The 115,343-nt window shown below is 37.8% G+C and carries 124 protein-coding genes and 2 tRNA genes (2 of these 126 running past the window's edge); 39 read left to right on the top strand and 87 right to left on the bottom strand.

Translation table 11 applies throughout. The features are described 5' to 3' along the window. From M9892_08045 to M9892_08005, 9 genes are all read right to left on the bottom strand, one after another. Positions 1–1,135, bottom strand: the 5' portion of a protein-coding gene (locus M9892_08045) for a potassium/proton antiporter (GenBank protein MCO5254296.1). It extends 365 nt beyond the left edge of the window; only the first 1,135 of its 1,500 coding nucleotides appear in the window; it begins with the start codon at positions 1,133–1,135; its stop codon lies off the left edge, out of view. A gap of 112 nt (positions 1,136–1,247) precedes the next feature. Next, positions 1,248–2,552: an argininosuccinate lyase gene (gene argH / locus M9892_08040; GenBank protein ID MCO5254295.1), complete on the bottom strand. Its 1,305-nt coding sequence runs from the start codon at positions 2,550–2,552 to the stop codon at positions 1,248–1,250. Further along, on the bottom strand, positions 2,549–3,643 hold the full coding sequence (locus M9892_08035; protein ID MCO5254294.1) for a M20 family metallo-hydrolase: 1,095 nt from the start codon (positions 3,641–3,643) through the stop codon (positions 2,549–2,551). Before M9892_08035 ends, argH begins: the two co-directional genes overlap by 4 nt. Continuing rightward, complete coding sequence (argB, locus tag M9892_08030; protein MCO5254293.1) at positions 3,621–4,400, bottom strand: acetylglutamate kinase; 780 nt, start codon at positions 4,398–4,400, stop codon at positions 3,621–3,623. The genes M9892_08035 and argB overlap by 23 nt, the downstream gene beginning before the upstream one ends. Further along, on the bottom strand, positions 4,397–5,353 hold the full coding sequence (locus tag M9892_08025; protein MCO5254292.1) for an N-acetylornithine carbamoyltransferase: 957 nt from the start codon (positions 5,351–5,353) through the stop codon (positions 4,397–4,399). Before M9892_08025 ends, argB begins: the two co-directional genes overlap by 4 nt. Continuing rightward, on the bottom strand, positions 5,350–6,492 hold the full coding sequence (locus M9892_08020; protein MCO5254291.1) for an aminotransferase class III-fold pyridoxal phosphate-dependent enzyme: 1,143 nt from the start codon (positions 6,490–6,492) through the stop codon (positions 5,350–5,352). Before M9892_08020 ends, M9892_08025 begins: the two co-directional genes overlap by 4 nt. Before the next feature lie 3 nt (positions 6,493–6,495). Continuing rightward, a complete protein-coding gene (gene argC, locus M9892_08015; GenBank protein MCO5254290.1) occupies positions 6,496–7,476 on the bottom strand; it encodes an N-acetyl-gamma-glutamyl-phosphate reductase in 981 nt (326 codons plus the stop codon). Beyond that, positions 7,466–8,680, bottom strand: a complete 1,215-nt coding sequence (locus M9892_08010) for an argininosuccinate synthase (GenBank protein MCO5254289.1) — start codon at positions 8,678–8,680, stop codon at positions 7,466–7,468. Before M9892_08010 ends, argC begins: the two co-directional genes overlap by 11 nt. Next, the gene (locus M9892_08005) at positions 8,681–9,343 is read right to left on the bottom strand and encodes a GNAT family N-acetyltransferase (protein MCO5254288.1); all 663 of its coding nucleotides are present in this window, start codon (positions 9,341–9,343) and stop codon (positions 8,681–8,683) included. It lies immediately after the preceding gene. A gap of 159 nt (positions 9,344–9,502) precedes the next feature. On the opposite strand from M9892_08005, the gene M9892_08000 reads away from it, so the two are divergent. Genes M9892_08000 through M9892_07985 form a run of 4 tightly spaced genes read left to right on the top strand, consistent with a single transcriptional unit; the run spans position 9,503 to position 12,969 of the window. Continuing rightward, positions 9,503–9,721 (top strand): PspC domain-containing protein, encoded by a 219-nt coding sequence (locus M9892_08000; protein MCO5254287.1) that lies wholly within the window; start codon positions 9,503–9,505, stop codon positions 9,719–9,721. A gap of 3 nt (positions 9,722–9,724) precedes the next feature. Beyond that, on the top strand, positions 9,725–10,612 hold the full coding sequence (prmA, locus tag M9892_07995) for a 50S ribosomal protein L11 methyltransferase (GenBank protein ID MCO5254286.1): 888 nt from the start codon (positions 9,725–9,727) through the stop codon (positions 10,610–10,612). A 41-nt stretch (positions 10,613–10,653) separates the two neighbouring features. Further along, positions 10,654–12,297, top strand: coding sequence for a peptide MFS transporter (locus M9892_07990; GenBank protein ID MCO5254285.1), 1,644 nt, complete (start codon positions 10,654–10,656; stop codon positions 12,295–12,297). 51 nt (positions 12,298–12,348) lie between these two features. Beyond that, a complete protein-coding gene (locus tag M9892_07985; GenBank protein MCO5254284.1) occupies positions 12,349–12,969 on the top strand; it encodes a polysaccharide deacetylase family protein in 621 nt (206 codons plus the stop codon). Here M9892_07985 and M9892_07980 read toward each other — a convergent pair. From M9892_07980 to M9892_07905, 16 genes are all read right to left on the bottom strand, one after another. After that, the gene (locus M9892_07980; GenBank protein ID MCO5254283.1) at positions 12,966–13,541 is read right to left on the bottom strand and encodes an SCO family protein; all 576 of its coding nucleotides are present in this window, start codon (positions 13,539–13,541) and stop codon (positions 12,966–12,968) included. The two genes, M9892_07985 and M9892_07980, sit on opposite strands and share 4 nt — an antisense overlap. A gap of 8 nt (positions 13,542–13,549) precedes the next feature. Continuing rightward, entirely contained in the window at positions 13,550–14,359 is an 810-nt protein-coding gene (locus M9892_07975) for a formylglycine-generating enzyme family protein (protein MCO5254282.1), read from the bottom strand. A gap of 152 nt (positions 14,360–14,511) precedes the next feature. Then, positions 14,512–15,636 (bottom strand): T9SS type A sorting domain-containing protein, encoded by a 1,125-nt coding sequence (locus tag M9892_07970; protein ID MCO5254281.1) that lies wholly within the window; start codon positions 15,634–15,636, stop codon positions 14,512–14,514. Positions 15,637–15,722: 86 nt separating this feature from the next. Continuing rightward, positions 15,723–18,530 carry a hypothetical protein gene (locus M9892_07965; GenBank protein ID MCO5254280.1) on the bottom strand — a complete coding sequence of 936 codons (2,808 nt, stop codon included), beginning with the start codon at positions 18,528–18,530 and terminating at the stop codon, positions 15,723–15,725. 19 nt (positions 18,531–18,549) lie between these two features. Continuing rightward, positions 18,550–19,074, bottom strand: a complete 525-nt coding sequence (locus M9892_07960; protein ID MCO5254279.1) for a DUF6252 family protein — start codon at positions 19,072–19,074, stop codon at positions 18,550–18,552. A gap of 21 nt (positions 19,075–19,095) precedes the next feature. Further along, complete coding sequence (locus M9892_07955) at positions 19,096–19,332, bottom strand: hypothetical protein (GenBank protein MCO5254278.1); 237 nt, start codon at positions 19,330–19,332, stop codon at positions 19,096–19,098. Positions 19,333–19,354: 22 nt separating this feature from the next. Beyond that, a complete protein-coding gene (locus tag M9892_07950) occupies positions 19,355–19,888 on the bottom strand; it encodes a DUF6252 family protein (GenBank protein ID MCO5254277.1) in 534 nt (177 codons plus the stop codon). Between the two features lie 26 nt (positions 19,889–19,914). Continuing rightward, positions 19,915–20,619, bottom strand: a complete 705-nt coding sequence (locus M9892_07945) for a hypothetical protein (protein MCO5254276.1) — start codon at positions 20,617–20,619, stop codon at positions 19,915–19,917. 8 nt (positions 20,620–20,627) lie between these two features. Continuing rightward, positions 20,628–20,846 (bottom strand): hypothetical protein, encoded by a 219-nt coding sequence (locus M9892_07940; GenBank protein MCO5254275.1) that lies wholly within the window; start codon positions 20,844–20,846, stop codon positions 20,628–20,630. A gap of 499 nt (positions 20,847–21,345) precedes the next feature. Beyond that, positions 21,346–22,044: a hypothetical protein gene (locus M9892_07935; GenBank protein ID MCO5254274.1), complete on the bottom strand. Its 699-nt coding sequence runs from the start codon at positions 22,042–22,044 to the stop codon at positions 21,346–21,348. A gap of 8 nt (positions 22,045–22,052) precedes the next feature. After that, complete coding sequence (locus M9892_07930; protein MCO5254273.1) at positions 22,053–22,757, bottom strand: hypothetical protein; 705 nt, start codon at positions 22,755–22,757, stop codon at positions 22,053–22,055. Between the two features lie 8 nt (positions 22,758–22,765). Then, complete coding sequence (locus M9892_07925; protein ID MCO5254272.1) at positions 22,766–23,473, bottom strand: hypothetical protein; 708 nt, start codon at positions 23,471–23,473, stop codon at positions 22,766–22,768. A gap of 121 nt (positions 23,474–23,594) precedes the next feature. Further along, positions 23,595–23,825, bottom strand: coding sequence for a hypothetical protein (locus M9892_07920; protein ID MCO5254271.1), 231 nt, complete (start codon positions 23,823–23,825; stop codon positions 23,595–23,597). Positions 23,826–23,920: 95 nt separating this feature from the next. Continuing rightward, positions 23,921–24,460 (bottom strand): hypothetical protein, encoded by a 540-nt coding sequence (locus tag M9892_07915; GenBank protein MCO5254270.1) that lies wholly within the window; start codon positions 24,458–24,460, stop codon positions 23,921–23,923. 318 nt (positions 24,461–24,778) lie between these two features. After that, on the bottom strand, positions 24,779–25,810 hold the full coding sequence (nirK, locus tag M9892_07910; protein ID MCO5254269.1) for a copper-containing nitrite reductase: 1,032 nt from the start codon (positions 25,808–25,810) through the stop codon (positions 24,779–24,781). Positions 25,811–25,829: 19 nt separating this feature from the next. Then, positions 25,830–27,170, bottom strand: coding sequence for an alginate export family protein (locus M9892_07905; GenBank protein MCO5254268.1), 1,341 nt, complete (start codon positions 27,168–27,170; stop codon positions 25,830–25,832). A 178-nt stretch (positions 27,171–27,348) separates the two neighbouring features. Between M9892_07905 and M9892_07900 the strand changes: the two genes are divergently transcribed. The 8 genes from M9892_07900 (at position 27,349) to M9892_07865 (ending at position 35,843) form a co-directional block, all read left to right on the top strand. After that, positions 27,349–27,870, top strand: a complete 522-nt coding sequence (locus tag M9892_07900) for a RecX family transcriptional regulator (GenBank protein ID MCO5254267.1) — start codon at positions 27,349–27,351, stop codon at positions 27,868–27,870. A gap of 95 nt (positions 27,871–27,965) precedes the next feature. Further along, positions 27,966–29,189: an NAD(P)/FAD-dependent oxidoreductase gene (locus tag M9892_07895; GenBank protein ID MCO5254266.1), complete on the top strand. Its 1,224-nt coding sequence runs from the start codon at positions 27,966–27,968 to the stop codon at positions 29,187–29,189. A gap of 83 nt (positions 29,190–29,272) precedes the next feature. Continuing rightward, positions 29,273–30,571 carry a methionine adenosyltransferase gene (metK, locus tag M9892_07890; protein MCO5254265.1) on the top strand — a complete coding sequence of 433 codons (1,299 nt, stop codon included), beginning with the start codon at positions 29,273–29,275 and terminating at the stop codon, positions 30,569–30,571. A 1-nt stretch (position 30,572) separates the two neighbouring features. Beyond that, positions 30,573–32,408, top strand: a complete 1,836-nt coding sequence (glmS, locus tag M9892_07885) for a glutamine--fructose-6-phosphate transaminase (isomerizing) (protein MCO5254264.1) — start codon at positions 30,573–30,575, stop codon at positions 32,406–32,408. Between the two features lie 196 nt (positions 32,409–32,604). Beyond that, positions 32,605–33,465 (top strand): Omp28-related outer membrane protein, encoded by an 861-nt coding sequence (locus M9892_07880; protein ID MCO5254263.1) that lies wholly within the window; start codon positions 32,605–32,607, stop codon positions 33,463–33,465. Positions 33,466–33,474: 9 nt separating this feature from the next. Beyond that, the gene (gene xerD / locus M9892_07875; GenBank protein ID MCO5254262.1) at positions 33,475–34,377 is read left to right on the top strand and encodes a site-specific tyrosine recombinase XerD; all 903 of its coding nucleotides are present in this window, start codon (positions 33,475–33,477) and stop codon (positions 34,375–34,377) included. Positions 34,378–34,388: 11 nt separating this feature from the next. Further along, on the top strand, positions 34,389–35,207 hold the full coding sequence (locus M9892_07870) for a class I SAM-dependent methyltransferase (protein MCO5254261.1): 819 nt from the start codon (positions 34,389–34,391) through the stop codon (positions 35,205–35,207). A 21-nt stretch (positions 35,208–35,228) separates the two neighbouring features. After that, positions 35,229–35,843 carry a chorismate mutase gene (locus tag M9892_07865; GenBank protein MCO5254260.1) on the top strand — a complete coding sequence of 205 codons (615 nt, stop codon included), beginning with the start codon at positions 35,229–35,231 and terminating at the stop codon, positions 35,841–35,843. Positions 35,844–35,847: 4 nt separating this feature from the next. Here the strand turns inward: M9892_07865 and M9892_07860 are convergent, their stop codons facing one another. The 5 genes from M9892_07860 to M9892_07840 all read right to left on the bottom strand — a co-directional run bounded on the left by M9892_07860 (position 35,848) and on the right by M9892_07840 (position 40,337). After that, positions 35,848–36,954, bottom strand: a complete 1,107-nt coding sequence (locus M9892_07860) for a T9SS type A sorting domain-containing protein (GenBank protein MCO5254259.1) — start codon at positions 36,952–36,954, stop codon at positions 35,848–35,850. A gap of 172 nt (positions 36,955–37,126) precedes the next feature. Beyond that, positions 37,127–37,203 (bottom strand) — tRNA-Asp (locus M9892_07855). A gap of 84 nt (positions 37,204–37,287) precedes the next feature. Further along, complete coding sequence (aroF, locus tag M9892_07850; GenBank protein MCO5254258.1) at positions 37,288–38,148, bottom strand: 3-deoxy-7-phosphoheptulonate synthase; 861 nt, start codon at positions 38,146–38,148, stop codon at positions 37,288–37,290. Between the two features lie 9 nt (positions 38,149–38,157). After that, on the bottom strand, positions 38,158–39,459 hold the full coding sequence (locus M9892_07845; protein ID MCO5254257.1) for a DUF4270 domain-containing protein: 1,302 nt from the start codon (positions 39,457–39,459) through the stop codon (positions 38,158–38,160). Positions 39,460–39,518: 59 nt separating this feature from the next. After that, a complete protein-coding gene (locus M9892_07840) occupies positions 39,519–40,337 on the bottom strand; it encodes a glycogen/starch synthase (GenBank protein ID MCO5254256.1) in 819 nt (272 codons plus the stop codon). Between the two features lie 154 nt (positions 40,338–40,491). Between M9892_07840 and panC the strand changes: the two genes are divergently transcribed. After that, positions 40,492–41,289: a pantoate--beta-alanine ligase gene (gene panC / locus M9892_07835; GenBank protein MCO5254255.1), complete on the top strand. Its 798-nt coding sequence runs from the start codon at positions 40,492–40,494 to the stop codon at positions 41,287–41,289. 1 nt (position 41,290) lies between these two features. Then, a complete protein-coding gene (locus M9892_07830; GenBank protein ID MCO5254254.1) occupies positions 41,291–42,430 on the top strand; it encodes a hypothetical protein in 1,140 nt (379 codons plus the stop codon). A gap of 104 nt (positions 42,431–42,534) precedes the next feature. Here M9892_07830 and aspS read toward each other — a convergent pair whose 3' ends face one another. From aspS to M9892_07780, 10 genes are all read right to left on the bottom strand, one after another. Continuing rightward, positions 42,535–44,283 (bottom strand): aspartate--tRNA ligase, encoded by a 1,749-nt coding sequence (gene aspS, locus M9892_07825; GenBank protein ID MCO5254253.1) that lies wholly within the window; start codon positions 44,281–44,283, stop codon positions 42,535–42,537. Positions 44,284–44,551: 268 nt separating this feature from the next. Further along, positions 44,552–45,553, bottom strand: a complete 1,002-nt coding sequence (locus M9892_07820) for a T9SS type A sorting domain-containing protein (GenBank protein MCO5254252.1) — start codon at positions 45,551–45,553, stop codon at positions 44,552–44,554. A gap of 166 nt (positions 45,554–45,719) precedes the next feature. Beyond that, a complete protein-coding gene (locus tag M9892_07815; protein MCO5254251.1) occupies positions 45,720–46,613 on the bottom strand; it encodes an IS3 family transposase in 894 nt (297 codons plus the stop codon). A gap of 14 nt (positions 46,614–46,627) precedes the next feature. Beyond that, on the bottom strand, positions 46,628–47,050 hold the full coding sequence (locus M9892_07810) for a hypothetical protein (GenBank protein MCO5254250.1): 423 nt from the start codon (positions 47,048–47,050) through the stop codon (positions 46,628–46,630). 117 nt (positions 47,051–47,167) lie between these two features. Then, positions 47,168–47,695, bottom strand: a complete 528-nt coding sequence (locus M9892_07805; protein ID MCO5254249.1) for a hypothetical protein — start codon at positions 47,693–47,695, stop codon at positions 47,168–47,170. Further along, on the bottom strand, positions 47,692–48,345 hold the full coding sequence (locus tag M9892_07800) for a hypothetical protein (GenBank protein MCO5254248.1): 654 nt from the start codon (positions 48,343–48,345) through the stop codon (positions 47,692–47,694). The genes M9892_07805 and M9892_07800 overlap by 4 nt, the downstream gene beginning before the upstream one ends. A 117-nt stretch (positions 48,346–48,462) precedes the next feature. After that, positions 48,463–49,983, bottom strand: coding sequence for an IS1182 family transposase (locus tag M9892_07795; protein ID MCO5254247.1), 1,521 nt, complete (start codon positions 49,981–49,983; stop codon positions 48,463–48,465). 272 nt (positions 49,984–50,255) lie between these two features. Further along, entirely contained in the window at positions 50,256–50,960 is a 705-nt protein-coding gene (locus M9892_07790) for a hypothetical protein (protein MCO5254246.1), read from the bottom strand. Next, the gene (locus M9892_07785; protein ID MCO5254245.1) at positions 50,957–53,296 is read right to left on the bottom strand and encodes a M4 family metallopeptidase; all 2,340 of its coding nucleotides are present in this window, start codon (positions 53,294–53,296) and stop codon (positions 50,957–50,959) included. Before M9892_07785 ends, M9892_07790 begins: the two co-directional genes overlap by 4 nt. Further along, entirely contained in the window at positions 53,293–53,829 is a 537-nt protein-coding gene (locus M9892_07780) for a hypothetical protein (GenBank protein ID MCO5254244.1), read from the bottom strand. The genes M9892_07785 and M9892_07780 overlap by 4 nt, the downstream gene beginning before the upstream one ends. An 859-nt stretch (positions 53,830–54,688) precedes the next feature. Here M9892_07780 and M9892_07775 point away from each other — a divergent pair. The 12 genes from M9892_07775 (at position 54,689) to M9892_07720 (ending at position 69,837) form a co-directional block, all read left to right on the top strand. Beyond that, positions 54,689–55,324, top strand: coding sequence for an MBL fold metallo-hydrolase (locus M9892_07775; GenBank protein ID MCO5254243.1), 636 nt, complete (start codon positions 54,689–54,691; stop codon positions 55,322–55,324). Between the two features lie 158 nt (positions 55,325–55,482). Then, positions 55,483–56,214, top strand: coding sequence for a YdcF family protein (locus tag M9892_07770; protein ID MCO5254242.1), 732 nt, complete (start codon positions 55,483–55,485; stop codon positions 56,212–56,214). Between the two features lie 96 nt (positions 56,215–56,310). Further along, positions 56,311–56,841 carry an OmpH family outer membrane protein gene (locus tag M9892_07765; GenBank protein MCO5254241.1) on the top strand — a complete coding sequence of 177 codons (531 nt, stop codon included), beginning with the start codon at positions 56,311–56,313 and terminating at the stop codon, positions 56,839–56,841. A gap of 31 nt (positions 56,842–56,872) precedes the next feature. Continuing rightward, the gene (locus M9892_07760; protein ID MCO5254240.1) at positions 56,873–57,475 is read left to right on the top strand and encodes an OmpH family outer membrane protein; all 603 of its coding nucleotides are present in this window, start codon (positions 56,873–56,875) and stop codon (positions 57,473–57,475) included. 6 nt (positions 57,476–57,481) lie between these two features. Then, on the top strand, positions 57,482–58,297 hold the full coding sequence (gene murI, locus M9892_07755) for a glutamate racemase (protein MCO5254239.1): 816 nt from the start codon (positions 57,482–57,484) through the stop codon (positions 58,295–58,297). 78 nt (positions 58,298–58,375) lie between these two features. Next, entirely contained in the window at positions 58,376–59,329 is a 954-nt protein-coding gene (locus tag M9892_07750) for an NAD(P)-binding domain-containing protein (GenBank protein ID MCO5254238.1), read from the top strand. A 126-nt stretch (positions 59,330–59,455) separates the two neighbouring features. Next, positions 59,456–63,325 (top strand): TonB-dependent receptor, encoded by a 3,870-nt coding sequence (locus M9892_07745; GenBank protein ID MCO5254237.1) that lies wholly within the window; start codon positions 59,456–59,458, stop codon positions 63,323–63,325. 29 nt (positions 63,326–63,354) lie between these two features. Further along, a complete protein-coding gene (locus M9892_07740; GenBank protein ID MCO5254236.1) occupies positions 63,355–67,233 on the top strand; it encodes a hypothetical protein in 3,879 nt (1,292 codons plus the stop codon). A 27-nt stretch (positions 67,234–67,260) separates the two neighbouring features. Continuing rightward, on the top strand, positions 67,261–68,394 hold the full coding sequence (locus tag M9892_07735; GenBank protein ID MCO5254235.1) for a PorV/PorQ family protein: 1,134 nt from the start codon (positions 67,261–67,263) through the stop codon (positions 68,392–68,394). 82 nt (positions 68,395–68,476) lie between these two features. Then, positions 68,477–68,953, top strand: coding sequence for a transcription elongation factor GreA (gene greA / locus M9892_07730; protein ID MCO5254234.1), 477 nt, complete (start codon positions 68,477–68,479; stop codon positions 68,951–68,953). Between the two features lie 4 nt (positions 68,954–68,957). Further along, a complete protein-coding gene (locus M9892_07725) occupies positions 68,958–69,359 on the top strand; it encodes an HIT family protein (GenBank protein ID MCO5254233.1) in 402 nt (133 codons plus the stop codon). 10 nt (positions 69,360–69,369) lie between these two features. After that, positions 69,370–69,837, top strand: coding sequence for a hypothetical protein (locus M9892_07720; GenBank protein ID MCO5254232.1), 468 nt, complete (start codon positions 69,370–69,372; stop codon positions 69,835–69,837). Here the strand turns inward: M9892_07720 and M9892_07715 are convergent. The 3 genes from M9892_07715 to M9892_07705 are packed head-to-tail and all read right to left on the bottom strand — an operon-like array spanning position 69,813 to position 73,244. Continuing rightward, positions 69,813–70,580, bottom strand: a complete 768-nt coding sequence (locus tag M9892_07715; GenBank protein MCO5254231.1) for a glycosyltransferase family 2 protein — start codon at positions 70,578–70,580, stop codon at positions 69,813–69,815. The genes M9892_07720 and M9892_07715 overlap by 25 nt on opposite strands. Positions 70,581–70,583: 3 nt before the next feature. Beyond that, positions 70,584–71,174 (bottom strand): hypothetical protein, encoded by a 591-nt coding sequence (locus M9892_07710; protein MCO5254230.1) that lies wholly within the window; start codon positions 71,172–71,174, stop codon positions 70,584–70,586. A 21-nt stretch (positions 71,175–71,195) separates the two neighbouring features. Then, a complete protein-coding gene (locus M9892_07705; GenBank protein MCO5254229.1) occupies positions 71,196–73,244 on the bottom strand; it encodes a M13 family metallopeptidase in 2,049 nt (682 codons plus the stop codon). A gap of 100 nt (positions 73,245–73,344) precedes the next feature. Between M9892_07705 and M9892_07700 the strand changes: the two genes are divergently transcribed. After that, positions 73,345–73,416: transfer RNA gene (locus M9892_07700), tRNA-Met, on the top strand. A gap of 141 nt (positions 73,417–73,557) precedes the next feature. After that, positions 73,558–74,679, top strand: coding sequence for a site-specific integrase (locus M9892_07695; GenBank protein MCO5254228.1), 1,122 nt, complete (start codon positions 73,558–73,560; stop codon positions 74,677–74,679). A gap of 395 nt (positions 74,680–75,074) precedes the next feature. Here M9892_07695 and M9892_07690 read toward each other — a convergent pair whose 3' ends face one another. The 33 genes from M9892_07690 to M9892_07530 all read right to left on the bottom strand — a co-directional run bounded on the left by M9892_07690 (position 75,075) and on the right by M9892_07530 (position 97,480). Continuing rightward, positions 75,075–75,290 (bottom strand): hypothetical protein, encoded by a 216-nt coding sequence (locus M9892_07690; protein MCO5254227.1) that lies wholly within the window; start codon positions 75,288–75,290, stop codon positions 75,075–75,077. A 3-nt stretch (positions 75,291–75,293) separates the two neighbouring features. Beyond that, positions 75,294–75,590 (bottom strand): helix-turn-helix domain-containing protein, encoded by a 297-nt coding sequence (locus tag M9892_07685; GenBank protein ID MCO5254226.1) that lies wholly within the window; start codon positions 75,588–75,590, stop codon positions 75,294–75,296. 19 nt (positions 75,591–75,609) lie between these two features. Next, a complete protein-coding gene (locus tag M9892_07680) occupies positions 75,610–75,951 on the bottom strand; it encodes a type II toxin-antitoxin system RelE/ParE family toxin (protein MCO5254225.1) in 342 nt (113 codons plus the stop codon). Positions 75,952–76,006: 55 nt separating this feature from the next. Beyond that, the gene (locus tag M9892_07675; GenBank protein MCO5254224.1) at positions 76,007–77,182 is read right to left on the bottom strand and encodes a hypothetical protein; all 1,176 of its coding nucleotides are present in this window, start codon (positions 77,180–77,182) and stop codon (positions 76,007–76,009) included. 75 nt (positions 77,183–77,257) lie between these two features. Next, the gene (locus M9892_07670) at positions 77,258–77,545 is read right to left on the bottom strand and encodes a hypothetical protein (GenBank protein ID MCO5254223.1); all 288 of its coding nucleotides are present in this window, start codon (positions 77,543–77,545) and stop codon (positions 77,258–77,260) included. 102 nt (positions 77,546–77,647) lie between these two features. Then, a complete protein-coding gene (locus M9892_07665) occupies positions 77,648–77,863 on the bottom strand; it encodes a hypothetical protein (GenBank protein MCO5254222.1) in 216 nt (71 codons plus the stop codon). 30 nt (positions 77,864–77,893) lie between these two features. Next, positions 77,894–78,466 carry a M15 family metallopeptidase gene (locus M9892_07660; GenBank protein ID MCO5254221.1) on the bottom strand — a complete coding sequence of 191 codons (573 nt, stop codon included), beginning with the start codon at positions 78,464–78,466 and terminating at the stop codon, positions 77,894–77,896. 103 nt (positions 78,467–78,569) lie between these two features. Further along, positions 78,570–79,088, bottom strand: coding sequence for a hypothetical protein (locus M9892_07655; GenBank protein ID MCO5254220.1), 519 nt, complete (start codon positions 79,086–79,088; stop codon positions 78,570–78,572). A 3-nt stretch (positions 79,089–79,091) separates the two neighbouring features. Continuing rightward, on the bottom strand, positions 79,092–79,607 hold the full coding sequence (locus tag M9892_07650) for a hypothetical protein (protein ID MCO5254219.1): 516 nt from the start codon (positions 79,605–79,607) through the stop codon (positions 79,092–79,094). 102 nt (positions 79,608–79,709) lie between these two features. Beyond that, the gene (locus tag M9892_07645) at positions 79,710–80,222 is read right to left on the bottom strand and encodes a hypothetical protein (protein ID MCO5254218.1); all 513 of its coding nucleotides are present in this window, start codon (positions 80,220–80,222) and stop codon (positions 79,710–79,712) included. 142 nt (positions 80,223–80,364) lie between these two features. Beyond that, the gene (locus M9892_07640) at positions 80,365–80,679 is read right to left on the bottom strand and encodes a S49 family peptidase (protein ID MCO5254217.1); all 315 of its coding nucleotides are present in this window, start codon (positions 80,677–80,679) and stop codon (positions 80,365–80,367) included. Continuing rightward, the gene (locus M9892_07635) at positions 80,676–81,077 is read right to left on the bottom strand and encodes a hypothetical protein (GenBank protein MCO5254216.1); all 402 of its coding nucleotides are present in this window, start codon (positions 81,075–81,077) and stop codon (positions 80,676–80,678) included. Before M9892_07635 ends, M9892_07640 begins: the two co-directional genes overlap by 4 nt. A gap of 12 nt (positions 81,078–81,089) precedes the next feature. Continuing rightward, on the bottom strand, positions 81,090–82,280 hold the full coding sequence (locus tag M9892_07630) for a hypothetical protein (protein MCO5254215.1): 1,191 nt from the start codon (positions 82,278–82,280) through the stop codon (positions 81,090–81,092). Further along, the gene (locus M9892_07625; GenBank protein MCO5254214.1) at positions 82,280–82,561 is read right to left on the bottom strand and encodes a hypothetical protein; all 282 of its coding nucleotides are present in this window, start codon (positions 82,559–82,561) and stop codon (positions 82,280–82,282) included. The genes M9892_07630 and M9892_07625 overlap by 1 nt, the downstream gene beginning before the upstream one ends. Positions 82,562–83,406: 845 nt before the next feature. Then, the gene (locus M9892_07620; GenBank protein ID MCO5254213.1) at positions 83,407–84,114 is read right to left on the bottom strand and encodes a glucosaminidase domain-containing protein; all 708 of its coding nucleotides are present in this window, start codon (positions 84,112–84,114) and stop codon (positions 83,407–83,409) included. A 3-nt stretch (positions 84,115–84,117) separates the two neighbouring features. Further along, the gene (locus M9892_07615; protein ID MCO5254212.1) at positions 84,118–85,074 is read right to left on the bottom strand and encodes a hypothetical protein; all 957 of its coding nucleotides are present in this window, start codon (positions 85,072–85,074) and stop codon (positions 84,118–84,120) included. A gap of 8 nt (positions 85,075–85,082) precedes the next feature. After that, positions 85,083–85,256, bottom strand: coding sequence for a hypothetical protein (locus tag M9892_07610; GenBank protein ID MCO5254211.1), 174 nt, complete (start codon positions 85,254–85,256; stop codon positions 85,083–85,085). Positions 85,257–85,260: 4 nt separating this feature from the next. Beyond that, positions 85,261–86,115: a hypothetical protein gene (locus M9892_07605; GenBank protein MCO5254210.1), complete on the bottom strand. Its 855-nt coding sequence runs from the start codon at positions 86,113–86,115 to the stop codon at positions 85,261–85,263. Then, entirely contained in the window at positions 86,112–86,414 is a 303-nt protein-coding gene (locus M9892_07600) for a hypothetical protein (protein MCO5254209.1), read from the bottom strand. Before M9892_07600 ends, M9892_07605 begins: the two co-directional genes overlap by 4 nt. A 3-nt stretch (positions 86,415–86,417) precedes the next feature. Further along, positions 86,418–86,810, bottom strand: a complete 393-nt coding sequence (locus M9892_07595) for a hypothetical protein (GenBank protein MCO5254208.1) — start codon at positions 86,808–86,810, stop codon at positions 86,418–86,420. Between the two features lie 122 nt (positions 86,811–86,932). Beyond that, positions 86,933–87,640: a hypothetical protein gene (locus M9892_07590; GenBank protein MCO5254207.1), complete on the bottom strand. Its 708-nt coding sequence runs from the start codon at positions 87,638–87,640 to the stop codon at positions 86,933–86,935. Between the two features lie 65 nt (positions 87,641–87,705). Then, entirely contained in the window at positions 87,706–88,338 is a 633-nt protein-coding gene (locus M9892_07585; GenBank protein MCO5254206.1) for a hypothetical protein, read from the bottom strand. Further along, positions 88,328–91,957 (bottom strand): hypothetical protein, encoded by a 3,630-nt coding sequence (locus tag M9892_07580; protein ID MCO5254205.1) that lies wholly within the window; start codon positions 91,955–91,957, stop codon positions 88,328–88,330. Before M9892_07580 ends, M9892_07585 begins: the two co-directional genes overlap by 11 nt. A 16-nt stretch (positions 91,958–91,973) precedes the next feature. Next, positions 91,974–92,567, bottom strand: a complete 594-nt coding sequence (locus tag M9892_07575) for a hypothetical protein (GenBank protein ID MCO5254204.1) — start codon at positions 92,565–92,567, stop codon at positions 91,974–91,976. 1 nt (position 92,568) lies between these two features. Next, positions 92,569–92,769 carry a hypothetical protein gene (locus tag M9892_07570; protein MCO5254203.1) on the bottom strand — a complete coding sequence of 67 codons (201 nt, stop codon included), beginning with the start codon at positions 92,767–92,769 and terminating at the stop codon, positions 92,569–92,571. Positions 92,770–93,043: 274 nt separating this feature from the next. Next, positions 93,044–93,532, bottom strand: a complete 489-nt coding sequence (locus M9892_07565) for a hypothetical protein (GenBank protein MCO5254202.1) — start codon at positions 93,530–93,532, stop codon at positions 93,044–93,046. Positions 93,533–93,602: 70 nt separating this feature from the next. Continuing rightward, positions 93,603–93,809 (bottom strand): hypothetical protein, encoded by a 207-nt coding sequence (locus M9892_07560; protein MCO5254201.1) that lies wholly within the window; start codon positions 93,807–93,809, stop codon positions 93,603–93,605. An 88-nt stretch (positions 93,810–93,897) separates the two neighbouring features. Continuing rightward, positions 93,898–95,502, bottom strand: a complete 1,605-nt coding sequence (locus tag M9892_07555) for an IS1182 family transposase (GenBank protein MCO5254200.1) — start codon at positions 95,500–95,502, stop codon at positions 93,898–93,900. Positions 95,503–95,728: 226 nt separating this feature from the next. Further along, on the bottom strand, positions 95,729–96,139 hold the full coding sequence (locus M9892_07550; protein ID MCO5254199.1) for a hypothetical protein: 411 nt from the start codon (positions 96,137–96,139) through the stop codon (positions 95,729–95,731). Between the two features lie 55 nt (positions 96,140–96,194). After that, a complete protein-coding gene (locus tag M9892_07545; protein MCO5254198.1) occupies positions 96,195–96,560 on the bottom strand; it encodes a hypothetical protein in 366 nt (121 codons plus the stop codon). A gap of 93 nt (positions 96,561–96,653) precedes the next feature. Continuing rightward, complete coding sequence (locus M9892_07540; GenBank protein MCO5254197.1) at positions 96,654–96,902, bottom strand: hypothetical protein; 249 nt, start codon at positions 96,900–96,902, stop codon at positions 96,654–96,656. Then, entirely contained in the window at positions 96,883–97,146 is a 264-nt protein-coding gene (locus tag M9892_07535) for a hypothetical protein (GenBank protein MCO5254196.1), read from the bottom strand. Before M9892_07535 ends, M9892_07540 begins: the two co-directional genes overlap by 20 nt. A gap of 118 nt (positions 97,147–97,264) precedes the next feature. Beyond that, positions 97,265–97,480, bottom strand: a complete 216-nt coding sequence (locus tag M9892_07530) for a hypothetical protein (protein MCO5254195.1) — start codon at positions 97,478–97,480, stop codon at positions 97,265–97,267. Between the two features lie 481 nt (positions 97,481–97,961). Here M9892_07530 and M9892_07525 point away from each other — a divergent pair, with 481 nt between their 5' ends. Together M9892_07525 and M9892_07520 are read left to right on the top strand one after the other, a co-directional pair. Further along, positions 97,962–98,393, top strand: coding sequence for a DUF5618 family protein (locus tag M9892_07525; GenBank protein ID MCO5254194.1), 432 nt, complete (start codon positions 97,962–97,964; stop codon positions 98,391–98,393). 28 nt (positions 98,394–98,421) lie between these two features. Beyond that, positions 98,422–98,853 carry a DUF5618 family protein gene (locus M9892_07520; protein ID MCO5254193.1) on the top strand — a complete coding sequence of 144 codons (432 nt, stop codon included), beginning with the start codon at positions 98,422–98,424 and terminating at the stop codon, positions 98,851–98,853. A 19-nt stretch (positions 98,854–98,872) separates the two neighbouring features. Here the strand turns inward: M9892_07520 and M9892_07515 are convergent, their stop codons facing one another. The 11 genes from M9892_07515 to M9892_07465 are packed head-to-tail and all read right to left on the bottom strand — an operon-like array spanning position 98,873 to position 105,006. Further along, the gene (locus tag M9892_07515) at positions 98,873–101,950 is read right to left on the bottom strand and encodes a CHC2 zinc finger domain-containing protein (protein ID MCO5254192.1); all 3,078 of its coding nucleotides are present in this window, start codon (positions 101,948–101,950) and stop codon (positions 98,873–98,875) included. A gap of 24 nt (positions 101,951–101,974) precedes the next feature. Further along, entirely contained in the window at positions 101,975–102,208 is a 234-nt protein-coding gene (locus tag M9892_07510; protein MCO5254191.1) for a hypothetical protein, read from the bottom strand. A 2-nt stretch (positions 102,209–102,210) separates the two neighbouring features. Next, positions 102,211–102,657, bottom strand: coding sequence for a hypothetical protein (locus tag M9892_07505; protein MCO5254190.1), 447 nt, complete (start codon positions 102,655–102,657; stop codon positions 102,211–102,213). After that, positions 102,635–102,898, bottom strand: coding sequence for a hypothetical protein (locus M9892_07500; protein MCO5254189.1), 264 nt, complete (start codon positions 102,896–102,898; stop codon positions 102,635–102,637). Before M9892_07500 ends, M9892_07505 begins: the two co-directional genes overlap by 23 nt. Next, complete coding sequence (locus M9892_07495; GenBank protein MCO5254188.1) at positions 102,888–103,160, bottom strand: hypothetical protein; 273 nt, start codon at positions 103,158–103,160, stop codon at positions 102,888–102,890. Before M9892_07495 ends, M9892_07500 begins: the two co-directional genes overlap by 11 nt. Positions 103,161–103,182: 22 nt before the next feature. Continuing rightward, positions 103,183–103,866, bottom strand: coding sequence for a hypothetical protein (locus M9892_07490; protein ID MCO5254187.1), 684 nt, complete (start codon positions 103,864–103,866; stop codon positions 103,183–103,185). Between the two features lie 19 nt (positions 103,867–103,885). Continuing rightward, a complete protein-coding gene (locus M9892_07485; GenBank protein ID MCO5254186.1) occupies positions 103,886–104,089 on the bottom strand; it encodes a hypothetical protein in 204 nt (67 codons plus the stop codon). Positions 104,090–104,095: 6 nt separating this feature from the next. Next, complete coding sequence (locus M9892_07480; GenBank protein MCO5254185.1) at positions 104,096–104,290, bottom strand: hypothetical protein; 195 nt, start codon at positions 104,288–104,290, stop codon at positions 104,096–104,098. Positions 104,291–104,295: 5 nt separating this feature from the next. Next, positions 104,296–104,586: a hypothetical protein gene (locus tag M9892_07475; GenBank protein ID MCO5254184.1), complete on the bottom strand. Its 291-nt coding sequence runs from the start codon at positions 104,584–104,586 to the stop codon at positions 104,296–104,298. A 16-nt stretch (positions 104,587–104,602) separates the two neighbouring features. Then, entirely contained in the window at positions 104,603–104,749 is a 147-nt protein-coding gene (locus M9892_07470; GenBank protein MCO5254183.1) for a hypothetical protein, read from the bottom strand. Between the two features lie 38 nt (positions 104,750–104,787). Continuing rightward, positions 104,788–105,006, bottom strand: coding sequence for a hypothetical protein (locus tag M9892_07465; protein ID MCO5254182.1), 219 nt, complete (start codon positions 105,004–105,006; stop codon positions 104,788–104,790). A gap of 99 nt (positions 105,007–105,105) precedes the next feature. On the opposite strand from M9892_07465, the gene M9892_07460 reads away from it, so the two are divergent. The 9 genes from M9892_07460 to M9892_07420 all read left to right on the top strand — a co-directional run. Next, positions 105,106–105,747 carry a hypothetical protein gene (locus M9892_07460; GenBank protein MCO5254181.1) on the top strand — a complete coding sequence of 214 codons (642 nt, stop codon included), beginning with the start codon at positions 105,106–105,108 and terminating at the stop codon, positions 105,745–105,747. 4 nt (positions 105,748–105,751) lie between these two features. Beyond that, entirely contained in the window at positions 105,752–106,096 is a 345-nt protein-coding gene (locus M9892_07455; protein ID MCO5254180.1) for a hypothetical protein, read from the top strand. A 200-nt stretch (positions 106,097–106,296) separates the two neighbouring features. After that, a complete protein-coding gene (locus M9892_07450) occupies positions 106,297–108,063 on the top strand; it encodes an RHS repeat-associated core domain-containing protein (GenBank protein MCO5254179.1) in 1,767 nt (588 codons plus the stop codon). 524 nt (positions 108,064–108,587) lie between these two features. Then, positions 108,588–110,372 (top strand): hypothetical protein, encoded by a 1,785-nt coding sequence (locus M9892_07445; protein MCO5254178.1) that lies wholly within the window; start codon positions 108,588–108,590, stop codon positions 110,370–110,372. 11 nt (positions 110,373–110,383) lie between these two features. After that, a complete protein-coding gene (locus M9892_07440) occupies positions 110,384–111,385 on the top strand; it encodes a hypothetical protein (protein ID MCO5254177.1) in 1,002 nt (333 codons plus the stop codon). 273 nt (positions 111,386–111,658) lie between these two features. Continuing rightward, entirely contained in the window at positions 111,659–113,137 is a 1,479-nt protein-coding gene (locus M9892_07435) for a hypothetical protein (GenBank protein MCO5254176.1), read from the top strand. Further along, positions 113,109–113,567 (top strand): hypothetical protein, encoded by a 459-nt coding sequence (locus tag M9892_07430; GenBank protein ID MCO5254175.1) that lies wholly within the window; start codon positions 113,109–113,111, stop codon positions 113,565–113,567. The genes M9892_07435 and M9892_07430 overlap by 29 nt, the downstream gene beginning before the upstream one ends. Before the next feature lie 167 nt (positions 113,568–113,734). Next, positions 113,735–114,412, top strand: a complete 678-nt coding sequence (locus tag M9892_07425) for an IS1 family transposase (protein ID MCO5254174.1) — start codon at positions 113,735–113,737, stop codon at positions 114,410–114,412. 385 nt (positions 114,413–114,797) lie between these two features. Further along, positions 114,798–115,343: the 5' portion of a hypothetical protein gene (locus tag M9892_07420; protein MCO5254173.1), read on the top strand. Its footprint extends 447 nt past the window's final position; only the first 546 of its 993 coding nucleotides appear in the window; its start codon is at positions 114,798–114,800; its stop codon lies beyond the right edge, outside the window.

Here is a 115,343-nt window from a genome sequence, read left to right as displayed (position 1 = left end):
TCAACAAAGAACTTAATGAGATAAAGAATACAATATTAAAAATAAATCCTGCATTTTCTATCCCGGCAATGAGTGGATAGGTTGCAAATACAATGGGGACAGCACCTCGCAATCCGACCCATGAAATATACAGCCTTCGGTTAAATTTCATTTTAAACGGTATGAGACTGATTAAAACACTGATTGGACGAGCAACGAAAATCAGAAAGACAGATATCAATATTCCGATATGCATTACGTCCCAAACCTGATTAGGAAACACCAATAAGCCCAGTGTAAGGAACAGCACAATCTGCATGAGCCATGCTAATCCGTCAAACATGCTGAGTATATCTTGTTTGTGAGTAAGTTCTTTGTTTCCTAAAAAAACACCGGCTATGTAAACCGCCAGAAATCCGTTTCCGCCAATAAAGTCAGTAGCCGAAAATGTAATGAACATCATGGCTATCATCAAAATCGGATACATTCCCTCATAATCTAATTTAATTCTGTTGATGGTAATTTCGGTAATTTTACCAAAAGCAAAACCTGCAAGCCCTCCCAATATCATTTGTTTCAGAAAAACCAGAATCACAGACATTGCGCTCAGTTCAGGATGTTGTACCAAAGAGAGGAAAGTTATTGTCAACACATAAGCCATAGGGTCATTACTTCCGCTCTCAAGCTCAAGCGTAGGTTTGAGGTTGGTTTTGAGCAACAAGCTCTTTGACCTCAAAATTGAGAATACTGCTGCCGCATCCGTTGAGGAGATAATAGAACCCAATAACATACTTTCAATGAAAGAAAAGCCCGGAATAAGGTAGTAAACAAAAGTACCCACAGTCAATGCAGTAAGCAAAACTCCTAAGGTGGACAACATGATACCTTGTCCCAGCACCGGTCGTACAGACTTCCAATTTGTATCTAATCCGCCTGAAAACAAAATGAAATTGAGTGCCACAATGCCAATAAATTGGGCTGTTTTTGGGTCGTCAAATTTGATTCCGCCCAGTCCTTCTGAGCCTGCCAACATCCCCACCCCTAAAAACAATAACAAAGTTGGAACGCCAAATTTGTAGGAAGTTTTACCCACGATAATACTGATAAATAACAGTATCGAACCTACAAGTAATATGTTTTCAATGGTTAACGTCAAAGCAAAACCGACATTGTGTTTGCAAAATTATAAATTTAATTTTGGTTTTGCTTACTTGTTTTAAACGAGTTATTCAATAAATCATGAGTTAACTCTTGAAACCGAGAGGCTGCTATCCAAACTTCTTTAATGCTTCTAACATCATTTCTCGGATTTCGGTATTGCATAGATTACCTATACTACCTTCGTGAGTGTGATTCAAAGTTTTATTGGGACTGAACTTGTTCTCATTTACTTCCATACCTGTTTTGCGATAAGCATCTCTAAAGCTCATTCCATCTTTGACAAGTTTGTTTATCTCTTCAACTGTAAAGAGAGTATTGAACTGCTCATCATTTAGAATATCGGTGCGTACGTTCACATTCTGCAAAGCAAAAGTCAGCATTTGCAAACAATCTTTCATTGTATCAATAGCCGGGAAAACAATGTCTTTGCTTAGTTGCATGTCGCGGTGGTAACCCGAAGGCAGGTTGTTTATCAACAGAGTCATCTCATTAGGTGCGGCTTGCAGTCGGTTGCATTTTGCCCTTATCAGTTCAAAAACATCAGGATTTTTCTTGTGAGGCATTATACTCGAACCGGTAGTGAGCGAATCTGGAAAAGTCAAATAGGCGAACTGTTGATTGAGATATAAACACACATCATAAGCAAATTTAGAGAGGGTAGCAGCGAGATTTGCTATTGCAGATAGCAATACTTTCTCTGTTTTGCCGCGTGTCATTTGGGCATAAAGGGAATTGTAATTCATGCTCTTCATTTCTAACAACTCTGTGGTAAGAGTTCTGTTCAGTGGAAATGCCGAACCATAGCCTGCTCCTGAGCCTAAAGGATTTTTGTTGGCAATAATATAGGCACCCGACAGTACTTCCATATCATCTACCAATGATTCTGCATACGCACCAAACCACAAACCAAACGAGGAAGGCATGGCAAGCTGAAAGTGAGTGTAGCCGGGCATCAAATGAGCTTTGTTTTGTTCGCTTAACTCTTGCAAACGTTCAAAAAGACTAAAGGAAAGTCCGGCAATTTCTTTGATTTCACTTTTGAGATATAGTTTGATTGCTACCAGAACTTGGTCATTGCGAGAACGTCCTGTATGAATTTTTTTGCCTGCTTCGCCAATCTCCTCAATGAGTTCCTTTTCTATTTGTGAATGGATATCTTCAATATGTTCTTCAATTTCAAATTGTCCCGCATTTATTTTATTCAAAATGTGCTTCAGCCCTTTTTCTATATCCAAACACTCTTGTGCTGTGAGAATTCCGACATCCTGCAACATTTTGGCATGAGCCAGAGAAGCTGCAACATCAAACGGTGCTAACCTCATGTCAAGAATGCGGTCGTTTCCGACAGTAAAGGCTTCGGTTTTCAGAGAGATGTCGTTGTGTTCAAATGGATTCTTTTGCCAGATTTTCATTGTTTTTGTTGGTTAAATTGTTCGGATAATTTTAATATTAAGTTACAATATAGATTCAAGCCATCTTCAATTTCTTGTGTATAAATAAATTCATCTGCAGAATGTGAACGTGCAGAATCTCCCGGTCCTATTTTGATTGAATCCCATGGCATTAATGCTTGGTCAGATGTTGTGGGGGAGCCATAAAGTTCTATTCCTAATTCATTTGCCGATTTAATCAGAGGATGGACTGTGCTTATAAAAGAAGGCTTCATTCTGTCTGAACGCATACTCATTTCTGATTGTAAATTATCTTGCAACCATTCGAAAACTTGTGTATGGGTATAATGTTCATTCAAACGAATATCAATTGTGAAGCTGCATTGCTCCGGCACCTGATTATGTGCTGTACCGGCTTGAATCATGGTTACATTCATTGACACTTCGCCTAACCATTGAGAGTTTTTTTTGAATTTGTGGTTTTTGATTTTTTCAATGTCTTGTAGTGCAATATAAATAGCGTTAATGCCTTCATTACGGGCAGCATGTCCTGCTTTGCCTTTGGCAACACAATCAACTACCATTAAACCCCTTTCTGCCACTGCAATCTTGAGCAAGGTAGGTTCTCCCACAATGGCAATATCAATTTTACCGAGTTTTGGCATAACTAGCTCTATACCTCTTGTGCCCGAAATCTCTTCTTCGGCAGATGCTGCAAAAATGATATTGAAGGGAAGATTTTCTTTTAGATAAAAATACAAAAAAGCCCCTAATAAACAAATTAATGCTCCTCCGGCATCGTTGCTGCCCAAACCATATAGTTTTCCGTCTTTTTCAATGGCTTCAAAAGGGTTGAGCGTATATGCAGAATTGGGTTTTACGGTGTCATGATGTGAATTGAGCAAAAGCGTGGGTTTGTCTGCATGATAATGCAGGTTTTTTGCCCAAATATTGTTTCCTACACTATTTGAAGGGATACCATGTTTTTCCAACTGCTTGATTATCTCTTGTGCGCTTTGGTCTTCTTGTTTGCTGAAAGAAGGAATCGCAATAAGCCTTTTGAGCAGCCGGTAAATTTCGCTGTTAATATCAGATAGTAAAAGTTGTTCCAAAATGTGTTTTATTTATGTCTAAAGCATGTCCAATAACCACCTTCACTCCGTTTGTAGCAGCAAAAAAAGCATTTTCGGTCTTGGGAAGCATTCCTTTTGAGATAATGCCTTGCTGTTTGTAGGTTTCATATAATGGCAAAGTCAATTCGGCAATTGCCGAGTTGACATCCGCAGGGTCGCTCAACACTCCTTTTTTCTCAAAACAAAGAGCCAATTTTATGTCAAAATATTTGTTTAGTGCTACAGCTAAGGCACATGCAATAGTGTCAGCATTGACATTGAGCAAGTTTCCGGCAGAATCAGAGGCAATGGGAGCAATGACGGGAGTGATGTTTTGGTCTAAAACTAATTTCAGAAAATTTGTGTTTATTTTATTTGTCAATATATCACCTACAAATCCATAGTCAATTTCTTTAACCGCTCGTTTTACAGCAGGAATCAGGTGAACATCTACACCGGAAAGACCTAATGTTTGTAGCCCGTAAGCATTAAGTTGAGCGGTGATTGTTTTGTTGATTAATCCTGCGTAAACCATTGTAACCACTTTAATTTCTTCGTTTCCGGTAATACGCCTTCCGTCCACCATTTGAGTTTCAATTCCAAGTTTTTGGCTCGTTTGTGTGGCCACTTTACCACCCCCATGAATCAATATTTTATTCCCTTGCAATGTCGCAAACTCTTGCAGAAATAAAGATAGCGCAACTTGGTCATCAATAATGTTTCCGCCAATCTTGACTAATGTTAAGCTTGTTTTCATTGGATCGAGGATAAAATTTCTGTCAATATGGTTTGAGCCGATACTACTCTATTGCCGGCTTGTTGCATTATTAACGAACAAGAAGGGTCGTCAATAAGCTCATCCGTAAGTTCAACATTCCTGCGTACCGGAAGGCAATGCATGATTCTGGCATTATTGCTCAAACTCATTTTCTTTTTGTTCAACAACCAATCAGTTTTCACTTCGGGCATGGTGCCATAGTCAGAATAGGAAGACCAACTTTTGACATAAACAAAATCAGCGTCTTTCAATGCTTCTTCTTGGTTGTGGGTAATGGTTGCACCATTTGTAAACTTTTTGTTTAATTCGTAACCTTCGGGGTGGGTAATCACAAAATCAAATTCGGATGCCAATGCCCATTCCGCAAATGAATTGGAAACCGCTTGTGGCAAAGGTTTGATATGTGGCGCCCAACTTAGAACCACTTTTGGAGTTTTGTTTCCGTTGAAGTTTTCTTTGATGGTAATTATATCAGCAAAACTCTGTAAGGGGTGAAGTGTGGCAGATTCCAGACTGACAAGGGGAATAGTTAAGTTAATAAGAAAACTGTTAAAAATGTCTTCGTTGTAATCCTTGTTTCGGTCAATTAGCCCGGGGAAACTCCTTAGCCCTACAATATCACAATATTGAGAAATCACTCCGGCTGCTTCTTTGATATGTTCACTGCCGGTTCCGTTCATCACAGCACCGTTTTCGAATTCAAGTTGCCAATTATCTTTGTTTAGGTTAATCACCATCACATTCATGCCCAAGTTGTAGGCGGCACGTTGAGTGCTCATACGGGTTCGCAGGCTTGGATTCATGAAGAGTAATCCAATGGTTTTGTTTTTGCCTATGTGTGTATATTCGAGAGGATTGTGTTTGATATGCAGTGCTTTGCTAAGCAATGCTTCTATGTCTGTTACATCTTTTACCGAAATAAAGTTTTTCATGAAGCAGCAGCAGATTTTTGTAAAACACTATTGAGTGCATAGAGAAAACGGTCTGCTTGTGTTTTGTTAATACACAAGGGAGGTAATATTCTCAGTGTGTTCTTGTCGGATGAAGAACCTGTGAAAATATGATGTTTGTGCAGTAGTTCTAAGCGAGTGGGAGCACAGTTGTCAAATAGTTCAATACCAATCATCAATCCCAATCCGCGCACTTCTTTGATTCCTTTGATTTTAGCAAGAGATTCCATGAGATAGTTGCCGATTTTTTGGGCATTTTCAATTAGATTTTCTTCTTTTAATACATCCAATACGGCAATAGAAGCCGCACAAGCCAAGTAATTTCCGCCAAATGTTGTTCCTAACATTCCGTGTTTTGCTTCAAACTTGGGAGAAAGTAATATACCGGCAATCGGAAAACCATTGCCCATACCTTTTGCCATGGAAATAATGTCCGCTTGGATGTCCGAGTGTTGATGCGTAAAGAACTTTCCGCTCCTGCCAAAACCCGATTGAATCTCATCTAAAATTAAAACAGCACCGGTTTTGTCGCACAATTGGCGAGCAGTTTTCAAAAATTCCTCACTTGGGACTCTTACTCCTCCAACACCTTGCATACCTTCTATGATAACCGCACAAACCTCGTCTGTTACTACATTTGTCAATGCTTTCGTATCATTCAATTCTGTAAATACAACATCGTGTACTTTGTTAATTTCGGCATTGATTGAAAGGTTGTCTGTGCAAGCGACTGCCAGCGATGTTCTGCCATGAAAAGCCCCTTTCATCGCTACCACTCTCTTTCTGCCATTATGAAAAGACGCCATCTTCAAAGCGTTTTCATTGGCTTCTGCACCGGAATTACACAGAAACAAGCTATAATCATCATAACCGGATAATTCCCCTAATTTCTCTGCTAACTCTTGCTGAATGGGAATCTTGACAGAGTTAGAATAGAATCCGATTTTGTTGAGTTGTTCTATTATTTTCCAAACATAATGAGGATGACTGTGTCCTATGGAAATCACAGCATGACCGCCATATAAATCAAGGTATTGTGTATTGTTTTTGTCATACACATAAGCATCTTCGCCTCTCACAGGCTCAATGTCAAATAAGGGATAAACGTCAAATAAGTTCATATTTTAGAATGCAGAAGGTTTAAGTTTTAATCCGGTGGTTTCTTCTAAACCAAATATCAGGTTCATGTTTTGGACTGCTTGTCCTGATGCGCCTTTGAGCAGATTGTCAACAGCAGAAGAAACAAGGGTATAGCCCTCATGTTTCTCAATCGCAAGGAAGCACCTGTTTGTGTTCAACACCTGTTTGAGGTCAATAGGGCTGTCACTCACACGTACAAAGGGATGGTTTAGGTAATAAAATTTAAAAATATCAAGTATTTCTTCTCTTGTCAAAGAGCATTTGAAATAAGTTGTAGCAAAGATTCCACGCGAAAAATTTCCTCGTTGTGGAATAAAATTAATCGTGCCTTCAAAATGGCTTTGCAAAGACCGGATACTTTCTTTGATTTCGGTCAAATGCTGATGCGTAAAGGCTTTGTAAACAGATATGTTGTTATCTCTCCAAGCAAAATGAGTGGTTTCACTTTGTGCTTGACCGGCACCTGTGGCGCCCGTAGTGGCATTGACATGAATTTCATCGGGCAGCAAACCGGCATGTGCAAAAGGAAGTAATGCAAGTTGCACGGCTGTAGCAAAACATCCCGGATTGGCAATATTCTTTGATTTCATGATGATGTTGCGATTCAATTCGGGTAGTCCGTACACAAACTTTCTACCTTGAATTTCACTAGTGGTATTATGCCTGAAATCTTGACTGAGGTCAATCACTGCAAGGTGTTGCGGAACCTTATTTTCTTCCAAAAATTTATGTGCTTTATGGTGTCCGCTGCAAAGAAATAATACATCTACATCCCATACAGCATTGTCACTAAAATTGAGTTCTGTTTCACCCAACAAATCCTTATGTACATGCCAAACAGGGTTGCCTGCATTGCTGTTGCTTTGCACAAAGACCAATTCAACATTTGGGTGATTGAGCAATAAACGGATTAGCTCCCCGCCCGTATAGCCTGCCCCTCCTATAATGCCTGCTCTAATTTTCATTTTCTATAGTATTGTTAACCTGGAAGTAGAAACTCATCTGATTGCCAAAAATCTTGGTAAATCCTTTCACATCTTCTCCTGTCCATGCTTTGTTCATTTCTCCGTAGCTGCCAAATTTTTCCGACATTAAATCGTGTGTGGATTCAATGCCAATCAACTCAAATCTGTATGGGAGTAAGCGTACAAAAACTTTTCCTGAAACATTTTCTTGACTTGATTGCAAAAAGTTCTCAATATCCCTCATGGCAGCTTCAAAATATTGACCTTCGTGCAACCACATTCCGTAATAAGAACTCATTTGTTCTTTGAGAAATAGTTGCCATTTGCTAAGGGTATGTTTTTCCAATAAATGGTGTGCTTTGATAATGATAATAGGGGCAGCAGCTTCAAACCCAACTCTCCCTTTGATACCGATGATGGTGTCTCCCACATGAATATCACGCCCGATAGCATAAGACTCTGCAATGGTTTGCAAAGCAATAATGGCATTGACCGGATTGTCAAAAACCATGTCATCGAGACCTATTAGCTCACCTTTCTCAAATAGAAGGCTGATTTCACGTGGTTCTGTGCTTGATAATTGTGAAGGGAACGCGCTCTCAGGTAAATTATGTCTTGAAGTCAAAGTTTCTTTTCCGCCAACCGAAGTGCCCCAAATCCCTTTGTTGATGCTGTATGCAGCTTTTTCAAAGTTCATTGTAACGCCTTGTTTTTTGAGAAAATTTATTTCCTCCTCACGGGATAGTTTTAAGTCACGGATGGGTGTAATTACTTGTATATGAGGCACGATCAACTCAAATACCATATCAAATCGGACTTGGTCATTGCCGCTGCCTGTACTGCCGTGAGCGATATATGTAGCACCGATTTCTTGTGCGTAATTTGCCACTGCTATTGCTTGTACGGTTCGTTCTGCACTCACACTCAGAGGATACGTGTTGTTTCTCAGCACGTTTCCATACACCATGTATTTGATAATAGACTGATAATAATTCTCTCGTGCATCAACCGCTTTGAAAGATGCCACACCCAAACGAAGGGCATGTTCTTTTATTTCAGCAATTTCTTTATCGCTAAAACCTCCGGTATTGACCATCAGTGCATGGACTTCATAGCCTTTTACTTTGTTCAAATAAACTGCACAAAAGCTTGTGTCCAATCCACCGCTAAATGCCAATACCAACTTATTGGGGTTATGGGTCATTTATAGAATTGTTTCTTTTTGGTTGCGTTTTAAAAATGATTTTACAATCTTCTTCACATTCTTATAAATGGAAGTGTAACTTTTGGTTTTTTGTTCGGATGATTGAACAGTCTTCTCAACATTGTTTTCTTCAGGATTATACAACATTGCAGTACACAGACAGTTCTTCCTTTCTTTGCTTAACAGAATAGGATAGTTCACACAACTTTTGCAGCCTGCCCAAAATTCATCATCATCAGTTAATTCGGAATATGTAACAGGTTTATAACCCAATTCTGCATTGATTTTCATAACTGCCAATCCGGTAGTCAGCCCAAATAATTGAGCTTCGGGATATTTTTCTCTGGAAAGTGAAAATGCTTTCTTTTTGATTTCCTTGGCTAAACCGTCTTGTCTGTATTTAGGTGAGACGATGAGTCCTGAGTTGGCAACAAACTTGCCATGTCCCCATGTTTCTATATAGCAAAACCCCGCCCACTCACCGCTGAGTGTGAGCGCAATTATTGCTTTTCCTTCATCCATTTTTTTTTGTAAATACTCCGGTGTTCTTGTGGCAATTCCGGTACCTCTTTGTTTCGCAGATTCATTGTATTCTATACAAATTTGCTCGGCATATTTATGGTGCGAGCTGTCTGCAATTGCAATCAAATAGGTTTCTTTCATCTCTGTAGCTAAGGCATAAAGTGTTGTAGTAAAAAAATAAAAATTAAGGGCGCGAATATGAATAAATTTGAAATACAAAAAATACCCTTTTTGTGTCAAATAGGATTTCATGAGCAATAATTTACAAATGAGTAAAAACCAACGATTATCTTTGCACCCATGAAATGGCTTAAATTGTTTTTTGAACCTAAGATATTTGGCGTGTGTACTGCGATTGCGGAGAAGTTGAGTATGCCGATTCCTTTGGTCAGAATGTTTTTTATCTATTTAAGTTTTGTAACTTTCTTCTCTCCGGTGATTTTCTATTTGTCACTCGCTTTTTTCATGCGTTTCAAAGCACTGTTTACAAGCAAACGTATTTCTGTGCGAGACCTATAAACAATGGATGTTTTTTGCTATCCTTGCAGCGAGGATATGACAAATAACGACCACACCCAAATCACCCTCAATATCTTGGAGCCTGTGCAGGAAAATGTTGATATTGCTTCGGCATATTTGACTTCTATCGGCTATGTGGGATTTGTGGAAGAAAACAATCAACTCTTGGCTTATATTCCTGTTTCTGAATTTGATTTGGAGACACTGAATCAGTTAGTTGCTGAGTTGTCGCAAAACCACATCGTGGAATTAAATTATCAGATGGAGCGGATTGAAGACAAGAATTGGAATGAGGTTTGGGAACAAAATTATTTTCAACCTATCGCCATTAAAGACAAGTTATATGTACGAGGCAGCTTTCACCCTCAAGCGGCTCATTTTGAACATGAAATCATCATTGACCCAAAGATGTCTTTTGGCACCGGACACCATCAAACCACAAAAATGATTTTAGAAAGTCTTATGGAGGCAGATTTAACCGGGAAGTCTGTGATGGATATGGGCACTGGCACCGGTATTTTGGCAATCTATGCAGGGCAGAAAGGTGCGGGTGAGATTATTGCTGTGGATATTGATGACCGCTCGGTTGAAAATGCTGTAGAAAATTTTGAATTGAACAACTTTGGCAATAAAATTCAGGTATATAAAGGCGATGCTCGGATATTGAGCAAATTGGGGAAATCCTATGATATTTTCATTGCCAATATTAACCTTGGAGTCTTGTTAGATGATGCAGAGTTGTATGAACAACACCTCAATTCCGGTGGCGAGCTGTTTTTGAGTGGTTTTTTGCAGTCAGATATTGACGTATTGAAAAAGACAGTACCACTTCGTTGGATTGATACAAAAACAGATGGAGACTGGGCTATGCTTAGGTTTATTAAGGCATGAATCTGAATTTCTACATATAACAATTAAAACATAATATTAGAATGACAAATACAAACAAGAAACACCCTGCGGCACTGCCATATCTGTTCTTTACCGAAATGTGGGAACGATTTGGCTATTATTTGATGCTGGGCATATTTGTGCTGTATATGATTGATGTGGACAAGGGCGGAATGGCTTTTGGCGACCGAAATGCAGACGATATTTTCGGAACTTTCATTGCACTTACTTACCTAACGCCTTTTTTAGGAGGTTTTATAGCCGATAGGATTTTGGGCTATGTCAAATCCGTTTATATTGGTGGAACCATGATGGGTGCCGGCTATATTGCATTGGCAATTCCCGGTATGACTTCGTTCTATGTGGCATTGGCATTGATAATTTTGGGTAATGGGATGTTCAAACCCAATATTTCCACCTTATTGGGTAATTTATATTCGGAAGAAAAGTATAAACCATACAAAGATTCGGGTTATAGCATTTTCTATATGGGTATCAATATTGGTGCGTTTATATGCAACATCATTGCAGCCTTTATGCGCAACAAGTTTGACTGGGGTGCAGCGTTTATGACCGCAGGTATAGGTATGTTTTTGGGATTGGTTGTGTTTTCATTCGGGTTGAAACACTATAAACAGGCGAATATTATTAAACCCAAACAAGCAGGCGATATGAGCCTTAGCCGTGTTTTGCTAATGGTGTTTGTGCCGGCTATCCTTTCCGGTGCAATCGGTTGGTTCATCCCCGGCAATATCTTAGGCAGTGACAGTACAGATGCTTTCATTTTCGCTTGTATTCCGGTTATTATTTTTTATGTTTCTCTCTATTTTAAAGCTAATACATTTGAAAAAAGACCCATTGCTGCTTTGCTTGCCATTTTTGCTGTTAGTATCATGTTTTGGGCGGTGTTCAAACAGAATGGCACTGCATTGACTCGTTGGGCTAAATTTTATACAGACCGCAGTGTGTCGGAAAGTCTGGAAAAACCTTTGAACAAACTATATCTTGCCGAGGAAATCAAGTATGAAGAAAAGGAAGTAACGGTTTATGATGAGCAGTTTAGCGTGGTTAAGGATGAATCGGGCAATACAGTCAAAGAACTTGGGAGGGATATTTATTTTAGAAATGCATCGCCCCATACACTACCAGCGGAAGGACAAAGTGCATATATCATTAATACCGAGCTTTTTCAGTCTGTAAACCCTTTTTGGATTATTATTCTCACCCCGATTGTTGTGGGAATATTTTTGATGTTAGGACGCAGAAACAGAGAGCCTTCCACACCGAGCAAAATTGCTTTGGGATTGTTTATATCTGCCCTATCTTGTCTGGTTATGGTTGCTGCAGCATATATTGGGAGTAATGGAGCAGTCAAGGTTTCGCCTCTTTGGTTGGTAGCTTGTTATGGCGTGATTACTGTCGGAGAACTGTGTCTCAGTCCTATGGGCTTGTCTTTAGTGTCTAAGCTCAGCCCACCGCGTATTACAGCCTTAATGATGGGTGGTTTCTTTCTCTCAACCGCAATTGGAAATAAATTGTCTGGCGTTTTGGCAAGCATGTGGTATGATTATGAACACAAAGCCAATTTCTTTTGGACTAACTTTGTCTTGTTAATGATTGCAACTGTGTTAGCACTTTCTATATTGAAGTGGCTGAACAAGATTGTGAAAGAAAATGGAGCATAAACACAACTTATTAAATTGCACTTGATTTTGTCATATTCATAAACCTTCTGCATGCTTTATCCGCAAGTTATACCTCCGGCAATAGACAAGATTTTTAGTCATTATACGTGGCGCAAAAAAGTAGATGAGAAGACTGTTTATCTAACCTTTGACGATGGTCCGCATCCCGAAATCACTTCTTGGGTATTACAACAACTCAAAGAACATAACTATAAGGCTACTTTTTTTTGTGTTGGAGACAATGTTCAAAAATACCCTGATACATATCGTCAGATTTTGGCAGAAGGGCACAAAACGGGTAATCATACTTTTAATCATCTGAAAGGTTGGAAAACACCCATAAGAGAATATGTTGGCAATATAAATCAGTGCAGAGAACTTGTGGACAGCAGACTTTTTCGCCCGCCTTACGGCAGAATTACCACAGCCCAAACACAAGTATTAAAAGATGGTTATGAGATTATTATGTGGACTTTGCTAAGCGGTGATTTTTATCCTACGCTTAATTTGCCAAAAGCATTGGAAAAACTCAAAAAGAAAACTGAAGCAGGTCAAATCATTGTTTTTCATGATTCTGTAAAAGCAGAACAGAACTTGAGATTTCTGTTGCCGGCTTATTTAAAGTTTTTAGATGAAAACGGATTTAGGTCTGAAGCACTTAGTGATTCTTAGCCTTTTTGTGCGGTTTTGTTTACCGTAGAAACAACTTTCTCAACGTCAATTTCAGTTCCTTCTTCTTGGTTAATCAGGGTGCCCCTGGGATCAAAAACCGTGATGATATTAGAGTGAGAGAAATCAACAGGGTCAATTTTTTTGTATTTCATGGAAAGAACATTGGCAAACTCTTGGGTTGCAAGTTCGTTTGAACGAAGAAATATCCATTGTTTGGCTTCCATCTTATTGGTTTTGGCAAATTTCTTTAATTGCTCAGGTGTGTCATTTTCAGGGTCAATGGATACAAGGACAAGTGAAACATTATCAATGTATTTGCGGTCTATTTTTGCTTCAATTTTTTTCATTTTAGAAACTAAAATAGGACAGGCGGCTTTGCAGTGTGTATAGATCATCACAACAACAAGCGTTTTGCCTTGCAAATCTTTAAGGTGCAATTTTTCACCCTCTTGATTTTGCCATTCTGATGTCAGGTTAAAGATTGATTCCGAGGGGATTTCACTATTCTTGGGGTTGTTATTTGAACATGAAACCAAGAGTAAAGAAGCAAAAAGAATATTAAGGTATTTCATTGTATGTATTAATTTTTAGTTGCGGGTGCATCTTTGGCACATCTGAATCCAAGGTTTGCGACAGTATATCGTGCTTTGAGTGAGGTTCTCAAACCAAAGCGCATAAAAGCAGCATAGTTCATTACGTCTGTGGAGTTGGTGGCTGCCCCGGCACAAAACAAACCTTTGTCGTCATATTGCCCTGTGCGTGAATCTCCGGTAATCATAATCGAGTTAAAATCATCGGTCCATTCCCAAATTAAGTCAAACATGTTGTAAACACCCCAATAATTAGGCGGGCTTTGTTTTACTTGGTTCAAATGTTTATTTTTAACTAAATATAAGTCCACAATATAGTCCGAATAAGACGGTTTGCGTCTGGCATTAGGAGTGTCGGCATCTGCCATTGCAACGAATTCCCATTCATCCAGCGTGGGCAGCCTTTTGCCAACGCTCTCGGCAAACCATTTGGCAGCAAACCAAGACACATTGCAAACCGGGGCATTGGGGTCAGCACCTGCGGGCAACTCAAGATCAGATACCCATAGTTTCAGATAGTTGCTGTCTGCATATACCCTTTTTACGGCAGACTTACGCCATTGGGGATTAGCCGTTACAAACGCAAGAAATTCTTGATTGGTAACAGGGCGTTCGTCCATCATAAAAGGAGAAACGTGAACCAAAACACTATCTTCTCCATAAAAAGGGAGATAGTCGCCACCGGGAATATACACCATGTTTACGTTTACTTGGATTGGTTGCAGGGTGTCCGTATCCGTACTCTCATTCTGAACAACAGGTGAGTATGTTTCCTTTTGTTTGTCACATGAGATCAGCATGAAAGCAAGGGACAGGAGACTGAAATATTTGTACATGGGTTTAGGCAGTTCGATATAGGTGCAAAAATATGTTAAAAGGTTAATATGACAATGCTAGAAGTGGCGGGGGCAACACCCGCCACAACTGCACTCTCGATTGTTTTTATCTCTTTCTATTCCTTCACAACCACAAACTTGGCATGGCGGGTTTGTGTAGCGGTATTGAGGCGGATGAAATACAAGCCTTCGCTCAGTTCGCTGATGTCTATTCTCTTGTCGTTGAGTCTGCCTGCTGCGACAAGGCTGCCGGCAATATTGTAGATGAAATAAGTGCCTGCGTCTGCTGCTGTTTGTACAAACAGTTCTTTGGATGCGGGATTAGGGTAGATAGTAATAGTAGGGTCTGTCTTGGAGTTGGACAATGGCTTGTTTGACAACGCCATACTTTGTAACATTGGCGGAATATTGCTGTAATCTGCAAATAAGCAAGGATGGTTACTCTCTATGTCCTGTGGCAAGGTTAGGCTGTCGCGAATGGAGATTTCTGCATCGAGAATACAACTCAGCCTTTCGTATATGTTTTGTTGGAAGGGGAGGGCAATATAGCTTGTTGCTTGTGTCAGCGTTGTTTGTGCATTGTCCAATTCATAAACAAATCGTTGGATATTTGTTTTGTCAATGTAAAGATTGAACGGGACGGCAGACCAAAGAAAGTGGTTGTTTTGTGAAAGAATAATGAGGTCGTCTATATTGTCCAGCAACGTGTTTGCCACCGCATAGAAGAGTTGAAAAGAGTCATTCAACTCATAGGACGAAACCTCATGTGCACGCGAAACACACTCAAGCATGAGATGATACGCATTCATCAGTACCGATGTCAAGGCTTCTTCTTCTATCAGGATTACTTCTATTGTGTCCTGCACATAAAGAGTATCGTCATTAACAACATAAGGTAATAACACTATTTGCGTTTCTGTCATTTGATAAGGATAAAACAAAATATCTGACAAGTTGCTTACTATGGATGTGATGTCGGGGATAGAGTTGTAATCGTAAATTCTGTTTTTTATGTCATTCAGCACAAGGTCTGCACTTCCGCCATCAACGGGAATGTCGCCACCCCAGCCTCCGTTTATCACACCTGAATTATACGTCATGGGAGGCGGGGACTTAAAGATGTCAGAACTTGTGGTTGTGCCCATAGGCGAAGAAGAGGTGTTAATCTCGGGACAAGCTGTTACATCCGTATTGGAGAAATTGTTGTAGGACAACGGGGTGTTCTGTGCGAGGCTTCCCATAATGGGTTCGGGGGGCGGATACAAACCGACTGAGTTAATATAATAATCTTTGTTGTAACTGAACCCGTCCGCGGGATTGTGTCCAATTAGAAGACGTTTTGCGCATCCGGCACAAAGTATTGAGGGGTATTGGTGTTATATACATACGCAGGATTGCTGTATTTGTATTGCGATACGGCTAAGTTCCAATGTTCAAAATAGAAATCGTTTGCGTGGAAATAGTTCAGTCCGTTTTCTATGTGGTATGTGCCACCGTATTGAGTCCATGAATGGTCGTTATTGGACAGGTTATTTCTGACAAGGCTGAGTCTTGCATCGCTTGCAAAAATGCCTTTTTGGTTAAAGAAAATATTGTTGCACCTCAGGTCTGCCCTGCTGTTGTTTACCGACACTCCTGCTTGGAAATCAACAACGGTGTTTCTGCGAATGTCGAACACGCCTCCTGCATAACCTTGAACATTCAGCCCGACCCTGCCTCCGACAACCATCGGAAAGGTTATGTCTCTGCTGATGCCTACCCCTCTGACACCGCTGTTGCCTAACAATCCACTGCCCAAAAAGGCGGTTAGCCCTATGTTGTTAAGCCCGCCTTTGTTATGGTTTATTCTGCATCCACCCACGGCATGGATACCATAATCCGAGTGCGAAACGGTTACGTCTTGAAGCAGCATACTGCCGTTGTATCCGTTGTTGAAAACGGTGATGCCTGTTTTGGCAAAGTAAATGTCCACATTGCGGAAATGCTGGCTGCGGTTGACGGCTTTAATGCCTCCGTGCCTCATGCCGTTTATGGGGCTTACTTTCACATTCTCCATTTTGGTTATGTTGTTCAAAAAGCAAAGGGTGGAAGGCTGGTCTATGATGATTTCGGTGTTTTTGATTTCTACCTTGTTCAATCCGTATCCGAATTTAAGCCCGATATTGCCATAGATTTCTATATGAGGGGTGTTTTTGCTTGTACCGTTTAACACAAAATCACCGTTGCCGTCCACATAGTCGGGTTGGTCGGGTGTCCAGTCTTTGTTGAAAATGATTTTGCCCATGCCGTTTGCACCGCCTGCTACTGTAAAGGTTGCTCCGTTCATTATTGTCAGATTGCCCCGAATTTCCAGTATGGCGTTGTGTCCGTTCAGGATAATCTGGGCATTGGGGTGGAATTTGAGGTTTGCTCCGTATTCGATGATTAGCTTGCTGTTGCCATTGACAACCAATGTGCTATGAGAACCTAACTCAAGCGCACACCCATAAGAAATAATAAGTTCGCCTCTTCTGTTTGAAAAAGGGTCTCCGATGATTATCTGACCCGCAGAATCGTTGATTACTGTGGTTTTGTTGTTTGCTCCCGACCATGTTTTTAGTCTGAATGTTGAGCTGTCAGGTACAGTAATGGCGTTGCCGTTTTCAAAGTTTTTTACCCTTTCGTCTGCGCCCATGTTTTGGTTGATTTGCAGCTTGCCTCCTGCTGCCACCTTGACAACTTTGAACAGGAATGAATTGGCGTCTTGGGCGTAGTTGTACGAATCATTCGTGAAAAACAGGGTGTCGAGGTTTTCGCGAACAATCTGGTTAAAAAGCCAGTTGGCGGTGATGGTAGGCAGGGCTGTATGGCTCTGATTGGCGATATTGGGTGCATAGAACTCGCTGAACGGAGAATGTATGTCTGCGTTGATGTCAAAAATATTGACCAGTACATTTGTGTCTATGTCTAATGCGCTGCAAGTAGTGATAAATGTGGTTGGAACAGACAGAATTTCAATCTGAGTGCTATCCAAAGCAATCTCGGATATAAGAGGGTGGATAATGGGGTCTTGGGAGCCGGGGGCAAAGTCCCAGCCCTGCTCTGTGGGGTAGAATTTCATTACATTGCTTCCGTGCCTTGGTTCATACCGCCCATTGATAAAGTTAGAAATAAATTGAAAAAAGTTTCCACCGCCAGGCTCACAATACTGCTGACTGGAGACATAGACATCGCTGTTACTGCTGTCGCCTTGTGCTTTGGCTTGTTTCATCATATACTTTTCAACTCCACACGAGCCTATGCCGGAGCTCCACTTAGCAGAAAGAAAAACATCGCCTGCTTGCATTGGTTGATTATTTAAGTTTGGTTGTCGCTGTCCGTTTATCACTCCGTTGGATATGGCTATGTTGCGGGTTTGCTGCGGGTAGCCCCTGATCTCAAGTTCTTCAAACAAATCTTCAAAATCCTCATGCGGATGACTTTCGTTTGTGGCATCAAGGTCTAAGTCAAATGGGTCTGCTGTGTTTACGAGCATTTGCCTTGATGCAGGCTTGCTTGTGATAACCTGCCCTAAAATAGTTTGTAGAAAAGGGGTTTTCAATGCAAAAACCTGAGAGCCGAGAGGGACATTTGCCCCTTTTTGCGGTGTGTCAAAGCTGATAAAAAGCCCGCAGTCATGATTCCAACCGAATCCTTCCATAAATGTAAGGGCATAGCGAGCCGCAAGCCCTCCCATGCTGATGCCGCAAACTATTATCTTTTCATTGCCTACCTTGTTGGCATTTATCCTGTCAATCAATTCCATAAGTAAAAAGGCGTTATCCTGTATCCACCCCGCCCCTTCCTCAAAGTTCAGCACTATGATGTCGTAGCCTCTTTCTCTTAATGAATCGCCAAGAAGATTTGTTTTGTCATCGTTAAACTGTTCGTAAATATCATCAGGATTAAAAATCCCGAAAGGGTCCCAACCCTCCACCACTATAATGGGCTTGTCAATAAGTTCGAGGCTTGTGTCTGTGGTGCTGAAAATCTTGTAGTCGCCTTTGGCGAATAATCCGCTGTGTGTCCATTGCGCCTGAATGGAGTCTGCGCTTTGGGCGTTTGCCGCAGCAGTCATAAGCAACGCTGCTGCAATGATTAGTAATTGTTTTTTCATTTTTTTTTAATATTTAATTTTAGTATGGTATTCTGTTAAATCTTCCTTCGGTTATAGTAATGGTTGAATCATTGGCTTCACAATAACCCGTAAATCCAAACTCCCCACTCATGTACTTCTTTTCGGTGTTGATTTCTTTGAGGTAAAACCAGCCATTCAGGCTATCAACATTGGCATATCTACAGCCCGATGGAGCGTTAAGGGAAAAATTAGCTCTGTTAAACATTGATAACGGATAATATCCTGTGTCATAAAGAGATGAGGTTTCAAAAAATATGGAGGTGCTTGTCTCTTGAAATTTTCTACAATAATCGGTGCATTGCATTTGTAAATACCCATCAGCAGGAAAGTAGAAAGCATATAAATTTTCTTCCCCTACTGCTCCTATTCTCCTACACGCTTTCCATGGTTCGCCATTTATGGTAGCTTCCATGTAAGAGGCGGTGCCGGGTTTGTCTCCGTTTGGGGTGGTGGTGTCGTCTTTGCAGCAGCTTATGAGCATTGCAAAGCAAAACATACTTAGGGTTGTGATTGTGTTTTTCATATTGGTTTTATTTAATGGTTTTTACATTGTTTTGTCATCATGGTTATTAAATATCCCGAAAGGGTCCCAGCCTTCCACCACTATAATGGGCTTGTCAATCAGTTCAAGACTTGTGTCTGTGGTGCTATGTATTTTGTAGTCGCCTTTGGCGAATAATCCGCTGTGTGTCCATTGCGCCTGAATGGAGTCTCTGCTTTGTGCATTTGCCGTAGCCGCCATAAGTAATGCTGCTGCAATGATTAGTACTTGTTTGTTCATGTTATGTTATTTTTTAATTTGTTTAATAAGAAATTCTATTAAATTTACCATTAGTTATGTGTATTGTGGAATCATTAGCTTCACAATATCCTGTGAATTCAAACTCTCCACTCATATATTTCTTTTCGGTATTGATTTCTTTGATATAAAGCCACCCATTTGCTGTATCAACCGATGTGTAATTGCATTTATCAGAACTCTCTGAAATATTTGAAAACAAGGCTCTGTTAAATAAACTTAAATTATAGATACCTGTATCATACACAAGACTTGTTGCTTCAAAAAATAATTCTGTTGTAACATCCTCCGTAAAATTTTTACACCAATCGACTCCATTTAATTGCAAATATCCATCGTTTTGGTAATAAGTAGCAGTTAAATTTTCTTCCCCTATTGCTCCTATTCTCCTACACGCTTTCCAAGGCTCGCCATTTATGGTAGCCTCCATGTAAGAGTGGGTTTGGGGTTTGTTTCCGTTTGGGGTGCTGTCGTCTTTGCAGCAGCTTATGAGCATTGCAAAGCAAAACAGGCTTAGGGTTGTGATTGTGTTTTTCATATTATTTGTTTTTAAAATTATGTTATTTATTGAATTACCTTATAGTCTGTCAGTTCCCAAACTTGCAAAAGCTTGGGATTGGGGTTATCTTTATCCATTTCGTATATTTCTTTCTTGATAACTCCTATATGCTTGGCATGGTAGAATTTGGTTTCTGCATTATATGCTCCGTTGCCAGTATCATGTACCCGTAATACATTTTCGTATTGCTTGCCGGCTATTCCATAAGTGGAGTAAATAGTATCATGTTTTATAAACGTAAATCCATTCCATGCTCCTATCGTTCCCTGCACCACAGGGAAAAACATATACTTTGAATACCCTCCATCACCACCTGTGTGATTTAGATTGTCAATCATTACTGTACCACGTGTATTTGTGGTGTCATTGCTTACTCCTGTACCGAGGCCGTATCTGCCATCTAATTGAATTTCTGAACCGGATGTTGAATTGATGATTACATACATTCTATCATATAATCTAGAAGGGCATTTTTCTCTTGAACTTTGATACTCTCTCCTGTCTATTCTTGCATTAGTAACATAAATACTATCCATAATACCACTTATAGTATCTCTGTAAATCCAGTAACTTCCTTCCTTAAAGTAAACCCAATCCAGCATTTCCTGTTCTAATAATATCGGGGTCAGTTCTCTGCATTCTTTTTCTTTGAAGCAGGATTGTAGGACAATCAACGACAATGTACTGATAAGTAAAATTATTTTTCTCATAACTTTATTTATTGAATTACCTTATAGTCTGTCAGTTCCCAAACTTGCAAAAGCTTGGGATTGGGGTTGTCTTTATCCATTTCATATATTTCTTTTTTGATAACTCCTATATGCTTGGCATGGTAAAATTTGGTTTCTGCATTATATGCTCCGTTGCCAGTATCATGTACCCGTAATACATTTTCATATTGCTTGCCGGCTATTCCATATGGAGTAAATAGTATCATGTTTTATAAACGTAAATCCATTCCATGTTCTATCGTTCTCTGTACCATTGTGGAAAACATATATAGGGAATGCCCTCTGTCACCTCCCGCATGGTTGATGTTTCTTATAGGAACTGCTCCTCTTGTATTAGTAGTATCGTTTTGTGCGCCAGTTCCTATTCCATAGCCACCAGATATAAAATATTTTCCCTCCCAAACTTGATGCCATTGTTATTTCTGCAACATGACCAACTGTATGTGGACATTTCTTGTTTTTTATATAAGTAACTTCACTTCTTTCTTGAGTTTCTACAACAAATACGCTATCTGTAGTGTTAGTAATGGAGTCTAAATAAATCCAATAGCTACCAGGCTGAAAAATTATCCAATCCTCATTTCCTGTTCAATGGGTGGTCCTTCTGTTGGTCTTCATCTTTTTCTTTGCAAAGGTATTTGTAGTATAATCACCAACAATATACTGATAAGTAGGGTTATTTTTCTCATAACTTTATTTATTGAATTACCTTAGTTCGTCAGTTCCCAAAACTTGTGGTAGTTTGGGATTGGGGTTATCTTTATCCATTTCATATATTTCTTTTTTGATAACTCCTATATGCTTGGCATGGTAAAATTTGGTTTCTGCATTATATGCTCCGTTAGCATTGTCATGTACCCGCAAAACATTTTCATATTGCTTGCCAGCTACTTCATAAATTGGAAAAATTGTGTCATGCTTTATAAAGGTCCAACTACTTGCCCATCGCCCTATCGTTCCCTGCACCACAGGGAAAAACATATACTTTGAATACCCTCCATCACCACTTGTGTGATTTAGATTGTTAATCATTACTGTACCATGTGTGTTTGTGGTGTCATTGCTTACTCCTGTACTGAGACCATATCTGCCATCTAATTGAATTTTTGAACCGGATGTTGAATTGATGATTACATACATTTTATCATATAATCTAGAAGGGCATTTTTCTCTTGAACTTTGATACTCTCTCCTGTCTATTCTTGCATTAGTAACATAAATACTATCCATAATACCACTTATAGTATCTCTGTAAATCCAGTAACTTCCTTCCTTAAAGTAAATCCAATCCAGCATTTCCTGTTCTAATAATATCGGGGTCAGTTCTCTGCATTCTTTTTCTTTGAAGCAGGATTGTAGGACAATCAACGACAATGTACTGATAAGTAAAATTATTTTTCTCATAACTTTATTTATTGAATTACCTTATAGTCTGTCAGTTCCCAAACTTGCAAAAGCTTGGGATTGGGGTTGTCTTTATCCATTTCATATATTTCTTTTTTGATAACTCCTATATGCTTGGCATGGTAAAATTTGGTTTCTGCATTATATGCTCCGTTGCCAGTATCATGTACCCGTAATACATTTTCATATTGCTTGCCGGCTATTCCATAAGTGGAGTAAATAGTATCATGTTTTATAAACGTAAATCCATTCCATGCTCCTATCGTTCCCTGTACCACAGGGAAAAACATATATAGGGAATACCCTCCATCACCACCTGTGTGATTTAGATTCCGTATTAGTATATTTCCTCTAATATTTGTTGTATCATTGTGTACACCACTACTCATTCCATATTTACCATCTAATTGAAATTTATAACCTAAACTTGAATTAGTAATAACATATATAACATCATAAATTGCAGAAGGACAATTTTCTCTTGAACTTTGGTACTCTTCCCTGTCTATTCTTGCATCAGTAACATAAATACTATCCATAATACCACTTATAGTATCTCTGTAAATCCAGTAACTTCCTTCCTTAAAATAAACCCAATCCAGCATTTCCTGTTCTAATAATATCGGGGTCAGTTCTCTGCATTCTTTTTCTTTGAAGCAGGATTGTAGGACAATCAACGACAATGTACTGATAAGTAAAATTATTTTTCTCATAACTTTATTTATTGAATTACCTTATAGTCTGTCAGTTCCCAAACTTGCAAAAGCTTGGGATTGGGGTTGTCTTTATCCATTTCGTATATTTCTTTCTTGATAACTCCTATATGCTTGGCATGGTAGAATTTGGTTTCCGCGCTATATGCTCCGTTAGCATTGTCATGTACCCGCAAAACATTTTCATATTGCTTGCCGGCTACTTCATAAATTGGAAAAATTGTGTCATGCTTTATAAAGGTCCAACTACTTGCCCATCTCCCTATCGTTCCCTGTACCACAGGGAAAAACATATATAGGGAATACCCTCCATCACCACCTGTGTGATTTAGATTCCGTATTAGTATATTTCCTCTAATATTTGTTGTATCATTGTGTACACCACTACTCATTCCATATTTCCCATCTAATTGAAATTTATAACCTAAACTTGAATTAGTAATAACATATATAACATCATAAATTGCAGAAGGACAATTTTCTCTTGAACTTTGGTACTCTTCCCTGTCTATTCTTGCATCAGTAACATAAATACTATCCATAATACCACTTATAGTATCTCTGTAAATCCAGTAACTTCCTTCCTTAAAGTAAACCCAATCCAGCATTTCCTGTTCTAATAATATCGGGGTCAGTTCTCTGCATTCTTTTTCTTTGAAGCAGGATTGTAGGACAATAAGTAATAATGTGCTGATAAGTAGGATTGTCTTTTTCATAACTGTATTGTTTTAGCGTGTGAATATAGTTTGTCAATAATAGGGTAAAGTTTCTAATATATCAAATTTAGTATTTGCTAAGGAAATTGTATTTAGCAACTATCACCGTCCCATTTTACCTTTACCGATGATAAATGAAATTGTTTGTAAAATGAAAAGCAAGTCTGCCGTTGTTTTGCTGCATATAAATCACAGCACCTGTATTTGATTGCAGGTCTATTTCTATTCCCTGCAACAGGTTGGTTTCTTCGTTCCACAGGTAGGTTTCGTTCAGCCCTGTACCTGCGTTTATTGAGAAATCTTTAGATGTGGGGTTGTCGTGGTTTGCCACCGAAATAGTGGGTGTTTGCACATTTACTGCGGTTTGCGCCTGAACTGTGTTTGCTGTCTAGTAAGCAAAAGCAAATAGTAAAATTAATTTTTTCATATTGTTAATACTTTAAAGGGTTAATATTCAAAATATATATCGCAGGTGTCATGTGGTGTACAGTAAGGGTTTCCTCTATAGTAATGTCCTGCTCCGGTGCTGTCTTTAAAGAAGTATTCTATCTTCCAGAAATCTCTATCATATACTATTCTAAGATTTATTAAAGTATCAACATATCCAATAAACCATCTGTCAGGCATAGAAATATAATCAAAGTCTTTGGTTGGACTTATATGCACATACAGACTGTCATCTTCCCTGACAGGTGGCACATTCTTTATGTACAGACGAAAGTTTTTATTGGGTTTTATAGGCATCATTCCCATATCGCCTTTGGCTCCCTCCTTTGAATCCTTATAATAGTAATAGCCCGGTTTTGAGATATTTACTTGTGTCCATTCTTTTGTTGGTGTCCATTTTTTATAAAAATATCCTTTAGAATCGGTGTAGGTAGAATCTCGGAAAATAGAATACGGTGGCGGATATGTTGTGGGAGTACTCGAGTTATAAAAACTTACTTTTACGCCTTCCACCGGCATTTTGGTTACTTCATCAATCACATAGCCCCATGTTTATATGGTGGTGGGTTCTTGCTCTTTTTTGCACTGCAATCCGGCAATGAGCAGCAGAGCGAGAGGTATTACTAAGAGTGATTTAGTTTTCATGGCAGTATGGGTATTGGTTTGTACAAGAATAAGTCAAAAGGTTCATTTGGCAATGTTAGAATGTGGTTGAATGTGTTGTCAAAAGGGTTCGGATGTTATTTGAACCACAAAGTACACTATGTTCTTGTACAAAGTTCGCATAGTTTTTAAACAGACGTGGCGAGTGTTGCCACTCGCCACGTCTGTTTAAAATATGAATAGATTATTGTTAATTTAGTTCTTCTTGAATACTTTCGGATTTGCATCTCCGGTAACTTTGATCTTACCTAATGAACCTTTGTTGAAAGTTCTGGAAAGAGAGTGGTCAACGATATTGTATTCACCGGGTACTTCCACAGTAAACTCAACAATAGCAGAACCACCGGCAGGGATAAGTGTGGTTTGTACGTTATGAGATACTGTGCTTCCGCCTTCGGTATAAACATTGTCAAAGATTTCGCCAATCACGTGGAAAGAAGAAACCAAGTTAGGACCACCATTTCCGATAAATAGACGGATTTTGTCACCCACTTTTGCTTCTAACATGTTAGGACCTAACATAGAACCTTTTTTACCATTGAACAAAACGTATGTTGGATTTTCTGCATTGCCTTTGTCATTGTCAAATTCCAATAATTTGGGGTTTCTTGCACTTGGTTTTGCATAGAACTCACCTTGCATGATGTAGAATTCTTTGTCCACAGGCTCAAGTCCACCTTCCGGCTCAACCAAGATAAGTCCATACATTCCGTTGCCTATGTGTTGTGGAACAGGAGGCGCAGCACAATGATATACATACAGACCGGGATTAAGTGCCTTAAAGGTAAAAGATGCCTTTTGTCCGGGAGAAGCAAAAGTAGCTTCTGCACCACCACCGGGTCCGTTTACAGCGTGTAAGTCAATATTATGGGGAAGAATGCTGTTTGCAGCGTTTGTTAGGTTTAATTGGATTTCATCACCCTCTCTTACCCTCATAAAGCTACCTGGTACAATATTGTTGAATGTCCAGAATGTGTAACTGAAAGTGTCTGCAATGATGGATTCAATCTCTGTGGTTTCAAGATTAATAATTAATTTTTTGGGTCCTCTTTTGCCAATAGGAGCAGGGACATTGGGAGCCGCAGTAATTTCGGCTACTTCAAAGTCTCCGGTTGCTTCCATGTCAATGGCTTTGGTTTTGTTCTGAGCATTGTTGCCCGAATTACAACTCCATAGTGCGAAAGTCATTGTGACTGCTGCACCGATAATAAAATGTTTTTTGTTCATTTTTTTGTTTTATTTTAAATTAGAAATTTGTTTTAAATATTGTTGGGTTGAGGTTGATGGATAACCATCCCCATTGCTGATAATCCTTTGCATTCGGTTTGGTTTTGAGTACATTCAAAGTAGGTGTGTTCAGGAAGAAAGAGTACCCTCCCACAAGGCTTGCAAACTTATTGATTTTATAGTTTATTGTTAAATCTATTTCTTGTCCTAAGTTGGAATCGTATTCTTTGCTTGGGGTTTTTACTTTGTTAGGTGTTATAAACTGATGGATAGCAAGGTTTACGCTATATCCTTTTTCGGATTTGAAGTTTATTTTAGCATAGTTATCAGACAATCCAACTCCTCCGTGTCCATTCCCTGCGTAAAAATAATCCATGCTGCCATAGAATTTGTGTCCGGTGTGAAAAAATGGATTAAAAATTGCGTTTTCAGTGACAGGACTCCCAAAGTCGTTTCCGCTCACTAAATCACTCCCAAGCCCGATATTCCAAGCAGAATTAACAGCATAATCTGCAAACACTGAACCCATATATGCTTGGGTGTTTTTTGCCATTTGATAATAACCGGAAACTATCAAAGATAAACTTTTCCCGTTTTCAATAAAATTGAAACCATAGGTTTGAATATAAGTAGTTTTGACTGAATCCAAAGGGCTAACAGCATTCTGAACTCCAAGATTGGCTGCCAAAAGCGTAACCTTCATGGATTCATTGATAGGAATGTTTCCCCATAAGGTTTGCATCGTTTTGTATGGAAGTGCGTCTGCCGGACTATATAAATTGCCCGCAGGATTGTTGAGATTGTTGCCATACAAGGTTTTGTAATTTTGGTTAAAGGCAAAAAATCCTTTTAACTCATATTTATTATTGAGAAACCCGAAAGACAATGCATCGTGTGCTCTTGCTCCTTGTGCCCAGTCCAAGGCACCAAAAAATCGCTCATCGTCTAAGGAAATAATCTGACGACCAAACTTTACATTCCAGAATGAATGAAGTTTTAGTTGCGCCCAAGATTCAAACATAGAAATTTGATTAGCACTCATCTCAGCGCCCTGCACCATGTTTGCCTGACCCCAAATACTCACGCTTTGAGGTGCAAAATGTACCGTTAATAAATCTTTGTATTTATAATCTATACTAAGGCGGTCTCTTTGGCTGATAAGTGCTGCCGGAGCCGTATTTTTATTTGCCGGTGTAAAATTACCATCGCGAAACTCTATGCGAGGACGTAGTTGGTAAGAAATATTGATTGAGTTTTCTGAAACTGAATTTTCTTGTGCTTTCAGGTCTGTGATGATGAGAGAAGAAGCGCAAAAAAAAGCACCTAATAAAAGGTGGGTTGTTAATTTTTTTGCTTTCATAATATAGTTGATTTAAACTTGGGACAAAGTTGAAGCAGGAAATTATAATGCACAATGATTGTTGTCATAGGGGTATATGATATTTGTCATGCACTCGGCTGAAGTGCGCAGAAATGAGGATTAGACAAAAGAAATAAGCAGGACGTGCTAAATTTAGATACCAAGAAAACTTATCACAATGATGACGGCATGTTTTGGTGCATCCATTCTGCTTACTTTTGCCCTTGTGCAAACAGAAAAACTGACACCTTCGGCAGCGCGAAAAAAAATTGAAAAATTCTGTGCCTATCAAGAAAGACATCAAGAAGAAGTCAGGTCAAAGCTATATTCATACGGGTTGATTTCAGATGACGTGGAGGAAATCATCTCGGAGTTGATTCAATACCGTTTTTTGAATGAGGAAAGGTTTGCTAAAGCATATTGTGGAGGAAAGTTTAGACAGAAAAAGTGGGGTAGGCTCAAAATAATGAGAGAATTAAAGATGCGTAAAATCAGTGAACGCAATATCAAAATTGGTTTGCAAGAAATTGACCCTTATGAATATGAAAAGACACTGATTAGTTTGATTGAAAAACTCAAAATAAAATACAAAGGCATCGGTGTCAAAGACTGGCAAAAAAAACAAAAGATTATCAGTGCATTGATGTCAAAGGGTTATGAGTCTGATATGATTGTGGATGTCTTGAATGAAAATACTTAGTTCTATGTATATTCCTATTAAAAACGTATTGATTACGGATGGAATACTCCTCTCATACTTCATCAATTGCATGACTAAACTCATACCTTTGTCCCGTGCAAACATTTGACACCATTATTGTGGGCGGAGGAGCTGCGGGTTTTTTTGCTGCTATCAGATTAGCTGAGCTCAAACCCAAAGCGTCTATTCTTATTTTGGAAAAAACTTCCAAGTTACTTGCAAAAGTCGAAATCTCAGGGGGTGGCAGATGCAATGTTACCAACGCGTGTTTTGATAACAAACTACTGTCAGAAAACTATCCGCGCGGAAGCAAGGAATTATTGGGTTGTTTTTATCGTTTTAACACTGCAGACACAGTCAAGTGGTTTGAATCCAGAGGGGTGGCTCTCAAATCCGAGATAGACGGAAGAATGTTTCCTATAACAGACGACTCTCAAACCATCATGGATTGTTTGCTCAAAGAAACACAACAACTCGGAGTTGAAATCAGTATTCGCACAAAAGTTGAAAAAATCGAATCAACAGATGCCGGGTTTCTGCTTTTGCTGGATGAATCCGACAGAGTTGCTTGTAAGACCCTGCTGATAGCCACTGGTGGACACCCTAAAAGAGAGAATTTCGGATATCTTGACCATTTCAAACACAAAATTGAAAATCCTGTACCATCTTTATTTACCTTTAACTTACGCAGGCATCCTATTTGTCAATTACCCGGAGTGTCGGTTACCGATGCTATTGTAACTTTGCCTGAACACAAAGAAGAGTTCAGAGGTCCTTTATTAATCACCCATTGGGGATTGAGCGGACCTGCGGTTTTGAAATTATCTGCTTTTGCAGCTCGCAAACTTCATGACTGTGGATATCGCTATACGGTTGAAGTAAATTGGCTGCCTAATTTGTCACAAGACAATATTTTTGATCTGTTAAAACAACAAAAGAGTACAAAAACAAGTCTTCGAAGAAAGCCGTTTGACAACATTTCTCAGCGTTTGTGGGATTATTTTTTAGATAGTATTCACTTGTCCCATGAAACCAAATGGGCAGACTGTCAAAATGCAAAACTGTCGGAATTGGCTCAACAACTATATCAAAGCAAGTTTGAGTCCCAAGGCAAAACCACTTTTAAGGATGAGTTTGTAACTTGTGGCGGCATCAGTAGAAAAGAAATTGATTTCAGAACTATGGAAAGCAAGTTGCATCCTAATCTGTTTTTTGCTGGTGAGGTTATTGATATTGACGGCATCACGGGCGGTTTTAATTTTCAAGCAGCTTGGACATGCGGATACATTGCAGGGGAAGGTATTGCAGGCAAACTGTAAATTGATAAATAACCCTAATGTCGCTTGTAATTTTTCATCTTTGTTTTTCATTACCTTTGCGCAACTCATAAAAAAAATTCAAAATGTCATATTTATTCACCTCAGAGTCCGTCTCAGAAGGACATCCGGATAAAGTAGCAGACCAGATTTCAGATGCTCTACTTGATAATTTTCTTGCATGGGACCCAAAATCAAAAGTTGCATGCGAAACATTGGTTACAACAGGTCAGGTAGTGTTAGCCGGAGAAGTAAAATCAGATACTTATATCGATGTTCAAAAGATATCGAGAGATGTCATCGCAAAAATTGGTTATACCAAATCAGAATATATGTTTGAAGCCAACGGATGTGGTATTTTCTCCGCTATTCATGAGCAATCACCCGATATCAACCGAGGTGTTGACACCAAAAAACCGGAAGACCAAGGTGCCGGTGACCAAGGAATCATGTTCGGGTATGCATGCAATGAAACCGACAATTACATGCCCCTTTCACTTGACCTTTCACATTGTTTGCTGAGAGAACTTGCCGAAATTAGAAGAGAAGGCAAAAAAATGACCTATTTACGCCCTGATTCTAAATCTCAGGTTACAGTCGAGTATGGAGATGACAACAAAGCCAAGAGGGTTGAGACTGTTGTACTTTCTACGCAACACGATGAATTTGTTAAAGCAAAATCAAACAAAGGTGCAGATATTGACAAAGCTGATAAAGAAATGCAAAGCAAAATCAAGGAAGATGTGATTAATATTTTGATTCCGAGAGTGTTGAAGAAGTTTCCATATTTCAAACCCTTCTTTGACAAGAAAGTAAAATACCTTGTTAATCCAACCGGCAAGTTTGTGATTGGCGGACCACACGGAGATACCGGATTGACAGGCAGAAAAATTATTGTAGATACGTATGGGGGCAAAGGTGCGCATGGTGGTGGTGCATTTAGTGGAAAAGACCCTTCCAAAGTGGACCGTTCTGCTGCTTACGCTATGAGATATATTGCCAAAAATATGGTAGCTGCCGGAATAGCAGATGAAATATTGGTGCAAGTGGGCTATGCTATTGGCGAAAAAGACCCCGTAGGTTTATATGTAAATACCTATGGCACTTCCAAAGTGAAGCTGAGCGATGGGAAGATTGCAGAAAAGATTTTGAAAATAATGGATTTGAGACCATACAGCATTGAAAAAATGTTCAATCTCAGAACTCCTATTTACGCTGAAACAGCTTCATACGGACACATGGGGAGAGAAACTCAGATAGTAGAAAAAATATTTGAACGCCCCACTTTCGGCAAAATTGAAATCAAGAAAGTAAAAGTGAAGCTTTTTCCTTGGGAGGAGTTAAATCACGTAAAAATCTTTAAAAAAGAATTTAATATCAAATAACATGTGTGGAATTGTTGGCTATATTGGGCACAGAGAAGCCCTTCCTATCATCATCAAGGGACTCAAAAGGCTTGAATACAGAGGTTATGACAGTGCGGGAGTTGCGCTTTTGGACAACAAACTTCATATTTTTAAGACCAAAGGCAAAGTAGTAGACTTAGAAAACATCATTCCGCCCAAGATGCCGCAAAAGGTTGGAATGGGGCATACCCGCTGGGCAACTCATGGTGCACCCAATGACGTCAACGCACATCCGCATTTGAGCCAAAGCGGTGACTTGGCTGTCATACACAACGGAATTATTGAAAATTACGGCTCACTCAAAGAAGCTCTTGAACAAAAAGGACACGTTTTCCAAAGTGATACCGATACTGAAGTGTTGATTCACTTAGTTGAAGAAATTAAACAAATAGAAAATTGTTCGATAGAAGAAGCTGTAAGACTGGCTTTAAATCAGGTAGTTGGCGCTTATGCCATTGTGATATTATCACGTGATGAGCCCAGCAAACTCATTGCCGCACGTAAAGGAAGCCCTTTGGTGATTGGATATGGTGAACAAGGTGAATACTTTTTAGCTTCTGATGCCACACCCATTGTTGAATACACAAGAAAAGTTACTTATCTGAACGATGGTGAAATGGTTTTCATCAAAGATGGTACTTTGACTATTAAAACCATAGAAGATGTTGAGAAATCTCCTTTTATTCAAGAATTAGAAATCAATCTTGATGCAATAGAAAAAGGCGGCTATGAGCATTTTATGTTAAAAGAAATCAATGAACAACCTAAATCCATTCTAGATTCATTCCGAGGCAGGTTTGACCCTGCAACCGGTCGATTTATGATGAGAAGCTTACAAGAATACGAAGAAAAACTTAGAAATATTAACCGTATTGTAATGTTGGGTTGTGGAACAAGCTGGCATGCCGGCTTGGTTGCCGAATATTTGTTTGAAGAATTAGCACGTATTCAAGTGGAAGTAGAATATGCTTCCGAATTCAGATACAGAAATCCGGTTATTAGCAAGGATGATTTGTATATAGCAATCTCACAAAGCGGTGAAACCGCAGACACTCTGGCGGCAATGACATTGGCAAAGAGTCACAGCGCAACTGTTTTTGGTGTTTGCAATGTAGTAGGTTCTTCTATTCCACGCTTGAGTGATGCAGGTGCATACACACACGCAGGTCCTGAGATTGGTGTAGCTTCTACCAAAGCATTTACAGCGCAGGTTACTGTATTGTCACTATTAGCATTAGCACTGGCTGATATCAGAGGTACTATCAGTAAGTCTTTGTTAGCATTATATCTTACAGAAATGGAACAGATTCCTGCCAAAGTGGAAGCCACACTGAAACTCAATGAAAAAATCATTGAAATAGCCCGCAAATTCAAAGACTCTCACAATTTCCTTTATTTAGGCAGAGGCGTAAACTTCCCCGTTGCTTTGGAAGGAGCGCTCAAACTCAAAGAGATTTCCTATATCCATGCAGAAGGTTATCCTGCCGCTGAAATGAAACACGGACCAATTGCGCTGATTGATGAACAAATGCCTGTTGTATTTATTGCTACCAAAAGCCCACACTACGAAAAGGTTATAAGCAATATTCAGGAGGTGAAAGCACGGAAAGGAGTTATTATCGCCATTGTTACGGAAGGTGACGAACAAGTGAAGAAAATGGCTGATTATATTATTGAAGTTCCTGACACAGCAGAGATTTTTTCACCTATTCTGACTGTTATTCCTCTTCAATTACTGTCATATCACATAGCGGTTATGCGTGGTTGTAATGTGGATCAACCCAGAAATCTGGCTAAGAGCGTTACAGTAGAGTAAACAGACAATATTCTGGCTATAAATTTTTATAGGCGGTGATTATTGCAAGAGTCTATTTAAACAGTTATTTATAATGACGTGCCGTAACCCTTGAACTCACTTTGTCATGTCTATCGTTTTTAAATAAAGATTTTAAGAGATAAAATCACTTCCTTAATAAGCAAATAATAATTAAGATTATTTTTGTACCATGCACATGAGAACCATTATTCTGATTTCTATTTGTTCCGTATTGTTATTTGGCTGCAAAGAAGAAGATCATGGGATTTTAAATCAAAAAAACGCCCCCGCTACGCTTAAAGACACAACTTATATTGTATTAGACAATATTCCTTCTGTTTATAAAAAGATTTTGATTGAAGATATTACGGGTGTGAGATGTGTGAACTGTCCCAAAGCCGCAGAAGAATCTGTCAGACTAAAGAATAAATATGGGGACACCATTGTGCCCATGGCAATCTATATCAAATCCCTGCCCATCTATTCCGATCCATGGGCAGGAAATGCAGATTTAAGAACCGATGCTGCTGAGGAAATTGCAAACGCGATTGGAATGCCCGTGGGACTACCGGGAGGCTACATAGACAGATTCAAATTTGGTTCCAATGCAGCCTTAGTAATCAATCAATGGGAAACTTCTTATAAACAAAGAAGAGGAACTTCTCCCGTTATTATTACGCTTAGTTTCGAAAACCTTGCTAATAATAAAATTATTTTGCGAACCAAACTCACCTATACCGAAGACAAGAGTAACGAAAGCCACAAATTGGCTCTTTATATTATTGAAAATGGAATTATTGGCAAACAATCAACCAATGAACCGGGCAAATCACCCTATATTGAAGATTACGAATTCAACCATGTGCTGAGAGGCTCCATAGGCAATGCTCTGGGTAGCAGATTAGGCGAACCTTTAGTCAAAGGCAGAATATTTGAAAAAGATTTTGAATTTGACTGGAACAAAGACTGGGTTAGAAATTCTTGTAGTCTTGTGGCGGTAGTATTGGACGAGAGCGATAATTCCGTCATTCAAGTAGAAGAAATTCCACTCCACTAATAATACCGGATGAGTTGGGCTACTGTCTATAAAGGTTTTTCTCACTATCTTACGCTCGAAAAGTCCCTTTCAAAGAATTCAGTTCAAGCCTATTTACAGGATGTCAGCAAGTTGATTCAGTATATAAACGAAAGTAAAAGTCCGGAAAAATTAACCGCAAAAGACCTCAAAGGATTTATCACATTTTTGAATGAAATTGGCATTAGTGGCACAAGTCAAGCGCGTATTATATCAGGTTTAAGGCAGTTTTATAAATATCTGATTTTGGAAAATTTAACCGAGCGCAATCCTATGGATAGCATCGAGTTACCCAAAAATCCGCGCAAACTACCCACGGTACTATCTTATGAAGAAATTGTGCGTATGCTCAATTGCATAGACCGCAGCAAAAGAGATGGAGAACGCAACCTTGCCATGATTGAAACCCTTTATGCGTGCGGATTACGAGTGAGTGAGCTGACCGGACTCAAAATTTCAGATATATTTTTTACAGAAGAGTTTATCAGAGTCAGAGGAAAAGGCGATAAAGAAAGGTTGGTTCCCATAGACCCGCATACACTTGAGCAGATTGCTCATTTCATACACCGTATCAGAACACATTGGCATGTAGCAAAAGAAGCCGAAGATGTTGTTTTTATCAATCAAAGCAAAGGAACACAAATCAGCAGGGTGGCAGTTTTTACAATGATTAAAGACCTGGCAACAAAAGCCGGTATCAAGAAGAACATAAGTCCGCATACATTTCGTCATTCTTTTGCTACTCATTTGGTAGAAAACGGTGCAGATTTAAGAGCGGTTCAGCAAATGCTTGGTCATGAGAGTATTACAACCACCGAGATTTACACGCATCTTGATCGCACTTTTTTACGAAAAACCATTGACGAATTTCACCCGAGAGCCAAAAGAAAGTAACTTCGCACGCCATGAAACGATTGTTTCTCATCCTCAAAACGATTATTTCCAACCCAAAAACTTTGCTGAGAGTTCTCAACCCTAATGATGATGAGGCTAAGATTCAGATTCTTAAAAAATACAATCTCCCACATGGCTTGCCTATCGTGTCTTTACAGCATTTTATTATCAAGCCCGAACATAAGGTTTCCCCCTATTTCTTTTTAGAAGGAGGCTCACTTCCTACGGATTTGTTTCTTTTGGCACAATTAGCACAAAGAACGGATGTGAAAACCTATTTTGAAATTGGTACTTGGCGCGGAGAAAGTGTAATGAATGTTGCACCCTTTGTTGACAAGGCTTTTACTATGAACTTGTCACAAGAAGAATTAAAAAAACGCGGTGCGAACCCCGAATATATTAAACAGTCCGGAATGTTGTTGCCCAATGAAAGCAGCCATGTTAAACAAATTTATGGAGACAGCCTGCACTATGATTTTTCAGAATGGAATAATGCTTGTGATTTAATCTTTGTAGATGGCGACCATCACTACTCTAATGTGGTATCCGACAGTAAGAATGCACTTGCCATGCGCAGAAATGACCAAAGCATAATCGTTTGGCATGATTACGGTTATTCACCTGAAAATATTCGTTGGGAAATTTTGCAAGCAATATTAGACGCGGTACCAGCAAACGAACACCAATACTTATATCAGGTTGCTCATACCAAATGTGCAATTTACACAAAAGAGCCGCTCAAGGCAGAACTCATGGTAAGACCCTTGAAGCCTGAACATCTGTTTGAAGTTGGTTTGAATATGTGCAAGTTAAATCACACTGACCTATAATAATCTTAGTATCCTAATATTATGACAAAGAAAATAAGCAAAGCTCCGGTATATTCTATTGCCGAAGGCTCTGATGCCTTAGCTGTTGCCAAAAAAATATACAATGAGATACAAGCCACATTTGATGTGGTTTTGCAAGGTGATAATTTGGAGTGGATTATTCGCTCTTTTATTGACCTCAAAATACATTTCCAAAACTCCAAAGTGTTTTATCTTGCAAGCAATACAAGCAGTCAAAATCTGATAGACAAGCTTATTAAAGCTGGCATTGACGGAATTGTATTCGATGAAAATTTTGATACAAAACAAACAAACACAATTTCTAAAAGAATAACCCAATCCGGACACACTAAACTCACATCCACCGATTTGCAATTACTCAGCAATCTAAGAGGTCAGATAGATGCATTGGATGATAGACTCTTGGGTATTGCCAACGAGCGACATCAGTTAGTTAAACAAATCAGCAAGATAAAAGACAGCTATCATTTGCCGGTCTTTCAGCCCGAGCGCTTTAGAGAAATAGAACAATCAATGAAAGAGTTTGCAATCAAGAACAAAGCCGATGTTCAATATCTGCAAACGCTGATTAAAGCAGTGCATATAGCTTCGGTACTTTCTCAGTTAAAAAAATAAGGGCTTACTCTCCTTGATTGAGTACAGTTCCATATCCAAACCCTGAATTACTGATAATCTGTACTATAAAATAACCCGATTGTAAAGTGCGCAAATCCACATGATTGGAATTTTGTTGGGTTAAAACCAAGCGACCTTGTGCATCATACACAGACACAACATATTCATTCCAATTTTGAGGAATATCAATAGTTACCATTTCTTTGTCAGCCGGATTGGGATAAATATTCAGATTAAGATTGCTATAAGGATTAACATTTACTCCGGTGTTGTGACCATTGCCTGTAGTATCAATAGGTTGTGATGGCAAACTGTCTTTAAAGCGAATACTTGAAATGGTTTCGGTATTGCCTATAATATTGGCAGTTACCCACACTGCGGGATAATGTTCTCCTTTCACAAGGTATTTATATTCAACGGTTTTGCGCGGAATCCCTGTTTTTATAAAATTGGTAATGAAAGAATCTATTTCATCAATCTCACTTCTCACTCTGATACAATTAACAGGGGTTGTAAAATAAGGAGTTGTGATAGTGCCCCATCCGTCCACCTTAGTAGTTCGTGTACCCTTCATTCTGAGAGTGCCAATGGTAGGTATTGGTATGTTCAGCAAGAAAGTACTTTTTGAGCTGTCTCCATATTGGAGAGGAAAATAGTAAATTTCATCTTCATCTGCATATTGCAAAGGAGTGGGGACACCAGCGATTTTAGCAGCAAATCCTTCTGTTATAAAGCGAGAAGGGGCATTCTTTTTATTATAGAAGTTATAAATATCATTGATAGAAATAGGCAGCATTGCGCCAATACCGGGTATAGAATCGCCTATTTTGTACCCATAAGCAGTAGGTCCGATGAGAGCAGCATACAAGATGTTTACCTTGGCAGCTTTCTGATAAGTATCCGTCCCGGAGATGATTTTGGATAAAGTGCTAAAATCCCAAATAGCTGAGGCACCACTATCCCCGGCATTAAAGCCACTACCTATAGGATTAGCTGTAGAATAATACAAGGTGTCATCAGCAACCGGCATATCAGCCGCTGTAATGGTGATTTGAGCTGAAAGTCTTACAGATGCAAAACAAACCAATGCAAGAATGAGTAGTTTTTTCATTTAGATAGATATTAATAAATAGTAATTTTACTTTTGACTGAATCTACTTTCAAAAGTAAATAAAACATTGCTTGGGTAGTATTAAGTGGAATTTTTTTTAAGAAGAATTTGTGCCAAACTAAAAAGTACAATAAATAAAAAAGCCTTCTCTGTGCAGAGAAGGCTTTAAACTTGGCGGTCTGGACGGGACTCGAACCCGCGACCCCGTGCGTGACAGGCACGTATTCTAACCAGCTGAACTACCAGACCGTTTATCTATGAGAACTTTCTCTTTAAGAGGGCGCGAAGATATACATTGAATAAAAACTTTGCAACCCTGATTTAAAAATATTTTTAGCCTTGGATTTTTATTGTTTTTCCATAGTCAGTGCTTTTGTTTACAAGGCTTGACAAGGAATACAAGTCTTCCAGAATTTTGTCAAATTGATCAAAATAAAGAGATTGGTCTCCGTCCGAAAGCGCTTCTTGTGGCTGATTATGAATTTCAATCATCACGCCATCAGCACCCGCAGCCATAGATGCAATGCTCATAGGGTGAACAATATTTCTGACACCGGTTGCCTGGCTCGGGTCAACAAATATGGGTAAGTGAGACAATGTTTTTATTAAGGCTACTGCATTTAAGTCTAATGTATTGCGTGTTGAATTTTCAAAGGTTCTGATGCCTCTTTCACACAAGATAACGTGTGGATTTCCACCCAATAACAAATACTCGGCAGCAAGTAACCATTCTTCTATTGTACTACTCCACCCTCTTTTAAGCATTACCGGTTTGTCGGTTTTGGACAGTGCTTTAAGCAACTGAAAATTCTGCATATTGCGGGTTCCTACCTGAAAGATGTCTGTATATTCATACACCTTTTCAACCAAATTAGTGTCCATAACTTCTGTAATGACCGCCATGTTGTTGCGATCGGCAGCTTCTTTCAAATATCTGAGACCTTCTTCCCGTAATCCTTGAAAGGAATAAGGTGAGGTTCTGGGTTTGTATGCTCCGCCTCTAAGTATTTTAACTCCTTTTTTGGATAGAAAAGTAGCAATGGTGTTAATCTGATCTTCGGTTTCTACAGCACAAGGACCGGCAATTACATTGAAGTTGTCGCCACCGATTTCAACGCCTTTTACTGAAAAAACAGTTCTTTCCTGTTTCCAGTCGAGGCTCACTAATTGATAAGGTTTGCGGTTGTTTTCCATGAACAATAATCAAAGTTTAGAGTAAATGATAGTTAATCGGAGTTTTTGTTCTATCGGGTTACTTTTTCTGGAATCAATCAAAACCCTCGCAGCCGTAATCGGCAGGTCGATAGTGTTGGTAAGATATAATCCAAAATTAAAATTATCTCCGTTATTCAAATAGGAGTCAAATAAATCTTGAATATGCCGTGTAATTGTAAACTTGTATTGACCCAATGATTCGTCATATTTGCCACCATAGGTATTTTCTGAAGAGAAAAGGTCAATTATTGGAAGATTAATTCTGGTTTTTTCATCCGGTTGGTTAAGAAGCAGGCGTGTGGGAGCTTTGTATTTTGAGTTTATAGCATCTTTATATACCGGAATAATCAGTTCGGCTTTATGGATAAAAATTTTGTTGTTATTGGCGAGCGAGAACAGGTTGGGAAATTGGAAAAATGTTTTAGCACCAGTCAAAGCTTGAACGTACGTTGTGTCATAGTTCAATAGAGGGTTATTCTTCTGAAGGCTAATATTGGCAGGCTGTTGAGAGAATTTATATTGAGAGAACTTCACAGCAGCAGAATCAAGTGAATAGTTGATATGCTTATTTCCGTCATAATAAACGTGGATTTGAGTGCTCGCTGCTTTGAAATTAAACCCTACTACTGCTCCTTCTCCCGAAGCCGGATTTCCGGTGGGCTTGATACATATTCCTTTCAAATAGTTGGCAAAAGAAGTCTGAGTATTAATGTCACCCGGTGCCGCATTAATCAATTTGTTTGCAAAGTCTTTGGTGAGTGCAATTTTGATTCCCGGTGCGGTATTTCTCATAACCGAATCTTTCACAGGAATGCTGTCTGTTAAATTAAATGTGCCTGAGAATGAACCAATTTCTATAGGCAGGTATGTAATACTGTCAGTGGAATAATAGGTTTTAGCTGCATCTATATCGGCATTGAGTTCATATACCGATAGGTTCTGTGTAGAATTCAGGTTTCCGTAGGAGGCAATTTCGGAGGTAAAAGTCAGATAAATAAAAGCTGAGTCTGCTCCTGAACCCACGTCAATAATATGGTTAAGAATTGCAAGTCTGACTTGGGTATAGATAGACGATTCGCTCATGCCGAATAGCGGGTCATTCATTTTACCGGCAAGCTGCTGATTGCTTGACATTCGCGATGGAATAGAATCTTCGCGTACTGTTGAACTTAATACCGTAAGTGTGTCAGTATAGAAAAGGTCAGTAGGTTCGATTGTGCCGGTATTTAATGAGATAAGGTCATCTCTTTTTTTGCATCCGGATATGAATACAATTAAAAAGGTCTGCAAAATGCAGACCCATAAAAAAAATTGTTTATTAATAATGTGTTTCAAAATGTTCTGACAAATCAAGAGTTTTGTAGGATAGCATTATAGAATTCGACATACTTGTCGGTGTAATGCTCGATGTCTTCGGCAGGGTGGGCTAAACTAGGTTTGTCCTGAATATGTTTTTTCACTTCCGGATCTAAGCAGTCAGAACAAGTGATAACTGCATCGGAATAGTTGATGCCACCAATGTGCATGCCCTTGAAATCGGCTTTGCCAAAACACTCGAGATCTTTGTCTGTAAGCTCGTTAAGACTTGCTTTATGCGAAAAATCTTCTCCCAGACAAGCATTGTCTGATTCCTTGAAAACAGAATATATTACTTTGGCATTTTTGAAAACCGGTTCATCCTTATAGATGGTTTTTACATAAAGAGGTATCAAACTTGTCATCCATCCTTGGCAATGAATAATATCCGGTGCCCAGCCAAGTTTTTTTACGGTTTCTAAAACTCCTTTGCAGAAAAAGATTGTTCTTTCGTCATTATCATCAAAAAACTCTTGATTTTCATTGTGATACAAATGCTTACGGTGAAAGAAATCTTCATTGTCAAGGAAATACACTTGTATTCTTGTTCCGGGTATAGAAGCCACTTTAATAACCAAGGGGTTGTCATTATCTCCTATGGAAATATTAATACCTGAAAGTCTGACAACTTCATGCAGTCGGTTTCTTCTCTCATTGATAATACCAAAACGAGGTACTAAAACCCTGATTTCATTATTATGTTCTTGAATTGCCTGTGGCAGGCGTCTTGCGATAGTTGAAACCGGAGATTCTTCTAAGAACGGGCTCATCTCCGATGATACAAATAATACTTTTTTTCCTGTAATTGCCATATATGTTTATGAGTTGGTTGTTAAAGCACTGCAAAGATAATATATTTTTTCCGGTAATTTGCCAAATTACCTTTTAGAAGTTTTCTTTGCCGTCTCATTAAATTTCTCTTGCTGATTGAAAATTGCTAAGAACATCAACGAGTTAGCACAATTTATGACCCAAAATAAAGAGGTCAATATAGGTTTTGTTCCCACTATGGGGGCATTGCACCCGGGGCATTTATCTTTGGTCAAGGCTGCAAGTAGCCAAACAGATTATGTTGTGGTATCACTCTTTGTCAATCCACTTCAATTTAACAACCCCATAGATTTAGAAAAATATCCGAGAAATATAGAAGGAGATATTGCACTACTGGAAAATTCCGGATGTAACCTGCTTTTTGCACCTTCTGTTGATGATATTTACCCTCAAGGAGTTCCCAATATTGAATTAGACATTAAGGATTTGGAATCGGTCATGGAAGGCAAAATGAGGAAAGGGCACTTTCAGGGTGTTGTTCAGGTGTTGCATAGACTGTTTTCTCTGATAAATCCTCAAAAGGCATTTTTTGGGTTGAAAGATTATCAGCAATGTTTGGTTGTAAAAAGATTAGTTGATACATATTTCTCTGATATACAATTATTTTTTGAGCCTACTATGCGCGAAGCATCCGGGTTGGCTATGAGTTCTCGCAATCAGCGATTGAGCCTTGAAGGCAAAAAGGAAGCCGCGGAGATATATCGAAAATTAATCTATTGCAGGTCTCTTTATCCGGCAGAATCGCCTCTGAATATTATTGAAAAAGGAAAAGCTGAATTCAAAAAACAAGGATTGGAAGTTGAATATCTTGAAATAGTAGAAGCCGAAACTCTGCGCAATCCAATAATATGGGAAAAGAACAAAAAGTATATTATCTTAGCTGCCGTGTATATTGAGTCTGTGAGACTGATTGACAACCTTTTTTTGAACTGATTTGCGTTTGCCATCTGAAATATTGACTGATGAAGAATTAACTTTTGAGGAATTTATCTCAAGATTTAAACATGCTTTGAGCTACTTTGAAGACGCTGAGCTTGCAAGGAAGCGCCTACTTTTTTACAGATGGAAAACCACAGAAGAGTTAGATAAAAATATACTCGAATTTGAAAATGCTGTTAAAAGAACCGGAGGCAATGTTTTATGGGGATACGAAACTGCCGATTCTGTTAATATTATTAAGAATTTATTAACTACTAATGCAAGAGTGGCTTATGCGCCATCCAAGATTTCTGATGAAGTTGAGATTAGTTCGGCTTGTAACGTCCCGTCTCTGGAGGAGTTTCAAAATTCACACAAAGGACAGACTCCTGATTTTTTGATAGTACATGCCAAGTTTCTTGTGTTAAATTCAGGTCATATCTATTACTGCACAAATAGTCGCAAGGAGTTTGAAGCAGTAAACAATGCAAAAACCTTGTTATTTCTTGCCGGGGTTGAAAGCTTGGTTCATAATGGTGTTGAACTTGAACTTGCAAAAAACCTTTTTAGCACCTATGAAATAGGTCAGTTTGGTTATCCTATGGAAATGCTTTTAAAAGCAGGCAAACCTGATAATCGTTTTACACAACAAGTTCATTTACTCTTGGTTGACCATGGCAGAACCAATTTACTTGAAAAAAACCTTGATAGAAAGTTTTTCCCTTTACTGAATTTTGAATTACCCAAAGAAGTGGCGAGGATACTTTGGAAGCCAATTGCAAACACACCGGTTGCTCACCCTTTTCAGTTCTATATTACAGACCCATTGATGAATGGGAGTAATCGAAACAAAAGATTTCTTTTTACACATAACGGATACAATCGCTTATCTGAATTTTTACCAATCAAACTGGATATGTTTGATTATTATATTCGTTCTCGAATTGCATTTGCTGATAGCAAAAAATCCAATTTCTTTAGAAAACTCTCTAAAAAGAATTATGTCAAATCTTTTTTAGAACCTAAAACAAAAATGCCGGTTAGAAAATTTGTGTCATTTCTGCAAGACAAAATAATGCCCCCTAATTTCAAACCCAAAAACAATACTGAAAAGTCTTTTATTGAGCAATATACCTATAATAAGAGAAAGATTTAATTGAATTTGTTCACTCGGTTTTGTGAGAGCAACTCTAAAACTCACAAGCGCATACTTCCGTTGTCTGTGAGTATCAAACTACATAAGAGTCAATATAGAGCTTCTTATTTAGATTCAGCAATATGAAGATTAAGTTCTTTCAACTGTTCTTGAGAGATAGAAGAAGGAGCATCAATCATCACATCTCTACCCTTGTTATTCTTAGGGAAAGCAATAAAGTCTCTGATTGAATCGGAGCCGCCAAAGAGGGAGCACAGTCTGTCAAATCCAAAAGCAATACCCGCGTGGGGCGGTGCACCATAGTCAAAAGCATTCATCAAAAATCCAAACTGTTTTTGGGCTTCTTCCGGAGTAAAACCAAGAATTTTGAACATCTTTGACTGGAGTTCTTTGTCAAAGATTCGCACAGAACCTCCACCCACTTCAACTCCGTTAATGACAAGGTCATACGCATTGGCGTTTACACTTGCCGGGGCAGAGTCTAATTTTGCCATATCCTCAGGATTAGGCGCAGTAAATGGGTGGTGCATGGCAAAAAATCTTTGTGCATCTTCATTCCATTCGAGTAAGGGGAAGTCTATTACCCACAAAGGGCTATACACTGTATTGTCTCTTAATCCGAGTTGTGTAGCCAAATACAGACGTAACTCATTCATTTGTTTTTGTGTTGCAATGGTATCTCCGCTCAATACTAGCATCAAATCGCCTTGGCTTGCTCCGCATACGTCCGCCCATTTTTGCAAATCTTCCGTGCTAAAGAACTTGTCCACTGAGGATTTCAGACCATCTTCGCCAAAGCGACACCAAATCAATCCTTTAGCACCTATCTGAGGTCGTTTTACATAATCCGTAAGTTCGTCAATTTGTTTGCGGGTATAGTTTGCCGCACCTTTAGCACAAATTGCAATGATGCTTTTTGCATTGTCGAAAATGCCAAACCCCTTTCCTTTGGCAATATTATCCAAATAATTAAATGTCATGCTAAACCGCGTGTCCGGCTTGTCCGAACCATAGTTTTTCATAGCGTCAGCATAAGACATTCTGGGAATTTGAGTGATTTCAATGCCTTTTTCCTGTTTGAAAAGATACTTCACTAATCCTTCAAAAGTCTGCAATACATCTTCGCGTTCTACAAAGGACATTTCGCAATCTATCTGAGTAAATTCGGGCTGTCTATCTGCTCTTAAATCTTCATCTCTAAAACATTTGACTATTTGAAAATATTTATCAAACCCAGCCACCATCAACAATTGTTTGAAGGTCTGAGGAGATTGTGGCAGAGCATAAAACTCACCTTCATTTATTCTGCTGGGAACCACAAAGTCTCTCGCACCTTCGGGTGTGGATTTAATCAAAACGGGGGTTTCAACCTCCAAAAAATCAGCCCTTGACAAATACTCTCGTGTGTATTGAGCCACACGGTGTCTGAGTTCAAGTTTTTTTCTCACCGATTCTCTTCTCAAATCCAGATAGCGATATTGCATTCGCAAATCTTCTCCTCCATCTGTGTTTTCTTCAATCGTGAAAGGAGGAGTTTTTGATACATTTAATACCTTGATATCGCTTACAATAATCTCAATCTCCCCGGTTGGAATTTTGGGATTTTTATTGCTTCTTTCTGCTACTTTGCCTTTAATCTGAACCACAAATTCACGTCCGAGTGTGCGTGCCTGTAATAACAAATTATTGTTTATCTCTTCATTAAAAGCAAGCTGTGTAATACCATATCTATCGCGTAAATTGACAAAAGTAAGCGAACCAAAATCTCTGGAATTAGCTACCCAGCCGCTGAGTGTAACCTCTTTGTTAATATCAGCTAATCTCAATGCTCCGCAAGTGTGTGTTCTGAACATAATAATCTGTTAGTCTTAGGGCTCGCGAATTTAGGAGATTTTGAAGTATGAAAACTGATTGCTATGCCCTTACATGACACTCATGATTAGCATTGCTATAAATAATGCATAGTATGATGTTGAGGTACTTTTTGTGATGATTTTAAAACATCATGAAACTTTGGTGTCAGGAGCAAGAGGCGATGAGTGTTTAGAATTAATAAAGGTTAAAAAAAACTCCGATAATACTACCGGAGTTATTTTCAAAAAAATGAATATTCATTAAAATTTATTCTACCACCACTTTCGTAATGCTTTGTGCACCTTCTGAAGTAAGCAACTTCACAAAGTAAACGCCTTTTGGAGCATTATTCATTTCAATAGTATTTATTTGGTGATTGAGCGTAGTCGAAAGCACCACTTTACCCAGAACATCCACTACTTGCATGCTTGCTTGGCTGTAGTTTTTGTCCAAAGAGATAGTAAACGTGCCATTACTTGGGTTGGGGTAGATGGAAGAAGCTAAAACTGTTTTATTCTCATTAATACTTGTTGTCCCCCCACAGTTTTCACTGAAACTTGCTGTTGCATCAAATTTAAAATTAGCCCCTGTCCAGTTTGTAGTGCTGTATGCTGCATCATCTACCTGAATGCAGGTAAGATTGGGATTACTAGTAGCATGGAGAGATATGAATTTGGTATTGTTTCCATTTTTAAGATTTAAACTAGATAATTTACTATTTCTACAGTCCAAATGAGTAAGATTTGTATTCGCAGAAAGATCCAAGGTGGTAAATTTACTACTGAAACAATGTAAATTAATCAAAGCTGCGTTTGAAGATAGATTCAGAGTAGTCATAATACAACCATCACAAGTTAAATATTGCAAAGCAATATTACCACTTAAATCCAAAACAGTTAAGACAGTATAGCTACATTTTAAGTAAGTTAATGCTGTATTTGCAGAAACATCCAAAACAGTTAAGTTATTACTTCCGCAATCGAAGTTAGTTAATGCAATATTTTTAGAAACATCTATAGCTGTTAAGTTGTTTTCGTTACAAAGTAACTCAGTCAAAGCAGTATTCGCAGAAACATCCAAAGCCGATAAGTTATTATTACCGCATCTGAGTGAAATCAAAGCTGTATTTGCAGAAACATTTAATGCGGTTAATGTGTTAGAAAAACACCATAACACAGTTAAATTCGTATTTGCAGAAACATTTAAACTTGTTAACGTATTGGTGTAGCAATGCAAGACGGTTAATGCGGTATTCGCAGAAACATCCAATGAGGTTAATTGATTTTGGAAACAATATAATGTTGTTAAGGACGTAAACGCTTCAATGCCTGTTAAATCTGTAATAGACAGATTTGGACACTGTCTCGTCCTAAAAAAAGTTTACAGTTTGTGTTGCTAAATCCTGATACAAGTTTACAATAATATTTACATCCTGTCATGGGTTTACAAAATTAGTTTTTTGATAGGATTTCCAAAGTCTATTAAACTTTCGTGTATGGGTTTTAAAAACATGGTTTGGGGTTTGATTTTCTAAACTCAAATGAGGTCTTTTTTGGTTGTAAAGTTGAATAGTTTGAGCCAAAATAGCTTTAGCTTGAGCCATGTTTTTAGGGTTGTATTGGTAAAGGTATTCTTCTTTTAAAATTCCATTTACTCTTTCAGCGTAGGCATTGTCTGTGGGTTCGCCTGACTCGGTCATGCTTATTTTGATGTTGTTTTCTAGGAGCTTGGCTACATATTCGGCAGAGCAGTATTGAGAGCCTCTGTCTGAGTGATGGATGATGTGGGCGGTTTGATGGGGTTTGTAGCAGATAGCCATATTTAAGGCTTCCAGACTTGATTGAGCTTTTAGGTTATTATCCAGGCTGTATCCGATGATTTTACGTGAACGCACATCGGTTATCAAACTAATGTAAAAGGTGTGGTTGCCGGATTTCCAATAAGTGATGTCACTAACCCAAAGGTGGTTTATGGTGTCTGCCTCATAGTTTTTTACAAGGTTGGGCCACTTGCGCATCCAGTGTTTAGAAAAGGTTGTTTGTACCTGTCTTTTTCGTTTTTTAACAAGCATTTTGTGATGCCCCAGAAGGTCAAACAGAGCATCTCTGCCTAATGTAATTTGATGTTCATGGAGGAAAGGGTACAGCAAAACCATGAGTTTTCTGGTACCCAATCGTGGATGTTCTTCCCGAATCATTTTGACTTGTTGTAGAATCATTTCGTTGTGGAAACTTTTATGTTCTTTTGTTCTAAAATGCTGATAGAACGATTGCCTGGAAACACCAAATAACCGACAATAATCGCTTAGGCTATGTTGCGAATAGGTCATTTTCATCTCAAGGATTACTTGGTGTCTGACTTTTTTAAGATAGGGATATTCATTTCATTTTCAGCCTTTTCTATCACTCTGGCATACATTTCTGCACGCAGTTTTTCTTGTGTTAGTTTGGCTTCCAGGTCTCTGATTTTTTTCTGAAGCGCTTTGTTTTCAAGCTCCAATTTGCCCGGGTCTTTCTTTTTTAAATGATGTTCTTTCACGAAGCCAAGGTAAGGCGTTTTTGCAAAAGGATCTACAATTCCAAATTTTCGCATCCAACGGGTAATGGCACTGTCTGCTTTAATACCGTACTTTTTTTGAATTGATTCTTTGGAAGCGTTACCATCCAAATACTCTGCAATAACTTTTCTTTTGAATTCGTCATCGTGAAAAGTAAGCGTTCTTTTTTGCTTTTTAAACAACTGATTTTCTGTTTTTTTGTCTGTCATAGTTTACTTTTTTAAAGGTTAAAATGTGTAAACTTATTTCAGGACAAGACAGCGAGGTAGAATGTTCAATTAACCACTTCACCCGCCATTGAGCCAAACGCCTGTTAGCAGTAGTGATTATTGTCTCATTCTTTTTTTGCATTCACTTAATATTTTACGGTGTCTTGAAGACAAGATGTTTTTAGTATTTTGATAGTTTAGAGGTAAATAATTGGTCGTAATTTTTTCATGTTCAATTGAATCTAAGTTTTGCAAACTACAAGTTTCAAATTCAACTATGCAGTTGTTGTCCATAAATCTATTAATCTCAAATTTACTCGTTGACATTTGGAGTTGCAATAATCCGCAAAGTGTTTGTCTTAATGATGAAAGCCGTCCGTTTTGAACCCCAGTTGTGTGAAAATTTTGGCTGTCATGAATGTGGTATTTAACAAGTCTATCGTGTCCTTTTTTACCTTTACCTATGTATAAAAGTCCATAATCTTCTCCGTTAATTTCTCTAATGAGAATTCTTTCAAAGTCAGTTTCTGTGTTTAGTAAATTTAATAAGTTGTCAAAACAATTTATCTTGAACCACCAATAGTAAACAATCGGTTCATTTGTGATTCTAATATCTTGAATTCTAATATCTGAAACTGTCATCATATTTCAATTTCATTGTTTATTAGACGTTGTGCAAATTCATAATGCCAGTTTGTGCGTCTATTTGTCTGATAGTAATTGAATTGAAAGTTGTTGTTGTTCAGATACGGATTGTTATTTAACAGAGCTTGATTTTTATAAATAATTATTTTCTCATTAGGCAAATTTGCAGTGAGTTGACAGAAGGGTAAAACATAATCACTTCCTGCAATCAATAAAATTTGTTCATTTGCTTCAACTCCTTCTAAATGGTTAAAGTCATGAAAAATATCAATATTATTCCTAATTGCATAATTAGGAATGTTTCTGTTATTGGAAAATGTTATGTTGTATTTTGGAAGTCTGAAATCTGCTCTAATAATTCCCCAACCAGCAGAGAATATAAATAAGTCATTGCCATAGTTTTCAAATAGATCAGCATAAATATTAGGTCTATATAGATTATAAGCATGGAGTAAATTATAAGCTTCTTCTTGTTGAGCTATTAAGTCACGCCATGTATTATTTTCATTAGGTATTAAATCGTCAGGGTGAAAATACAGTTCATTATTCTGTAAAGCCGCATTCACATGTGAAACAAAATTTATTGTCTCTTGATTGTATGTGAATGGATTTCCATTTTTGCTGTCACAACAGCTTATTACTATTTTCATATTTTGTCAGATATCATTACTGCTAACGGCAGTTCGTCTAAAAACCTCTGTTTCGGTTTCAAAAATAGGACAAAAGGAATTTACGAGATGATTTTAGAGGCATTTAAATTTGAAGCTTTAAGAATTTGCCATTTTGAATTTGGAAAAATAAAACGGCTTAAATAGGTTTAAAATAGCTTTTAAAAGGAGATTAATGGCTAAAAACAAAAGCCCAAGCTCTTTTAAGTAGCTTTGGAGCAGTTTTTTGTCAATGATATTAAAGATTCTGCGTAGGTTGTAGGCTGTGAAGATGATTCCAACATCTGCTTGGGCATGTTTTATGGTCTTTTTAGTCATGATGTAGTAGAAGTCCCACTGCCGTTTAATGACTCCAAAAGGATGTTCCACAATAGCTTGTCGCCTTCGGTATAGTTCCATATTTTCATTGAGTCGATTTTTGTTTGCATCAATCAGGTTTTGGTGTTCAGAGCGTTCAATTAGTCTTCCTTTTTTGTTTGTTGTACAGCTTTGGAAAAGAGGACAGGTAAGGCAGACTTTGGTTTTGTAATGCTTCATTCGATTCATTGTTTTGCCGCTAGCTTTGTTGTACCATCGTCCGTTGGTGGTGAGCACTTGTCCTGCTGGGCAAGTGTATTGGTCTAGGTCTATGTTGTAATCAAAATGTTCCACATCAAAGGCTAAATCGGGAGCGTGAGAGGCCACATCGGGAAAAGCTACAATCACTTCAACCTGGTGTTTGTGAGCATAATCAAACTCTGTCCCTGTGTGGTAACCTTTGTCGTAAAGGGCGGTGAAATCAGTTTTCCCAAGAATGGTTTTGGCTCTTCGCACCATAGCTCCCATGGCTTTTGAATCGTTTTGGTTGGTTACTTTAAAATCAATGGGAATATTGTGTTTGGCATCTACTGTGGATTGAATGTTGTAGGCAACTTCTGTAATATTATTTCGGGTAATCATTTGGCGACTATCGGGGTCGGAAGTTGATATCTGTGTGTCGCCCGTTTCTGTTAATTCCTGCCTCATTTGCTCGTATTTGTCGCGTTGATTCAAGTGTTTTTGGATTTTGTCTTGTGCTTCTTTTTTCTGAGCAGGATCTCCATCCTCGGCAGCTAATATGCCTGAATATTCTTCTAGTTTGGCATCAATATAGGCAATGTGTCTTTCGATTTTCTTTGGGTTAAAATTGTTCTTTTTGGAATTTTGCGCTCTCATTTTTGTGCTGTCACCGGCAATGAGTTTGCCTCCAATCAGTTCGAAATGTTTTGCCAGTTGTACGGTTGCTCTAAATACTTTTTGGATTGCTTTTGGATTGTCTTTTCGGAAATTAGAAATGGTGTTGTGGTCGGGCGCAAGCCTTCTCATTAACCACATCAATTCAAGATTTCTTTTACACTCTTTTTCCAACTGCCTAGAAGAGCGAATACGGTTTAAATAGCCATAAATAAACAGCTTTAGCAGATCCGCAGGATGATAAGCAGGACGACCATTTTCATCAAATTCAGATTTGAATCCGAAGTCTTTTAGTAGTAATGCATTGACAAAGAGTTCAATAAGTCGAACTTCATTATCTCGGTCAACAGCCTGCTCCAAGCAAAAGAATTGCATTTGATCTCGGTTTTCTCCTTTAACAAACTTCATGCTGTAAAACTACTGATTATCAGCATGTAAGCATAATAATTAGGTGTTTAGTTGTTAACAATCAAATAGTTAAGTGTGGAAAAGGGGTTTTTAGACAGTTTGACGGTTTTCAGCTATACGCAGGCAGGGCATTTTACCATTGAACTTCCTACGAAGAACTGAACTTTAAATTTACCACTTTACTGTCCTAAGAAGCACGAAACCCCTGCTTGCGTATAGCTGATGTTACAAGCTGGGCTTCCTCTTTGTATTGTCATATAGTTTAATGTTCTTCAAAATAAAAATCCAATTTTTGGTTGGAAAATCAATATATTTCGAGATGGGGTATATTTATAATATTCAGGATTAGGTGGCGATAATTCTTCATACTTTCCTCTTTCAAAAATATAGGTATAATTAAAAGATGTACTAAATGAAAAATGTTTGTAAAAAATCAATCCTAATTCTGTTCCTATTCCTAAACCAAAACCTTTAGTTTCTACTCCAACCGATGCAAAATCAAAAGGGTTTGGAGCTGGATATGATGCAAGAAATATATGATCTGAACCATATCCATAAAGTAGTTCAATGCTTGGTTTAATATATCCTTGTAAATTTTTTGACAAAGATAATAGTTGTATTTGACCAAATTTTAGATTTAAATAGTAAGAGTATTTACGAAGTATTTCACCTTTATTTATATCTAAATGATTGCGTTGATTTCTAATTTGCATATAATTATTTCTACTGTATCGAAAATAAGATAAAGTTGCAAAATATTTATTTTCAAAGTGCCTAGTATAAGATAAACAAATGTCACCAAAACGAATCTCTTTATCATATATGCTTGAAGTTTTATAACCATATCCATCCATATAATTTATGCTGGATAAACTAAATTCAATTTGATTTTTAGGTAGTTTAAAAGATGGAATAGTATCGGCTTGTGCTGATACTATTCCAATCATTGAAATAACGATTGTCAGAAAAGTTTTCATTGCTTAACAAATTTTAATGACTGACTAAAACCACTATTATTTGATATTACAATTGAATATACTCCTGATGTTAAATGAGAAATCGATAATCCATTTTTAAAGTCATCACTTGAAAGTGTTTTTGAGATTTGGGCACGCCCTAGCATATCTAAAATAACTATGTTGAAAATTCCATTTTCCAATTCAAAATTAGTTAATTCATTGAATTTGATATTCAAAACATCTGTTGCAGGGTTAGGATAAAGTTCAATTTTGCTTATTCTGTTGCTTAAATCTTCTATACCCATCATTGGCATTTGAGAATTACCACAACCATAAGTCCAACAAGGATAAGCAATTGCACATGGCTCACAATATGGACCTATGTTACAAGCACTCCAAGCCCTACAAACTTGATTTTCAACATATGAACAACGACCATACAAAATTCTAGCAGCTGCAACTGCATGTTCTCTTGCTAGTGGATATGTTTCAGCAGAACCTGTTAAATTGGTTAAACTATAATATGAAACATTGGCTGCTATATCAACACCAACACCTTGTACCCATCTTCCTAATTGAGTACCGCCCAGACTTAATAAATAAAAATATCGATTTTGTACTCCTGCATTTGGATGAGGAGCACTACCTGTAGACCAAAAACCAGGTTGTTCAAACCATGCAGGATGCCCTAATGAATTAGGGTTTTGCATGTCTCTTATAGTGAAATTTGCATCTTCTCCCATTGTCCAATTAAATGAACCACCTTTTGCAAATCTTTCCGTCATTAGTCCAAAAATATCAGAAAAGGATTCGTTTAATGAGGCGGCATGTCCAAATCTATTAAAATTTGCAGTATGATGTGAAACTCCATGAGTAAATTCATGACCTCCAATATCATAAGTTGCTAGTAGATTCCCTTGTGAAGTGCTTCCAAATCCCATATAATCGAATTTAGAATTTGAAGGTTCAAAGAATGCATTTACATTTGCTCCAGACCAAAAAGCATCATTACCAATCACCCGTATTTCTTTATTTGAGTTATTGAAGCCGTGTCTAGAATATGTGTTTTGGAAAAAAGACCATGACTCCTGAACAACATGGTGACATGATGTTGCACCCCAATGCGAATTACCCCAGTTATCATCTTTATCATCAGGTAATTTTCTTAATGCGTAACTTCCATATTGATCATTATCATCCTTCGTAAGTATATTTCTTCCATTATCATTTGCTTGTAAGAAAAATTTACGTTTTAGTCCACCATACCACCGAGTATCAATAAATTTATTGCCATAATATACATGATTGAAATCCCCATTGCAAGTATTTTCAAACTCCTTTATTACATTTCCATTTAAGGCATCAATGTAAATATATTTATTAAATTTAGGTGTAATGGCTAATATCCTAAACTTCCATGCAAGTTTATAATTAGCAGGGATAATTGCCTGGTCGCCAATTAGCGCATAAACTAATTCACCTTTCGGATAGTAGGTTGACATTTCAGGCACTGAATCCAATTGCAAATAATACTCCAAGCTATCATCTTGCCAAGCATACAATTCTGCATTTGAGTGTGCTAAAGCATTAGAAAGGGCGGATTCTTCTGAAACTAATGGAATCTTTGATAATTCGAGATTTTCAACATACCTGCCATTAGATAAAACAACTTTGTTAACGACAGGGTCAAAATGTTCTCTAAACTCAGAACTTTCCACTAATATCCCTTTATAATAATGTTGATAAAGAACATGCTGTAAGCATACTTGTTGGTCGTCCCATTGTCTAACAATTGCCATACTATCGTTGATTGTTAATCCAGTATGTGCCTTGTATGTGGTAAATAACTGGAAAGGACTCATAGAGTCACATTTCCACCAAAGTAGTCCCATTGCATTATTTTCCTCAACTCTTGCGTTGATGAAAGTATTGTTGGGATTATGTAGAGTTGGAGTTTGTCCAAATATTGTTGAACTAATTCCGATTATTAGAGCCAATAAGCTCATTTTTAAATTTAAATGTTTCATTTTGTAATGTATTAATATATTTGATTTTACAAACAAGACTTCGTTTTTCCTCCAAGTCAGTTTGCTTTTCAAGAGGACAAAATATGGTCTGTCAGACAAACCTATGCTTGTCTTGGTGGCCTTCTGTCTCTCGTCAGCCTTCTGTTTTTCGTTGTTCGCATGGTTGTCATAGCCTTGCTTGTAACGTTTTGCCGCTTTGCGAAGGCGGGGATTTTTAGCACTAAATTTCATTAGATGCACAAAGCTTGAATCTAGCACTTCACTGTCATAGAAGCACGAAACCCCCGCTTTTGCAAAACGGCTGTTATAGGGCGTTTTTCTCGTCATTGTCGTATTGTTATTTGTCTAAAGTGGCTTCTGTAACGTCCACTTCCACCACCTGCAAGAATAAATATATTTCCGTCTCTTGCCCATTTATTGTCAATTACCAATTCCATTTGTTTAGTTAAGCCAATTCGTAGTCTTTTAATGTCACGAGTTCCATATATAATTGGAAAAAATGGAGGAATTTCTTTTCTATATTTTCTTATATATATTTCATAGTATCCCTTTTTTTTGAACTGTCCATTAAATGTTTCTGTCCTAACTCCTAAACTGTCTCTGAAAGTCAATACAAGATTGTTATTCGCGTCAAAATGCATTTGAATAGAGTCAGCATTTGATTTGTAAATTTCAAAAAAGTCCAAAATTGTTGTCTTTGAGTTGTAGTTATTTCGTCCCTTTGTTAATAGAGATTTGTTTTCATAAGTTCCTTTAAAACTATTGTCAATTGGAGAGAAATCACTTTTACTAATTTTCAGTCCTGTCCCGCAAGAACTAAAAACTACAATTATCAATATTGTTATTAATTTTCTTGTCAATTTTCTGTCGTCTTTTAAAATGCCCTATAACGTCCGACAGATTTGCGAAGGTTGCACAAACACAGCCTCCACTACCAGACAAACGCTTGTCAAAACTAAAACAAAACTTCTAAACCAACGCTATACTACGCAACTTTTGCAAATCTGGCAGTTGTACGAAGTTGCCAAACGGGCTACACCGATAAAGTACCTTAGAAATCATTTTGCAAATTGATGATTTGCGAAGTCATTTTAAGGTTGTTTCAGCGTAAAATCAATAAGCCTGTTTAAGGGAAATTATCCACAAAAATTGACTTTGTAAGTTTTTGTAGATAATTTCGCAAAGCTTTTTCAGCGATTAGCTACGAAAGCAAGTCTTTCAGCAAATCTCATTTGCAAAAGCTTTGAAAACAAATCCTTTGTTTTTTCCTTAAACGCCTACTGAAAACCTCTGAAACCTTTATCTGTAAACGGTTGCGCCAATTTTGGACAACACCTAAATATCTGCAATACTACGGCTTATATTTCAACCTACAATCTCTTATGATAAAAAGTTTAAAACGCATTTATATACAGTTGATTGAGGGTGAAAATGCAATCTTCGCATTTTGTATTATGATATATCAAAATCATTGCGTACGGTCTGTTTGTGTAATACAAAAAACGCAATAAGAATGGATGCAATTAAACACTTTGAGAGCCAATTATAGGTTTTTGAAAATGGTAAACATCAGACAAAGAATGAGATTTGGGTACAGCATTTTGTATGAAAATAGCAGCAGTTAAGTTGGTTTCAATGTACATTATGAAGAAGTTGGAGATGCTTAGTTCTATTTTTGTATGGGTCTTTTAATAGCTTTGCACAAACGCTTGTTGCTGAATGAAAATACAAATATTTACCTTTAATCCTTTTGCAGAAAACACCTATATAGTTTATGACGAAAGTAGAGATTGCGCCATCATTGACCCGGGTTGTTATATGCCGGAAGAAAAAGAAGAGTTATTGGATTTTATTGCCCGACAGCAACTCGAACCGGTTTTATTACTCAACACACATTGTCATCTCGATCATATTTTTGGCAACAAACTGATTGCGGATACATTCGGGCTTAAGCCGATGTATCATCAGCTTGAAACGCAATTAATTGAAGCAGCGGAATCCTATGGCAAACAATGGGGGATTTTTGCAGAACCTTCGCCTTTGGCAGAGCAATTTTTGAACGAAGGAGATAAAGTTTCTGTGGGTGGGCTCACTTTTGACATCATTTTTGCACCCGGACATAGCCCCGGCAGCCTTTGTTTTTATCAGCCGGAGTACAAGGTGTTGTTTGGTGGGGATGTTTTGTTTAAGCAAAGTATAGGTCGTTTTGATTTGCCGGGTGGCGATGAACAAACCTTGCTTAACAGCATCCGAGAAAAACTGTTTGTGTTGCCGGGTGATGTCCGCGTGTTGCCGGGACATGGCGCTGATACAAGCATTGATTTTGAGAAGAAACATAATCCTTATCTCAAGTAAGTGTAGCACTTGGCAACATGTGTAGTTTAGAAGTATATACAAGTAATGCAGCACAATTTTAATAAAAATGACGTAGATGAAGGATAGTGCTTTTTTCTACTTTTGCGAAGTTCAAGGAGGGGTTTATGTTTTTTATATTCAGTAAAATACTTAGTTTTTTGTTAAACCCTTTTTTCTGGGTAATGATTTTGCTGCTTTGGAGTTTGTCCACCAAAAATATAATTAAGCGCAAACGATTGATATTAATCTCTCTGGTATTGGTGTTCCTATTTGGAAACAGTGTTTTGGTCAACGAGGTAGGTATTTTGCAAGAAAAGAAATGGCGTAATGCAGCCAAAAACTCTCATACCTATCCCGATACTGCGGTTTTATTGGGTGGTTTTTGTTCCGAGGACAATGATTTGAACAGGGTTGAATTTGCTGAATCTGCAGATAGGCTGTTTCAGGTATTGAAACTGTATCAATCACATCAAATAGGGACACTTGTAATTTCGGGAGGAAGCGGCAGCTTACTATATCCTAATCAAAAAGAAGCTAAACTTGTTGAAGAATACCTGAAGGAAGGACATTTTAGGACAGATAGCCTTTTGATAGAATCGCAATCTCGGAATACATTTGAGAATGCTCAATTTACCAAAGAGTTGATAGGTTTGGACAATCCGCGTATTCTGTTGGTTACATCCGCCTTTCACATGAATCGAGCAATGAAAGTATTCAGCAAAGCGGGTTATGCACCTCAGCCTTTTCCGACACATTTTTTGTTTGAACCTATTCGCAAATACAGCTTGGAATCGTTTATTTTACCCAATGCCCGCAGTTTTCAGAAATGGGAATTGTTGAGCAAAGAATGGCTTGGTACAATGATTTACAAGGTCAAAGGCTATTTGTAAGAGAGTGTTTGTACCCCCCAAAAAAAAGAATAAATTTGCCCGCCCTTTAAAATTGGTATGTGATTTGAAATACAAACTATAAATAACTCAACCACAATGAAAATCATGAAAAAACTATTTTTAATTGCTTTTGCAGTCTTATTTGCCGGCACAGCATTTTCTCAAAAACAAAAATTCGGCTATGTAGATACCGAATATATTTTAGGTAAAATGCCCGAATACCGTTCAGCACAAAAACAGTTGGATGAACTATCCAAAGACTGGCAGACACAAGTGGACAAGAAGTATGCTGATTTGGATGCCAAGTTTAAAGAGTTCAAGGCAGAAGAACCCTTATTGACAAAAGACCAAAGAAAAGAAAGAGAGCAAACAATTGTGAACATGGAGACAGAGGCTAAGCGATTTGAGAATGAAAAGTTTGGTCCGGAAGGAGAATTGTTCAAAAAACGTCAAGAGTTGATCAAGCCCATACAAGACAAAGTGTTTAAAGCTATTCAAAGTGTGGCAAAAGATGGAGCTTATGATTTCGTGTTTGATATAGCCGGCAATATGGTGGTTTTAATTACTGACCCCAAATATGACTTGAGTGATAACGTATTGGAATTACTGGGTGTAACAACAAATTAAGAATAAAAATATTTATATAACAGAACATAATATGACAAGTAGAATTTTGAAAAGAGCGATGGTTTTTGTGTTAATGATGGCTTCGTTTTATGGAGTAAAAGCACAAACAATGAAGATTGGTTATCTGAACTATAGCAATGTAGTTTTGGATTTGCCCGAATACAAAACAATGAACGACAGTTTAATGTCCTTCTATCTCAAGTTACAAGAAGATTTGAAAAAAATAGAAGATGACTATATTGCCAAACAAACAGAGTTGAACAAGAAAATAGAAGCGGGCAACCAAAATAAACGATTGATTGAATTGGAACAATATGCACTAGACCAACTTCAACAGATTTATCAATTTCAACAAAAGGAAAATGAAGAAAAATTAGCTAATAAACAAGAAGAACTCTTACTTCCATTAAGAAAAAAGGTTGATGATGCCATAGATGCCGTTGCAAAAGACAAAGGTTTTTCCATGGTAATTGATGCTTCTGTGTTGCACTTCAAACGCGATGCAGATGATATTGAAAACTTAGTGAGAGCCAAACTCAAACTAATGACAAAAGAAGAATCCGAGAAAAAAAGAAAAGAAGGAGCAAACGATATTGACACTCCGCCTATTCCAAAAAATCCATTAGGAAATTAGAACATTTTGAAATCACGTCCGATTGGTATATTTGACTCAGGTATTGGCGGCTTAACGGTCGCCAATGCTATATCTGCACTCTTGCCAAACGAACAACTGATTTATTTTGGAGATACAGCTCACTTGCCCTATGGAGATAAGTCAGCTAAAGCAATCAGAGAATATTCTCGTGAAATCATGCAATTCTTGGTCAATCAAAATTGCAAACTGATTGTGATTGCTTGTAACTCCGCATCTGCAAGTATTGGCAACTCTTTTCAAAAATGGATGCCGAAGGAAATACCGGTTATCAATGTTATAGAACCGGTCGTTCAGCATATCGCAAAACAAAAACACAAAAAAATTGGACTTATAGGCACCAAACGAACCATTAAATCCGGTGTGTTTCCTAAACATTTAAAAAATACAGCCCCCTCCAAATCTATTCAAAGCCTTGCCACTCCGCTGCTGGCTCCTATGATAGAAGAAGGTTTTTACAACAATAATATCAGCAAAGCTGTAATCAATGCCTATTTAGAAAACTCACGACTCAAAGGCATTCAATCCCTTGTTCTCGCTTGCACTCACTATCCCTTGATTGAGAAGCAAATCATAGAACTTGTTGGAAAACAAACCACAATCGTCAATAGTGCCCATGTTGTAGCAACTAAGGTCAAAGAAGTAATTAACAAACTTCACTTAGAGAATAATCAGCACAAACCTTTGGCACACCAATTCTATATCTCTGACTATACACCTGCATTTGAACAAGCAGCTAATCGTTTTTTCGGCAAAAAAGTGAAGTTGACCGAACACAATCTATGGAAACGACAAAAAGTCTGATATTCACCTCTTGTTAAATAGATTCAGCCACTCATCAATTTTCATTTTAATATTGCACCGGTGTAATATAATTTTGTGATGAGAAATGAGAGAAAAGAAAATCAATCAGTTCTGATAGTCGATGATTTCCATCCTTCATTATTAGAAGGTTTATATAGATTGGGAATTCATTTTGATTATCAACCCGAAATAGAAAAAAAGGAGATTTTAGCAAAAATCGCTCAATACTCGGGATTGATTGTGAGGAGTAAGATAGAGTGCGACAAGGCGTTCTTTGAAAAGGCTAAACAACTGAAATGGATTGCAAAAGGCGGCTCAGGCATTGACAGCATTGATGAACAAGAAACTAAGCTGAGAAATATACAAATAATCAATGCCCCCGAAGGAAATCGCAATGCTGTAGCAGAACACACCATAGGACTCATGCTCAACTTGGCTGATAATATTAGTCATGCATATCAAAGTGTTCAAAAAAGACGCTGGAACAGAGAAGCAAACAGAGGTGTTGAATTGGAAGGAAAGGTATTGGGCATCATAGGCTTTGGAAATATTGGTTCCACTTTGGCAAAAAGAATTTCGGGTTTTGACATGCAAGTATTGGCTTATGACAAATATAAACCCGTTGATTCACCTTTTGCGATAGCTGCAACACTTGACAGAATCTTTGAGGAAGCAGATTGGGTTTCATTACACATTCCATTGACTGAAGAAACTCGGAGCATGGTGAATGCAGATTTTCTACAAAAATTCAAAAAACCAATCGGATTAATCAATGCGTCAAGAGGTAAAATTGTGGTAGCTGCCGATGTTTTGACATTATTACAAACAGGTCAAATGGCGGCTTTTGGTGCAGATGTGTTGGAAAACGAAAAACCTGCCAATTGGAATGAAGAAGAAAAGCAGACTTATGGTATGCTGATGTCCATGCCAAATGTTGTCATAACCCCGCACATTGCAGGTTGGACAAAAGAATCCTATCGAAAAATTGCAGAAGTAATTATAGCAAAACTTGAACAGTTGCTTAGCTTTTAGATGCTAGAAAAAGAAAAATTCTATTTTGATTTGTGGTTTATCAAATAAAAACAGAAATTGCACCGCCTAAATAGGCGCCCCTAAAAACAAAAAATATTTAGTTTATATAACAGAAAAAATATACTTATGAGACTGATTTATACTAACTTACGAACATCATTATTGCTATTGTTGATGGTTTTAGCAGGATTTGCACAAGCCCAAACAAACTATGGTCAGTTGCGTGGAACGGTTAAAGATGCGTTAACAGGAAAAATTCTTGATTATGCAACCGTGCGACTTGAACAAAATGGAATCTTTGTAGATGGTTCATATTCGGACATGGATGGAAATTTCACCTTTGCTGCCTTGAATCCCGGCAATTATGATGTAATTGTAACTTACATTGGTTATGACACAGCTGTTGTGTCAGTTACTATCACATCTGACTCTTATATCTTCAGGGATATAAAAATGAGCAAAGTCGGGGGTGCTTCTGATGGTGGAAAAGTGCTTGGAGCTGCTAGTGTTTCAGGACTCAAAGGCAAAAAACTGATCGAGACAGACGACCAGAAAAAAACCTTTACTGATAAAGATATTAAAGTGTTGCCAACCCGAAGTGTTGCATCTATTGCAGGTTTAACTGCCGGTGTGAACGTAACAAGAAGTGGCGTTAGTTTTAGAGGTTCTCGTACTGATGGAACAGCTTATTTTATTGATGGTGTGAGAGCTATCGGTGCTTTTGGACAAACTCAAGCTGCACAAAGTCAAATCACTATCTACCAAAATGGTATTCCTGCTCAGTTCGGAGACTTTACCGGAGGAGCTATTTCTATTACTACCAAAGGTGCTTCCAGATTCCATCAAGGCTCATTCGAAATCACCAGTTCTACACCCACCGAGTTTGTTAAATTTACAAAAGGTAAATTTGACAACGATAACCGTTTCAAAAGAGCCAACCGTTTTGATTGGAATCAAATGGAAGGATTTGCCCAAGGACCTCTTTATATTAAGAACAAAGGTCAAGGAGCCAAAGAGAGAGTGGTATTGGGTTATATGGTTGCCGGTAATTTAACCTATACCAGAGACCCCAGCCCTTCCTATATAGGAGTGTATAAAGTGAATGACGCCAAATTGTCCGAGATTGAACAACATCCATTGGTAACTAATGTTGACGGTGGATTAGTACATGCAGGTAACTTTTTGACCATGAACGATATGGAGAATGTAAGAGTTAGACCCAACAGTCATTCTGCAGAGGGCAACTTTCAAGGTAAAATTGATTATAGCCCAAATAGAAATATGGACTTGAGTTTCTTTACAAGTTTACAATATGCCGGTGGACCTGCTGTAAGTAATAATATTATGAACTACAAACTCAATGCAATTAGTAATAATATTACAGTTCGCTCTTATTTGAGATTTACACATAGGATTCCTTCTGATACAGCAAGAGCAAATGCCGGAAAGGTAACTTTTAATAACACCTATTATACCATCAGAGTTGATTACCAAAATACATTCAGCAGAGCCTATGACCCTGTTCATGGAGATAGAATTTTTGACTATGGTTATATCGGGAAGTTTGAACGTTACCAAACTCCAAACTATACATATAGACCAGACCCGTCAGGCACTAGCCCTAAAATGTATGTGAATCAAAACGGAGATACAGTATATATAAGCAACTATTATGAGCAAATCGGATTTATGGATACTGCCTATAAATTTATCAGAGCCGACCAATTTATTCCCGGTGACAGAGGCAAAAACATGAACCCGCTTAGAGCTAATTATACTACTAATCTTTATAATTACTATGATGAAAGAGGTGGAAACATCTCAAACGAACTACAAGTAATACAGGGCCAAGGTTTGATTAATGGCTACAATCCTCCAAACGTATATTCAATCTGGTCCACCCCCGGATTTATTACAGCAAACTGGAGCAAAGGACAGGCTGAAAGATATACCGCATTTGCCATGTTTGAAACCCAGATTAAAAACAACAAAAAATCTGAATCAGGCAATATCAAACCCCCTCATGACCTACAGTTCGGTTTTATGTATGAAAAGACGGTGAACAGAGGTTATGGATTGGGTGCAGCCGGTTTGTGGATGCTGATGCCTCAATTAATGAACACTCACCTCAAAGAACTTGATAAAGAACATCCTTTCCTCACTTATGATCAAAATGGTGTATTTACCGATACTGTTAAATATCAAAGATTTATTAATACAGAGCAACAAACCAATTTTGATAAAAACTTCCGTAACAAAGTTATTAAAGAAGGAATCAGAGATGTGAATGGTAATTTTTACAATGAACGAAGCTTCATTGAAATCAACTCCTTTACTCCCGATGATTTTGATTTAAGTCTATTCAGCGCTAATGACCTTCTAAATAATGGAAGCAGTTATGTTAGTTACTATGGATATGACCATTTAGGTAATATAGTGAGAGGTAAACCCAGCGTTGAAGCCTTTACCAATGACCCTGCTAAAAGGCTTATAGGTGCTTTCCAACCAGTTTATTCAGCAGCTTGGATTCAAGATAAATTTGCATATAAAGATATTATTTTCCGTCTGGGATTAAGGATGGAGAGATATGATGCTAATGAATTAGTGCTAAAAGACCCATATTCACTTTTCCCGATTAAAACAGTTGGAGAAGTAGGTAAATTAAATGGAATTGATGTAAACCATCCGTCTAATATGGGTCAGGACTATAAAGTTTATGTTAATGATGTGAAGAACCCTACCCGAATCTTAGGTTACAGAGATGGAGACCAATGGTATGATGCTTCTGGAAATGAAGTTAATAATCCTGAGATTATTGCCAACCAAACTAACTCCGGTCGAATAGCACCTTATCTTGTAGATCCTGCCAATCAAAAATTGACCGGTAATTCTTTTAGAGATTTTATACCCAAAATAAATGTATTGCCTCGTATTCTCTTCTCATTCCCTATCAAAGAAGATGCAAACTTTTATGCAAGTTTTGATGTATTAGCTCAAAAGCCAATTTCAACCTATTCTTTTTCAACCATAGATAACTACTATTTTATGGACACTCGTAATACAGGTGCTATGGCAAATCCTAATCTGAAGCCACGTATCAAAACTGAATATCAGATTGGATTTAAACAAATGATTGGTGATAATTCTTCTATTGAATTGGGCTCTTATTATGCAGAAATTAAAAATGACATTCAGTTATACCAATATAACCAAGCATATCCGGTAAACTATATAAGTTATCAAAATATTGACTTTAGTACAGTCAAAGGTTTTACAACTGAATATCAGTTAGAAGGAGAACACCTTTCATTCAGAGCTAACTACAACTTACAGTTTGCTGACGGAACCGGTTCAAATCCCAATGCTGCCAGTGCTTTGATTGCATCAGGACAACCTAATTTGAGAACTTTATTTCCTTTAGGAGATTTGGACATTCGCCACCAGATAAGAGTTATTTTCAATTATAATTTTGGAAGAAACCAAGGTAAATACACTTATCAAGGACCTACTTGGGGCAATTGGGGAGAGAAAGTGTTCAGAGATGTAAACGCAAACTTTGTGATTACTGCTAATTCCGGCTTGCCCTATACTCAAACTAATGTTCCTACTCAAATTGGTTCAGCCGACAGGGCTAATATCAAAGGAACACCATTTGGTGCTCGCTTACCATGGCAATTTAATGCGGATTTAAATATCCAAAAGAACTTCCTTATCAACCGTGGCAAAACCCGCGAAGGAAAAGAAAGAAAACCTATTACTGCAACTGCTTTCCTTTGGATAACCAATGTATTTAATTTTGAAAGAATATCAGGGGTATATCCCTACACAGGCTCACCGGTTGATGACGGATTTTTGAACTCTCCTCGTGGTCAACAGGCTGTTTCAGAACAATTGAGTGCTCAATCTTATTATGATTTGTATCGCATATTAACAACTAACCCCGGTAATTTCCTTGCACCACGTTTTTCAAGACTTGGCGTAAGATTTAATTTCTAATTTATTAACCATTTAAAACGTAAAGAGACATGAAAGTATCAACTAAAATTCTTTTCTGCTTAGCTCTTGTATCGACAATCTCCTTGAATGACTTGTCGGCAAGAGAAATACAAGGATTTTCAAAAAATCCACAAAGAAAACAAACCAACCCGAATGACTTGCCAAGCAACAACTTCAGACGTTTTGCCAATGATTGTAAAGCATCTAGTCAAAGTGCTGACTTGGATATCAATAACGTAAGAACCAAAATCTTAAATGGTGGTGACATGTGGTGGGATTTAAGTTTGCCAAAATATGAGATTCCTAAAGTAACCGATGCAAACTCAGTAAGAAGACATTCACTTTTTGCCGGTGCATTGTGGATTGGAGGAATTGGACGAGGTGATGGGAACCTGAGGGTTGCCGCAATGACATATCGTCAAAATGGCTCTGACTTTTGGCCAGGGCCGCTTGATACCGCCCTCGCATCTACATCAGCTGACCAATGTTTGGCTTATGATAAAGTTTGGAAAGTTACTCGTAACGAATTAATCCAAGCTGAAGAATCAGGCTGGAGTGATGTAAGCCCTAATTTGTTGGAATGGCCATCTGGTTCTAACAGACCTCAGAAATATAACCCCGGTGAACCCGATTATTTGGCACCTTATTTTGAAAGACCCGGATTTGGAGCACCCGGAGTGTATGAGCCTTTCAATGGCGAATATCCCGTTTTAAATCCCTTGAGACCGGCAGCTTTGAACAGACCTCAAGACCAACCGGATATGATGCTGTGGTTTGTTTATAACGATAGAGGAAACGTGCACACGGAAACCGGAGGATTGCCTATTGGTATTGAAATCAGAACAACTGCATTTGCCTTCGCAACCAATGATGAAGTTAACAATATGACATTCTACCGCTCTGAAATCATTAACAGAGGTAATGAGCCCTTAGATAATACTTATTTCGGACAGTGGGTGGATGCCGACCTTGGATTCGCGTTTGATGACTATGTAGGATGCGATGTTCCAAGAGATTTAGGATATTGCTATAATGGTGATGATTTTGATGAAGGTGTTTTGGGTTATGGTTTAAATCCTCCATCTATAGGTACCGATTTCTTTGAAGGTCCAAGAGACTCTGCAGGCAATCAATTAGGCTTATATGCATTCGTGTATTATAACAACGACTTTAACCCCGTAAATGGTAATCCAGAACAAGCTATACATTATTATAACTACTTAAGGGCATTGTGGAAAAATGGTAACAAAATGACCTTTGGTGGTAATGGAATTGGAGGGTCACAAGAGACAACTTATATGTACCCAGGTGATACAGACCCTAACTTTCCTGGACAAGTTTGGAGTGAACATTCAGTTGGAAATCCTCCCGGTGACAGAAGATATTTGCAATCTTCAGGTCCCTTTACATTATATCCCGGAGCCGTAAACTATGTTACTGTTGGTGTGGTATGGGCACGTACTAACAGTGGTGGTGCTACAGGTTCACTCGGATTATTACAAAGAGCCTCCGATGGTGCACAAAGATTGTTTAATAATAATTTCTTGTTGACACAAGGTCCTGATGCACCTGAAATTGAAATTCAAGAATTAGAAAATGAACTGGTATTTAAGTTTCTGAACACCCAAAAAACAAGAGATTATAGTGAAATTGTACTCAATGAAAACGGAGATTCTATTGAATATAGATTCCAAGGATATATTGTTTATCAATTAAAAGACGGAACCGTAAGTACAGGTGATATTAAAAATATTGATAAAGCCCGTATTGTTTACCAATGCGATATCAAAGACGGAATAGGACAAATGATTAATATGGAGTTTGACCCTATTGTACAACAAGATATACCCGTGCTGAAAGTGGATGGAGCAGATAAGGGACTTGTTGGAACTTTTAACCTTACTGAAGATGCATTTGCTACGACATCTAATAAAACCTTAGTTAACTTTAAAAAGTACTATTATATGATCTATGCTTATGCATACCCTGCTAATGATACATTAAAATTAGAACCCTTGCAATTTTTAGCGGGTAGAACAATACGAAGAATTGATGGAGTTCCTCATAAATCTGAACCCGAAAATGAAGGAACTGTATTGAACTCCAAATACGGCTCCGGTCCAAAGATTACTCGAATTGAAGGTAGAGGAAACGGTGGTAATGTATTGGAATTTACTAAAGAAACCATCGACCGAATATTGGCTTATAATTCAGTGCAAGAAGTTACCTATCTAAACGGTGCAGGACCTGTTAAGATTAAAGTTGTAGATCCGTTTAAAGTTCCTGATGCTGAGTTTGAATTGGTTTTCATAGAAGACCCCACTAAACCGCTAAAAGGAAGCCAAAATGGACAATACCCTTCTATGACCGATATTAGATATAAAGATAATATTGACAGTAGCAGCTATTGGTTTTTAGTTAATAAAACTACCGGAGATACTGTTTTCTCTGACACCACGTTGGCAATACCTTTTGAAACCGTTCAAGGTGTAACGTCCGACAAAAAACAATTGGTTAACAGACCTACTTTGGCTGATTGGGGACTTTCGATTACCATAGAACAAGTAAAAGTGCCCGGTTATAGCCCCAAAGAAGACCCAAGTAATGGTTTCTTAAGCTACGAAGTTGAGTTTGCTGATTTGAGCAAACAATGGTTGACTGCTGTACCCGACATGAATGGAAATCCATATTTTAACTGGATACGTTCAGGTGGTGTTACCAGCAACCCTGCCAGCGGTGTAACCGATGCAAACCGTGTTAAAGGTGAGTTAATGGACCCTAATGAAGTCTATGAAAAGATTTGGAATGGAAGAATTGCTCCCTATGCCCTATGTTCAAGAGCAGATGGAGTTTTTGGAATGGCTTGGGGTGCCAGCCAAACTGCAGATAATCCGATGGAAGAACTTGCCAGTGTGAACCTTGTGATTACGCCTGACAGATCCAAATGGACAAAATGTGTGGTATTTGAAATGGGTGAGAATAAAGATTTAAACGAAGGTAGAATGTCTAAGTTTAACTTAAGATGGGGTACTTCTCGAGATAAAAACTTGAAAACTGTACCCGGAGATACCGGAACTTCTTACTTCCCCGGTTATGCCATTAATGTTGAAACAGGAGAAAGATTAAATCTAGCATTTGGTGAAGACTCCTATCTGGTGGGTCAAAGAGGAAGAGATATGATTTGGAATCCTACTCCTAACTTTTTTGATGGTGATAATGGCAACAACCCTGTATCCGGTGGAAAACACTATGTTTACATCATGGGTAGCTACCCCGGAAAAGCACTTAGAAACTTTAAAGGTCCAATTTATGATGAAGGTCAATTCTATAAAAATATCTTGAAAGTAAATAATGAAGGCTCCATTCCGCTTGAAGCAAATAAACGTGGTGTGTTATCACAAGTAATGTGGGTGATACCGACTATGGTAAATCCCGGATTTGAGTTTGAAAATGGGGTTCCTCCTACAGAAGTAACCATTAAAATACGAGTTAGAAAACCCTATACTACTAATTTGAATAATGTTCCTCCTGTATATACCTTTAATACTAAGGATATTGCACCTGAAACCAACGCAGGAAAGAAAATTAATTCAATGGATTTGGTTAACATAGTTCCCAACCCTTACTATGCTTATTCAGAATACGAAACAAGCCCTGTTGACAGTAGGGTTAAGATTACTAATCTTCCTAAGACATGTACTGTTTCTATATACACACTCAGCGGAACTTTGGTGAGAAGAATTAAAAAAGACGATGAGGTGACATGGCTCGACTGGGATTTGAAAAATAATAAAGGAGTGCCTATCGCAACCGGATTATATATCATTCATGTTGATGGGAAAGATTTAGGAGAAAAGATACTTAAATGGTATGGTGTAATGAGAACTATAGATTTAGATTCATATTAATATTGGTAAAGCTAATAAATTTTTACAATGATAAAACTTGAAATGAAGAATTTTGTTAAAGGACTTATACTTGCGGGTACCGGAATATTGCTAACAGCAACAAGCAACGCTTCTGACGAAGCACGTTTCGGTTCAGCAGGTGCACCGCAACTAACAATTAATGGTTGGGCAAGAAGTTCAGGGTGGGGAAATGCCAATGTTGGTGGAATTAGGGGAGCTGAGGCTTTCTATTTCAATCCTGCCGGATTAGCAAAAACACCTCAAACCGAATTGATTTTTGCCCGCACTGCTTGGCTTGTCGGGACCGGTATTAGTATTAACAATGTGGCTTTTACACAAAATATAGGAAAAAGCGGCTCCGATGTAATTGGTATTAGTTTGATGTCCTATGAAATCGGCAATATTAATATCACAACTGTGCAACAACCTGACGGTGGATTAGGTACTTATAGACCTTCCTTTATGAATCTGGGATTTGGTTATGCAAAGAAATTTACAAAATCAATTTCCGGTGGTATTGTTACCCGAATTGTACAAGAACAAATCCCTGATGTAAGAATGGTAGGTGTATGCTTTGATGCCGGTGTACAATATGCAGCATCATCTAACCCTGACAGCAAAGTTAAAAAGGATGATTTAAAATTTGGGATTTCGCTTAGAAATATTGGACCTAATATGACTCCTTCAGGCGATGGTCTTACCAAAAAATCAACTATTCAGGGAGCAGGCTACGAAAGCTCAATGTTTTCCAGAGCCAATCAAGTGCAATTACCTTCGTTAATTAATATTGGTGGAAGCTACGATTTTAAATTAGACAAAGATGCAGATGTGTACTTTAACAGATTAACATTAGCAGCTAATTATAATTTTAATGCATTCTCGCCAAACATTACTACAGTTGGTTTAGAATGGGCTTATAAAGAGATTTTTATGATAAGAACCGGTTATAATTTCCAACAAGGTGGTTTTAACTATGAAACAAGAAATGATGCATTGACCGGTTTTTGTGCCGGTGCCACTGTTGAAATACCGCTTGGCTCAAAAGGTTCTGATAATAAATCTACGCTTGGAGTTGACTATTCTTATCGTTCAACAAACCCATTTAGCGGAACACATTCTTTTGGATTGAGAATTAATATAGACAGCAAAGGACACAAATAATAAGTAATAAATAAGTAAATTTGAATGTTGCACTTGCCTTTGGCAAGTGCAACATTTTTTTTAAAGAGGTATAAAAAAAATCATGAATACAGAATTGAATTATGTTACCAAGGAAGGGATGGATTCTCTTCGTAATGAATTGGAAAACTTAAAAAAGGTTGAAAGACCCAATATCAGCAAACAAATTGCCGAGGCAAGAGACAAAGGTGATTTATCCGAAAATGCCGAATATGATGCAGCAAAAGATGCACAAGGTTTGTTGGAAGCCAAAATTGCCAAACTTGAAAACATTCTGGCACACAGCAGAATCATTGATGAGTCAAAATTAGATATATCTAAGATTTCATTGTTGAGCAAAGTTACAGTCAAGAACTTAAAAATAAACAAGGAAATGACTTATACCATTGTTTCTGAAACTGAGGCAAATTTAAAAGAAGGAAAAATTTCTTCTAAATCAGCTATTGGAGCCGGATTGATTGGAAAATCCAAAGGTGAAATTGTAGAAATACAAGTGCCTGCCGGTTTGATCAAATTAGAAATCATGAATATCGAAAGATAAAGATATGGCAAATCCCGATAGTATTTTTTCAAAAATAATCAGAGGCGAGATCTCCTGTTACAAGATTGCCGAAGACAATAACCATTTGGCATTTTTGGATATTATGCCCATTACAAAGGGGCATATTTTAGTTATCCCAAAACAAGAAATAGATTATTATTTTGATTTGAATGAACAGCAGATGAGTGCTCTTCATTCATTTGCCAAAAAAGTTGCTGTTGCACTCAAAAAAGCTGTTCCATGCAAGAAAGTGGGTCTTTCAATTATTGGGCTGGAAGTGCCGCATGTACATATACATCTTATTCCCATGAATCATGTTGCTGATATGAACTTCTCAAATCCAAGACCTAAATTTACAGCTGAAGAATTTGAAGAAGTTGCCGCTCTCATTCGTTCGTTTATATAATTTTGCGTCTATGATTAATTCAAACCTTCCGGAGAGTTCAAAGGTGCATATTTACCCGGCTGACGCACCTCTTGATCAACAAATTCAAAACACAATCGTTGAGAAATTCAAAGCATTCCTTCACAATTGGAATTACCACGGAACTCCTTTGCAAACGGATGTGTTCTTTTTGAATAATCAATTTATGGTTTTGGTTGTGGATGACAATACTGTGCCCGGGGGATGTTCTTTGGATGTATTAAGCCGCTTTGTAACTAAATTAGAAAATGAAGTTGGGATTAAACTCAATAACAGACACAACATTTATATCCTACGCGATGATAAGATTATCTCTGTTCCTTTTAATAGGGCTTCTGATTTTGGGTTAGAACCCGAAGACAAGATTGTTAACCTGCTTTGTGCAAACCTCGCAGATATACAACATAATCTACTCAAATCACCCACGGAATCAGACTACGCAAGATTATTCTCTGCTTGAGTTCGAACTCCTGTTAAAGCTGCCTTATTTTTCAAAAAAACTTCTCTTGCCGATTGACAAGCAATCAAAAAACCCTCTCTGTTGTCTTTATACCCTGATTTGAAAAAGTAATCCCTGACAAAACGGAAAAGTGGGGAAAACAGCATTTTAACCAAAAGCAACACTTTGGGTTTAGTCCGTAGTGATTGTGCAGCCAACAATGCATACTTCTTAGTCTTTGAGCGTAGTTCACTGGCATTTTGATAACTATAATGCAACAAAAAGCCGTTCAATGGAACTGCTTTGATTTGATCTGAATCCGCCCATTCATGTACGTGTCCGCCCTTCCATATAACCTCTGATTTCTCGTACAAACGAATTTTATTATCAGGGAACCAAGCCCCATGTTTAATTGCTTTGTTGCCAATATGATTTAGTCGTTGTAGTGAGTACACTTTGGACGGAAATCCTTTGGATTTTTCAGTTAGGATGGATTGAATAAGTCCAGTAGAAAGTCTTTCATCAGCATCCATAAAAAGAATATGGTCGAACGAAATGTTCAGAATGGCTTCATTTCTGCTCACAACCCATCCTTTCCATTCTATGGATTTGACTATTGCATTTTTGTTTTGTGCAATTTGGACGGTCTTGTCAGTACTATGACTGTCAATTACGATTACTTCATCAGCTACCTTAAATGCGGAGTCAATGCATTCTGCAATATTATTTTCCTCGTTGAAAGTGAGAATGACAGCAGACAACATGGCTTAAAGTGAATCGTTAATGAAAAAGAAATACACCTCTTTGTCTTGTAAAATGCGAGGATGAATGGCACATTTTGTAAAATTTTCCAAAGGATTGAGCTGTAGCGAACTCTTGTCTTCATGATAGACAGAAAGTTGTTGTTCTGTCATGGCGATGATGAGTATGGGAGCAGCCAGAATTTTTTTTACAAATTGAAACCTATAGTCAAATAAAAGTACTGAGGGTTTGCTCAAAGCTTTGTGACAAGTCGTAATAAAAGGCTGTTTCTTAGATGGAGAATTAACATGAGTAATTATGCCGTTTTCATTCAGTAATTGAGAAAGAGCTGTTTCTTGGCAAACCGGTTCTTTCCAATTTCTTACTTCAATTAATTTTTGAAGTGTCGAAAGAAACTCAAATTTGTTATTACAAGAGAGAAAGAAAGCATTTTCATTTTGCAGAAATACCTGAATAATAGATTCTTCTTTTTTTACTTTTTCTTCCTTGTAGATGGGAGAATCCAGATTTATGTCTGCAAAGGGCTTTTCAGAAGGTACCACAAGCCCTTTGCGTATATTTTTAAGGATCTTTTCTTTAGAAAGAATTTCCAACATGATTTGCTATAAAATACAAACTTACCAAATAATTACTCTGTTATCATCATCAGCGTGCATTTTACTCCCAGGTTTGCATCCAAAAGCTTCTTGAAATTCCGGCATATTGCTCAAAGGTCCCAATACTCTGTATTTACCCGGTGAATGAGGGTCGGTTATTACGCGCTGACGCAATTCTTTGTCGGTAATATTGTTTGCCCATACCAAAGCCCAGCCCATAAAAAACCTTTGTTGCCATGTAAATCCGTCAGGGGAGCTTAGTTGTTTGCCTTGCTTTTCAATATGATTTTTCAAAGCATAATATGCAATAGTTAAACCGGCAAAATCGGCTATGTTTTCACCTTGCGTAAGTTCGCCATTGATGAAGACACTATCTAATACTTCAAACTTGTTGAACTGTTCTACGATTTTGTTTGTGCGTTGTCTGAAAAGCTCGTTGTCTTTGTCTGTCCACCAGTTTGACAGGTTTCCTTTTCCGTCATATTTACTTCCTTCGTCATCAAAACCATGAGAGAATTCGTGTCCTATAACAGCTCCAATTCCACCATAATTCAACGCATCATCCACATTCGGGTCAAAGAAAGGAGCTTGTAAGATACCTGCAGGAAATACAATCTCATTGCGGGTTGGTTCATAATATGCGTTGACAGTCTGAGGAGTCATTTCCCACTCTGTTTTGTCAATCTGTTGTCCAATCTTGGCAAGCATGATTTCTGTTTCTCTAAGATTGACATTGACCAGGTTTTGTACAAGATTAGTGGTTGAGATTTCAACCATGCTATAATCTTTCCATTTTTCAGGATAGCCAATTTTATATCCGAAAGATTTTAATTTTTCCATTGCTTTTACTTTGGTTTCTGCACTCATCCAATCCAGTTTTTGGATTCTCTCACCAAATGATGTTCTTAGTTCCTCCACCATTTCGCTCACTCTTTTCTTGGATTCGGGACTGAAATATGCCTTTACAAACATTTGCCCTAAAGGCTCTCCCAAATTTCCGTTTACCATATTCACAGATCTTTCCCAAAGTGGCTTCATTTCTTTGGTTCCGCGCAATGTTGTTTGATAAAAATTAAAACTTGCCTGCACCATATCATGATTCAGATAACCTGCAAATCCACGTGCAATATGCCATTTCAGATAGGATTGCCATTCCTCTAAGCTGTATTTTGCAAATACCTCTTTCAATTTAGCAAAGAAATCGGTTTGTGAGACTACAAGTTCGTTTATGCCTTTTGCGCCTGCATTTGCAAAAAATTGATCCCAATTAAAATAAGAATATAATTTAACAAATTTAGCATAAGTCTTCTTGTTGTATGTTTTATCAGGGTCTCTCATCTCAGTTTTTGTCATTGAAATTTGCGCAAGCTGTGTTTCCATAGACATGATTTTGTCGGCAGTAACTTCTGTTTTACTTTGCCCTGCCAAGTTCAGAATTTTAGCAATAAATGCTTTATAAGCTGTTCTGATCTCTTGGGAATGTGCATCTTCTTTCAAATAATAATCCCTGTCGGGCAAACCCAGCCCCCCTTGTCCCATATAGACTGCATAGTATTCGCTATTTTTGGCATCGGTTGAAATATAAAAACTAAAAAGTCCAAATAGACCTTTTTTGTTAAAGTCCCCCAGAAGTGACGAAATATCTTCCTTGGTTTTGAGTGCATCTATTTGTTGGAAAAAAGGATTCAATGGCGTAACACCTAATTTTTCTCTTGTTGAGGAGTCCATCGCAGATTGATAAAAATCACGCGTAAGTTGTTCCGGACTTCCTTTTGTAGGTTTTTCTTTCAAAGGATCCTCCAGCAGTTTTCTAATTTTAGAGTTATTTTGTTTGTCCAATACATTAAATGTTCCCCAGCGACTTTCGGTTGATGGAATCGGATTAGCTGCCAACCATCCTCCGGCAGCATACTGGTAAAAATTTTCGCAAGGGCTTGCGCTAGTATCCATCAGACTTTTGTCATAGCCTAATGGGCTTGTATTTTCTTTGTTTTTCATCGGTGTAGTACATGTAGTGTAAAGAAAAGCAGGGAATAAAATTATTCCGGTTTTAAGAATGCTGTTTTTCATAAAATTTCTTTGTGTTACAAGAAGCGAAATTACAATTAAAATCAAAACGAAAGAAAGTGTTGCAGTTGTTGGAAATAGCCTTATCTTTGTGCCCTCAAATCGCGGGGTGGAGCAGTGGTAGCTCGTTGGGCTCATAACCCAAAGGTCGCAGGTTCGAGTCCTGTCCCCGCTACTATGAATCAGCAAGTTACGAGAAGTTAATTTTGTATTGGCGTGCAAGATTAACTTCAATCCTTGCAATTCGTGATAATTATTGGTTTGTCATAGGAGCTAATTAATATGCCCTATGTACAATAACAAGTTACCGTTTTCCATGCCTGTTATTGATACGGCTGGAAACAAACCAGAGAAGCATTGGCAGATTAGATACCAATATTCTGACAAAGCTGGTAGAAGAATTACTAAAAGGTTCTCTAAAGGATTAAACGAACCTTTTCTAACTTTTGACGAGAAAATGCAACGTGCCGTTAAAATACGGGACGGCATTTTTAAACAACTTATTTTGGGACAAACCGAGGTCGGTAAGTTTGATTTGCCCAATAGATTCCAACCTATATTTTTTGCTTTAGATTCTATTGCTTCTTATAAAAAGCAAGTTGTTACTAAAAATACTTTTAAGCCTTATTTAAGCAACATCAAACATTTTAAAAATTACCTAGAGGAAAAGGATTTGTCTGTGAAATTTGTATCGGAGATTGAAAGCGGACATATATATAAGTTCCTCGAATGGGTAAGAGAGAAAAAAAGTGTTTCAAATAGAACGGTCAATAATATAATAGTTGATATACGTTCCACTTGGAGCATGTTTGTAAAAATGGATTATTGCAAGACAAATATTTGCCAGCATTTAGATAAACTGCCTGCAAGGAGTACAAGAAATAAAGTGTTTGGAAAAGAAGATGTGAAGCGGATTAAATATTGGTGTGAGCAGAACGATCCTTATTTATATCTGTTTTGCAAATTTGTGATGATGGGAGTTCGTCCGCAAGCTGCGGTTCAAATTAGGGTTAAGGATATTGATACCGAAGAGTTCAAAATTGTACTTCCTGCTGCTATTGAAAAGACTGCTAAAAGAACGGTGAAGGTTATTTTTGAAAGATTTAGAGAGGATTTTGAAAAAATGGAATTATGGAAATATCCAGCAAATTATTTCTTTTTTACCTGCGATGGTATTCCCGGGCCAAAAGGAACTACTCGAGATTGGTTTACCAGAAAATTCCACCGAATGAAAAAGGAGCTTGGATTAGGTAGAGAATACACTCTGTACGGTTGGAAACATACGATTGCAGTGGAATTGTTCAAAAATGGAACTAATATGAGAGATATTATGGCGATTACTGGGCACACTACTTTGAGCGGTTTTGAAGCTTACATTAGAGAATATTTGGATGAATGTCCAAAGGATCCTAGTGACAATATTTTTCTTCCAGTTTAGCAAAAATTCGATTTACGTTTTTGTGAGATAAAAGTTTTCAAAAAAACTGTGGAAACTGTGGCGACCGTCTTTTTTTCTCTGTAAAACGTTGGTAGAGTAGTAACTCCACCGCCACACTTTTTGCCACACATTACACAAATCGCCACAGATAAAGTGTGGCGATTGTGTTTTTGTTGCAAAAATTCGATTTATGTTTTTGTGAGATAAAAGTTTTCAAAAAAACTGTGGAAACTGTGGCAACCGTCTTTTTTTCTCTGTAAAACGTTGGTAGAGTAGTAACTCCACCGCCACACTTTTTGCCACACATTACACAAATCGCCACAGATAAAGTGTGGCGATTGTGTTTTTTGCTGAAAAAAAGGAGGAAAAGTCTATTTTAAATTAGGTTTTGGGAACTACAAACTTTCCCATAATTCATTAACGTCATTAAAGATAAGTCTTTTTTTACTAGCAGCACTTTTTTTGACCATAGCTACAAATTTGGGGTCGTATGGAGATTGCTCTTTTTGACCTTTAATAATCTGGACACTTTTGTATTGAGTAGAAAGTAGCTTAGCTAATTCTATTATTGTTTTACCAGCTTTTGTTTTAGTACTTACTTTGATGACCATTTTTTATAGCTTAATAGAAAGGTCCAGATGTCCTTTAAAACCCAACTCAACAATCCTTTGTAAAGTGGATATTCTGACTTCTTTTACATTGTTTTCAATTTTAGAAATATATGATTTAGTGGTTCCTACTTTTTTTGCTAATTCTTCTTGGGTTAATCCCTTTTTAATTCTAGCTTGTTGAAGTAAAGCACCAATTTGAAAACTCTCATATCCGGACTCTAATTCATCCCGTTTTTTGGAGCCTATTTTTCCATAGTGTTTTTCTTTAAAATCTTCTAGTGTACTTAGATTCTTACTCATGGAGTTTGTTTTATTAGAATCATTTTTTTTTAGCGGTTTCATATTCTAATTTAATTTTAAGTGCTTGTTCTATTTCTCTTTTTGGGGTCTTTTGTGTTTTCTTTTGAAATCCATTTGCCAAAACAATTAGTTTACCTTTGTCAAAGAAGCAAAAGATCCGATAGATATTTGTGCCTAACTGTACTCGTATTTCGTATAGACCATTTGTGCTTTCAATATGCTTTAAATACGTTTCTGGCACTTTCTGTATATTTTCAATGAATTGTAAAGTCCAAACGATTTTAGCTTTTACCTTTTTATTTTGCTTGGTAAAAAATACATCAAAATAATCTTTATAAAATACTACAGTTCGGTATTTCATATCTTTATTTTCACTCCACAAAGATACATAATATTTCACTATGTGGCAACTTTTTTTATACCTCTTCGCTCACTGGTTCAATACATGCTTTTTCATATATCATATAAATATATTGTTCTGCATTGTATCGGTTTTTGTCCCAGTACAGATAGTTTTCGGTGTAGTTGTCTCCTTTGTGAGCTTTGCAAATCATATCTGCATCAAATTGGCTGTCTGCTCCACCTCTCATAGTGCCTGCAACGGTTCTTTGATAGATGATAAACATAAATTTACCATTGTGGCTTTTGCGAAATTCGTCCATTTTGCCTTTGCCTCCAGCAACTTTGCCCCAGCTGTCAATAAAGATTGCATCGAAATAAGGAGTTAGTTTATTGAGTGTGTCATAGCCCTGCGGTAGTTCGCCAGTTACTTTGATGTTTGCAATCGCCTCCGGAGTTAAATATTCGTCTCTCTTGTTTTTGAACAATTCCGATTGAGGATGTTCCTCCAAGGAAACAAAAAGACATTTGTAGCCTGATTCTGCAATAGCATTCATAAACTGAAAAGCAGCACGAGTTTTTCCTGTGCCTTGGGGTGCGTCCAAGGTCATCACAACAGAGTGAACAGGCTTGCGTTCTATCTGTCCAAGAAACATTGCAACTTCTTTGTTTTGGACAACAAAATTTTCAGATGGCTCAGTGTTTTCCAATTCAGCCATGTCGAGCATCAGAGCTTCAATCCCGGAAGGAATTTCTACAGCTGGTTTTGTTGGTTGTTTTTGATTTTTGTCCAGTTCTGGTGCTTGGGACTGAGTTTTTTTCTCAACATAAATGCTTTCTGGTTCGGGTAGATTTAGTTCGGGTTCTGGTAGAGGATGTTCCTCTTCTTTTTTTTGCAAAATGGGTTCTGCAGAACTTTCCTTTTGGTTTTTGCATGGGTTTCCGAGTAGAGAAAGCTGTTTGGGTTTTGGCTTTATACTTGTTTTTACTAAAGCTTTGTCAATGTGTTGTTGCAAAGATTGTAGGGTTTTAGGTTTTAGAGTAATTCGCACCTTGGTAGCCTCTTTTTGTACTGCTTCCCAGAGGATTCCCTGAAGTACTCTCACCACATCTTGCACACCTGCAGCGTGGCGAATATTTCCCATTCTCACAATTTTTTGAGCATGGTTGAATAAGATTTGCAAATATTGCACTTTACGTATTTTGCCATTCAGCAAAATAACCTTTCTGATTAATTTTAATTCTGTATCCATAATATCTTGTTGTTTGTTTGGGGATTTCTACTTTTTGTTATTAATCATAACTCATCATTCACAATTCATAATTCCTCACGCTCCAATAAACTTCTCCAGCCTGCTGATTGCTAAATTGTAGTTCTCGGTTGACAAACTATCTTTCATATTGATCCAGGTAGTAGATGTTTTCTTTTTGGTAAACCAAATTCCATTCACGCGTTTGTAGTCCCAAGTTCCGTCATGGTTTGTGATAAGAATATCACCGTCATAACCGGTACCGGGTAGTTTGTTTGTTTTTTTGCCGTTGCTACTGGTTGCAGCCATGAGCGAACCGACAGAAACCAACAGTCCTAATAATGCCCAAAGTCCTTTTTTATTCATTTTCTTTTTTTGTTTTAGTAGAAAGTCCTCTTCTCTTAGGAGGCTTTTTTGGAGCTTCATTCTGAGAAGAGAACTTGTCTTTTTTTCTACTTGGTTTAGACATTATTTAGAAACAAGTTGAGCTTTTCCAACTAGAGAAGCATTGCCGAGTTTGTCGGCTGTTTTGTGCGCTCCGGATTGATTGCTTTTTGTGACGGTGGGCGACACGCTGTTTTTTAACTGTGTTGCTCTTTGTACTGCGCTTTGCCAGTCTTCACCTTCTTGTCTTATTTGCTTTGCAAGGGTGAATGTGTTTTGTGTTAAATCTAACTTTTCCATTTTTATATATATTAATTAATGATTTGTTTGTCATACGGTTACATATCCTTGGTTGGTTTTGCCAGTGTTATACATGCTCAAAAGCTGTCCTGTTGTCAATCCATAAGTTTTTTGAAAATGTGGTTTATCCAAAATGCTTTTGAAGTCTCCTCCCCATTCCAGCCCAAGTGATTTGCCAAGTTGCCCCAGTTTATTCCAATGATTATTATTATTCCACACAGCAATCCCATTTTCAATTGGAACCACGTCAAAAGCTAAAGCATAATTGTGATAGCTACTACCTCCCTGTGCGTTGGTTACAATACTTCCGGGAGTAGTGCGACCTTGCGCATAAAGTTTATTTTGCTCTTCGATGCTACGATAACCGTCAGTTATCCGCACTTTTATTCCGAGTTCTTTTTCAGCTCGGTTTACAAAAGTTCGTGCTATGCCTCTGATTTTAGGGTGTAAATTAGCAATCCTTGTTTCAGTCATAACATCCCAGACTTTCATTTTAGCATAATCCATAATCTTTTTTCTGTTTACAATTAAAGTAATACCAAACACAATCCCTATGCTTGTAAGCAAGTAGGTCAAAGCGTTATTTGTATTTTTAATTGTCATTTCAATTTCTTTTTTCTTTATCTTTGCACTCTCAAAAGGTTCTTAGTTTTCTGGAGGATTGTTCCAGTTGTAAAATCATCAATGCCAACTGTCCTGGTGATAACTAACTACCTTTTTTTCTTTTGATTCTATCATAAGAAGTTAATACCCATTTTTTATTATTTCCTTTATATCCGTTTGATATAATTATTTTATAAAGCTTATTTTCATAAGCTAACTTACTTTTAGGATTCACTTGTTTCTTTGCTTTTGGCAATACGCTGAACACAAAGGGAATAAAATCTTCTACTTTAAAACCGATTTCGGCTATTTCCTTGCCGTGCTTTTCAATGATGTGTTTGAGTCCAAAACCTATGTTTGTTTTTGGATTGTTGTATCCCCAAATAATATCCACAAAGCCTATATCTTCCCTGTACAATGCATCAGAACATCTTCCTTTTTTGACTTTCATCAAATGCAGGATAGCTTCCTTGGGTTTATTCTTAAACTGCTTATACTCGGGTTCATATTGCTCTTCGGGGTCAAACCCATCGAGTCCGGAAAGCGTTTTCCTTAAAAACACTCTCTGAAACATGGCGTTTACTTCAGCTCTTTGTCTATCGGTTACATTATTTACGTTCATCTCTCAATTCTTCTTTCTTGCTACACTGGAAAAAAACCCAAGAAACAACAAAAGTGCTAAGCAGAAACTCAGCAGTTTATATAAAAATAATTGCTCATTTTTAACCTCCACCGCCTTGCCCGGTACTTTTATTTCTTTTTCAATAAAAACTGTGGTATCGCGGTAAATGGTAGTGTCTCTATAAAAAGTGGTGTCGCGATAAAAAATCTGTGGTTTGACAAAAAAACCAATCGAATCGCCAATCTTCCAAAGCTTAAATTTCTCAGTGTCAATAATTGTGTCTTTTGGCAGCTTGTATTCCTGTCCGTAACCATGCACCACTAAGCTGTCTTTGATGCGGATGCTGTCTTGAATCCGCACACTGTCTTGAATCCTGATACTGTCTTTGTAAAGCAAGTTTACATCCAGATCTTGGACCAAGTGCGGATATTTCTTTATCAGCCTGCTCATTCGTTTTTGTGGCGAACAGCTCACTACTAAGACAAGGATTGAGATTAGGAGTAAAATTCTGTTTTTCATTTTCTTTTTTCTTTATCTTTGCACTCTCAAAAGGTTCTTAGTTTTCTGGGTCACAGTCTCAGATGTAAAACTATCAGCGTCAATCCTTATGATAGTAGCTAATTACCTTTTTCTTTTAATTCGATCATAAGCCGATAATATCCATTTCTTTTTATCTCCTGAATATCCATTTGCAATGATTATCCTATAATTTTTATTTTCGTAAGCTATTCTTGTTTTAGGCTTTTTCTGTTTCTTCGCTTTTGGCAATACGCTGAACACAAAGGGAATAAAATCTTCTACTTTAAAACCGATTTCGGCTATTTCCTTGCCGTGCTTTTCAATGATGTGTTTGAGCCCAAAACCTATATTTGTTTTTGGATTGTTGTATCCCCAAATAATATCCACAAAGCCTATATCTTCTCTGTACAATGCATCAGAGCATCTTCCTTTTTTGACTTTCATCAAATGCAGGATTACTTCTTGGGGTTTGTTCTTGAACTGCTTGTATTCGGGTTCATATTGCTCTTGCGGATCAAAACCATCGAGTCCGGAAAGCGTTTTCCCTAAAAACACTCTCTGAAACATGGCGTTTACTTCAGCTCTTTGGCTATCGGTTATATTATTTACGTTCATCTATACAGGGTGTCGTGCAGGGTGGTGTCTTTGTCAAGTGTGCGGACAAGGTGCGGAAACTTGCTCACAAGTCTGTTCATGCGCTTTTGCGGGGAGCATGAGTAGATCAGGAAGAACAGGGGCAATATGTACAGCAGCTTTTTCAATCTTTCAGTTTGTTAAGTATTTCCCTCACCTGACCACGAACCAAAGGCGATAGTTGCGGGGTATGCTCTACAAGGCTTTTAAACACTTCAAAATCGCTGCTGTCGAGCGATAGTTCTTTGTTTGTGTAAAGGGTTTTAGCCCACTCGTATATTTTTAGCGTTTCTACATTCACGCCTTGTTTTTTCAAGGCGTCTGTATTGGTAAAATTAGCAATAACGGAAGCAACGGTTTGTCCTATGCTTTCCGAAATTCCCTCTATTGGCTTGCCTGCAAGGTCAAGAATGGGTGTGTTTAGGTTTATTTTTTTCATGCTTCTGTGTTTAGTTTTGTGGATAGCTCTATTCGTTGCGCAAAAAGTTCCCATAGGTTTGTTGAGTTTGTTTTTGTGTACAAAACAAAAAAATCAAATTCGCCTATTCCTTCTTTTGCGGGTTCGCCCGTTTCAGGATTAACCGTCATGTTATTGCTTGCTGTGAGCAGTTCTTCATAAGGCTTTAAAGCCTTTGTGTTTATTAATTCTCCTTCGGAATCAATCTCGAAAACGCCCACATGGACGGATATTGTTTGTTGTAAAATATTGGCGTTCATGCCAAAAAAAGCGGCTTTGCGTTTATTTCCTGTGATTGGATTATCAGCAATATCCACAACCAAATAGTCGTTTGCGTATTGGTCTAATTCTTCTCTCGTTTGTATGCTGTTTATGTTCATTTTTCTGTTTTTTTATGGGAAGTTTTGTAGTGGTATTAATTTCCATTGTGTGTCTGTTCTCACGTACAGGTTGTTGTTATCCCATGCGAATGAGCCGATTTGACCGTTGGGGTCTAAACCGGATAGAACAGTGTACTTGTTTGCTATTTTTAGTGCTTCGTATCCGTTAGGTGCATTAATGGTTACGCCTCCGCCAAGTGTAAAATCATTCATCAAGTTCATGTTGCCAAAATCATCTAAAGACAATAACAAAAAAGACTGGTCTTTGCTTCCGATATTCAATACTGTACCTACGGCAGTCGCGTAATTGAAGGCATGTTCTCCATTGTTCCCTATTAGCAATCTTGGAGTAATGTTACTTGAAGAAGTTACGCGTAGAGCTTCTCCGGCTACCAATGATTCTCCTGCAATTTCAACAGTAGCAGTAGGCGCAGTGGCTATATCTCCCACCATTAGCCTGTGCGCTATGTTTATGTTACCGCTATTGGCTACATTAAGCAGAATATTGGTCAGAGATGTAACTTCTAACGAATTACCAACAACGTCTGAAAGACCTTGAACCAAGAGTCTTCTCGTCATTATTGCCGATATGTCCAGTCTCGTATCAAAATGATTCGTACTTATAGTTGCCCCATTATAGAACTCCATACGAACGTTATTAGGCGATGCTGATTGTACTTCTACACTCATCCATCTTAATGCAGTTCCAATTATAGTAGCCCTCGTTCTTAACGAATTAGAAGAGTACGTAAATTTCGAATCTTCCGCCCACTCTCCGCTTGCGTTAATAAACGGCACTACATTAGGCGAAAATTCAGAAGGTTGTCCCGGTGCAACCTGAGAGCCTCCGCCACTGCTTTCTATCCAGAAAATATAGCCTGTTCCGCTGAATGTAAAATCAATAATGAATTGCTCATCTTGTGCACCAGATAGTGTAATAGTCGATGCGGTTTTGTCTCCCAAAATTATGCTGCCGGCAGGCAGTGTAACAATCACATCTCCGGCAATGGTTTTTTTGACCAAAAGCTGATAAGTTCCACCATTGCGGGTTTGTTGTGGAATGAGGTTGAAATCATTTCCAGCCTGTATGGAATAATTCCTAAAAATATTGTTGTGTGCCCGGAATACAAAAATATCCGGTGGCCCGGTTAATATCTGGGCTGGTGTAAAATTAGGATATATGATGGGTGCACAATTGCTCATTATTCTTTCTTTTTATGGGTTAAAACAGTTTCAATATCTTTCCAAGTGATTACACCCCAAATCAACAAAATGCTACCGAGTATAGCCACAAAGGCGTATAGGTTGTAGCTGTCATTTATCTTGTCAGCATAAATATAATAACCGCAAAGCATGGTCAAAAACCAAGCTGTCAAACGACTTCCACTTGCTTTGCCGTCCTTTTCAGTAAAACTGTCTGCAAGCCATCGAATGGGAGCGGTTATCCCTTTTATGAATCCTGTTATTTGAGTCTGAATCTTCATTTTGTTTTCTTTAAGTTTTGGAAAAATAGGTGGTCATTCCGGATCTGGTCCCAGAATGACCGAGAGAGATTATTTCTTTTTTGCTTTTACAACTTTTCCGCCTTTTGCATAGCGAAAACCTTTTTTTAATTGTCCGTTTGCTTTTACTCCGGTTTTGGGAGTTGATTTGCTTTTTGTTACTTTTTTCTTTGCCATAATGTTTGTTTTTTTGGTATGTTTTTTGTTTATCTTTGTGGTGGAAGATTTGCTGGGTGGTATATGCCACGAGTGAGAGGTTTTATTACCCTCGCGTGGACTACCTAACAAATCTTCTTTTTTTTATCTTCTAATATTTTCATCCTTTTTTTCTTATCTTTGCGTCCATAATGTGAGGTCTATCTACGGTGAATTGCCTTGTACCAATCCGGTAACCTCCGACTTTCATAAAGCAATGTGGCTCAAAGTACAAGCGATTAAAGCACATTGCTTTTTTTCTTTTTAAGTTTCTTATCTTTGCACCCATAATGTGAGGTCTATCTACGGCTATGTGTGTTGTGTCAGAAACCGGTAACCTCCAATCAAAAGCAGTATGGCTTAAAACACAACCCTTATAAAGTGTATTGCTTTTTAAACCGCTCACTGAAGCGGTTTTTTTGTTGCTATTGCTTAATTTATAATTTGTATTTTTGCAGTTCAAAAAGTGTGAGGGTCTCTCTACGGAAAAACAAACTTGTGCTGTCCCGGTAACCCGAAACGCTCGAAGCAACAGAGGATATTCATCGGTATATCCTGCACAAGTGAATGCCTTTTGGCACTCTGTTGTTTCTAATTTTGATTTCCTATTTGATAAGTGCATGATCATTTCTTCAGCTGTGCTTTATTTCTAATTTGACCATAATTTTTCCAGAGCAGCCCGAGTGCGAGCAAGGCAATTCCAATTCCACTTGCTGTACTATATCCTCCTGAAGCTCTACCTCCGCGGAGGACTTTTTTTTTACTTCTGCCACTAATTCTTTGAGTGTAGAAGGGTTTGCCATCATGTTGTCTAACTCTTTGAGCCCATTGTCATTGATGATTTGAATGAGCGTGGAAGCATAGCTTGTGGCAGTTGCATAACCTGCGGTTTGCAGTGCCTGTGCCTGTGCTTCTGCTGTAGTGGCAGAAAATACTCCATTGTTGGTATAGCGTGAATTAACTTTCAAAAAATGAATGTGGTCTGCATGGCTTTCCATTGCAGTGCTATACACCCTAAAGAGCGTTACAGTACTTGCACCGTCTGCAATTGCTACATCTCTATTTTTGTATATTTTACCAGTTCCGGTAAAAGATTGTTTTTTCCCATTCACTACTTCAGATGTGTCGCTACTGACTACTTTTCCTTTCCATGAAGGATCTGCTTTGATTCCATAGTAATTGTTGATATTAGATTTTGCATGATCACTTTTTCCCCAACCGGTTTCCAAAATTGCCTGCGCCATTTTTACGCTCGGAAAAACTCCGGTATTCGCACTGGCAACTACCACGTCTGCAACATTATCTGCTAAAAATTTTCTGTCTGTCCTAAGAGTTGCCATGGTTTATTTAAGTTTATAAGTGTCTAAAAAAGATTGACTGGGAGCATATTGATTAAAATAGCGGGTATCCAACCAAAATGATTTTCCGTTTAGGTTTTGTTTAGAATTGATCCCTATTATGTTTTTGTTGAATTTGGTTAAAATAAATTGAGCCCCAAAAGTTAGTGCAGGGTTTGAGGTCAGGGTTATTGAGAAGGATTCTGTGTATGAGGATGGTCTGAATGCATCTACTCTTCTCTTTGTGTTGTAATCATATAGAAACATGTCCATTGTATTTCCTGCTATAGGATAGGCATAAGAAGAAAAGGATTGTCCGTTAGCTTTTCCGCTGGCATTAAGCCATGGTTGCCATCTTTTGGCATTCTCCTTATTTTGTTTTGCTCCAAAAAGAGAAAGCACAGGAAATTGTGGCATTTTCCATAGTTTGGTTGATGCAAAGATTATCTGCAGGGCATTGAGTTGGTCGCTATTGAAGAGTTTAACAAACCAATCAAAGATAGAACCTCCACCTCCATACTCAATTCCAAATACTAAAATGTTTGGTCTGGTTCCAAATTCAACGACTACTTGTTTAAGTTCCTCCGTTTTTAACCCTTTTAATTGTTCAACAATTTTTGCAAAAGTGGTGGAACGAAAAGTAAAAGAAATGGGGGCTGCAGCATCCACACAGGCGGAATAAATTGCATCTGCAATAGTTTTATAAGCAATAGGATTCAGAGGGATTTCCTCTTTTTTGATTTCAGTCTTTAAATTATCTATTTCTTTTTGTAGATCTTTTTCATTCTCATAAGAAGCACCTCCTTGTCCGAATCTGCCCGGTTCGCCAACGATTTTCTGCATCACTTTATAAGCACCAAAAACCCCAACCGCAGCTACTGCCATAATGCCAAGGCTGACAGCAGTCTGTGGGTTAATGATTAAGGGACTTTTGTTGCTATGTTGAATTTGGTTTTCGGGCATTTGTGGGTTTATATGAATTTAAGTCCGGTAGGGAGCTTCTTGTTTACTTTGTCTGCATTGTTTTTTAGCTTTTCTGCTACTGCAAAAAGGTTTTGGACAGTTAGGTTTGCTGCAATAGTTTCGATTGCTGCAATAGCCTGTGGACTGCCTTTGGCTGCCGGTACTTCGATTTCTATTTTCATGTTTCTATTCCTGATTAGTTTGTTGTCTGTAATGTTCAATTAATTGCCCCGGCATCTCCGGATGTTCTGCAAAAACATAGCACAGCTGAAGCATATTGTCTAAGGTGTCCGCATCTTGGTAGCGCGGGTTCAGGGAGTGTTTTCCGTTTGTTATTTGCAGAATTATCTCCTTGATTGCTGCCAGTGCTTCTTTAGCTTCAGTATTTATGTTTTCTGTGTTAGAAGGCAAAGCGTTTTGAGCAGGAGAACCAATTCCTTTTACTGCAGCAACCAAATCTGCAATGGCAGATATGGTCTCCGGTTTGGAAACATCTTCTACAATGCCTCCAAGAGTTTGCTTGTGTTGTAAATTAGAACCTAAGAGTTCAATTTCGTTTTTGGCTTTGAGAGTAGCAACATCCACGCGCAAGTCTCTGTTTTCGTCCTCGAGCTTTGTTTTTCTTTCGGTCAGAGAATCGTTTTCTCTGCGAAGTCTTTCAATCTCGGTGTCTTTGTGTGCAATTATGAACTGCAATAATTCGGTAGTTCCTTGGTTTCCGTTCATGTTTTTCTTTGGAATAATGGGAGTTTTCTCTTCAGAAGCATTGCCCAAGCTGATTGGAGCAGGTACATCTGACAGGCGTATTTCTATATCTGTTTTAGGCTCATATCGGTTTGCCAAACGTTGTAATAATTTGACATTTACACTATAACCATTTTCTGAGTATTCGGATAAATCGGATATTGTATTAAGTCCGGACACTTTGATAGGGTTGGTGGTGAGTCGCTGAGAATTTTGAGAATAAATATCTATATAGGCATTGGGATTCATTCCATGCCTCATAATAAACTCGTTGAATGTCAGTGATTCACTTGTCATATTGTACAACCGCTTTCTTTGTCTTGTAAACTGTATTTGGTTATGCGAATGAGTTTGTCTCCGGTGTCGGGTGCAAATCGCAAAACTGTGTCCTGCCCAAACTGTACATTTTCAATCCCTAAACAAACAGGAATACCCGGTTTAACTCTCACAGAGTTGTTGAATAACAGAGCATCTACATCACCTTCGTTTTCTATTTTGATATTGAAATATCCTTTTAGAGGCAAGGTAGTTCCTTCGTCAGACCCGGTGTAAGTTTGGCTTTGCAGCACCGCTTGATATTGCAGATTGACACACATTTTTTAACAGTTTTCCGCTAGGTTTTCTAATTTGTAAACAATGTCAAAAGAAAGTTCATCACTGGTTTCATCATAAGTTTCGACTGAGACAACTACTTTTCTGCCTTTGGCTTCGAGTGAGTTTCCGAGCGGGACATATCTGTCTGCAATGGCTATATTGGTTTGGGACTGATACGCTTCTTTTGGCATGATTTCGCGAATCTGCAGACCGCCTTCTTGTCTAACTCCAACCCTGTAGTCGGATGCATCTCCGCCATTGTTGCGTTCAATCATGTACATTTCTGTAGCATGGCTAAACTCGTTATCCAAGGTGAATGAAAAATCTCTTAATCCTGCAGCAGTACTGGTATCTATTGTAACTCTCTGGGTTACGTACTTAAATGTTAATTTGCTCATTTTTTTGTGTAATTCTAATTTTTGATTTTTAAGTAAAAAACAAAAAAGGGGCGGTAAGGAGTAATGGTTTAACTCCATACCGCCTTGCCCCTAATTTGTTGGCTAAAACAGAAACCTTTGTCTTAGATGTCTGCTACTTCAAATCCGTACCAACGAATTCTGAAGAAGTGGTCAGCGGTACCTGCAGCTCCATTCACTGGAAGCAAGATTTCAGCTTTCAAAGAAGCTTCATCATCAAAGATTATAGGAGAAGGAAGGAACGTTACGCCAGAAGCGTTGTTCAATCCGGTTCCAATCACTTGATCAATGCTGTTCTCTTTGCAGCAGTCTTGGAATAGACCAAAGAAATAAGTGTTGTTTCCTCTTTTCAGAGTAATTTCAGAGTTCAATACTTTGGTTGGAATTCTTTGCTTTGCAACTGAAAGGGCATACTCGGTACCACTAGTGGTTTCAGCTTCAACAAAATTTGTATCTTGTGGATTGTAGATTTTGTTGCTAAACAACACTTCGTCAGCATCCTTACCGGAGCTTGCACTTAGAGTTGCATATTCCAACATAAATCCAACAGCAACAAAGATAGAACCTGCAGGAACTTTTCCTTTGTCTATGGAGCGAACTCCTTCTTTCTTAACGTCCTCAGTTCTGATGAGGTTGATTGTGCTTCCTCCGCCCAAGTCGCTGTTTACAGCTACTTTTCTGCCGAAGTAATGCATTCCTTGTCTTACGGTTTTCACTCCTTGGTCAAGAGCTGATTTGATTGCACCGTACTTTTGTGGGTTTGATGCGATTGCGTTTCTTAAAACTTGTTCGCCTACTAATAAATTACTCATGTTTTTAACTTTTTATGTTTGAATTAAATTTTTTACTTTTTTGATTTTTGAATTGTGATTAATGATTAAGACATTGCCCAAGCACTTTGTTTCACATTCCCGATTCCCATCAGGGCGTAGCCACCTTGCGCTACACCGCCAACACTGTATGGCTCAATTGCCGGTGCAGGAAGTTGCCTAACCGGAGCGGATGGCTCTGGTGTGTCAACAGGAATTGCCATAGCTCTTGCCATAATTCTTTCGATTTCGGTTTGGTCGGCATTGTCGCCCGGAATTGGGTCAGAAACTGCTCCAAGTTGTGGCATCCAGTCGCGGAGTGCTTTCTTGAATTTGTTTTCTTCTTTTTTATCTTCACCCGGTTTTTCTTCTTTTTTATCTTCACCCGGTTCGTCATCTCCTAAACCTTTTACTTTGCTCTCTGCTGTGGCTAAGTTAATGGTTCTGATGATGAAGAAAGAAGCAATACCTCCAAGAAAAACAGAAAGCAGGTTGTTTTGAACCAGTGCAGCACCTGCTAATGAAGCTGCAGCGATTCCTGCGTTCACATAGATGTTGTCCGGAACTAGTCCTTTTTCTTTGTCTTTTGGTACATCTAACAGCAACTTTTTAACGATGTTTGCACTGATAATTGCTACCGTTACAACCCCTGCTGTTTTGAGGTTAGACACTGCTGTCTCTTTGTTAAACTTATAGTCCATAATTGATAATTTTGGTTAATTTTTTGTTTGGTCTGTATTGATTGATTTTTGTGTTTTGAGGTTTTTCTTCTACTCCTTTTAGCCCACTTTTAGGGTCGGGTGGTAGTGCTTTGTTATTGTTTACCGGTCTGAGCAAGAAGAAACCTGCAGCAAGTGCAGCAGCTCCGCCAACTATCAAACCTGTATAGCTTTTCTTCTCCGGTGGAGTTTCTGGGGCAAGTTCGCGAGAATTGCATCCGAATGCTTTTTTTACAACATCCCAGACTTTGTCTGTGATAGAAGCAAGACCTCCATATATGAAAGTTCCCAATTTCCCGAGCCATGTATGTGGTGGAAATACCTTGTGCCACATATCACGAAGCCACGTGAACCATTTTGCGAGTATGCTTTTACCGCTGTAACTTTCCAAGCCTTCGAGGTTGGTAACATCTTCTTTACCTTCGGCACCATCATAGGCATTTTGATGATCGTCTGTAATGAGATTCATATATTGCATGATGTCCCCAATGCCTATGTTGTATTTGTTCTGAATTTCATTGATTTTTTTATCAACGCTTTCGGATGTTTTATAATTATTAGGATCGTATTTTTTACCAAGCTCTTCTCCAACATCCTCCAGTTGGAGTGAAGATCCTGAAGTGGAAGGATTGCTCTTTTTTAATTCTTCTGCAAATCCCGGATTTTTGCTAAACAACAAATCCATTTTCTCTAATATAAATCCACTTGACATGAATCCTTCTTCTTCTGTTACTGCATCGTTTTGTCCAACCGGTGGCACAAAATCAGGATTGTTTGCTTTACATTTTTCTTGAAAATTTTGCAACAATCCCATTCCTGTTTTAGCAAGAATACTCAAAGTCATTGGGTCAATAAAACCTAATCCTTTTGTGTTGTTATTGCATCCACAGGCAGCTCTGACATAAGCAGGTGTATATAAGCCAGCCACACCGGAATTGTATGGATGCGGGTTTCTGGTACGAGATTGAGTGCCGTTTAATCCGCCAAAAGTGAAAACGCTCGATTGTCCACTGTAAGGGACTGTTTGAATATTCCCGCTATTTATTTGTGTAATAGGTCCAATTGTATTTGATGGTGTAGTTGTGATTACAATCGGACTTGATGTTGACGTTGATGATTGTCCACCGCTGCTCCCGTAATCGGTCTTAGAAGGACCAACTGATGCAGGGGTGTCAGGCAGCGGAGGTGTGGTATATTGATACCTGAATCTGAGGTGCTCGAAAACTTCTTTGGAGCTTGCTATGTAATAAAAGGCACCGTTAGGGGTTACTTCAATTTTGCCGGAATTCAAATATGCCATAAAATCTTTCATGGATATTTGTTTGAAATATTCAAATCTTGGAGTTTTGGTTCGTTGCAAATTTCGATTTACATCATTCATCTCAGGATGATCAGGGTTAGTCCCTGTTTTGGGTGAGTTCCAGTCGAAAGTAACATCGGGATATACAGCTTTGTCGTACATGTTTTTAAAATCTTCCGGTTTTTTGTTCATGCGGTAAATCATAGCCCACCCTCCGCCATCTGCCTTAGGTTTGCCTGTTTTCTGATCCCAACCATCATTTCTGGGCAGACAGAAAAAGGATTTGTCATTAATGTCCGGTTCGATGGCTCTGTCCCAATATCGCTGCATATTAGCATCCATTGCTACTTCTGCAATGGCATGGTCATTTGCTCCCTCTACCATAAAATTAGTGTTATACACGGCATTATTCCAATCTATATGTCCCTGTGCTATTTGTTTTTCCATGTCAAGGGCATCTTGCTCATTAGCCTTATAGCCACAAATTCCACCGGCAGCCATATATAAGGCTGCTTTTGTGATTTGTGAATTGTACAATGCTTGTCCTTTTGTAATGCTTTTGAAGTAGTTTAAAGACTTCTTTTTTAAATCTAACCAATACACGAAAACATATCCATCGTTGCGTTCTAAAGCTAGAAATGTACCTGCATTAGAAGGCGGAAATGTTAAAGAAATGATTCTCATTGACACATCCACTTCTTTTTTCTGATTTGCTTTGTTGGGATACTCCCCAGACAGAAAATTCCAACTTACCCCCTCAAACCAGGGATCATATCCATATAAGCTGCCCAGAACGCGATTGATTGCAAATCGAATATGCCCCTCTTCTGCTAACTCATAAAAAGTGTAGTTTCGGTTGGCATCAATAGGAAAGTTTGTTCCAACTACTCCCATAGCATAGTTTTTTTCAGTTAAAACCTCTTCCGGGAGCGGAGCAGCTGTCAAAATCGCAGAAACCAATTCGGCTCTGTGTTCGTCTAAATCACCTCCCCTTGGTTTGACTTTGTCCCAGGCTTTCATAACCCTGTTCATTCTAGCTTGGGATTCTTCTCTTGCTTTTGGAGGTAAGGAAGCTATTTCTAACTGATAGTCTGTTGCAAAAGCCCATCGGAGCTTTTCAGATATACGACCGGTATTGTTTCTGATTAATTTGAGAACAGCCTTGCGGACCAATGCGGATATAGGACTCAGAGATAAAATAAAATCTGCAATAGCAGCCACCTGTTCCCCGAGCCATTTAGCACCTTTTACGATTAGATCCTTGGTTTTATTTAACAAAGCTTCAACTTCATTTAAAAAGCCTTTAACTACTCCAACAGCCCAGTTGAATCCTTTTTTGAATATGTTTCCAAGGTTTTCTGGGTTTTCCAAATCTGCTTGGATTCTGTCGTGAATTTCTTTTCTTTTTACCGGGTCATGGATGTTGTCTGCAAACTCTTTTAGAGTTGAAATTGCATATTCTTTTCCATCAAAGTTCCTTTCTTCTAACCTTTGAATGGTATTCAATAGGTGGATTTTTACCCTTTCAAAAAGGTCATTGGTAATTGCAATATATGTTTTTGCAGTTTGTTCCGGAGTTTTGCACACGCCTGCAAGGGTTCGTGCAGATTGTCCAAATCCTAAAAATTCTTTTCCAAAATCGTAGTGTCTATCTGCACTGCCAATAGTGTTATAGCCACGAGTATATTCACGTTCTGTGAAATCTTTTAGAAACCTGTATGTTACATTCTTTGGTTCTTCCAAAGGCTGGTCAATCACTGGATCAATGGCATAGAAAGTAGAAGGATTATTCTTGTCTCTATCCGGATTAAAAGTTGCAGGATTTTTTGGAACAATTATGTAAACATGTTGGTAATTGGTCCTGCCATACATTTTCACCACACAGGCATAATGCTTGATTTTTAAATTCTGCAAAATGGTGGAGATAGTGAGTGCGTAGCAATCACAATCACCGGCTCTGTCTGCCCACAAACGAGCAGGAGTGCGCACCTTTTCGGTTGGGTGTATTTCATTGTCATCATCTCCTTCGTATTGGATATGATCGTAGATAAACTTCCAAATATTCTTACACAGATCTTTTTTCGTTGGAGAAATACTTTGAAGGTATTTAGCTAATTTTTCTGTTTGGTATTTGTATTTTTGGGAAACAGAAGCCATTGTTTGGACGGTCAAATACACGTCAGCTTGTTTGCTTACTGTTTTTGTAAAATTATCGGCAGCCGGAAACAAATAGTCAAACTCAAATCCGGGTTTGATATTCCTTTTTCCGCTTGCTGTATATCCTAATACTTGTAGTCTCATCGGTTGTTTCTTTGTTTTAATTTAACATCCAGTTGGGTGCGTCTGCATACGTTTTTGAATAGGCAATTTCCTTTGGTGCGCCACCGATTCCTTTAATTAGGTTTAGTGATTGCATTATACTGGTAACAGTAGAAGGAATAGAAATTTCACCTTCAAAATCTTCTTTGAAAGAAAATCCCATTGCCTTAAAAGTGTTTTCTAATTTGTATTTTACCGGTTTTCCGTTCAATAAATCCGGGATTCGAGCGAACGGAAGGGATAAAAGTTTGAGTGTAAAAGGTACTTCGATTGAAGTTTTTCCTTTTTTGATTGTAAAGTCTATTGGTGTGTCAACTTTTCCAGAGAAAACCCACTGAGTACCGTCCCAAATGTATAAGCTTGCAAGATATTTCTTGACTTTTATTTGTAAAGAACTGGGGTTAATCAGGGTAAAGCCTAATAGAAAATTAAGTCCGGAAACTCCGCTTATTCCTTTGATTTTTAGCCCACTTTTGCCGTTAAATTCAAAATCAAAATTGTCCAAAAAGCTTTTGATTTTGCGGTAAGCAAAAAATCCTGCAGTTGATAAAACTGCAATAATTCCACCTATAATATATGCATTTTTGCTCATTTTACTTTTTTTGGCTTTTATTTTTCAACCAGTTCTTTACGGTAACACTAATGAGAACTGAAAAGAGAACAGTAATCAGAGCAAAAAACATGTGCATCAGCTCGTTAATCACAAAGCCCATGCTTATACCGGCACCTGTCATAACTCCTACAATCTCTTCTGAATGTTCATATAAAACTGATTTAATCGAATCTTTACTCATTTATTTACGTGAAATGAAGAGCAAATTTCAGCGGCATTTTTTTAATGCTTGGAAGAAAATGGGATAAAACGGGAACTCTGGGTGAATTTTACCAAATAAAGTTTGATTTTGTGCTAAAAAAGGAGGGAAAAAAGATTAAAGAGGTTTGGTTAAACCAATTTAAAGTGAGTTAAATTGATACCTTAAAATTATCAGTTGATGAATTGATTTTAGATAAGAATTGTAAATTGCTCTGGGATTGGTTTAGATGTTCTGAAAAGGTACCCAATATTATTTAATCTAATTTTTTAGAAATTAAAATCTCCTTGTAGTGAGAGGGAATATTTAAATTGTCACTTTCTTCCACAATAGTAGAAGATACATGAAATCCATATTTAGAAAATTCATAATTAACTTTAGCCGCAGAAAGAATTAGTCCATCTTCAGTTTTTTCGTCATCATCATTAATTTCAGCCCAAATCAATACTTTCGAATTAGAGAGCTCCATTGCTAAGCGCTTTGGTACAGCTTTCATTGCAAGTATTTCAAGTAAGTAAGTTCCAACTAGTTTTTCTATAAAGAAAGCTGAACTGCTTTTTCTGGCATAATTATGCATAAAAGTTTGATCACCAGAAATAAGAGCATTATAAAGCTCCTTTTTCTGTTTTTCAAGTGCATCTGTCTCAATCAACAACTGATCTACCCTTAGCTCTGAAATCATCTTCTCAAACCATTCGTTTGTTTCAATATGATTTTCTTTATTTAGATTTGTTAATAGGTGCATGTCTTTTTTCTTAAATGAGAACGTTGCAAATGTATTATAATTATTCAAATGCAAAAAATAGTAGGCATAACTATATTGGTATTCTTTTTTCTTTAAGTCGCAGAAATGTATTTCTGCGAACAGTTGAACTATCGCCAGTACCTTCGCATAGCGTATATACATACTGATCGTTTTCCCAGTCAACTTGTATTTCCGCTCCTTCAATGATTTTTTCAAGTATTCGGTTTTGTTCCCTTGTCAGCTTCGGCACTCTGAAACTAAGCCCAGCCGCTAACATGGGTAACCGTTGCACAACCACCTCATTAAGCAAACCAGTATCAAAAACGCCTAAAAAACGGCTTTATTAGAAGCGATTTAAGCAAGGTTTAGTTGAGGAGCGGAGAAAAATAGCTGTGTTTTTGGGTGGCGCTAAAAAGACTTATTTCAATTTGGAGCAGCGTGTTTTCAATAAACCCGAATATTCCTTGCGGAACTGCTAATTCTTGGGCATTGCTCCGGACTTTTTTAGGCACAAATTTCAATAGTTTTTTCAGGTTGTAGGCTAAAGCTGCCATCAATACATGTTTATTGGCTGCTTTCATGCCCCGTGCATATACTTTTTTCATGCCCATAAAGTTGATGAGTGTGCCTAAAACGGGTTCTACCGTGCTACTTCTGCGTTTGGTGAGAAAACGGGTGTAGTTTTTGTCTTTGTTCAGCTTTGCATGCATCTTGTCGTAGAGCGGTTTATGAATGCTGTCATCGATTTTCTTGAACTTACTTACCTTGCCACAACAAGCTTCCCGCAAAGGACATTTCCCACAACTACTTTCGCTGCTGCGATATACTTTCTTTTGATATCCTTTGCTATCGGTTTTAATGCCTTTGAAGGTGAGTATGGCTTTGTTGCCGCCTGTTTTAATACATTCATATTGGTTCTGTTCTTTGTTGTAAATAAATCCTTCTCGTTCTGCTTTGTACTGACCAAAGTTTGGGATGTAGGCATTGATATTGTTTTCTTCTAAATACTGCAATGCTTCACCACTGCTGTAACCGGCATCAGCCAAAACTTCATCTAACTGCAAATGATTTTGTTCAAAGTTCTCTATGGTTTGGTCCATTACTTCTGAAAAAATTGCACTGTCTTTACTCCCTGCAGTGCTGGCACAAGCGCCTGTAATCACATGGTGGGCATCATCAACGGCTAATTGTCCTGCGTAATTCAGTTGCCTGGCTTTGCCCGGTTTTACACTGATTTTCGCATCCGGGTCGGTGGGTGAATAATGCGTGTGGTTGGAAAGGAATTTAGGGCGTATTTCTTCCCCGTCTTCATCTTTGCGCTCGCTCTTGGTGTTGCCGGGCATGCCTTTGTAGGCTTCTTCTTTCCATTTGTGATGCCGCTCTACCAACTTTTTCCTTTCTGTTGTTACCTTAAACTCACTGTTTTCTTCCAGTTCCTTTACAAAGGCGGAGGCATCTTCCAATACTTCTGATTCGACTTCGCTCACCACAAGCTTTTCTACCAAACTATCCATACTGGCATTGGCTTTAATGTAGGCGCTGTCCACTGCTTGGCGTTTGCCGCGTACCATCCCTTTTTCTACACATTTTGAAAGTATTTTACGAAACAATTCCAGAAATACTTCTTCGCCCAATAGCTGTCTTGTTCTTGATATAGTGGAATGCCAAGGCAACTCTTCATTCAAGTCGTAACCTAAAAACAATCGCACATCTAAGCAGTTGCTGCAATAGCGAAGCAAAGCCCTGTCGCTGTTGATATTGTTCAAATAGCCAACTAATAATATCTTAAAGAAAACTACCGGATCAATGCTCTGCTGACCTTCTGTACCATAGTATTTTTTGGTTTCGGAATATAAAAATCCAAACTCTAATTCACGGTTTACTTTGCGGTAGAAATTGTCTTGAGGAACCAAGCCGTCTAAGCTGAGTTCGTAAAAGAGTTGCGGATTGAATTTTTTATGTCCCTGCATAGTGCAAAAATATACATATTTAACTAATTATCAAATTGTTATGACATTTTTTGTATTCTAATTTTTATTTTACTTTTGAGTCGTGCAACAGGTACATGGGCTTGTTCTCACCACCGCTTGACGTGGTAGTATCGGCATTTGTATTTCTATTCATCTGTATCAAGTTTTGAAAGTTAGTAATTCTAAGCCCTGCCTGCGCAAAGCGGGCTGGACGTTACCGGTAATTTTAAAAGAGCGACAATTGTAGATTTTGGCCTCTAAATTCATACAAACACTGCTCCGCTATTCTAATAAGTAACGAACGGCTTATTTTCTCGTTAATAATTCTTTCTCCTTCTGACCGGCATAAACTTGCTTTGATTCCCGTAGAATATTCAAATAACCAATAACTACCTACATGTGGACGTAATGTGTGCCCACCACCCAAACGAATAGCTTTGTTAAGTGCATTCACAGCAGTATCAGAATTAATGCAAGGGTCTGTCAGCTTATCAGTATTGACATCATAATACTGGCGATAAAGCAAACCTTTCACAGATTGGTAAACGGCAGCATGAAAACTACCGGTAACATCACCTACCCGCAAAAGGGGGCTTTGTGCTTCGTCTGACAGTTTTTCGGTTAACTGATTATTCATTTATTCGTATTAAATTTAGTGGTTAAAATCCCCTTCTGCGGGTAGCTGCAAAACGTTAGCAAACATTTTCCAACGCACGCTCAATCTCTCCGGTAATAAGTTTTACCCACTCGAAGAAATCATTATCTAAATAAAGTCTTTGAGAACGCTCATTGAAGTATAAGTATTTACAAGTTCTACCTTCATCGTTTCGCTCCCAAGTCATTTCCCAACATAGCTTTGTCAGGCTGATAGTGTATTCCGGTTCTTTACACCAATCAGTAATTCGCTGCTTGAAGTGCTTTTTATCGGCTTCACTTTCTGCACCCCAAAGAAATACCCGTCTTTCCAACGCTCTTAAACGTTTGCTAACATCAGGTATAGTGCATGCCTGCTGTTCGGGTAATTCAAAAAGTTTAGGTTCTTTATTTTGTTCCTGCATAATTGATATTTTAGTTCATTTTACACGGCACGACACCATACCTGCGGCACGTAATCCCAGTAATATTTTTCGGACGGAATGGAATGGGCGTTCTTACTTCATTGCCTTTTCAATTTCGGCTTGAATTTCGGCTCTGTAATTGGATTTGATTTTAACCCACTCTGATTTGACTTTACTCATTTTTGTGATGCTGCGGTCAATGGTTTTAGTCAGTTCTTTCAGGTGTGGAATGGCTGATTCTTGACCTTGGTATTTATAGGTTTGTAAAATTGTTTCCAGCTCTACCCAAGAAGCCACCAGATTGGAATAATCTTCCTGTTTGTTAATTGTGATTTGTATCATTATATGAAGATGGTTTTAATTTCTGAAGATAAAGTTTGCGCAGGTCATATTCGGTTTTACCGGACATCAAATCGTCTGCTAGTTCTTGCCAGGTGATTTGTGGTTTAGTCCTTCTCACTTCGAGCGAATTGGCAATCGCGCTGACATTTCGCCAAGCTGTTTTGTAGTTTACATCAAAAAGCACCTGATAAACCTTGGTGGACACCCAGAATGGAGTTTTGCTTTCTATTTCGAGAGGATCCATTATTTTTAGTAACATTTAAAAGTACAAAGAAACAATAAAGTTTCCGCGATTACAAGCAATCTTTTCCCAGTTTTGGGAAAAATGTGGAATAAATTAGAAGAATAGTGAAGTGGTTATATTAAATACTTTGCCATAGGTTTTTGGAGCTTACCCGTGTTCTGTTTTTACTTAGCTCAGCCTTCTTAATCTTTGTCACAAACTTCGGGTCATAAGGTGATTTTTCTTTATCCCCCTCAATAATCTCAATATTTTTGTCTGTTGCAGAAAGCAATCGCACCAGTTCCAGTATTGTTTTTCCTGCTTTTGTTCTTGTGCTTAATCTGATTGTTATCATAACAGCTTTTATTTTTTAGATGTTTTAGTACCGCAAAATTAAACTAAAAGAAGTAAAAAACAGTTAAACTTCATCTTCCAAAAACTATTTTTAGGACCTGAAAACCCTGTTTTTAGCCTTTTTTTCTGCTAAACTGTGGCGAACTGTGGCGATTTGTGGCAAAACTGTGGCGATTTGTACGCCTTTAATGTCAAGGCTTTTGGAATTCCTTCCACAGTTGCACAGTTTTTTACTATCCTCTTTTTTATTTTAATATTAAAAAAAAAGAATATAAGAGAAACTGTTCCTCCTGTGCCGGAGTTTTTTTTAAAAAATTCCACAAACGCACTATTTCTCTTTTTTCTGGGGGTGTAGGAGGGGTAAAAAACGCAGGGTTTAAAAGGCAAAAGGGAGAAAAGGAAAACAGCCGGTCTTTTCTCCCTTTTAGTTAAATATGGTTACTACTGTGCCTTATTAGTTGTTTATTCTTATTTTTGTAAACATGAAAGCCACTTCCAAGACTAAGAAAAGCAAGAAATCCTCACTGCGTGGAGTTGAGCATCCGGCAATCCAAGAGGCAATGCGATATATTGAGAATGCCAGAGAAATTCTGAAAGACAAAGCCAAAAAACAAGGTAGATTTTACAACGATCCTAAATATGTGAAAATGGCAGGTAATACCGCATGGAATGGGGTTTTAGTGGCATTAGATGCTATTGTTCCACCCAAACCCAAAAAACAAAGAATGGATATTGACTGGTACAAAGAATATTTGGCTAAGCATAACAAAACAGTCCTGAAGGAGTTTGTTTCCGGGTATAATTACATGCATTTGTACATGGGCTACGATGGGGATTTGGGTTACGTAACAGCACAAAATGGGCTTGAAATGGCAGAAAACATCATCGAGTGGGTAGCCAAAAGAGTGGCTTAAAAATACTCCATTTCCTTATTTTGTAAACATGAAAACCACTTCTAAAACTAAGAAAAACAAGAAAATCTCACTGCATGGAGTTGAGCATCCGGCAATCAAAGAGGCAATGCGATATATTGAGAATGCCAGAGAAATTCTGAAAGACAAAGCCAAAAAACAAGGCAGATTTTACAACGATCCTAAATATGTAAAAATGGCAGGTAATACCGCATGGAATGGGGTTTTAGTTGCATTAGATGCTATTGTTCCACCCAAACCCAAAAAACAAAGAATGGATATTGACTGGTACAAAGAATATCTGGCTAAGCATAACAAAACAGTTCTGAAGGAATTTGTTTCTGGGTACAATCATTTGCATTTATTGATGGGATATGATGGTGAATTAGGATATCCAACCGCTCAGCTTGGACTTGAATATGCAGAAAACATCATCGAGTGGGTAGCCAAAAGAGTGGCTTAATTTCTCATTCATAACATTTTCAAAAAGGATCTTTTGTAAGCCCCAATCGGGTTTTGAACATTTCTAATGTTTCAAAGAAGAAATATTCCACCCCGCCACTTATAAGCCTTCCTCCCCAGTCATGTTTTAAGGAACGAACTCCATCGCGTTCCTCATAGCGCGGATACATAGGGTTTACCGCTATGCCTTTTAACTCACAAAACTTGAATAGCTTCTCTTTAAACTTTCTGCTGTCAATCCATTTTTTTTCCTTTGGAAAAGCATCCAAAAAATTATCAAATAAATCCTTCCGGGCAATCTTTTTGTCTGGTCCAAAAGGAGTAGCATCGTTGCCAATAAAATAACCTGTTGCCCAATCCCAAAACGCAGCTCCAAGCTCTGTTTTGTACTGATTTAGCTTGATTCTTTCATCTTGAATAGTGATTAACCCATGCTCGATATAGGCTTGCAAACAGGCTCCAGCGAAGTTTGCAGACATGTTCCACTGCTTGCCATCCCATTCGTCAAAGAAACGCCTTCCAAAATCATCTGAAGGGCGAAATTCTGCATTATAATAATCTGAGAAACCCACAAAATGCAATCTGTCTTGGGCAGACGGACTGTCCACAACTCCACGCAAGCTGTGATTGGAGCTTATCAATATTTTGGGTGCATCTTCTCGTTTGATTTCTGCTGTGTCTTTGTACATTTCACGCACTTTGAAAACTCCGGTGATGGGTGTGAAAAGTCGCTCTATCGGGAAATTCTGCTTCATGTCGTCAAAATAAACTATGTCCGTTTGTTCGCTCACACCTGCAAAGAGGTTTTTGTCTTTGTCCACGTCCGATGCCTGACCATCAATCACAAAAACTTCTTTGTATGTGCGTAAAAACTCGGATGTAAGCGATTTTCCGCTTCTACCGTGGCTTTGTCCTATCTCTCTGTCTTCTTTGTTGTCTGTCAGAAAAATTGCCTTGGCAACGCTCGGGTTAAAATGTTTGTGCATCAGATAGCCGATAGAGGTCATTTTGTGCAACATTTCGGTGTAGAGCTTTGTCATGTCGCCTTCTGTCCATTCGGAATAGGGAATAGTTCTGTCTTTGTAATTTCCGGTATTTCTCAAAAAAGCTGCAAAGTCAAATTCTTGGATAAATTGTTCTCCTTCTTTTTTGTTCCGGAGCGAATAAACATCCGGTCTGATTTGTTGAAACCTCGGAATATTGCCAAGCAATGTTGGGCTTTGAGCTATTAATTGTTCGCGATAAATAAATCCGGGGGCGGATTGTCGGTCATAACCTTTGATTCCGTCCTTGGTAATCTCCCAAAAACCATTTTCAAAAAACATATAGCCGTTGCTCTTGGTTGGCTTCAAAAAATTTACTCGATCATCCAAGTTTTTTAAACGTTCCAGATTCTTATCCGAGAGCACTCGGTCGTTCCCTTGAAGATAATTTGTAATTTCATATTCACCGGCTGCGTTCAGGAAGTCAATTATCCAATCAAATATTTCTAATGTAGCAATTTTGTTTACAATCTTTTGGTCATAAAAGGCTCTCACAAGCTGGTGTTGATATGGATATTCCTGTGTGGTAATTCTGCCGATTCCGTTGTTTTGCATGAAAATTCGAAATCTGTTAAAATCAATGTGGAAGCGGTCATGATTGTTTTTGTTTTCTTTGGTAATATGTTTTTGCCAGAATTTTTCTTCCGGAGAAAGGGGCTGGGCAAGTTCGTATCCGGGATCATCTTCAATGAGCTTGTATTTTGTTCCGGAATAGAAAAATTCTTCACCGTTTGCTTTGATTCTATCTTTGTGAAAATCTACAAATCGCTCAATGCTCTCTAAGTGGAAAAGCTCCTTTAGCTTTTGTTCTGAATATCCGGTTATGTCGATGCAGTCCACAAATTCGCCAGTGCCATTTGGATCTGTCATTGCTTTTTCGGTGTCGATTTTCAGTTGCTCTTCTTTGCCTTTGAGCCTGCCCATCAGCAAATCATCTACTCCTTTTTCTCCTGTAGTATTTTCTTTGATATAGGAAAAATAGATTTTGAGTTCGATTCCGTTATTATAAAAAGCGTAGAAATGGTTTTTGTAAGTACGGATTGCAGCCAAGAACTGTCGGGAACGGTAGTCCACAGAGTTTTCTGCATTGTTGCCTTTGCCTATTTTAGTTTGCCAGTCTGCATCCATGCGAAAAACCACGTTCTTAGTTCCGCAGGTAGTGATAATCCTGCTAAAATCGGGGTGCAGATTGCCGTTTTCTACAAGGTTGCTAATGCCCATTATACCCACGCTAAACTGTCCGTGCTTGGTGGATTTGTCTGCCTTTTTTTCGCCTTCATCAATGAATAATGTCTCAATGCTTTGGCGGTTTTCAAACCTTTGGATTAGTTGGTCCGGCAACCACACTTGTACACCGCTACCAAGGGGAGATTCATATTTTTTGGGAGCACCTTTTTTGTCCAAATGCTGGTCAGGGAACTGGTGTCTAACTCTGTATAGAGGAATAGGTTTGCCGTAGGCTTCTTTGGTTCTGTATTTCTTTTTGTAGTAGGTAGTTCGGGTTCTGTCCAAGGTGATGTAGTGCAAGATCATGTCATCGCCTGGCACTATACTCCCTGTGTGAATGTCGTAGAATCCGGAAGAATAGCGGTTGATTATTTGCGTAGTGCTGTCATCAATTTTGAGTTTGCTCTGAACGTCCTCTAATGTCAGACCGCTGTTTTGTAGCTGTGTTTCATAAAAATCCACTTTGGCATTTTGTTTTCTGCCGGTAGAAGGTGCATCCGGTTCGGACTTGCTTGTTTCAATAGGAATATTGAGTAGTTCTGCAGCTTTTTTGAGAGCTTCCACAAAGTCCAATTGGTGCAGATTCATCAAATAGTTGATAGGATTGCTGGCTGTAAAATCACAGCTGAAGCATTTTGCAATTTCCTTTTTGGGGCTATAATTCAAGCCCTTGCCTTTGCCCTCACGGTCGCAGTTTGGGCATTTCATGTAGAGGCTGGCTCCTTGTTTCGAAAAACTTTGATTTGTATCTTTTTCGATTAATTCGGCAAATCTCATCTCAGCTTCCGACTTAATTTGGTCGGAATTAAGGATAAATTCTTTCTTCATTCGGTTTCTGTTTTTTTTAGTCTTTTATTCTTCAGTCCAGTTGTTTTCTTCTCTTACCTTTTTGGTTGCTATAGCAAGGAGTTTTCCGAGTTCCACATAAACAGCAAGTTTGTTATTAGACTTTTGTTCAAACTCTTCAGCGAGCTCCTGCTCAATTTCTCCAGATTGTTCTAACTTTTGTTCCATAGATTGGTGGATTTTGTCCTTAGCAGACAAATACATATTGACCAAATGAGTATATTCCTTAAAATTTATCATACTTAATTAAAATACAGCGGATTTCTCACATACTTAACAAACTCTACAGTAGAGCTGATGATGTCATTCCACTTAGTGGGTTTGTGTTTACTCAAAATACTGAGCAAAAAGTCCATTTCGCGGTTGATTATATCCCAGTTTCTGAAAGCAAAGCTTTGAGTGAGCCATATTTCGGAGAAAGCATTATAGATTTTGTTGCAACGAACCACAATCAGCCTCCACTCAGAAGCTCTGGGGTTGTTTGGTTCTTTTTTGAGCAAATGCTGATAGCACAGCATACGATGTTTAGCATATCGCCTAAACAGTCTTGAAGTTTCGTTGATAACAGCCAGTTCCAATCTGGAGTGGAGTTCTTTTTTAGACTTACTTTCCAGCTCGATGCGTTTGTTTGCATCCGGATACTGCACCACCAAAAGGGCAATGTGGTCATTGATTCTTTGTAGTTCCATTGTTCTTTCTGTTTTTAATTATTTGATATATTTTCTCCAGTTCCACCCAGTCGGCAACAGAGCCGTTGTCTAGGATATACTGAATTTTTTCTTGTACTAATTTTTGTCTTTTTTGTGCTTCCAGTTTCAGCCCATTGATTTTTTCGTCCAGCCTTGACTGCGCAAAATCCTCATTGATGCTGCTTGCAGCATCCACAATAGTTTTGAGTCCTTTGAGTAAATTAGCCAGATTATTGCTCATTGTCGTTGATTTTTAGTTCTATTATTTTGGCAAGCTGAATGTATTCGTGGAGTTGTTCGGTATATACACAAATCAAATCAGAATCATTGGTTCTGGTTTTGTGCAGCTTCAGTTTTTCGATTGCATTTTTGACTTTTATCAAATCAGAGTTGAAAGGTTTGTATTTAGCCCCGGACTCGGTCCAGCTTTCAATCACAGGGTTAGCAGAAATGTTGGTTAGTAGTTTGGCTTGGCGTGCGGTGATAATTATTGGTTTTGTCATTGGATTGGTTTATTTTTAATGGTTAGCAAAAATTTTCAGGACGATCTACTTGTTTAAAATGAATCACCCAAACGAAAGGATTTTCATCCCAACTCTGAGCTCCGTTAATTGAACACCAAAGAGAATTGAATGACCAAAATGGAGGCAAACCATCTATAAATAATTGCTTTGGTTTTGAATAATCAAAATATAGTTGTTCATTTTGAGAAGATGACTTTTCTAAAGGCAAGATTCCTTCGTCAATAGATTCATTAAATGTTATATCTTGAAGGCGTTCGCAGCGAATTTTCGTTATTTTGAGAAACAAGCGACAAGCTTTTTTAGGCATAAACATAGGCGGTTTCCATTTGAATTTCCATCCTAATTTTTCTACGTCAGCCTTATAAAAATATTCATTTAGTCCTTTAACAGTAGTTTTATAAAAACTTTCTCTAACCCAAAGCACGTCACCAACTTGACCATAAGGAAATTTCCATTCTTTGCTTTCGCCAGTTTCTAAAACTGTTCCGTTCCAACCTTTTAAAGTGCTTTGAACTGATCGAGGAAAATCAGTATCATTCCAAAGTCCATCATCATCAGGTTGTGGTTTGACTATTCTGCGTGTTTGTGTTTTTCTTCCGGATAAAATAGCTTGCACCATTTCAGTTGAAAATGGAATTGGATGGCAAACTATATTTGAGCGATTAGTTATATTTGTTTTTGTCATTGGATTGTTTTTTTAGTGGTTAGGTATTATCTGAAATAAATCGTAATGCTTCTATTGCATCAGATTGTCTAATGAATTCGACTTCCAAATGACCTGTTATGTCATATTTTATGAGTCGAGGTATTATTTCGGAAAAAGCAAGATATTCGAGCATCATTCCTTTAGCAAATATTTCACTCTCATCTTTTGTTCCTAATATAATTGTGCTGCCTTGAAGTTTCATAATTCCTTAATCTTCCACAGTCATATCATCTTTGAGTAATTCTTTCATTCTGCGTTCGACAGCGGCTTTGCTTGCAAAACCTTTTTCCAAAATTCGATAGTCTTGCATACCGCTTTTAATCTTGATTTGGAGTCTGAACATGTCCGCGCGGATTATTGAAAATCCGGACTTCATTAATTTGAGATGATCCTTTGCATTCATAACTTTTATTTTTTAGTGATTAATTTTATATTGATTTTCAATTCCTGACATAATTCGTCAAAGCTTGGCGGAGTGATTGCAAATAGTTTGAGAATACCACAGCACTCAAAATAGTTCAACCCCTTGCGGTCAATCCAACTACGAGAAACTCCATATCTATCTATATACTTGATTGCATAAATCCCCAAAATCGGGAAGTTTATCTTAAGTAAAAATGCATCATAATTATTATCAGGATTCATAATTAAAACCCTATCCTCAGACACTGTTAAATCAAAAATTGGTTTCTGTTTCATTTCGCTGTTTTTTTAATTAGTGATTAATTTTTTTTGTTTTCATCACTCCTTTGTCGTCTCGATAGTGGATGATTTGGATGTTTTTTCTGCCTCGAGTTAGTTTGCGGTTATTTCCAAATTTCATTCTTCTTGGAAAATCCTTCATAAATAGTTTCTCATTCATTTCGTATGTATTTTTTATATAGTAATTTTTTTCACAATTCATAATTCAAAATTCTCTCTCACCGCATTTTCTTCAGCTTTGATTATTTCATCAATTTGAGATTCTATCTCATGGTATTCGTCTGCGATTTTTTTGGGGATTAATCCGGTTCGGTCTCCTCGGATGCAAGCACGGATATAATTCATCCCAAATCCATACTTGCGGTGCAAGAAGTCAATAGTCTTGGGGCTGTAGTTGTTTTTATTATTTTTTGACATACTTTCGTTTTTTAAATCTGTACCTTGAACGGTGCAAACTAAATAAGATATTTTCTATTAACCAAGAAATAAATAGAATATTTTCTAAATTCAAAATTTATGACACTAGAAAGAATAAAAGAATTCATTGACTACAAAGGGATTAGCATTAAAAAATTTGAAGAAATAATTGGTTATTCAAATGGAGCTTTTGCATCTCAATTAAAAAGAAAAAGAAGTATTGGAGTAGATAAGTTAGAAAATATCTTATCATTTTTTCCCGAAATAAACCCCAACTGGTTAATCACCGGAGAAGGAAATATGCTTTTGTCTGAGTCCGAAAACGGACTTGGCGGAGCAACCCGGACAGGTATTCCTCTGGTGGGAGTGGAGGCAGTGGCAGGCTTTGGCAACGAGAGTTTTGCCATCAGCCAAAGCGATGTGCTGGGCAACTACGCTGTGCCAGAGTTTGCATCAGCCGACTTTATGCTCCCGATCACAGGAGACAGCATGGAACCACTCTACAAAAAAGGGGATATAATAGCCTGCAAAATCCTCCATGATGCAACTTTCCTGCAGTGGAACAAACCACATATCCTCGCTACTAAGGAGCAAGGTCTGCTGTGCAAAAGACTCAAACCATCCGCCAAACCACAACACTACCTCGCTGTGAGCGAAAACAAGGAATATGACCCATTTGATATTCCTAAAAACCAAATCACCGGAATCGCACTCATTATTGGACTTATTAGATTAGAATAACTAAATGAATACAGAAGAAAAAATATTGCAAGTAACCCAAATCATCTACGATAGGTTGCACGTGGCTCTATACCACCACGGAGTGAGCAATACTCAGCTTGCCCAAATCCTGCAAGTACACCCCAAGAGCATTACCCGAATGCTCCGTAACCAAACCCTTACCCTTGCACAGTTCCTTCAGCTGGAAATCAGCCTCGACACTAAACTGCTGTCTAGTGCACTCTCCACGCCCAATATTGACGAGGTTGTTACTTTTTCAGAATTGCAAAAAAACGTTGAAAACCTACAAAAAAACATTTTAAAACTCCTTGACAACCAACATGATAAAACACAATCCGAACCCTCATAACCCAAAGGTCGCAGGTTCGAGTCCTGTCCCCGCTACTGAACGAGACAGGTCATCAATTTTGGTGACCTGTTCTGGTAATGTTTCAGATGTGTTGATTTTACATTTTAACAATCGCAAGTAATTGAAAATTAACATTATTTAAGTCTTGACCCCCAGGGCCCACCACTCAAGCGGGTAAAATTAGTTGGTTGCGCGACCCCTTGAACGGTATCAGTACTTCTACTTTAGCAAATGCCATTGTGTCTAATTTCGGCAATCCGATGGATATTGATGCAGTACTTGCAGTATTGGGTCAGAGTTTGATTGAAGGTGCGTTTAGTTTTGGGGAGTTAATTGGTTTTATGGAATGTATGAATGTGCCAGGACTTAGCAACACTTTGGCAAACAATTTTAGCAATCAGGGTTTGTTGCATCAATTGATAGTGAGCAATGCAAGTCAGGAGTATTTGTTGGTGTTGGCAATGCTCAATGATACGGACTTTGTGAAGTATGTGGCAGAGAATTATAGCTATTTGGTGGCGGAGGCGGTGCGCAAGTTGGAGGGGATAAGTGTGGAGCAGTATTTGGCATTGGTTAAGAAGCACTATGGCGATGGGGTGATGGGGGATTTGTTGACTGCATTGGGTGCGGATTTGCAGTTCACTAAGAAGTTTGTGCTCAATGAACATCATTTGTATGGTAGTAGCCGTTTGGGTGTTAAAACCCATAAGAGGGTGCTGTTGCAGAAGGAGTTTAGCATTAGTGGGTTTGAAGAAACAGGCGAAATTATTGTGGATGAGGTGACAGATTCGCTTGTTTATGTGCGAAGTGAGGTTTATTTTTGTCGTGTGTTGGCGCAAAAACAATATGAGATGAGTAATCATTTGGGCAATGTTCTTGCTACGGTGCTTGACCGAAGAACAGGTGTTTTTGATGAAACCGAAGATACGGTGATGTATTATGAGGCGGATGTGGTGAGTGCAAAAGCTTATTATCCCTTTGGCAAAGCAATGATGTCCTACAGTAATCCCGAATTTTCGTTCGCTTATGCTTTCAATGGAATGGAGCGAGACGATGAAACAGATTTAACAAATTTTGGGGCAAGGTTTTATAACGGAGATTATGGAAAATTTTTGAGTGTTGACCCACTTGTACATAGTTTCCCTTTTCAAACTCCATATTGTTATGCAGCAAATCAACCTATTTGGGCAATAGATAAAAATGGAGAAGTTAAAGTAATAGTAGTTACACGGGAGTTGCAGCCAGACGGGTCATATGCAAATTACAAGGCAGAATTTGAAGTTCTGACATTAGAAGATATTAAAGGTATTTCAAGGACACCCGTAATTGTTCATAGAAATGCAGTTAATGAAGCATATCAAATAAATGCAAATATGACTGGTTACAAAACTAAAGTTACCAGTTATAGTATAGACCAAGAATCAGGTTTAACAGTTGGCGAAAAATTAAGAAAAGACCATTTGTACATTTATTATTTAACACAAATAATGATAAACAATCCTTTAGGTACAGGAAAAATGGCAAGTGCAACCCAAGATAGAGATTTTTATACTGGAGAATACAAGTCTGATTTAACGAAGATTACTGAATTTGCGACAGGAGTTGTTACGATGTTTTTTACAGGAAAAGCCGCTACAAAAGGCACAGAAGAGTTATTAAAAAAGATGATAAGTTCATTCTTAATTAATGCAATTGACCCTGGCACAATGATGAAGGAAATTTATAAAACATTAAATTTAACTGAAAAGCAAATTCAGGTCACAAACGCTTATACTGACAAATTTATTAGAGAGGGAAATACAAAATCATTAGAAACATTGCAAAAGATACTTGTTGATGCAAGCAATAGCGAGAACTATGATTTAAAGACAGAGTTAAAAAATCAGTTAGGTATAGACATAGATATGCCAACAGATTCAAATGAAGCTGTTAATCAGGTGGTAAATTATGACGGAGCTACCAATTAAAGTTAAGGGCTAATGCGCAAAATCATATTCAATAACATAATATCAATAATAGATACTGTTTTGTTTTACTTGGGCGGATTCTATTTTTTTTTAACAACAGGGCATATATTACTTCTCTTTAATGTTGACTTTTTAGGATTGTTAAAAGATTGTTCTTTTAATTTAGAAGTAGGTGCTAAATATGTATCTTATGAAAAGTTTTTAATTTGTGAAATATATACAAGTGGCTATAAGAAGCTGGTATTAAGTTTTATTATGTTGGTTATTTGGGCATTGTTTATACTCGCTTACAAGTGGAATAACAAGTATTACAAGAATGTAGGAAATGAAAAATAAAGATAATGTTCCGAATTGATATTTAGAAAATAACTAAAGAGCGGATATAAAGTCCGCTCTCTTGTTTGAGAGCGGTAATGTTTCAGATGTGTTGATTTTACACTTTGCAAACTGCAAGTAATTGAAAATTAGCATTATTTAAGTCTTGACCCCAAGGGCCCACCACTCAAGCAGGAAAAATTAGTTGGTTGCGCGACCCATTAAACGGTATCAGTACTTCTACTTTAGCAAATGCCATTGTGTCTAATTTCGGCAATCCGATGGATATTGATGCAGTACTTGCAGTATTGGGTCAGAGTTTGATTGAAGGTGCGTTTAGTTTTGGGGAGTTAATTGATTTTATGGAGTGTATGGATCCGATTGCTTTGAGCAGCACTTTGGTAAATAATTTTAGTAATCAAACTTTGCTATTGCAATTGATTTTGGACAATGCAAATCAAGAATACATACTGTCATTGGTGATGAGCCGTGACCCTGATTTTGTGAAAGAGGTAGCGGAGAGTTACCCCTATTTGGTGGCGGAGGCGGTGCGCAAGTTGGAGGGGATGAGTGTGGAGCAGTATTTGGCATTGGTTAAGAAGCACTATGGAGATGGGGTGATGGGAGATTTGTTGTCTGCTTTGAGCGGGGATTTGTTGTTTACTAAGAAGTTTGTGCTCAATGAACATCATTTGTATGGAAGCTCGCGCCTTGGGGTTAAAACCCACAAGCGGGTGCTGCTGCGCAAGGAGTTTAGCATTAGTGGGTTTGAGGAAGACGGGACTTATATTGTGGATGAGGTGACGGATTCGCTTGTTTATGTGGCTTCGAGTGAATACTTTTGTAGGGTGTTGGCACAAAAACAATATGAATTGAGTAATCATTTGGGCAATGTTCTTGCTACTGTGCTTGACCGTAGAACGGGTGTTTTTGATGAAGGGGCAGATACGCTGATGTATTACACCGCAGATGTAGTGACAGCAACGTTATTCTACCCGTTCGGTATGAGTATGATGGGGTATAAAAATGAGGAGTTTTCCTACTCCTTTGACTTTAATGGTAAGGAGACGGACAGCGAAACTGGTTTGCAGGATTATGGAGAAAGGATTTACAATAAAGCTATTGCCAGATTTCTTAGTGCAGACCCCTTAATAGTTAAGGGACAACAATATCCTTGGTATTCTCCATACCAATTTGCTGGGAATATGCCAATAATTGCTATAGATTTAGATGGTCTAGAAGAATTTGTAGTTCAAAGAACAGTTGTAAGAAATTCAAGAGGTCAGACTATAGTATTAAGAGTTGATTGGGTTTATATTGAGGAATCAAATAGGTTAGTTAAAAACAAAGGAGTTGGTTTTGTATTTGATGATGCATCTCCAAGACGAGGTAATTTGAATATAAGAGGAAATAGGAGGTTTTTCAATCGGAAATATTTTAAAGATAGGAGAGATAAGGAAGTAAGTGAAGGACTCCAAACAAGATTTATGGATATAAAATCCGAAACACATTATAAGCTTTTAAGTGATAGGGATTTTAGCCAAATGTCAGAAAGAGAAAAAAATGGTTCCATTTCTTATAACTTTAATTTTCAAATCACTTTTAACTATGATGGCGGAAGAAATATTTCTCAGTTTAGAGAAAGAGTGAATAGAGATGCTACTTTATTTAATAACCTGGATAATTTATCAGCTATATTAGTTGGAGACAATCTATCTACTATTACAATTACAGGAATGGCAAGCAATGTTCCAACAAATATTGGTGGAGAAGAGCCTAATACCACTTATGAAAATAATAAAAAACTTGCAGAGCAAAGAGCACAAGCTGCTAAAGAATGGATAATTGCACATATAAAAGATGCATATGGTGTAGATATTGACCCTGCAAGAATTATAATAAAAACGGAGGTTGAAGCGGAAGATTCTACAGATAATAATGTCGATAGGCAAAATCAAGGCACTAAATTTGAAATTACACATTCATCACAATAAACAACCTGATTATGAAAATACAGTTATTGGTTCTAGTTATTTTAGTAACTCAAACAATAGGCATAAAAGCGAATTCGGAATCTTATAATTTATGGACAATTCATCATTATGATTCAATATCTTACGATTATCAAGGAGTGGCTAAATCAGAGTTGGACAATAAACTACTTAAAGACAAGAATAGCCTAAATATTAAAATTCTTTATATCCCTAATAATGATAAAAAACCTATAAGTAATCAAAAATTCAATCCTACTGTTTTGTATGATAAAATAAAATACTATATTGCGGGTAACGTAGGCATAGTTCATTATGGTAATTTAGTTGATAGTACTGAAGAAGCAAGAAAAAAAGACATTCTTTACATGGCAAAAGAATTGTCAATTAATTTTGCAGACTGTGGCGCAAGAAACTTTAATGCCTTAATATTTTCTTTTGGTCAAATATGTGATTGCAATCATAATGAGGAACTACCTGATGGAAAATGGCTATTAGTTCTAAATCGTTATGGAGATACTGTAAATTTAGGAACTAAAAGTTTAATTAACGGTAAATTAAATGGATTTTTAATTGAAAGAACTATTGAAAATAAAATTGTAAGAATAGTAAAGTTTAGACTAGGACGTATAATAGACACTTCTTATTACTATGGTTATCAAAGAGATTCGGGAACAGATTTTTTTTTAGAACTGAATGAAAACGCAGCGTTAGCAACTTTTAAAATAATTAGTGTCTTTGACTCGTCTACTGATAATAACAATATTCCGAACGAAGTCATATATTTTAACCAAAATAACCAATTAATTGGTTATTATAATAAAGGGCTAAATGAAGAAGTTTATTATTTTTATTACCCATCAGGATTAGTACGTAATATGTACTTTGTCTGCAAAGACACTCACAACTATTGTGGATATTCGTATGAATATAATAGTGAAGGATTACTTTGTTCTAAAACTCTTTTCGAAAATGGAATTATAGTAGAAGTTGAAGAGTTTAATAGATGTGATTAAGTGGATAGGGTAGTGTTTCAGATTTGGTGTTTTGGCAAAAACAAGGAATTAACCTGCTGAAAACCAAAGAAAAGTATCTTTCAGCAATAACAAAAAAGCGGATATAAAGTCCGGTGCAACCTCCCTCATTTTCTTAGAAAACCAGTCCGAAATTTCGGATGGGTGTTGATGGCAAAGGGCTTTGGAGGTTTTTAAGAAAATACTCCTTCGATTATATAGGTTAGAAATGTTTACTCAGAAAATGCAAGTCAGGAGTATTTGTTGGTGTTGGCAATGCTCAATGATACGGACTTTGTGAAGTATGTGGCAGAGAATTATAGCTATTTGGTGGCAGAGGCTGTGCGCAAATTGGAGGCAATGAGTGTAGATGCATACCTTGCATTGGTTAGAGACCACTATGGTGATGAGGTGTTAGGAGATTTGTTGGCTGCTTTGAGTGAGGACTTATTGTTTGCTCAAAAGTTTGTGTTAAATGAACATCATTTATATGGTAGTAGCCGATTGGGTGTTAAAACCCATAAGAGGGTATTGCTTCGCAAGGAGTTTAGTATTAGTGGGTTTGAGGAGGATGGAACTTATATTGTGGATGAGGTGACAGATTCGCTTGTTTATGTGCGAAGTGAAGTTTATTTTTGTCGTGTGTTGGCGCAAAAACAATATGAATTGAGTAATCATTTGGGCAATGTGCTTGCTACTGTGCTAGACCGCAGAACGGGTGTTTTTGACGAAGGGGAAGATACGCTGATGTATTATGTGGCGGATGTTGTGAGTGCTACTTTGTATTACCCATTTGGGCAAGCGATGTTGAGTTATTCAAATGAGGAATTTAACTACTCATTTGGTATGAATACACAGGAAAAGGAAGACGATGTTTTTGAAGGGGCTTATAGTGCGGAATACTGGATGTATGACAGCAGACTTGGGAGGCGTTGGAACAATGACCCAAGACCAAATCCAAGCATTAGTGTTTATGCTTGTTTTAGGAATAATCCGATATGGTTTAGTGATATTTATGGTGATAGCATTGATGTTAAATTCAATCAAGTTTTAGATGATGACGGCAACCCAACGGGTGTTATTAATGTCGAAGTAACATATACCGGTAAAGTGCTAAATAATAGTAGTGAAGAAGTTGATATGAGTAAAGTTATTTCTGGTATTGAAAGTGAGTTTAAGAGAATAATAGAAAATAAAAATATTGAATTCGGCAATGGAATTACATGGAATATTACAAGTGTAAATGTAAATATGGAATTAGTTACAAGTATGGACGAAGTGAACCCATCAGATCATTTACTTGTCTTTGTTGATGAAGTTCATTCATCAAAACAAGGAAATGCTATTGGTATAGCATCTTTAAAGGGGAAAATAGCCTATACTGAAATGTCAGGTTTTACACCTTTGAACTGTAACTCTAAATTCCAACCAAACTATGACCAACTTATAAAAGTTTCTGTACATGAAATATTGCATAATTTTGGATTAGATGATATGTATAACGACCCTATTGACAAGCAAATCCCTGGAAACTATATGTTAAAATATGGTACGGGTAAAAGTGGTATGGGGGACAAGCCTACCTTAACAAATAACCAAATTCTAACATTATTAAGAGCTACTCATAATCAAGGTTCAAATTCCCAAAGCGAGAAAAAGCAAAGGCGAAAAAAATGGTTTGGAACATCTAATTACGACCCTCAAACGAAAAAAAGTACTGGAAAAAATGGAAAAATACCCAAAGCAATTAATTAATTATCTGATTGGTATATCATTTTTCTTGTGTCTTACTCTGAGTTCATGTACGAAAAACACAGAAATATTTATAAAAAACTCTTTGGGTTTTATGTGTGAGAGTGTGTTTATTGCAGAAATCATATATCCAAATGCTCAAATTGATACCATATTCAATGGAAATCCTGATTGCGACCACATGGAAACATTTTCTCTGTACTTTACACCGAAAAGAACTAAAATAAAACATAATGACAGCACTGTAGCGTTAAAAATAACAGTACCGAGTAGAGGGCAAAGTTTTGAGGCTAAAATTAACCCCTATAAAAAAATATATGTCTATTTTAACTATTCTTTTGATGAAGAAGTCGTTTCAAGGAAGGTTGTCTGGGATTCAATTATGAAATATTCAGATACAATTTATTTGGATGTACAGATTCAAAATTATTAGTATCTATGGGTTAAGTCCACTCTTTTGGTAATGTTTCAGATGTGTTGATTTTACACTTTGCAAACTGCAAGTAATTGAAAATTAGCATTATTTAAGTCTTGACAAAAAATAAAAGAACAACCTTATGGGTTGTTCTTTTATTTTTACGCACCTTAAAACGTTTAAAAATGGTAAATAATACTACCTCGTGTATCAAATGTGTTGATGGCGAAAATTCAATGGTAAAAAACGGGAAAAGTAAAACAGGTAAGCAAAGATATATTTGTAAAACCTGTGGTAAAACTCAAGTAGAAAACTACACCTACAACGCTTACACTCCTAATCTCAACAAGCAAATTATTATCCTTACCAAAGAAGGCTTAGGCATTCGTAGTACAGCAAGGGTACTTCAAATATCTACAACCACCCTGCTTAGTCGCATTATAACAATCGCCCAAGGCATCAAACAACCACCTGTTTCCATTAACAAAGTGTATGAAGTAGATGAGATTTGCACTTTTATTAAATCTAAAAGCAAACAAATATGGATAGTTTATACGTTGGAAAGAAAAAGCAGCAATGTAGTTAGCTTTTCAGTTGGGTCGAGAAGCAACAAAACATTGTCAATAGTTCTGAAATCCTTGCATTACTCTACCCCAAAAGCAATTTATACAGATGGTTTGAAGAATTACAGATATCTTGTTTCAGAACAGATACACCGAGTAAAACTATATGGCACAAACCACATAGAAAGAAAAAATCTAACACTACGAACACACCTGAAAAGGCTTAATCGCAGAAGTATTTGTTTTACAAAAAGCTTGTTGGTGTTGTTGTCTGTTTTGAAGATGTATTTTTGGGGGTAAGTAAACTAAACCCTCTCCTATTTTATTTATCTATTTTGACTAAAAATCAGCATCATAGAGTTCGATAATGCGTTCATTCGGGCTACTAATAAAAAAGGTCATCGCAATAGATGACCTTTTTTATTTTATCAATCTGTAATTCTCAGAATCTGGCTTTATATAGTTTTCAATACCTCACACTTACATTGTCATTGAAGTGTCATTTTTACACAAACTCTTTTGTTGTAATTCCTATGATTATTTGTTATTTATAGCTTTGCAGTGAAATGCAATAACGCTTAAAATTCAACTCTTAAATTACTCAAAAGAAAGATTATTAATAATGAATACCCGCCCTATCTACTCCATTTTGAAACAGACGTCCGGCTTTTTTATTCTTTTCACAATGAGTCTGTTTTTAATTTCTTCATGTAAAAAAGAAGACAAAGAAGAACAAAAACCGGATATTAAACAATCGGACTCCTTGAAAATAGAAGGACAATGGCAATTTGATGAGATTCAATTTCCGGATAAAGAATTAAAATGGAAAAAGGATGTAGAATTCTCATTTGCTAACTATTTCGGTTATGCCCCGGCAATGTTTGCAGATATGATTGGATTTGATTTTATGGAAAAGAAGTATGACAATGGTATAGGTAGCAAATTTCTATTTATAAACGTTGGTGGATATAATCAAAATGATGATAAGGACAACTGGTATTGGAACTATACCAATTATAGCAAAGGGTTTGAAATCATGCAAATCAACCCTTCAATGCCACCTTATAATTTTTCTATTTTAAACATTTCAGATATTGTACTCAGTGATAATAACAACACCCTCATTTTTAAGGCAGAGGTTAAAACGAGATTATCGGGAGGAGAGTTTACCAATATGATTAACACACCGGTAATAATTACCCTCAAACGTGAATTATCAAACAAGAAAGTT

Source organism: Bacteroidota bacterium (genome assembly GCA_023957335.1).
In the GTDB taxonomy this organism is placed as follows: domain Bacteria; phylum Bacteroidota; class Bacteroidia; order NS11-12g; family UBA955; genus JALOAG01.
The sequence above is the reverse complement of the archived record's forward strand: the minus strand, read 5'-3'. Positions and strand labels throughout refer to the sequence as shown.

Bases quoted from the DNA above. Each gene is read 5' to 3' on its own strand.
- greA (MCO5254234.1), top strand. From the start codon at position 68,477: ATGAATACAGAATTGAATTATGTTACCAAGGAAGGGATGGATTCTCTT.
- M9892_07950 (MCO5254277.1), bottom strand. From the start codon at position 19,888: ATGAAAAACACAATCACAACCCTAAGCCTGTTTTGCTTTGCAATGCTC.
- M9892_07745 (MCO5254237.1), top strand. From the start codon at position 59,456: ATGAGACTGATTTATACTAACTTACGAACATCATTATTGCTATTGTTG.
- M9892_07510 (MCO5254191.1), bottom strand. From the start codon at position 102,208: ATGATAAATTTTAAGGAATATACTCATTTGGTCAATATGTATTTGTCT.
- M9892_08020 (MCO5254291.1), bottom strand. From the start codon at position 6,492: ATGAACTTATTTGACGTTTATCCCTTATTTGACATTGAGCCTGTGAGA.
- M9892_07800 (MCO5254248.1), bottom strand. From the start codon at position 48,345: ATGAAAATAGTAATAAGCTGTTGTGACAGCAAAAATGGAAATCCATTC.
- M9892_07790 (MCO5254246.1), bottom strand. From the start codon at position 50,960: ATGAAAACTTTTCTGACAATCGTTATTTCAATGATTGGAATAGTATCA.
- M9892_07555 (MCO5254200.1), bottom strand. From the start codon at position 95,502: ATGCAGGGACATAAAAAATTCAATCCGCAACTCTTTTACGAACTCAGC.
- M9892_07930 (MCO5254273.1), bottom strand. From the start codon at position 22,757: ATGAGAAAAATAATTTTACTTATCAGTACATTGTCGTTGATTGTCCTA.
- M9892_07765 (MCO5254241.1), top strand. From the start codon at position 56,311: ATGAAAATCATGAAAAAACTATTTTTAATTGCTTTTGCAGTCTTATTT.
- M9892_07960 (MCO5254279.1), bottom strand. From the start codon at position 19,074: ATGAAAAACACAATCACAACCCTAAGTATGTTTTGCTTTGCAATGCTC.
- M9892_07495 (MCO5254188.1), bottom strand. From the start codon at position 103,160: ATGACAAAACCAATAATTATCACCGCACGCCAAGCCAAACTACTAACC.
- M9892_07455 (MCO5254180.1), top strand. From the start codon at position 105,752: ATGAATACAGAAGAAAAAATATTGCAAGTAACCCAAATCATCTACGAT.
- M9892_07900 (MCO5254267.1), top strand. From the start codon at position 27,349: ATGATGACGGCATGTTTTGGTGCATCCATTCTGCTTACTTTTGCCCTT.
- M9892_07690 (MCO5254227.1), bottom strand. From the start codon at position 75,290: ATGGTCATCAAAGTAAGTACTAAAACAAAAGCTGGTAAAACAATAATA.
- M9892_07940 (MCO5254275.1), bottom strand. From the start codon at position 20,846: ATGATACTATTTACTCCATATGGAATAGCCGGCAAGCAATATGAAAAT.
- M9892_07530 (MCO5254195.1), bottom strand. From the start codon at position 97,480: ATGATAACAATCAGATTAAGCACAAGAACAAAAGCAGGAAAAACAATA.
- M9892_07955 (MCO5254278.1), bottom strand. From the start codon at position 19,332: ATGAACAAACAAGTACTAATCATTGCAGCAGCATTACTTATGGCGGCT.
- aspS (MCO5254253.1), bottom strand. From the start codon at position 44,283: ATGTTCAGAACACACACTTGCGGAGCATTGAGATTAGCTGATATTAAC.
- M9892_07655 (MCO5254220.1), bottom strand. From the start codon at position 79,088: ATGAACGTAAATAATGTAACCGATAGACAAAGAGCTGAAGTAAACGCC.
- M9892_07660 (MCO5254221.1), bottom strand. From the start codon at position 78,466: ATGACAATTAAAAATACAAATAACGCTTTGACCTACTTGCTTACAAGC.
- nirK (MCO5254269.1), bottom strand. From the start codon at position 25,810: ATGAACAAAAAACATTTTATTATCGGTGCAGCAGTCACAATGACTTTC.
- M9892_07945 (MCO5254276.1), bottom strand. From the start codon at position 20,619: ATGAGAAAAATAATTTTACTTATCAGTACATTGTCGTTGATTGTCCTA.
- M9892_07865 (MCO5254260.1), top strand. From the start codon at position 35,229: ATGACAAAGAAAATAAGCAAAGCTCCGGTATATTCTATTGCCGAAGGC.
- M9892_07640 (MCO5254217.1), bottom strand. From the start codon at position 80,679: ATGAAAAAAATAAACCTAAACACACCCATTCTTGACCTTGCAGGCAAG.
- panC (MCO5254255.1), top strand. From the start codon at position 40,492: ATGACCCAAAATAAAGAGGTCAATATAGGTTTTGTTCCCACTATGGGG.
- M9892_07735 (MCO5254235.1), top strand. From the start codon at position 67,261: ATGATAAAACTTGAAATGAAGAATTTTGTTAAAGGACTTATACTTGCG.
- M9892_07905 (MCO5254268.1), bottom strand. From the start codon at position 27,170: ATGAAAGCAAAAAAATTAACAACCCACCTTTTATTAGGTGCTTTTTTT.
- M9892_07425 (MCO5254174.1), top strand. From the start codon at position 113,735: ATGGTAAATAATACTACCTCGTGTATCAAATGTGTTGATGGCGAAAAT.
- M9892_07520 (MCO5254193.1), top strand. From the start codon at position 98,422: ATGAAAACCACTTCTAAAACTAAGAAAAACAAGAAAATCTCACTGCAT.
- M9892_07460 (MCO5254181.1), top strand. From the start codon at position 105,106: ATGACACTAGAAAGAATAAAAGAATTCATTGACTACAAAGGGATTAGC.
- M9892_07750 (MCO5254238.1), top strand. From the start codon at position 58,376: ATGAGAAATGAGAGAAAAGAAAATCAATCAGTTCTGATAGTCGATGAT.
- M9892_07870 (MCO5254261.1), top strand. From the start codon at position 34,389: ATGAAACGATTGTTTCTCATCCTCAAAACGATTATTTCCAACCCAAAA.
- M9892_07625 (MCO5254214.1), bottom strand. From the start codon at position 82,561: ATGAAGATTCAGACTCAAATAACAGGATTCATAAAAGGGATAACCGCT.
- M9892_07580 (MCO5254205.1), bottom strand. From the start codon at position 91,957: ATGAGACTACAAGTATTAGGATATACAGCAAGCGGAAAAAGGAATATC.
- M9892_07935 (MCO5254274.1), bottom strand. From the start codon at position 22,044: ATGAGAAAAATAATTTTACTTATCAGTACATTGTCGTTGATTGTCCTA.
- M9892_07490 (MCO5254187.1), bottom strand. From the start codon at position 103,866: ATGACAAAAACAAATATAACTAATCGCTCAAATATAGTTTGCCATCCA.
- M9892_07795 (MCO5254247.1), bottom strand. From the start codon at position 49,983: ATGAAGTTTGTTAAAGGAGAAAACCGAGATCAAATGCAATTCTTTTGC.
- M9892_07610 (MCO5254211.1), bottom strand. From the start codon at position 85,256: ATGAAAATAGAAATCGAAGTACCGGCAGCCAAAGGCAGTCCACAGGCT.
- M9892_07585 (MCO5254206.1), bottom strand. From the start codon at position 88,338: ATGGACTATAAGTTTAACAAAGAGACAGCAGTGTCTAACCTCAAAACA.
- M9892_08005 (MCO5254288.1), bottom strand. From the start codon at position 9,343: ATGAAAGAAACCTATTTGATTGCAATTGCAGACAGCTCGCACCATAAA.
- M9892_07740 (MCO5254236.1), top strand. From the start codon at position 63,355: ATGAAAGTATCAACTAAAATTCTTTTCTGCTTAGCTCTTGTATCGACA.
- M9892_07540 (MCO5254197.1), bottom strand. From the start codon at position 96,902: ATGATACAAATCACAATTAACAAACAGGAAGATTATTCCAATCTGGTG.
- prmA (MCO5254286.1), top strand. From the start codon at position 9,725: ATGGATGTTTTTTGCTATCCTTGCAGCGAGGATATGACAAATAACGAC.
- M9892_07975 (MCO5254282.1), bottom strand. From the start codon at position 14,359: ATGCTGATCTCATGTGACAAACAAAAGGAAACATACTCACCTGTTGTT.
- M9892_07705 (MCO5254229.1), bottom strand. From the start codon at position 73,244: ATGAAAAACAGCATTCTTAAAACCGGAATAATTTTATTCCCTGCTTTT.
- M9892_07925 (MCO5254272.1), bottom strand. From the start codon at position 23,473: ATGAAAAAGACAATCCTACTTATCAGCACATTATTACTTATTGTCCTA.
- M9892_07600 (MCO5254209.1), bottom strand. From the start codon at position 86,414: ATGTGTGTCAATCTGCAATATCAAGCGGTGCTGCAAAGCCAAACTTAC.
- M9892_07515 (MCO5254192.1), bottom strand. From the start codon at position 101,950: ATGAAGAAAGAATTTATCCTTAATTCCGACCAAATTAAGTCGGAAGCT.
- M9892_07715 (MCO5254231.1), bottom strand. From the start codon at position 70,580: ATGTTGTCTGCTGTCATTCTCACTTTCAACGAGGAAAATAATATTGCA.
- M9892_07570 (MCO5254203.1), bottom strand. From the start codon at position 92,769: ATGAGTAAAGATTCGATTAAATCAGTTTTATATGAACATTCAGAAGAG.
- M9892_07470 (MCO5254183.1), bottom strand. From the start codon at position 104,749: ATGAATGAGAAACTATTTATGAAGGATTTTCCAAGAAGAATGAAATTT.
- M9892_07725 (MCO5254233.1), top strand. From the start codon at position 68,958: ATGGCAAATCCCGATAGTATTTTTTCAAAAATAATCAGAGGCGAGATC.
- metK (MCO5254265.1), top strand. From the start codon at position 29,273: ATGTCATATTTATTCACCTCAGAGTCCGTCTCAGAAGGACATCCGGAT.
- M9892_07990 (MCO5254285.1), top strand. From the start codon at position 10,654: ATGACAAATACAAACAAGAAACACCCTGCGGCACTGCCATATCTGTTC.
- M9892_07435 (MCO5254176.1), top strand. From the start codon at position 111,659: ATGCTCAATGATACGGACTTTGTGAAGTATGTGGCAGAGAATTATAGC.
- glmS (MCO5254264.1), top strand. From the start codon at position 30,573: ATGTGTGGAATTGTTGGCTATATTGGGCACAGAGAAGCCCTTCCTATC.
- M9892_07645 (MCO5254218.1), bottom strand. From the start codon at position 80,222: ATGAACGTAAATAATATAACCGATAGCCAAAGAGCTGAAGTAAACGCC.
- M9892_07880 (MCO5254263.1), top strand. From the start codon at position 32,605: ATGAGAACCATTATTCTGATTTCTATTTGTTCCGTATTGTTATTTGGC.
- M9892_07535 (MCO5254196.1), bottom strand. From the start codon at position 97,146: ATGGATCCTCTCGAAATAGAAAGCAAAACTCCATTCTGGGTGTCCACC.
- M9892_08010 (MCO5254289.1), bottom strand. From the start codon at position 8,680: ATGACCCATAACCCCAATAAGTTGGTATTGGCATTTAGCGGTGGATTG.
- M9892_07695 (MCO5254228.1), top strand. From the start codon at position 73,558: ATGCCTGTTATTGATACGGCTGGAAACAAACCAGAGAAGCATTGGCAG.
- M9892_07605 (MCO5254210.1), bottom strand. From the start codon at position 86,115: ATGACAAGTGAATCACTGACATTCAACGAGTTTATTATGAGGCATGGA.
- M9892_07815 (MCO5254251.1), bottom strand. From the start codon at position 46,613: ATGACCTATTCGCAACATAGCCTAAGCGATTATTGTCGGTTATTTGGT.
- M9892_07500 (MCO5254189.1), bottom strand. From the start codon at position 102,898: ATGAGCAATAATCTGGCTAATTTACTCAAAGGACTCAAAACTATTGTG.
- M9892_07965 (MCO5254280.1), bottom strand. From the start codon at position 18,530: ATGAAAAAACAATTACTAATCATTGCAGCAGCGTTGCTTATGACTGCT.
- M9892_08000 (MCO5254287.1), top strand. From the start codon at position 9,503: ATGAAATGGCTTAAATTGTTTTTTGAACCTAAGATATTTGGCGTGTGT.
- M9892_07720 (MCO5254232.1), top strand. From the start codon at position 69,370: ATGATTAATTCAAACCTTCCGGAGAGTTCAAAGGTGCATATTTACCCG.
- M9892_07680 (MCO5254225.1), bottom strand. From the start codon at position 75,951: ATGAAATACCGAACTGTAGTATTTTATAAAGATTATTTTGATGTATTT.
- M9892_07590 (MCO5254207.1), bottom strand. From the start codon at position 87,640: ATGAGTAATTTATTAGTAGGCGAACAAGTTTTAAGAAACGCAATCGCA.
- M9892_07675 (MCO5254224.1), bottom strand. From the start codon at position 77,182: ATGGATACAGAATTAAAATTAATCAGAAAGGTTATTTTGCTGAATGGC.
- M9892_07565 (MCO5254202.1), bottom strand. From the start codon at position 93,532: ATGCACCTATTAACAAATCTAAATAAAGAAAATCATATTGAAACAAAC.
- M9892_07475 (MCO5254184.1), bottom strand. From the start codon at position 104,586: ATGAAACAGAAACCAATTTTTGATTTAACAGTGTCTGAGGATAGGGTT.
- M9892_07985 (MCO5254284.1), top strand. From the start codon at position 12,349: ATGCTTTATCCGCAAGTTATACCTCCGGCAATAGACAAGATTTTTAGT.
- M9892_07615 (MCO5254212.1), bottom strand. From the start codon at position 85,074: ATGCCCGAAAACCAAATTCAACATAGCAACAAAAGTCCCTTAATCATT.
- M9892_07430 (MCO5254175.1), top strand. From the start codon at position 113,109: ATGGAAAAATACCCAAAGCAATTAATTAATTATCTGATTGGTATATCA.
- M9892_07485 (MCO5254186.1), bottom strand. From the start codon at position 104,089: ATGAAACTTCAAGGCAGCACAATTATATTAGGAACAAAAGATGAGAGT.
- M9892_07635 (MCO5254216.1), bottom strand. From the start codon at position 81,077: ATGAACATAAACAGCATACAAACGAGAGAAGAATTAGACCAATACGCA.
- xerD (MCO5254262.1), top strand. From the start codon at position 33,475: ATGAGTTGGGCTACTGTCTATAAAGGTTTTTCTCACTATCTTACGCTC.
- M9892_07505 (MCO5254190.1), bottom strand. From the start codon at position 102,657: ATGGAACTACAAAGAATCAATGACCACATTGCCCTTTTGGTGGTGCAG.
- M9892_07545 (MCO5254198.1), bottom strand. From the start codon at position 96,560: ATGCAGGAACAAAATAAAGAACCTAAACTTTTTGAATTACCCGAACAG.
- M9892_07620 (MCO5254213.1), bottom strand. From the start codon at position 84,114: ATGGCAACTCTTAGGACAGACAGAAAATTTTTAGCAGATAATGTTGCA.
- M9892_07560 (MCO5254201.1), bottom strand. From the start codon at position 93,809: ATGTTAGCGGCTGGGCTTAGTTTCAGAGTGCCGAAGCTGACAAGGGAA.
- M9892_07465 (MCO5254182.1), bottom strand. From the start codon at position 105,006: ATGTCAAAAAATAATAAAAACAACTACAGCCCCAAGACTATTGACTTC.
- M9892_07595 (MCO5254208.1), bottom strand. From the start codon at position 86,810: ATGAGCAAATTAACATTTAAGTACGTAACCCAGAGAGTTACAATAGAT.
- M9892_08025 (MCO5254292.1), bottom strand. From the start codon at position 5,353: ATGAAAAACTTTATTTCGGTAAAAGATGTAACAGACATAGAAGCATTG.
- M9892_07980 (MCO5254283.1), bottom strand. From the start codon at position 13,541: ATGAAATACCTTAATATTCTTTTTGCTTCTTTACTCTTGGTTTCATGT.
- M9892_07630 (MCO5254215.1), bottom strand. From the start codon at position 82,280: ATGAGCAATTGTGCACCCATCATATATCCTAATTTTACACCAGCCCAG.
- M9892_07575 (MCO5254204.1), bottom strand. From the start codon at position 92,567: ATGAGCAAAAATGCATATATTATAGGTGGAATTATTGCAGTTTTATCA.
- aroF (MCO5254258.1), bottom strand. From the start codon at position 38,148: ATGGAAAACAACCGCAAACCTTATCAATTAGTGAGCCTCGACTGGAAA.
- M9892_07440 (MCO5254177.1), top strand. From the start codon at position 110,384: ATGAAAATACAGTTATTGGTTCTAGTTATTTTAGTAACTCAAACAATA.
- M9892_07650 (MCO5254219.1), bottom strand. From the start codon at position 79,607: ATGAAAAACAGAATTTTACTCCTAATCTCAATCCTTGTCTTAGTAGTG.
- M9892_07665 (MCO5254222.1), bottom strand. From the start codon at position 77,863: ATGGAAAAGTTAGATTTAACACAAAACACATTCACCCTTGCAAAGCAA.
- argC (MCO5254290.1), bottom strand. From the start codon at position 7,476: ATGAAAATTAGAGCAGGCATTATAGGAGGGGCAGGCTATACGGGCGGG.
- M9892_07970 (MCO5254281.1), bottom strand. From the start codon at position 15,636: ATGGGAAGCCTCGCACAGAACACCCCGTTGTCCTACAACAATTTCTCC.
- M9892_07525 (MCO5254194.1), top strand. From the start codon at position 97,962: ATGAAAGCCACTTCCAAGACTAAGAAAAGCAAGAAATCCTCACTGCGT.
- argH (MCO5254295.1), bottom strand. From the start codon at position 2,552: ATGAAAATCTGGCAAAAGAATCCATTTGAACACAACGACATCTCTCTG.
- M9892_07710 (MCO5254230.1), bottom strand. From the start codon at position 71,174: ATGTTGGAAATTCTTTCTAAAGAAAAGATCCTTAAAAATATACGCAAA.
- M9892_07805 (MCO5254249.1), bottom strand. From the start codon at position 47,695: ATGATGACAGTTTCAGATATTAGAATTCAAGATATTAGAATCACAAAT.
- M9892_07550 (MCO5254199.1), bottom strand. From the start codon at position 96,139: ATGAATAATCAGTTAACCGAAAAACTGTCAGACGAAGCACAAAGCCCC.
- M9892_07860 (MCO5254259.1), bottom strand. From the start codon at position 36,954: ATGAAAAAACTACTCATTCTTGCATTGGTTTGTTTTGCATCTGTAAGA.
- M9892_07810 (MCO5254250.1), bottom strand. From the start codon at position 47,050: ATGACAGACAAAAAAACAGAAAATCAGTTGTTTAAAAAGCAAAAAAGA.
- M9892_07785 (MCO5254245.1), bottom strand. From the start codon at position 53,296: ATGACGAGAAAAACGCCCTATAACAGCCGTTTTGCAAAAGCGGGGGTT.
- M9892_07685 (MCO5254226.1), bottom strand. From the start codon at position 75,590: ATGAGTAAGAATCTAAGTACACTAGAAGATTTTAAAGAAAAACACTAT.
- M9892_07760 (MCO5254240.1), top strand. From the start codon at position 56,873: ATGACAAGTAGAATTTTGAAAAGAGCGATGGTTTTTGTGTTAATGATG.
- argB (MCO5254293.1), bottom strand. From the start codon at position 4,400: ATGAAAACAAGCTTAACATTAGTCAAGATTGGCGGAAACATTATTGAT.
- M9892_07480 (MCO5254185.1), bottom strand. From the start codon at position 104,290: ATGAATGCAAAGGATCATCTCAAATTAATGAAGTCCGGATTTTCAATA.
- M9892_07775 (MCO5254243.1), top strand. From the start codon at position 54,689: ATGAAAATACAAATATTTACCTTTAATCCTTTTGCAGAAAACACCTAT.
- M9892_07670 (MCO5254223.1), bottom strand. From the start codon at position 77,545: ATGAATAAAAAAGGACTTTGGGCATTATTAGGACTGTTGGTTTCTGTC.
- M9892_07840 (MCO5254256.1), bottom strand. From the start codon at position 40,337: ATGGCAATTACAGGAAAAAAAGTATTATTTGTATCATCGGAGATGAGC.